This window comes from Zavarzinia compransoris (genome assembly GCF_003173055.1).
GTDB classification, from domain to species: domain Bacteria; phylum Pseudomonadota; class Alphaproteobacteria; order Zavarziniales; family Zavarziniaceae; genus Zavarzinia; species Zavarzinia compransoris.
The window spans coordinates 442505-553986 of record NZ_QGLF01000003.1 but is presented as its reverse complement, the minus strand read 5'-3'; the positions used below and the strand labels follow the sequence as shown (position 1 = coordinate 553986).

The following is a 111482-nucleotide window of genomic DNA, read 5'->3' as shown; positions in this document are numbered from 1 at the left end:
ACCAGCAGCAGCCCCATGTCGGCCAGGAACTTCAGTTCCGACAGGAAGTACCAGGGCAGGATGCCGAAGAGCATGATGGTGGCGGTGAAGAAGATCGCCTTGCCGGTGGTCGCGACCGAGGCGTAGATCGCCTTGTCGTATTGCTTGTGGCCCTGGTACTCCTCGCAGATGCGCGAGAGCAGGTAGATGCCGTAATCGATGCCGACCCCGATGCCGATCGCGGTGATCGGCAGGCTGTTGACGTCGAGGCCGATGTCCATCGACACCATCACCGCCATCAGGAAGAAGTTCGACAGGTTGACCGGCACCAGCAGCATCAGCCCCGCCACCGCCGAGCGATAGGCATAGGCGCAGGAGGCGAACATGGCGAGGTTGAGCAGGCCGAGGATGATCCAGTGGTAATGCTCGACCGCGTCGTTCACCGATTGCTGCAGGGCGATGGTGCCGGTGGCGAGGCGGACGCGGAACTCGGGATGATCCTCGCCGACGAAGGCGATGGCGGCACGCGCCTGTTCCAGCGCCTGGTCGACGGTCTCCTGGGTGTTGTCCTTGTACCAGAGCGAGACGGTGGCGTTCTGCTGCTCGAAGTCGGTCACATGCAGGAAGGCCTTGGGGCTGGTGCCCAGCATCACCGCGCCGACCGCGGCGCTGGTCGCCTCGTCCGTCGGGTCCAGCGGCGCCCACTTCGGGTTGCCGCCGGCGAAGATGCGGTTGGCTTCCGGCAGGTAGTCGCCGAAGGACAGGGTGGCGACGGGGGGCACCGGCTGCTTCTCGAGGAAATACTCGATCCGCATCATGGTCTCGATGGTGTGGGCCTGGCGGGCCACCCGGTTCGGATTGATCGGATCCTTCGCCTCGAGCACCAGTTCGAGCGTGTTCAGGCCCGGAAAGTGATCGTTGATCTTGGCGACGGCGATGTTGAATTCCGAATCATTGTAGAGAAGGTTCGAGCCCTCGACCGGATTGCCGATCTTGATGTGCAGGGTCTGGTAGATGCTGAAGCCGGCGACCAGCAGGACCGCGATCGAGGTGAAGCGCGCCCGCTTGCCGTAGGTCCAGGTCGACAGCACCCGCAGGCCGTTGCGGATCTTGACGTGGATGCCGCCGTCGCCGGCCCGGCCGGTGATCTTCAGGATGTTCCGCGGCGTCGGCAGGTAGGACAGCATCAAGGGCGCCAGGAAGACGTTGGTCGGCACCAGCATGAAGGCCCAGAAGCCGCAGAAGATGGCCAGGCGCTCGATCACCGGGATGGGCGCCACCGCGATCAGGCAGAGGCCGACCGCATCGGTGACGATGCCGAGCGTGCCCGGCACCATCATCACGCCGAGCGAAATCTCCGCCGCCTTGCGCCGGTCCTTGACGTGGTACAGCACTTCGCAATAGCGCTCGATGAACTGCACGCAATGGCTGAAGGACCGCGCGACGTGCAGCAGGGGCACGACCATGATCAGGGGCTCGATCGGCAGGTTCAGCCAGCCGACGAAGCCGAAGCCCCAGATCGCGACCACGGTCGAGGCCGCCAGCGGCACGACGACACCGATGACGTTCCGCATGTAGAGCGCCAGCGACACGACGAGCGCCACCAGCGTCACGCCGAAGATCCACAGCATCTGGCTCTGGTAGTAATAGACCCAGCCGGTCAGGGCCGGCTGCCCGGCCATATAGACTTCATGGTCGGCGTCGCGCTCGCGCTCGACCAGGGCCTGCAGGAAGGCGAAGGTCTCGCCGTAGTCGAGCAGGCGCTCGATGAAGGTCGCGGTGATGATGGTCGCGGTCTGGTCCTGCGAGATCAGGAAGTAGCGCGGCCCCGGGGCCATTTCCACCCGGCGGCGGAATTCGTCGACATCGGCCTGCGAGGCCGGCGGCTTGTCGCCCATGATCGGATGGGCGTCGATGCCTTCCGGCGTCGCCTCGGCATAACGCGCTTTTTCGGTGGTGATCGAGAGCACCTGGTCATGGTCGACGGCAGGCGCGGTATCCACCTCCCGCGTCATGTTCCAGATCTTGTTCAGGGTCTCGACATTGTAGATGTCGCCGTCCTTCCGCTTGACCATGATGGTCACGGTCAGCGGGCTGCCGAAGTTCGGATGATCCTTGAAGGTCTGGACGTAAGGATGATCCGACGGCAGCAGGTCGGAGAAGATCGTGCGCAGCTCGACATTGCGCAAGCCGAACGCGAAGAAGATGGTCAGGGCGGCCATGACGAGTATCGACCAGGTGCGATGCTTCATCGTGAAATGCGCCAAGCGCGCGGGTTTGTTCTGCACGGAACCTCAAGCCTTCCGTTAGGGGGAAACGAGATGCAAGCCGCCCGGCTCGAGGCCGGCGCTGGGCTTGCCCGAAATCGGCATGGGGGCGTGGGCGGGCTCAGCCCGATCCGCCGGGCTCGCCGCCTGTAATTCTAAGGATTACCGATCGCCGCGGCCCCGGCCGCCCTGGCATGTGCAGAGGTCCCACCATCGTTCCCTATCCCCGAGCCGCGAATGGCGACGGCATTCTTGTTGTTCGATTCCCGCAGATGGTACGCATCCTTACGGAAATCATTTTCGAGTGCAGGATGGTCTGCGCGGTTGGGTATGGGACCAGTCAGAAGGTTGGTTCCTCGCCCCGTTTCGGGACGAAAGCCCTGACAAATCCTGCCTTTCGGATGCAACCCGGCCGCCGGGGCGCGGCCATATGAAAAGCGGCGCGGGAATCCCCGCGCCGCAACAAGTGGCGTCCCGGTCCGCGTCAGGCGAGATCGGGGAACATATGCTCCGCGAACTCGCGCGGGCCGGGTTCGTCGCCGCGTTTTTCCTCGGCGCGGCGCAGGTCGACGCGGCGGATCTTGCCGGAAATCGTCTTCGGCAGGTCTTCGACGAATTCGAGCCGGCGCACGCGCTTGTAGGGGGCCAGGCGCCCGCGCAGATGGGCGAAGATCGCCCGGGCCGTCGCCCCGTCCGGCGCATGGCCGGCAGCAAGGATGACGAAAGCCTTGGGCACCGCCAGGCGCAGGGGATCCGGCGACGGCACCACCGCCGCCTCGGCCACCGCCTCGTGCTCGATCAGGATGCTTTCCAGCTCGAACGGGCTGATCCGGTAATCCGATGCCTTGAAGACATCGTCGGCCCGGCCGACGAAGGTCAGGTATCCTTCCGCATCCCGCTCCGCCACGTCGCCGGTGCGATAGACTTCGCCGTCGGTCGCCGTCATCCGCCCCTCGACCTCATAGCCGAGCATCAGGCCGGCGGGGCGCCCCGCGCCCGACAGCGGCAGGCAGACCTCGCCCTCGGCCGCGACGGCGCCGTCCGGATCGAGCAGGACATGGCCATAGCCCGGCAGCGAGCGGCCCATGGAGCCGAGCTTCAGCTTCTGCCCCGGCGGGTTGCCGATCTGGGCCGTGGTCTCGGTCTGGCCATAGCCGTCGCGGATCGTCAGGCCCCAGACCCGTTCGACATGCTCGATCACCTCGGGGTTCAGGGGTTCGCCGGCCGAGCATAATTCGCGCAGCCCGGTCCGCCACCGCCCCATGTCCTGCTGGATCAGCATGCGCCAGACGGTGGGCGGCGCGCACAGGGTGGTAACGCCCGTGGTCGCCAGGACGTCGAGCAGCTGGGCGGCGTTGAAGCGGGCCTGGGAGACGATGAAGACCGTGGCCCCGGCATTCCAGGGCGCGAAGAAGGAACTCCAGGCATGCTTGGCCCAGCCGGGCGACGAGATGTTCAGATGCAGGTCGCCGGGCTGCAGGCCCAGCCAGTACATGGTGCTGAGCGCGCCGAGCGGATAGGACTGGTGGGAATGCACCACCAGTTTCGGCTTGGCCGTCGTGCCCGAGGTGAAATAGAGCAGCATGGGATCGGTCGCCGCCGTCGCCTCGCCGGGCGCGAATGTATCGGCATAGTCGCCGCCATGGGCCGCCGCCAGGCCGGCCCAGCCCGGCACCGCCGCGCCGGTCACGATCTTGCCGACCGCCTCGATACCCGGCAGGCCGGCGAATTTCTCCACCTGCGCCGGATCGGTGACGATGTGGCGCACGCGGCCGCGGGCCAGGCGGTCGGCCAGGTCTTCCGGCGTCAGCAGGGTGGTGGCCGGGATGATGACCGCGCCCAGCTTGATCGCGGCCAGCATGCATTCCCACAGCGGCACGACATTGCCGAGCAGCAGCAGGATGCGCTCGCCCCGGCGAACCCCCTGGGCGCGCAGGAAATTGGCGACGCGATTGGAGGCCGCGGCCATCTGGCCGAAGCTGACGCTGATCTCCGAGCCTTCGGGGTCATGGATGCGCAGGGCCGCCCGGTCGCGGGAATCGGGCGCCGTCGCCAGGACGCCGTCGAACCAGTCGAGCGCCCAGTTGAACTGCGCCGGGCGCGGCCAGCGGAAGCCGGCGACGGCCGTGTCGTAATCGGTGCGGTGGCGCAGCAGGAAATCCCGCGCCTCGGCGAAACTCGGGGAAGGGTCGATCGCCATGGTCATGCGTCCTTGTCGGCGGCGAAGGCGGCCCGGACGGTGCCCAGGCCCTCGATTTGGGCTTCATAGGTGCGGCCGCGCCCGACCGTCGCCATGGGGCCGAGGGCGCCGGACAGGATCGTGTCGCCGGCCCGCAGCGGCCGCCCCAGGCGCGCCATGGTCGAGGCCAGCCACAGGGTGGCGTTCAACGGATGGCCCAGGCAGGCGGCGCCGATGCCGGCGGAAACCTGGCGCTCCCCCTCGGTCAGCACCATCTTCGCGGCGCGGAGATCGAGATCGCCCAGCCGGCGCGGCGTGGTGCCGAGGACATAGAGGCCGGACGAGGCATTGTCCGCCACCGTGTCGAGGAAGCTGATCTTCCAATCGGCGATGCGGGAATCGACGATCTCGATCGCCGGCAGGGCGAAATCGATGGCGCGCAGCAGGTCAGCCACGGTCAGGCGCTCGTCGTCCAGGTCGCGGCCGAGGACGAAGGCGACCTCCGCCTCGACCTTGGGCTGGATCAGCCGGTCGGCGGCGACGTCCCAGCCGTCGGGCACCGCCATGTCGTCGAACAGCATGCCGTAGTCGGGCTGGTCGACGCCGAGCTGGCGCTGCACGGCGGGCGAGGTCAGGCCGATCTTGCGCCCGACCAGCCGCCGCCCGGCGCCGAGGCGGCGGGCGGTGTTCACCTGCTGGATGTCATAAGCCGCATCGGCATTCGGAATTTCCGCCTTGATCGGCGGGATCGGGGCGCGGGCCTGCGCCGCCGCGTCCAGCCGGGCGGCGAGATCGTGAAGGATGGCGGTCATGGGGTTCAATCCGCGATGAAATCGGCGACCAGCTTGTTGAAGCGCGCCGCATGCTCGATCTGCGCCCAGTGGCCGCATTGCCCGAAGACATGGAGTTCGGAGCGTTCGATCAGCCGATGCAGTTGCAGCGAGACGTCGAGCGGCACCACCTTGTCGTCGCGGCCGTGGATGATCAGGCTGCGGTGCCCGACCTTGGCGATGTCGGCCGGATCGCTGCCGAGGGCGTCGAGCCAGCGCTGGTGCGGCCGGGGGAACAGGGCGGCGAAGGATTCCTGGAAGCCGGGCCGGATGCTGGCCTGATAGCGCAGTTCCGCCAGTTCGTCGGTCACCAGGGTGCGGTCGTGGGCGAAGATGTCGAGCAGGCCCTTCATCGCCTCGAACGAGGGTTCGTAGCCCCAGACCGCGGCCAGGCCGTCGGTCACCGGGAAGGTGAGGCCGGCGCTGCCCATCAGCACCAGCCGGCCGACGCGCCCGGGATGCTGGATGGCCAGGGCCAGGGCGATGGCGCCGCCGAAGGAATTGCCGACGATGTCGACCTGGGGCAGGCCCAGTTCGTCCATCAGGTCGAGGATCTGGCGGATCCAGGCGGCGCGGGAATAGGCGAAGCCGTCCGGCCGGTCGGTGTAACCGAAGCCGACCATGTCGGGCGCCAGCACGCGCACCCGCTTTGCCAGGTCCGGCATCACCAGGCGCCAGTTGGCCCAGCCGGTGACGCCGGGGCCCGAGCCGTGGATCAGCACCACGGGCTTGCCCTGGCCGAGATCGTGGCAATTGGTGTTGAAGCTGCCGGTCCGGATGGACCGGGCGATTTCGGGGCTTTGTGCCGTCATGGTGATGCTCCTGGTTTCCTCTGGTCTTGTTCACGCGCCCTTGATCAGGCCGCCGGGCTTGGCCCCCCACAGGCACAGGCTGGCCGGCTCGAAGGCGAAGCTGCGCGGGCGGTGGCCCGCCTCGTCCGCGATCTCGTCGACGCCGCAGGAATATTCGAAGACCATGCCGTCCGGTCCCCGGAAGTAGATGAAATTGGCGCCCGAGGTCGGGTGGCGGCCGGGGCCGAAGACGATCGGGACATTGTGCCGGCGCAGCAGGTGGTAGTTGCGCAGCACGTCGCCCCGCTCGACCACCTGGTGGTTGATGTGCTGGATGCCCGGCCCCGCCGCCCGGACCAGGGCGATCGTGTGGTGGATCGCATTGATCCGCATCAGCGGGATATCGCCGATCCGGTCGCTGACCCGGGCATTGCAGACCCGGGTCCAGAACGCCTCGTCGCGCAGCGGGTCGGTCGAATTCAGGCCGATGTGGTTGAAGCCGGTGATCGCCGCATCGCGGGTGCCGAAATAGCGCGGCCCCCGGTATTCCGGCTTCACCACCAGTTCGATGCGGTTGCCGCTCGGATCGCGGAAGGCGATGAAATCCATCACCTTGCGCGCGTCGGCGCCCGCCGCCGTGCCAGCCGCGACCCGGTGCCCCAGGGCTTCGAGGGCTGCCGCCGCCGCTTGCAGTTCGGCCCCGTCCGCGACCTCGAAGGCCGCGGTCTGGTCCGCCGGATCGCCCTCGACATAGCAGAGCGTATGGGCCCTGGCATCGGAGCGGAGATAGAGCGCCTTCGCCGTCCGCCCGGTCACCTCGAGGCCGAGGATGCGGGTGGCGAAATCCTCGGCCAGGGCGAGGTCGGGCGTGCCCAGGCGGACATAGGTGATGTCGTCGAGGCGGATCATCGGCCCGCCTCCGCCTGCCATTCCGGCACCTCGGTGCAGAGACTGCCCCAGGTGCACAGCGTATCGGCGCGGAAGGGGAAGCGGCGCGGCCGGCGCGGCCCCGGCCCGATCTCGTCGTCGCCGGCGACCAGCGAGACGATATGCCCCTCGGGCCCCGCCAGATGCAGGAAGACGAGGCCGGAAACCGCCTGCCGCCCCGGCCCGTGCAGCACGCGGACCTGATGCTCGGCGGCGAAATAGCTGGCCTGCATGACGTGATCCAGCCCTTCGACCGCGAAGGCGACATTCAGCAGGCCGGGGCGCCGGGCCGGATGCAGGGCGATCCGGTGATGGCGCCCGTCGATGCGGAGATAGGCGATGTCGCCCACATGATCGCTGACGCCGGCGCCCAGCGCCTGCCAGAAGGCGAGGTCGCCGGCCGGATCGGTCGAGCGCAGGCCGACACTATGCAGGCCGAGAATGCCGGTATCGCGCAGCAGGTGGCAGCGCCGGCCGCCGTAATGGGGCCGCAGCACGAGATCGACCGCATTGCCCGAACGGTCGGCGGTCAGCAGCACCGCATCGGCCAGGCGGCGGCGGCACTCCTCGGCCCCGGCCCGGCGATGGGCGAAGCCGGCAGCGCCGAGCGCCGCTTCGGCGGCCTCGAGCGCGGCCTCGTCGCGCAGTTCGACGCCGAGGGCGGCAATCCCCTCGGGACCGGTGAAGGAGAGATCGTGCTGGCGCTGGCTGGCCCTGAAACAGGCGATGCCGTCGAGGGCGGGGCCGGGCGGGAGGCCCAGGATATCCCGGGCGAAACGGCCGGCAGCGGCGATATCCGCCACCGGCAGGCGCGCATAGGCGGGCGCGGCGAGAAGGGGGGCGGTCACGTCTTCTTGTTCCTTGGTTTTCTGTCCGGCGCCGGTTCGGCCGGCAGTTTGGCCGCGATATAGGTGCGGACCATGTCGCGCAGCAGGTCGAACTGGGCCTCGTCCTTCTTCGGGTCGTTGTCCCAGAATTTGCGCAGCGCCTGGCCGCGCACGATGCCGAGCACGATGGACAGAAGCCCCGGCGCCGTCCGTTCCGGGATGCCGGCCTCGACCAGGGCCCGGTTCCAGGCGACCTCGACCGGCAGGCGGGCGGTGCGGGCGATCTCCAGCACTTCGTCGCGCACCGAAGGATCGGTCGCCGCCGAGACGACGATGTCGACCGAGACCAGGAAATGCCGGCTGAAGAAGAAGTCGCGGGCATCGTCGATCAGCTGGTCCAGGATGTCGCGCCCGGGATCGATCGCCGCCGCCCGCGCCTTGCTGCGCTCCAGCGCTTCGCCGTAGACATGGCGGAGCGTGGCGACCACCAATTGGTCCTTGGTCGGGAAATGGTGCAGCTGCGCCCCGCGCGAGACCCCGGCAACGCGGGAGACCTCGGCGGTGCGGAAGCCGGCGTAACCATGCAGGCCCATGACCTCGGCCGCCGCATCGACGATCCGCCGGCGCATGTCCTCCGACCGTTCCGCCTGGGTGCGGACCGGGTGATCGGACACCGGGTTCACCCGGGGCCGGCCGCGCGGACGGCGGAGGGACGGGGCGGCGGCATTGTCAGACGACGACATGGACGTTTCCTTCGATCACTTCGACCGGATAGGTCTTCAGGGCCACTTCGCAGGGCATGCCCGTGGCCTTTCCAGTCGTAATGTCGAAAGTGCCGAAGTGCCAGCTGCACTCGACGGTGCAGCCGTCCAGGGTTCCCTCCTCCGACAGGGAAACCTCGCCGTGGGTGCATTTATCGGCGGTGGCATAGATGGTGCCGCCGACCTTGTAGAGGGCGATGCGGGTACCGTCGGGCAGGGTTTCGCCCCGGATCTCCCCCTCGGGAAGATCGGCGACGGCACAGAGTTTCACGCGTTGCGACATGCCGGCCCTCCCTTCACAGCATGGTGCTGCCGCCGTTGACGCTGATCACCTGGCCGGTCACGAAGCCCGCCTCTTCCGAGGCGAGATAGGCGACCATGGAGGCGATCTCGGCCATGGCGCCGGCGCGGCCCATGGGGATGACGTCGATGAATTTCCGCGCCACGTCCGGCGCCTTGGCGACGAAGACGGCGAGCTGCTCGTTGTCGACCGCGCAGGGGGCGACCGTGTTCACGGTGATGCCGTCCCGGGCGAATTCGCGCGCCAGCCCGCTGGTCATGCCGTGCACGCCGCCCTTGGCCGCGTTATAGGCGGCGTGGTCCCAGAGGCCGTTCCGCACGGAATCGGCGCCGAGGTTCACGATCCGGCCATAGCCGCGGCGCTTCATGCCCGGCAGCGCGTAATAGCTGCACCAGAGCGCGGTCCACAGATTGCGCTCGACCGTCGTCCGCAGGGTGTCCGGCGTGTGGTCCAGGAACGGCCGGATGATGCCGCCGCCGGCATTGTTCACCAGGATGTCGAGGGTATCGAACCCCTCCTCCGCGGTGGCGATCAGGCGTTGCGCCACCTCTTCCCGCGACAGGTCGCCGGCGACGGCGACGGGGGTCGGGCCGTGGCGGCCGGCGATCTCCGCCGCGGCCGCATCGAGTGCCACTTCGTCGAGGTCGGCCAGGACCAGCCTTGCCCCCTCGGCGGCCAGGCGGTCGGCGATGGCAAGGCCGATGCCGCGGGCCGCCCCCGTCACCACCGCCACCCGTCCGGCCAGTTTTCCGCTCATCGCCGCCCTCACAGGATGAAGCTGACGCGGCCCTGCGGGCGCAACCCGTCGCTGGCCAGGATGCAGCGCTTCTCGCGGATGCGGAGACCGTCCTCGCCCGCCACCAGCTTGTGGATGTTCGAGCCGAAATAGACGTCGGTCTGGCCGTCCTTGGAGCGATAGGTGACGAAGACCGAGCCGACCTCGATGGTGTCGCCCTCGCGTTTCCGGATCAGCACGTTGCTGATCAGGTGGCGCAGCTTGGAGCGCGGGTATTCGGCATGGGCCGTGCGCTTCATCAGCCGCACCACCCGCTCGCCCAGGCGGAAGCGGTCGTCGGCGATATAGAAGAGATTATTCTCGGCCGGCGCATCCTCGGCCACGTCGGTCGAGGGGACGTAGTAATGGGCGTCGTCGGTGAAGAGCTTCAGCCAGTCCGGCAGGCGCCAATTGTCGATCAGGGCGGCTTCCTGGAACAGGAATTCCTCGATGTCGGTGCGGTTCACGCTGGTCATCGTCCCGTCCCCGGCTCAGGCCGCCACGCCGTCGGCGATGCGGCGGTTCCACTGGGTCCAGAAGGCGCGCATCTGGGCCTCGTCGTCGTAAGCCGGCGGCGTCCGGTTCATGCCCTTGGAAATATCGTTCCAGCCGACCTCGCCGGCATTGGCATAGCCGCGCTGGCATTGTTCCAGCGCCTCGATGTCGTCGGGCGTGGCGAAGCCGCCCGGCCCCAGGAATTCGAGGAAGTTGAACAGCCGGTATTCGCGCGCCCAGGAACTTTCCTCGCTGGGGGCCAGCGCCCAGGCATTGATCTGCATGTAATCGGTCGAGACCGGATAGAAGGTCCGGATCGTCACCGCCATGATGTCGTTGATGACGAGGTTCGGGAAAATCACCAGGTTGCGGTTGCGGGTGGCGATGCGGGCCGCCCGCTCCTCGCCGTGGCGCTCCACCAGGCGGGCGTGGATCGCCTCGATCTCCGCCTTGCCCTGCTCGCCCCACATCGGGATCCATTGCGCGACCGGCCGGCCCCAGGGCGCCTTGTATTCGACCACGGCATGGCCGTTGCCGAGGTCCCGCCCCTCGCCGGTGAGCGCGACATTGGCGAGGCCGCCGTTGGTGTTGCGCAGATAGTCGAGATAGGTCGCGTGGTTGGTCGCGGCGTGATAGCCGTCATAGGAATTCTCGGCCAGCAGCTTCCAGTTGGCGCGGATCGAATATTCCTGGGTGCCGCCGACCACGGTCATGCCGGCTTCCGACTGGTCGGCGACGATGTCGATATATTCCGTCGCCTGGCCCAGATAATCGGTCAGGGGCACGGCATTCTCGTCGAAGCAGACGAAGGCGAAGCCGCGATAGCGCTCGAAGCGCGGCACGGATTTCAGGCCGGATGTCGGCCTGTCCTTGAAGTCGGCGGGATAGGCGGCCTCGTCCGGCAGGTGGCGGAGATTGCCGTCCAGGCCGAAGATCCAGCCGTGATAGAAGCACTGGAACGACTTGGCATTGCCGCTGCGCTCGCGGCAGACGCGGGCGCCGCGGTGGGCGCAGGTGTTCAGCAGGGCGCGGAACTCGCCCTTCGGGGTCTTGGCGAAGATGACATGGCGGCCGCCGACCTGGCGGGTGACGAAATCGCCCGGCTTCGCCAGCTCGGACTCGTGCCCGAGATAGAGCCAGCAGCGGCCGAAAATGCGCTCCCGTTCCGCCTCCAGGATGCCCGGATCGACGAAGCTGCGCCGGGCGACGCTGAAACTGTGGTGCTCCCGGTCGACGAGGACCAGGGGGCTGGTGCCGTCCAATGTGCTCATCCGTTGTTCCTCCCTTTGATTATCTGGTTGCCGCCTTGCGCAGGTCGAAGCCGGGATCGCCGGCCTCGTCCGCGGCAAGGCTGCGCCGGCCGGCGACCAGCCGGCGCAGCGCCGCCATATCCTTCGGCGTGTTGACGGTGACAGCACCGGCGACGATGCCGCCGGCCAGCGCGATCGCGGTGAAGCGCCCGGCGGCCGGATCGCCGCGCAGCACGATGTCGCCGGCGGCGGCATTGCCGACGACCTGGATGTTCAACTCGTATTGATCGGTCCAGAACCACGGCGGGTCGCCATAGGCGGTGTCCTGCCCGACCATGGTGCGGGCCGCCGCCGCCGCCTGGTTCTGCGCATTCGCCCAGGTCTCGGTCCGCGCTACCCGGCCAAGCCAGGGGCAGGCGCGGCTGGCGACATCGCCGGCGGCGAAGACCCCGGGCACGGAGGTGCGGCCGCAATCATCGACCAGGATGCCCTGATCGACGGCAAGGCCGAGGCTGCGGGCCAGTTCCAGTTCCGGCTCCACCCCGATGCCGACCACGACGGCATCCGCCGGCACCACCTCGCCATCCGCCAGCGCGACCCCCTCGGGGGAAAGCCCGACCGGCACCCGGCCCAGGCGGAAGGTGACACCCGCCGTCTCGTGCCGGGCCTTCAGGAAAGCGGCGACCGGCGCCGGCAGGGCGCGGGCCAGCAGGCTGGGCGCCGCCTCGATCACGGTCGCCGCCGCCCCCGCCTTGGCCGCCGCCGCGGCAACTTCGAGGCCGATGACACCGCCGCCGACGATGGCGATCCGCGCCCCCGGCGCAAGGTGCCGGCGCAGCGCCAGCGCATCCTCGACCGAGCGCAGCGCCAGGACCGGCAACGCCCCGGTCTCCAGCACCGGCAGGCGGCGCGGCGCGGTCCCGGTGGCGATCAGCAGCGCGTCATAGGGAAACACGCGGCCGTCCTCGGCAGTCACCGTGCGGCCCGCGGCATCGCCGCCGGCGATGCGGGTGCCGGCCACGACCTCGACCCCAAGGGCGGCCCAGCCGGCGCCGTCGCGGATCGAGACGATGGGCGCGCCGTCCTCGATCAGCGTCGCCTTGGACAGCTGGGGGCGCTCGTAGGGCAGGTGGGGTTCCGCCCCGATCAGGGTGATGCGGCCGGAAAAGCCCGCGCCCCGCGCCGCCTCCGCGGCGCGGGCGCCGGCCTGGCCGGCCCCGACGATGACGATGCCCGGCGCCTTGTCCGCAATGCCCTGCATGCTGCTTCCATCCCCATTGCCCCGTCGTCGTTTGCGCGGGGTCGATGTTCATTTTTGTACAAACAGTACAGACTGCTTGTAAATAGGAAAAATCACCGCATAGTGGGCCGAAGCTGAAACAAGAGCGGGAGGAACGCGCCATGCCCCCAAAAACCGATGTCCCGACCATCGATACGCACGCCCATTTCGTCCCCGCGACCTTTCCCGACGCCCGCGGCCGCACCCCGCTGTGGCCGGTCATGGCGCCACGGGCGGACGGGCAGGCCGCGGTCGTGATCGGCGGCAAGCCGTTCCGCGTGCTGGCGCCGAGCAATTGGGACGTCCCCGCGCGCCTGGCCGAAATGGCCGCGCAGGGCATCGGCCACCAGGTGCTGTCGCCGATGCCCGAACTCCTGTCCCACTGGTTCGGGGCGGCGGATGCCGATGATCTCTGCCGTTACATGAACGACGCGCTGGCCGCCATGGTCGACGCCGCGCCCGCGCGCCTCGGCGGGATCGGCATGGTGCCGGTCCAGGACCCGGCCCTGGCCGCGAGGCGGCTGGCCGATGTCAAGGCCCTCGGCCTGCGCGGGGTCGAGTTGGGCAGCCATGTCAACGGCGCCCCCCTCGGCGATCCCCGCTTCGACGAATTCTATGCCGCGGCCGAGGCGCTGGACCTCGCCCTCATGGTCCATCCGCTGCACCCGGCGGGCAGGGACCGCCTGCCCGGCCATCCCGCGCTGGCCGCCGCCGCCGCCTTCCCGCTCGATACCGCCCTGGCCGGGGCCAGCCTGCTGGCGGCCGGCATCCCGCTGCGCTTTCCGCGCCTGCGCATCATGCTCTGCCACGGCGGCGGCGCCCTGCCGTGGATCCTGCCCCGTCTCGACCGGGTCTGGTCGCTGGGCGGGCCGCTCGGCGCGAGCTTTCCGGAACGGCCGAGCGAAATGGCGAAGCGCTTCTTCTACGACAGCGTGGTCTATGATCCGGTCACCCTCGGCTATATCGCCGAACGGCTGGGCGCCGACCGGATCGTGACCGGTTCCGATTTCCCCTTCGTCATCCAGCAGGATGCACCGGGCGCCTTCGCCGAGCAGGTCCTGTCCGCGGACCTGCTGGCGCAGAACGCCCTGGCCTTCCTCGGCCTCGATGCCCTGCCGGCCTGAGCCGGCGCTCAGATCACCAGGACCGGCTTGATCGACTTGCCGGTCGTCGTGTCGTCGAAGGCCTGGTTGATGTCTTCCAGCCTGTAACGCTTGACGAGGCGGTCGAAGGGCAGCCGCCCGTCCAGGTAATAGCCGACCAGTTGCGGAATGAAGATTTCCGGATCGCTGTCGCCCTCGACATAGGCTTTCACGCCGACGCCGCGGGCCAGCATGTCCATGATGTTCACGGGCAGTGCCGCGTCCGGCGGCGGCATGCCGACGAGGCCAAGCTGGCCGTTCGGCAGCAGGGTCTGGAACGCGCTGCCGATCACGGCCGGAATGCCGGTGGTATCGAGCGCATGGGTGACACCGCCGGGGCCCGCCGCCTTCACCGCCGCGACCACGTCCTCGGTGCTGCGGGGGTCGAGCGCCGCCGTCGCCCCGAGCTCGAGGGCAAGCGCCCGGCGTTCCGGGTTGGGCTCGACCACGATCACATGGGCGGCTTCGGCGATCCGGGCGGCCATGACGGCGCTGAGCCCGACGGCGCCGGCACCGAAGATCGCGACCGCATCGCCGCGCCCGACCCTCAGCGAATTGAGGATGGAGCCGGCGCCGGTCTGGATGCCGCAGCCGAGCGGCCCGAGGATGTCCAGGGGGGCGTCCTTCGGCACCGCGACCGCATTCCGCTCGCGCGCAATCAGATGGGTTGCAAAGGACGACTGGCCGAAGAAGCGGGCGTTCACCGCGCCGCCGTCGCGCCGGCTCATCGGCGTCGAGCCGTCGCCCGGGCGCACGCCGCCGAAATTCGCGGCCATGAAGTTGAAGCAATAGGACGGCGCGGCACGGGCGCAATTGGGACAGGCGCCGCAGGAATCGAAGCTCAGGACGACATGGTCGCCCGGGCGCAGCCGGGTGACGCCGGCACCCACCGCCTCGACCACGCCGGCCCCCTCGTGCCCGAGCACGATCGGCAGCGGCACCGGGAAATCGCCCCGGCAGACGACGTCGGTATGGCAGACGCCGACACCGGCGACGCGCACCAGGATCTCGTCCCGGCGCGGCTTCTGCAACGTGATCTCTTCGATCGAAAACACCCCGCCCGGGGACGACAGAACCGCAGCGCGGCCGGCGACGGCCCCCCGATCGGCGCCGGGGCTTTCCCTGAGCGCATCCGCAATAGACATGATCCACCTCCCTCTGCGCGAACGGCTTGCCTTGCTTCAACCGAGCGGCCGATTCATCGCTTGGGGACATTTCCGGCGCCTCCGACGGGGCCGTCGCCTGACGAAAGGTTTGCCCGTGCATGAAATCGGCCGGGAAAACGCCCCGTCCCGAGGGAGATTCCCTGGAACGAGGCTCGATCCACGGAAGCGCCGAAATGTAAAGGATGCTAAGATGTGAAATCTTTCTGAAACGAAAGAACAACAACCGGACAGCCGTGGCATCGCGACCATAAAAACGGCGGCCGGACCCTGGGGGGTTAGGAGGATACGCCCATGCAAGGTCAACCGTGCCTGGCAGACAGCGCAACGACGCAACCATCTTTTTCACCGCCGCGGGACATCGCCCGCGCGCCTGAGCCGCCGGCCGGCGCCACCCGCTCGATCGACGATCATTCCTTCATCGGCGCGGGCCGTTTCGAGCCGCCCCGCTATGCCTTCTCGCTGGTCAGGACCCGGGTCATCCAGTCCTTCGCCGCCGCCGGCCCCTTGCCGAAGGTAACGACTGTCGTTGCCCCCACCGGCTATGGCAAGACCGTGCTCATGACCCAGCTGCACGCCCTGGCATCGGCGGGCGGGGCCCAGTGCAGTTGGATCGGCATCGACGACCGCGAGGCCGACCTGCCGGTGGTCCTGACCCTGGTCGAGCACGCCCTCGGCCTGGCCCGGCTCGACCTCAATACCGCCTCGGTCGAGGATCCGCGCGGCAGCCTGCCCCACCGCGTGGACCGGCTGGTGTCCCATCTCGCCGGCAGGCGCGTCGAGACGGTGATCTTCATCGACAATATCAACAGTTGCACCGACCCGGGGCTGGCCCTGCTGCTGGATGCGCTGGTGTTCCGCACCCCCGGCCATGTCCGGCTGTGCATCACCTCGACCGCGCCCATTCCCTTCGATGCCGGCCGGGCCCGGCTGGAAATGAAGCTGCGCCGGATCACCGTCTCCGAACTCGGTTTCGATTCCGGCACGACCGAGGCCATGCTGCGGGCCTCGGGCCTCGACCACCTGAGCCGCGAGAATATCGCCGCGGTGGTCGCCAAGACCGAGGGCTGGCCCGCGGCCATCCGCCTGATCCAGCTGATCCTGAGCAATGAATCCGATGCCGCGGAGGGGCTGGAGCATTTTTCCGGCGCGGACGCCGATCTGGCCGCGCTGCTGTCCCGGCGCCTGATCGCCAGCTTCGATCCCGATCTCGTCGCCTTCCTGCACGACATCGCCGAACTGCGCGGCTTTTCGGTCGAGCTGGCGCTGGCGGCGACGGGCAATCCCCGGGCCGGCCATTGGGTGCGCTTCCTGGTCGAGCGCAACGTGCTGGTGGTGCCGCTGGACCGGGGACAGACCTGGTTCCGCTTCCACGGCCTGTTCCGCCAGTTCCTGGTCGCCGATGCGGCGGGCAGGCAGGCGCCGGAACGGCGGCGCGAAGTCCTGGGCGCGGCGACCGACTGGCTGCTGGCCAAGGGCGACCGCAGCTATGCCCTGGAACTGGCGCTGAACGTGCCCCTGCCCGACCGCGTATCGGGCATCCTGGAACAATTGGCGCGCCCCATGGTGCGTGACCGGGGCGATCTCGCGACCTATACCCAATGGGTCGAACAGGCGAAGACCCTGGGCATTACCCTCGGCCTCGAGACCCTGCTCTGGTATGCCTGGGCCCTGGTCTTCAACCGCCATTACGAGCGCGCCGGCGCCGCCCTCGACCAATTGGCCGGCCGGATCCGCGAGGCGGAGCCGGACGGCGACGGCAAGAGCCCGCTGTGGTCGCCCTACCGCATGGCCCAGATCATCGTCAATTTCCACCTCGACCGCATTCACGCGGTCCGGGCGGAGGCGCCGGGCTGGCTGGCCGATTATCCCGACGCCGGCACTTTCGACTATGCGGCGGTGGCCGGCGCCTATGGCATCGCCTGCGCCGTGATGCATGATTTCCCGACCGCCCGCCACGCGCTTCGTCTCGCGCAGGATTCGATCATCCGCGTGCGCAGCGACTATGGCTTCTCCTGGGTGGCGGCGGTCAGCGCGGTGGTGGAACTACTGCAAGGCGATCCGGTCGAGGCCGAACGCAACCTGCGGGAAGCAGAGGAACAGGTTCGTTCCAATATCGGCGATTCGGCGGCCATCGTCTCGGTCCTCACCCTCGGACGGGCGCGGGCCGCCGCCGATACCGGCCGCCTTGCCGAGGCGGTCGAGATGGTGAAGCAGGGCATGGACCGCGGCATCGAACAGGGCATTCTCGACACCGCCTGGTTCGGCATCGAAGTCGCCCTGGCCTGCCCGGGCGACGGCGAGGCGCCGTCCGACACCGCCACGCTGCAATCCCTGGCGCGGCGCTATGCCCGCCGCCTGCCCTTCCTGGTCGACCTCGCCCTGATCCGCTGCGCCCTGCGCCACGGCCGTACCGCCGACGCCTTCGACAAGGCCGAGAGCCTGGCGATCTGGTCACGGCCGGCGGCATTCCACCCCGGGACCCTGGCGGACCTGACGGCGATGGAACGGACGGCGGCCATCTTTGCCGGCATCGACCTGCTGATGGCCGCCGGCACCCTGAAGGAAGCCGGCGCCCTGATCGAGCAGGAACTGAAGAATGCGCTCGATACCGGGCGGCGGCGCGATCAGGTCGAACTGCACCTGATGCAGACCGCCCTGATGACCCGCCTCGGCAACCAGGACGGTGCCATCAAGGCCCTGGCCCGCGCCGTCGTCACCGCGGCCAAGCGCGGGCTGCTGCGCCCGTTCCTGGAACAGCGCGACCTGGTCTTGCAGGTGGTCGGGGAAACGCCGTTGAAGAAATTCGGCCTGACGCTTCCGGCCGATCTCGCCTTCTTCAACCGGGTCTGCGATGCCCTGGGCGTCAGCCCGGCGTCGGTGCGGCCGCAGGCCGTCGATGCCGACGGTTACATCGTCGAGGCGCCGACCCCGCGCGAGATCGAGTTGCTGCAACTGCTCGATTCCGGGCTCGACAACAGCCAGATCGCCTCGCGCCTGTCCCTGTCGGTGCCCACGGTCAAATGGCACCTCTATAATATCTATTCGAAACTGGGCGTGAAGAACCGCGCTGGCGCCCTGGCCAAGGCCCGGGCGCTGCGGGTCCTGCACCGGCCCTGAAAGAAAGAAAGAAAGAAAGAAAAGGCCGGCGGTCCCAGGGGGGACCACCGGCCAGTCTCCGCCTTGCCAAGGGGCTTAGTTGGCGATGCGGCGGAGGTTCGAGGGGGTGTAGAATTCGTCGTCGGCGCGCCAGTCGAATTTGATTTCGTAAGGCTCGTTGTTGTTCATGCCGAAGGCGATGTAGCGATCGTTCAACAGATCGTAGAGCGTCTCCACGCAGTAGAAGGGCACCGTCGCCTCGGTGTACTGGATCAGATGCGCCTCGGAGACGCGCCACAGCTCGCCCCGGCCGTCGTAATGCTCGCCGCCGACGATCGACCAGCTGTCCTCGTCGAGATAATAGGTCCGGCGGGCATAGAGATGGCGCAGGCCATCCTTCAGCGTCGCCTCGACCACCCAGACCCGGTGCAATTCGTAACGCAGCAGGTCCGGATTGAGGTGGCCGGGCTTCAGGATGTCCTCGTAAGGAATGCCGCGGGCATCGAGACGGTTGGCATTATAGGGAATATAGATTTCCCGCTTGCCGAGCAGCTTCCAGTCGTAGCGGTCGAGACCGCCGTTGAACATCTCGTAATTGTCGTTGGTGCGGGCGCCGTCGGCGCCGATGCCCGGGTTGTCGTAGCCGATTTCCGGCGCCCGCATCACCCGCCGCGCGCCGGCATTATACATCCAGGCCTGGCGCGGCTGCCGCACCGGGTTGACGCGGTCGATGCCGAGCAGGGTGGTGCCGGCCAGTTGCTGCGGCTGCAGGATTTTCTGCACGATCTTGAGGACGATATCCGCATTGTCGGGCGTTTCCGGCACGCCCGAGCGGAAGGTCAGCAGGTCGTGATAGATCATGGGGGTGAAGCTGCCGTCGCGCTTCACCACCGCCTGGATCACCCGGCGGTCGAACGCCTGGCCGCGATAGCGCACCAGGTGGTTCCAGATCGCTTCCTGCCCTGTCTTCGGAATGGGGAAAGGCACTGTCGAAAGCCCGAGATTGGCAAGGCCGTAGCCGCCGTCCTCCAGTTCCACCTTGGTCGCCTGATCCTTGATCCGCTGATAGACCTCGGGCGGCAGGGCGGCCGTCCGGTGCGTCGGATAGACATTCATGTAGAAACTGCCGCCGTGGCGCTCAAGGAGGGCGATCTGGCCCGGCGTCAGCCTGTCCTTGTAGCGCGGGATATCCGCCGGCCGGATGGTGAAGAGCGGCTTTTCGTTCGGAAAGGGATCGGGCCGCGAGACCCCGGGCACCACCCCCGGCAGCACGCCCGTCAGCCCGCCGTCCCAGGCCGGGATGCTACCGTCGGCGTTGCCCGCCTTTTCGGCGCCGACCGGCGTCAGGTCCTGGCCGAGGCGGGCCGCCTCCTGTTCCGAGATCCTGGCAAGCGCGGGCCCGCCGCCCGCGACGAGGACGGCCAGCGCCGCCCCGATGAGAGAGATCCTGTTCACCTTCACTGTTCCTCCCGGATTCAGAAACGGGCCGTCGCGTTGATCGAAACGAAATCGCGATCTTTGCCGTAGTTGTAGTCGCCGCCCATGAAGCGGACATAGGACGTGCCGAAGCTGTAGCCGCCGCTGTCGAAATCGACGCCGAGGCCGAGCGCCATGCGGCCTTCGAGATAGGTGCTGTCGGAAGCGGTGCCGTTGACGTCATGGGCCCAGGACAGGAAGGGCTTCATGTTCCAGCCGAGCACGGCATCCGGATAGTCGAGCACGCCGCGCGCCCGGTACCCCCAGGAGAAATCGGTGACGTAACCGTCGTCGGCGCATTTCCGGGCCGTCGTCTCGGCGCAGGTTCCGCTGCGGTTGTAAAGCCCGTAGACCGCGGTGCGGCCATAGCGGCGGTCGCCCGGCAGGCCGTCGAGAACCTCGAAGCCGACCTCGCCGATCAGGGTGATGCCCGCAGCGCCCAGCGCCGGTGGCAGCAGCTTGAAGGCCGCGACCTGGGCCCGGTATTGTTCCGCCTCGTCATAGCCGTGGAAAAGCGCGCCCGAGCCGACGGCGACCGCCGGCGACAGCGGCGACTGGGCCGATGTTCCCCCGCTGCGGAAGGCGGCCAGCAGGTGGTTCGCGTTCAATTGCACCGGCATATCCGGCCGGTAGGAGGCTTCGCCGAAGACCGAAACCCCGCCGAGCACGGTGGAGAAGCCGAGGCCGAACAGGTTGATGTCTTCGGGGAATTCGATGACATAGCGGAAATTGCCGCCCAGCGGATCGCCGTTGATGAAGGGCGCGCCGCCGTTGGCTGCCGTCGTGTTGTAGATGCTGATATAGGGCACGCGGCTGTGATAGCGCATGTAATAGGCGGAGAGTTCGACATCGAGGGCCGCCGCGTAGTAACGCAGGGCGAAACCGAACTGGCCGTCGTCGCGGGCCTCGAGATCGTCCGCCCGCTTGGCGACATTGCCGGTGGCAAGCCCGGTCGGGTCGCTCTGCGCCGCGCTCAGGGTGAAGCCGTTGCACCCCTTGGCGACCGAATCGACGGTCGAGAAATAGGTGCCGCAGCCGTCGATCACGGTCGGCGCCCATTTCAGCTGGTAGAAGGCTTCGAACGACAGGTCGCCGGTCAGGCCGATGTTGCCATAGGCCATTTCGACCGGCAGCAGGCCCTCCTTCAGTTCCGCCCCCGGGCGGCGGAAGGCGGAGACGTCGATCGGGTTGATCGAATTGATGCCGCCGCCGATGAACAGCCCCTCGCCCCAGCTCACGACCTGGCGGCCGAGGCGCAGTTCGAGCGGCATGTCGCCGACCTCGACCTTGCCGCGGACATAGGCATCCATCAGGGCGAAGCCCTTGAATTTGGCCAGGTCGTCGAACGTGCGGTCGCTCAGCGGCCGGCCCGGGGCGTAACCGTTGACGATATTGCCGTGCCGGCGGTCGCCGGAATCGAGTTCGTGGTCGTACCAGGCCTTGGCCGAGAGGGTGCCGCCGAAATCGCCGTAGTCGACCTTCAATTCGCTGAAGATCTTGTAGACGTTGGAGACGATCTCGCCCTTCTTGAAGTTGAGCGAGGGATCGTCATAGGCGCTGGTCGACGAAAAGCCGCCCGCCCGGTTGCCGGCGGCGTAGAATTCCCCGCTCGGGTCCTCGGCCCGGATCAGCAGGCCGGCGCTGATCACCGTCGAGAAGGTGATGTCGGCCCCGGCCGCCTGGAATTCCACCGCCCCCGCCGGCATGGCCCCAAGCACCCCGCAGGCGCAAAGCATGGCCGCCGACAGGACATGGGTCCTGAAGTTCTGTTGCATCATTTCCTCCCGGTGCGCCCTTCGGCCACCCCCAGGCCAGCGGTTTCTCCGCCGGCAATTGTACGCTTTATTTTAATACGCTAGCGCACTATCAATATGGACACTAACACACTCCGGATCGCGGAACCAAGAGCCTATCCGAAAGTTCGGGCCATTTTTTGCTTCCCCTCGCAAAGGCAGCGGCGGAAGGCCGGCCGTGGCGGCCACGGATCCCGGCCCCACGCCCTGCCGCTTACCCAGGGATGATACACATATGTACTTATGCCCCGGCCTTTTCGGCAGCGGTGGTGCCGCCGCGATCCCGGCACAGCCACTATTGCCTCAGTTTTTAGATTAAACAAGCCGTACGTACTGTTTTTTATAAAATACCGCCACGCCGGGCCCCGGCCAGGAGGAAACCATGCCCACCCCCTTCCCCCCCAATCGCCAGGTGATCCTGAGCAGCCGCCCCAAGGGCGTGCCCCAGCCGGAGCATTTCACGCTGTCGAGCGCCGCCGTCCGCCCGCCCGCGGCCGGCGAGATCCTGATGCGCAACCATCATCTGTCGGTCGATCCCGCCCAGCGCGGCTGGGCCAATGACGAGGGCAATTACAGCGATCCCGTGCCCCTCGGCTCGGCCATGCGCGCGCTGGCGGTCGGCGAGATCGTCGAGAGCCGGGCCCCCGGCTATGCCGCCGGCGACTTCGTCTACGGCTGGTTCGGCTGGCAGGACTATTGCACCACGACAACGGCCGCGGTGCTGCGCCTGGTGGCCGAGACCGACCTGCCGCTGACCGCCAGCCTCGGCGTCCTCGGCATCAACGGGCTGACCGCCCATCTCGCCTTTCACAGCCTGGGCCGGCCCCGGGCGGGCGAGACCGTCCTGGTTTCGACCGCGGCGGGCAGCGTCGGCAGCTTCGTCGGCCAATTGGCCAATCTTGCCGGCTGCCGCGCCGTCGGGGTCACGGGATCGGCGGAGAAGGTTGCGGCGGCAACCACGCGCTATGGCTACGCGCAGGCGGTGGATTATCGCGCCTCGGCCGATATCGCCGCCGATATCGCCGCGGCCTGCCCCGCCGGGATCGACATTTTCTACGACAATACGGGCGGCGCCATCGGCGATGCGGCGCGGGCGCTGATGAACACGGGCGGTCGCATCATCCAATGCGGCACCGCTTCCATCCCCCATTGGACGCCACCGCCCCAGGGCCCGCGCAGCGAGCGCCAGGTGCTGACCAAGCGCCTGTCCTGGTCGGGCTTCGTGATCTTCGATCATCTGGCCGCCTTCCCGGCGACGGCGGCCAGCCTCGCCGACCTGATCCGGGCCGGCCGGCTGACCTATGACGAGGATATCACGGCGGGGCTGGAAAACGCCCCCGCCGTCCTTGCCGGCCTCTATCGCGGGGAGAACCTGGGCAAGGCGATCGTTTCGCTGGTCTGAGCGGGGCGGGGCGGCCGGGCCGCCCCCTCCTCACCTCAGGCGACCAGGCGTTGCGCCTGCCCGAGATAGCGGGCGAGCGACAGCGGCCCGCCGACATAGGCGGGATAGCCGAGGCGGGCGACCAGGGCGTAATCGATCACGCGCCGCTCGGCTTCATCGGCCGGCGCCACCGCATCCGCCGCCAGCGCGGAGGCGATCAGAAGCCGGGCCGCCAGGGTACGCGCGGGCTCGTCCTGCTGCGCCTCGAACCAGAAATGCCCACCCGTGGGCGCCGGGACGGCGACCGGCACCGGTGCCGCGGCCTGGATCGCCGGCGCCGCCTTGCCGAGGCCGAGGAACGCCAGGGCCGCCGCCGTATCCGCGCCAGCCCCCTCGGCGCGCCAGGCGCCGAGGACCGCCGCGGTCACCGCCGCCAGGCCATCGGGCAGTGCCCCCGCCTTGGCCCGGCGGTCGTGCTCCAGCTTGCCGAGGAACAGGGTCTGGATCATGTTGCGCGGCTCGGGCCGCTGGATCAGGCCGGCGAAGACCGTCATCTCCCATTCGATGGCGCGGTCCATCGGCTTTTCGATCCCGCCCCGGATACAGTCGAGAATGGCGAAGGGCGCGGGGTAGAAGGCGCCGGGATCGGCCAGGGCCTTCGTCCAGGCCGCATCGAGCAGGGCGGCCGCCGCCCTGCCGTCCACGGCCGGCGGCACCTGCCGGTCCCAGGGCTGGGACGCCTCGGGCCCGGACAGGATCCAGCGCTCCGCCGCCGCCACCGCCGCCTCCGGCGCCACGACCTCGTGAGCGAGGCCGGCCGCGAGCGCCGTCGCCGGCGAGAAGCGGCCGCCTTCCAGCAGGATCGGCAAAGCGGCCTCGATGCCGACCACGCGCGGCATGCGCTGCGTCCCGCCCGCCCCCGGCAGCAGGCCGACCAGGGATTCCGGCAGGCCCAGCGCCGTCTTCGGATTGTCGGTCAGGACGCGGTAATGGGCGGCGAGCGCGAATTCGCAGCCGCCGCCGAGCGCCAGCCCGTCGACGACGACGGCGACCGGCTTGCCCGCCGTCTCCAGGGCACGAAGCCCCCGGCTCAAGGGGAAGAAATGATCATAGGCAACCTTGGTGCGCTCGTCCTTCGGGCGCTGCATGATCATGTCGTAGGCGACGCCCAATTCGTTCAGGTCGGCCCCGGCACAGAAGCCGGTCGCCTTGCCCGAGCGCAGCACGACACCCCGCACGTCGCTGCCGCGCAGCCAGTCGGCGACGCGCCCGATCTCGTGAATGGCGGCATTGGAGAAGACGTTCATCGTCCGCCCCGGCATGTCGAAGACGAGATGGATGATGCCCTCGCGGCTGTCCTCGATCCGGAACTCGCGCAAGATCGGCTGGTCGGTCATCGTTTCCTCCTGACGGCTTGGTCTTGTGGCCGCGGGCCCTCCCGCCATATAGTACGCATACGAACTATATGGCGGGAGGAAAAGCAAGATGGAACTTCAGGACCAGCGCGTTCTCGTGATCGGCGGCAGCTCAGGCATCGGGCTTGCCGTCGCCGGCCGGGCCGCCCGGGCCGGCGCCCGGGTCACCATCGCCAGCCGTTCGGCCGAGCGGCTGGCCGCGGCGGCTGCCGCCCTGCCGGCCCCGGTCGAGACGCTGGTTCTCGACGTCGCCGACGACCGGCAGACCCGTGAAGCCCTGGGCGCCACCGGCATTTGGGATCATATCGCGGTTACCGCCGGCGATGTCCGCACCGGCCCGATCCGGAAACAGCCGATCGAGGCGGCGATGGCCGGCATGAACGCCAAATTCTGGTCGGCGTGGCGCATCGCCGCCGCGGCCGTCATTGCCGAAACCGGTTCCCTGACCCTGACCTCCGGTGCCTTTGCCCAGCGGCCGGCCGCCGGCCGCGTCATCGCCGGGGCGATCAATGCCGCGATCGAGGGGCTGGCCCGCGGCCTCGCCCTGGAACTCGCGCCCGTCCGGGTGAACGTGGTCTCGCCCGGCCTGGTGGACACGCCGCTCTGGGCCGGCCTGCCGGCGGAGAAGCGCCATGCCTATTTCGAGACGGTGGCGGCAGTCCTGCCCGCCCGCCGCATCGCCAGCGCGGACGACATCGCCCGGCTCTACCTGACCGCGATGACGACGCCGATCCTGACCGGCACGACATTGCTCGGCGACGGCGGCCACGTCCTGGTCTGACCGGGCCGGGCCCGACTTCCGGCCGGATACGGCATCCGTATTCTGGATTACGGTACCCGTGCGCACGATCGGCGCGCCCGGGAGGGAACAATCATGCAAGAACAAACCATCGACGGCACGATCGCCAGGACCTTCGTCTATACCGGCGTCGCCCTGGTTCTTTCGCTCGTCGTCACGCAAGGCTGGCTGATGGGCTTCATTCCGCCGCCCTCGCCCGCGCTGCCGGCGGAGGAACTGGCCAAGATCTTCATCGACCGCAAGATGAGCATCCGCATCGGCACCCTGATCCAATGCATCTGCTATACGTTCTGGTTCACCTGGGCGATCTCGATCGCCTTCTACATCCGGCGGATGGAGCGGGGCATTCCCGTCCTCACCTATGCCTCGATCGCCAATATCGGCGGGGGTTACGTCTTCTTCCTGCTGATGCCCATCACCTGGGCCGCGCTGGCCTTCCGGCCGGAGAACCTCGATCCCAACGTCCTTCAGGTGATGAACGACCTCGTCTGGTTCATCTTCATCCTGAGCTGGCCGCCCTTCGCCCTGTTCATGGTCTTCATCGCCGTCGCGATCTTCCGGGATCACAATGTGCCGACGATCTTTCCGCGCTGGGTCGCCTTCTTCAACCTGTGGACGGCGGTGCTGATCATCCCGGCGGGCCTGATCGAATTCTTCAAGACCGGCCCCTTCGCCTATGACGGGCTGATCTCCTTCTGGTTCGTCTTCGCCGTCTTCTTCGGCTGGATGCTGGTGATGAGCATCGTCACGCTGCGCGCCATCGCAGTGGACGCCCGCGCGGCGGCCCGGCCGTGACGGCCGGAGCGCGCCGGGTCCATGTTCCCGGCGAGGGGGGCGTCTGGCTCTTCATCGCCGGGGACATGGTCCTGTTTTCCGTGCTGTTCTTCACCTTCCTCAGTTATCGCGCCGGCAGCCCGCAAGCCTTCGCCGCGGGGCGGGCGCATCTGGACCAGGTGCTCGGCCTCGTCAACACCCTGCTGCTGCTGACCAGTTCCTGGTTCGTCGCCACCGGGGTGAAGGCGGCGCGGCAGCGGGCGGCCGGGGTGCCGCAAGCCTGTTTCGCCGCCGCCCTGGGCTGCGGCCTCGGCTTCGGCGCGGTCAAGGTCTTCGAGTACAGGGCGAAATTCGATGCCGGCCTGGCGCTGGCCGACAGCGACTTCTTCATGTTCTATTTCGCCTATACGGGCATCCACATGATCCATGTCGTGATCGGCATGGGCATCCTGCTGCTGCTGATCAATTACGTCCGGTCACGGCCGATCGAGGCGGTCAACCTCCAGCATGTCGAAAGCGGGGCCACCTTCTGGCATCTCGTCGACGTGCTGTGGATCGTGATCTTCGCCCTGCTCTATCTGCTGGTGTAACCATGAGCGCTTTCATCGTCAGCCGCATTTCCGCGATCTGGCTGTTCCTCGTCCTTGCCACCCTGGCATCCTGGGAAATCGGCCATGGCCTGGGCTTTCAGGATCACCGGGCCAGCAGTGCCGCGATCATTGCCGTCGCCATGCTGAAAGTCCGCTTCGTGATCCGCGACTTCATGGAGATCCGGCATGCGCCCCTGGCCTACCGGCTGGTCGCCGACCTCTGGGCCGGGGGGATCGCCATCGGCCTTGCCGCGATGATCCTCTTCGCCTGACCAGAAGAAAAGGCGGCGGGGTTTTTGCCCCGCCGCCTTTTCCACGACGCCCGGCCGCAGTTGCGATACGCCCGGATGCCGCGTGCCGTCTCAGACAAGGGCGTAGACGTCGAACTCGGCCTTCAGGTCCTGCGGCACCGCGCGGCCGATCGAATAGAACTGCAAGCGGTTCAGCCAGAGATAATCCGGATGAGCAGCGGTCAGGCGCGGCGCGGCGCGAACCAGCAATGCCGCCGGCAGGCTGCCGGCCAGGAACCCGGCATAGGCATCCGGCCCGGCATCGATCACGCCCTTATAGGCGATGTCGATGACCGCGCCGTCCTCCGTCTTCAGCAATCCCCGGACATCGATGTCGAGCACGCCGTCGCTGCGCAGGGTGACGAAATCCGTACCGCCCGGCAGGACGGTGCCTTTCAGCCGCGGCCCGGCGAATTCACCGCCGAGAAGCCGGAAGTTCAGGCGGATGCCGCCCGGCCCGGGGCCGACGACATCCGGCGGGGCCAGCGCCACAGTGTAACTGAAGGCGAATTCGCTGGAATAAGGTAACATAGGACATATCCCCGGCGTCAGAGGCTGCGGCTGAGCAATTCCTTCATGATTTCGGAACTGCCGCCATAGATGCGGCGCACCCGCGCATCGCGCCACAATTTGGCGATGGCATATTCGTTCATGTAACCCGCCCCGCCATGGAGCTGGAGGGCGGCATCCATGATTTCCCACTGGGTTTCCGTGTGCCAGAGCTTGGAGGCGGAGGCTTCGGCCGGGGTCAGCCTGCCCTCGACGTGGCGCTTGATCGCCCAGTCGATATGGGCCCAGCCGATCTGGAGCTTGGCTGCGAGATCGGCCAGGGTGAAGCGGGTGTTCTGGAACTGGAACACCTTCTGGCCGAACGCAGTGCGTTCCTTGGTGAAGGCGACCGCCTCGTCGAAGGCGCGCTGCGCGGCGGCCTGGGCCGTGATCGAGATCGACAGGCGTTCCTGCACCAATTCGTTCATCAGGACGACGAAGCCCCGGTTCTCGGCCCCGAGGACATTGGTGACCGGCACCCGGACATCGGCGAAGAACAATTCGCTGGTATCCGACGAGAACTGCCCGATCTTGTCGAGGTTGCGACCGCGCGCGAAACCCGGCCGGTCCGCCTCGACCAGGATCAGGCTGGTGCCCTTGGCGCCTTCGCCCGGGTTGGTCTTGGCGACCGTGATGATCAGGTCGGCGTTCTGGCCATTGGTGATATAGGTCTTGGAGCCGTTGACGATGTAGTCGTCGCCATCGCGGATCGCGGTGGTGCGCACGCCCTGGAGATCGGAACCGGCGCCCGGCTCGGTCATGGCGATGGCGACGATGCTCTCGCCCGAAACCATGCGCGGCAGCCAATAGGCCTTCTGTTCCTCCGAGCCGTGGTTCTGCATGTAACCGATGGTGATGTCGGATTGCAGCGTCACGGTGTCGGTCGAGCCGGCGTAGGTCAATTCCTCGTTCAGCACTGCGTTATAGCGGAAATCGAGGCCGAGGCCGCCGTATTCCTCCGGCACCGAGGGGCAGAGATAGCCGGCCGCGCCCATCTTCAGCCAGAAGCTCTTGTCGACGATGCCCTGCTCTTCCCAGCGGGCGAGGTTGGGCGTGAATTCCCGGTCGAGGAAGCGGCGGAACTGGTCGCGGAACAGGTCCAGCGAGTCGTCGCCGGTGGTGCGGTCTTTGGTTTGCAGCATGGTCAGAACGCCACCTTGTCGGCGCCCTTCAGCGCCAGGATTTCACGGGCTTCGTCGGGGCTCGCGATCTCGAGGCCGAGGCCTTCGACGATCTGGCGCACCTGGGTGACCTGGGCGGCATTGCTTTCCGCCAGCCGCCCCTTGCCGAGCCAGAGCGAATCCTCGAGCCCGACGCGGACGTTGCCGCCCATGGCCGCGCCCATGGCGGCGACCGGCATCTGCGACCTGCCGGCGCCCAGCACGGACCAGCGGTAATTGTCGCCGAACAGGCGGTCGGCCGTGCGCTTCAGGTGCAGCACGTCTTCCTGATGGGCGCCGATGCCGCCGAGCAGGCCGAACACGGTCTGGATGAACAGCGGTGCCTGCACCAGGCCTTGCGTCCAGAAGTAATGCAGGTTGTAGAGGTGACTGGTGTCGTAGCACTCGAATTCATAGCGCGTGCCGGTCTCGTTCAGGGTGCGCAGCGCGTATTCAATGTCCTTGAAGGAATTGCGGAACACGAGATCGCGGGAATTCTCCAGCATCTGCGGCTCCCAACCGTGCTTGAAATCCTTGAAGCGGGCCAGCATCGGGAACAGGCCGAAATTCATCGAGCCCATGTTGAGGCTGGCCACCTCGGGCTTCCACACCGTCGCCGGGCGGATACGTTCCTCGACCGACATGAAGGGCGAGCCGCCGGTGGTGAGATTGACTACGAGGTCGGAACGCTGCTTGATCACCTTCAGGAAGGGCTCGAAGGCTTCCGGCGACTGGTCGGGCCGGCCGTCCACCGGGTTGCGCGCGTGCAGGTGGACGATGGCGGCGCCGGCCTCGGCGGCACCGATGGCCGCCTCGGCGATTTCCTCCGCCGTCACCGGCAGGTGGGGCGACATGGACGGGGTGTGGATCGACCCCGTCACCGCGCAGGTGATGATGACCTTGTTGGCGACGGCCATGATGTTCCTCCCCTTGTCTTCTTGTTATTCGGCGGCCTGGGCGCGCGGGCCCTTGCGGGTGGCGAAGAGGTCGCGGGCGATGATCATCTTCATCACCTCGATGGAACCGCCGGCGATCTTGATGATGCGGGCATCGGCATAGGCCCGGCAGATCGGATATTCCCACATGTAACCCCAGCCGCCATGGAGCTGCAGGCATTCGTCCACCGCCTTGCAGTGCAGGTTGGCGGTGATCATCTTGGCGACCGCGGCATCGACCGGGTCGAGCTTGCCGGCCATGAACAATTCGATGCATTTGTCGGTCAGCACGCGGGCGGTGATCGCCTCGGCCTGGAGTTCCGCCAGCTTGAACTGGGTGTTCTGGAAATCCGCCACCGTCTGGCCGAAGGCCTTGCGGTCGGCGGTATAGTCGGCGGTCCAGCCGATCACCGTCTCGGTCACGGTCGCGGAGCGGACGGCCTGGGCCAGGCGTTCCTGCGACAGTTTCGTCATCATCTGCTGGAAGCCGCGCCCTTCCTGCCCGAGGATCGCGCTGGCCGGCACGCGGACATTGTCGAAGAACAGTTCAGACGTGTCCTGGGCATGCATGCCCAGCTTGTCGAGGTTGCGGCCACGGCGGAAGCCCTCGGTATGGGTATCGACCAGGAACAGGGTGATGCCCTTGGCCCCCGCCGCGCTGTCGGTCTTGGTAGCGAGCACGATGACGTCGCACATCTGGCCGTTGGAGATGAAGACCTTCTGGCCGTTGATCAGGAAGTCGTCACCGTCCCGGGTTGCCCGGGTGCGGATCGCCTTGAGGTCGGAACCGGCGTGGGGCTCGGTCATGCCCAGCGAGCCGATCGCCTCCCCCTTCACCATCTTCGGCAGCCAGTGGCGCTTCTGTTCCTCGGTCCCGAAGGACAGGATATAGGTCGCGACCAGGTCGGTATGGATCAGGAAGCCGGGGCCCGACGCACCGACGCGCCACAATTCCTCGAACACCACGACATCGAAGAGATAGTCGAGGCCGAGGCCGCCGTATTCCTCCGGCACGGTGCAGCAGAGCAAGCCAGCCTCGCCGGCCTTCAGCCACAGGTCGCGGGGGACGATGCCGTCCTTCTCCCACTGGGCGTGGTAGGGCACCACTTCCTTTTCCATGAAGCGGCGAACGGAGTCGCGAAAAATGTTATGCTCTTCCTTGAACAGAGTCCGTTCGATCATTTCGTTTCCGCCCCTTGATCATTAGTTTACCGTACGCATGCGTACTATTACGGCAAAGCCCTGCCCGTGGCAAGACGGCTTACAGCCGGCCGGCGAATTCGCGGTAACCCCGCGCCAGTGATTCGCGATGTTCGGGCGCCGCGACCGCGATCAGGGCCGCCGCGCGTTCCCCGTGGTCCTTGCCGCGCAGGTCAGCGACGCCCTGCTCGGTCACCACGAGATCGATGTCGAAACGGCCGAGCGAGACCGGCCCGGCCGGCGCCCCCGGCAGCACGATCCGGCTGGCCCCGCGCGCGGCCGCCGGCAGCGCCACGATCCGCAGCCCCCCTTCGGAAAGCCTGGCCCCCCGGGCGAAATCCGAGGCCCCGCCGGGGCCGGACATCAAGCCCTTCGGGGTCAGTTCGGCAAAAGCCTGGCCGAAGAGATCGACCTCGATCGCCGAATTGATGGCGATGAAGTTCGGAATGCCGGCGATGACCGCCACCGCATGGGTGTGGGAGACGCCCTGGAACGAGAAGGCCTCGCCGTCGATCGCGTCGTAGAGCGCCGGCGCGCCGATGGCCACACCGCCCTTCACCGCCGCCCCCGGTGCCAAGGCCCCGGCCCGCAGCAGGTCGAGCACCCCATCGCCGATCAGGCCGGAATGAATCCGCAGGTCGCGATGATTGGTAAGATTGCGCATCAATGCGCCGGGCACTTTGCCGAGACCGGTCTGGAGGGTCGCGCCATCGGGGATCAGGCCCGCGATATGGCGCGCGATCTCGTCCGCCTCGGGATCGCTGCCGCCGGTCGCCATGCCGGGCAGGTCGAAGCCCTCGTCTTCGAGGACGGCAGTCAACTCGTGCCAGGGAATGCCCCGATGGCCCCGGGTCGCCTTCATGCGCGGGTTGATATGGGCGATACGGATGGGAATGCGGTCCCAGACATCGGCCAGGAAATCGATGATGGCGCCGAAGCTGCAAAAGCCGTCGGCATCGGGCGGCGCCACGGAAAAGATCGCCGCCGTCGGCGGCTGCCGGCGCAGCCGCGCCAATATATCGCCATAACACAGCGGCAGGAACCGCACCCGGTCCCCCGCCGCGCGGAGTTCCGGGGTCAGGAAGAATGTTTCCACCCGGCAGTCCGGGTTGGCGAGATAGCTCGCCCGGTTGAGCCCTGGGACGAAGATCCCGGTGAAGGACATCGCGCCCAGGGCATCGCCGGCGGCCATGACCGCCCCGTTCAGGGCTGCGGATTCCCCGGAGCAGCCCTGGACATAGGTCAGGCCGCCCGGCGGCAGCACGTCAGCCAGCTTTTCTGGCCTTAAGCGAACCGGTGCCACCGCCGGACCTCCACAGGCATCAGCGCAAATGCTTGTGGAAGTCGGGGGTCCGCTTCTCGTTGAAGGCGGCGACGCCTTCCTTGGACTCGTCGGTGTCGTAATAGAGCTTCACCGCATGCAGGGCGAAATTGGCGATGCCCCGGATCGAGTCCGAATCCGCGTTGAACGAACGCTTGGCCAGGGCCAGCGCGGTCGGCGAGCGCTGGGCCAGCTTGTCGGTCCAGTCCTTCACCGCGGCATCGAGCTCGGCCGCCGGCACCACCTTGTTGACGAGGCCCATCTCAAAGGCTTGCTGCGCGGTATAGCGGTCGTTGATGAACCACATCTCGCGGGCGCGCTTGTCACCGATATGGCGGGCCAGATAGGCCGTGCCCCAGCCGGCATCGACCGAGCCGACCTTGGGCCCGACCTGGCCGAACTGCGCGGTTTCGGACGCAATGGTCAGGTCGCAGAGGGTGGCCAGCACATTGCCGCCGCCGATAGCGAAACCGTTGACGCGGGCGATCACCGGCTTGTGGATGTCGCGGATGATGCCCTGCAATTCGTCGATCGGCAGGCCGACGACGCCCCGGCCGTCATAGGAGCCTTCGTGGGCCGACTGGTCGCCGCCGGTGCAGAAGGCCTTTTCGCCCGCCCCGGTCAGCACCACGCAGGAGACCGCGCGGTCGTTGGCGGCACGCTGGAAGGCGCTGATCAATTCCTCGATCGTCTGGCCGCGGAAGGCATTATAGACCTTGGGGCGGTTGATGATGATCCAGGCGGCGCGGTCGCGCACGTCGTAGATGATGTCTTCGTAGGTCGTGGTCTGGCCCATGGGGCGTTCCTCTCGGCGTTTTTTCTCGATCAGATCATGTTCATGCCGCCCGAGACCGAGACGGTCTGGCCGGTGATGAAATTCGCGTCCTCCGACGCCAGGAAGGCGACGATGCCGGCGTAATCCTCGGGTTCGCCCATGCGCTTCAGCGGAATGCCGCGCACCATGGCATCCTTCCACTTCACGGCGTCGTCGCCGGTGCCGAGCACGGACTGCATCATCGGCGTGTTGGTCGGGCCGGGGCAGACGGTGTTCAGCAGCACGCCCTTGCGGGCCAGTTCGCGGGCGATCGACTTGGTGAAGGAGATCAGCCCGCCCTTGCAGGCGGAATAGACCGCTTCGTCGCTGGTGCCGACGCGGGCCGCATCGGAGGCGATGTTGATCACCCGGCCGCCGCCGCGCGCAACCATCAGCGGGCAGACGGCGTGATGGGTGTTCAAGGGACCGTAGAGATTGATGCGGATGATCTTGTCCCAAAGGGCCTGGTCGGTCTTCAGGAAGGCCAGCGGCTTGTCCCAGCCGGCATTGTTGACCAGCAGCCAGATCGGGCCGAGGTCGGCCTCGACGGCGGCCACCGCCGCCTGGACGGTGGCATAGTCGCTGACGTCGACCTGATAGGTCTTCACCGTGGCGCCCGGGCCGGCCAGTGCGGCCACTTCCTCGCCCGCCGCGGGGTTCAGGTCGAAGATCGCGACCTTGGCCCCCTCTTCGGCCAGGCGCAGGCTGATGCCGCGCCCGATCCCCTGGCCGCCGCCGGTGACGATGGCGACTTTATCCGACAATCCACGCAATGTCTTTCCTCCCACGGGACATGATCTCAGGAGGCGCCGGCCGAAGTGTCATCCTCCTCGTGCTCGACGCGATCCCCACCCAGCAGTTCGAGAAGGTTTTCCTTCATCGCCCGCAATGCCTTCACCATCACCTGCAAGTCGGCTTCATCGATGCCGAGCAGGATGTCGTGTTCCGTCTCGGCGACGCTGTTGCGGATGTCCTTGATCAGCTTGGTGCCGACCTTGGTCAGGAACACCCGCTTCACGCGGCGGTCGGTCAGGTCGGCCCGCCGCTCGACGAGACCGTTGGCCTCCAGCCGGTCGATCAGGCCCCCGAGGGCGACCTTGCCGAGATCCAGTTCCTCGGCCAGGGCGACCTGCGGCATGCCGTCCCGCCGGGACAGGAACGCCAGCACCCACCACTGCGAACGCGTCACGTTCAGCGGCTTCAAAACCCGGTCGGTCACGTTGCGGCGCAACCGCGAAACATCGTGCACTAGGAAACCGAGTCGCAATTTCCAATTCAGATCCGTCGACATGGACCAACCCCTCCAAAAGCGGCAGAATCCATGTACTAGCGCCAATCTGCTCCCTCTGCATCATTCACTCGCGATACCTTTATCGTACACTTGCGTACGATACGCAAGCGAGTTATTAGTCGATCCATAGGGAATGGAAACGGATCGACCATGGCGACGAAAAGCATCAAAGGCCCGAACAGCGTCAAAGGACTGGGCGCCTATCTGCCCCTGCTCCGGCTGGACCGGCAGGCCGCCGCCAAGGCCTTGCGCTGGAGCGGGCTGGGCGGCCCCCGCAACGGCCGGCGCGCCGTCGCCGCCTTCGACGAAGACGCCCTTACTGTCGCCGTGGAAGCGGCGCGGATCGCCGTGCGAAAGTCGGGCCCGATCGCCAAGGTGGTCTTGGCCACGACGTCGAGCCCGTTTACCGAACGCGCCCAGGCCGGCCTGCTGATCGATGCCCTGCACCTGCCGGCCGAGACCCGGTGCCTGGATGTGGCGGGCAGCCGCCGCGCCGGGGTTTCCGCCCTTCTGGATGCGCTACTGGCGGGCGACGGCGGGGACACGCTGATCGCCGCCGGCGAGAACCGCCCGGGCCAGGCCGGTAATGCCCTGCACCTCGCCTGGGGCGACGGGGGGGCCGCCGCCCTGGTCGGGCCCGGCGACGGGGCCCGGCTGATCGGCCATGCCTCCCTCGCCCATGATCTGCTCGATGTCTATGCCTCGCCGGCGCACCCGACGCCCTACCAGTCGGAAGAGCGCTTCATCCGCGATACCGCCGTCGCCGCCGTGCTGGTGCCGGCCATCGGCGCCGCCCTCGAGGCGGCCGCCGTCGAGGCGGCGGAGATCGCCGCCGCCGTGGTCCATGAACCGGTCTCCGGCTGTTACAAGGCGGTTGCCGCCGCCCTCGGCCTGAAGGTCCCCAACCTGGCGGAAGCGGTGACCGAAGCGGCGGGCGACCTCGGCACCGCCCATGTTCTTTTCGCCCTCGGCCTTGCGCTCGAAACGGCGAAGACCGGCGACCGCATCCTGCTTGCCGGTTTCGGCAGCGGCTGCGATGCCCTGGTCCTCGAGGTGACGGGCCCCGTGGCCGGCGCCGGGGCCGCGGCCGCCGCACTCGCCCAGGGCCTCGGCTTTGCCGACTACGTCCGCTTCCTCAGCCTCAGCGGCGCCCTGTCGCTGGATTGGGGTCCGCGCTCGGAACTGGAACAGAAGACCTCCGCCTCGGTGCTGGAGCGCTATGGCCGGGATTTCACCGGCTTCATCGGCGGGCGCGATGCCGGCGGCAATACCCAGTTCCCGAAGACGCGCCTGCCCGTCGCCCCCGATGTCGAGGCCGGCCCCATGACCGACGTGCGGCTGGCGGACGAGACCGGCACCGTGGTCTCGATCACCGCCGACCGGCTGAACTACTGCCCCGATCCGCCGTTCTATTTCGGCCTCATCCAATTCCCGGGCGGTGCCCGCGTGCTGATGGAAGTGACCGATATCGCCGCCGCGCCGCCGGCGGTGGGCGACGCGCTGACCATGCGGTTCCGCGTGAAATCCGCCGACCGGCGGCGCGGCTTCCGCACCTATTTCTGGAAGGCCGCCCCCGTGGCCCGGCCGCAGCTGGAGGCTTGAGCCATGGCAACAGGTATTCGCGACAAGGTCGCCATTCTCGGCATGGGCTGCACCAGTTTCGGCGAGCGCTGGAACATGGGTTCGGAAGAGCTGATGGTCGAAGCCTTCACCGAAGCCCTGGCGGATGCGGGGATCGAGCGGAAGGACATCGGCGCCGCCTGGCTGGGCGCCGCCCTCGACGACGTCAATGTCGGCAATTCCGCCCTGCCGCTGGCCTTTGCACTCCGCCTGCCGCCGATCCCGGTAACAAGGGTCGAGAATATGTGCGCGACCGGGACCGAGGCGCTGCGCGCCGCCACCTATGCGGTTGCTTCCGGCGCCTGCGACATTGCCCTGGCGCTGGGCGTCGAGAAGCTGAAGGACACGGGCTATGGCGGCTTGCCGCTGCGCACCAAGGGCCTCGCCAACGATCTCTGGATGCCCTATGGCTCCGCCCCCGGCTCCTTCGCCCAGCTTGCCGGCGCCTATGCCCGGCGCCACGGCATCGCGGCCGGCGACCTGAAGCGGGCCATGGCCCATGTCTCGTGGAAGAGCCACCAGAACGGCGCCCTGAACCCCAAGGCGCATCTGCGGAAGCCCGTCGCCATGGACACGATCCTGAACGCGCCGCTGATCGCCGATCCGCTGGGCCTGTTCGACTGCTGCGGCGTCTCCGACGGTGCGGCCTGCGCCATCGTGACCACGCCCGACATCGCCAGGGGCCTGGGCAAGACCGACATCGTGACCGTGAAGGCGATCCAGCTTTCCGCCAGCAACGGCTGGGAAAGCCAGCATGGCGCCTGGGACGGCTCCTATGTCCGCAACACGCGGGAAGCCTCGCGCCGGGCCTATGCCGAGGCGGGCCTGAACGATCCCCGCGCGCAGCTGGGCCTGACCGAGGTGCACGACTGCTTCTCGATCACCGAGCTCGTGACCATGGAAGACCTGGGCCTGTCCGACGAGGGCCGGGCCCCCTTCGACATCCTGGACGGCAAGTTCGACCGCGAGGGCGAGTTGCCGTGCCAGATCGACGGCGGCCTGAAGTGCTTCGGCCACCCGGTCGGGGCATCGGGCCTGCGCATGGCCTATGAGGTCTACAGCCAGTTGCTCGGCCGCGCCGGGGCACGCCAGCGCGGCACAGTCGATTTCGGCCTGACCCACAATCTGGGCGGCGCGCCTTTCAACAGCGTCGCCGCCGTTTCGATCCTCGGCCGTCTCGGCTGACAAAAACCAGGGAGGACAGCATGGCAGGGCGTTATTTCGAGGACTTCGAGATCGGCCAGACCTTCACCCATGAGGTGCGGCGCACGGTGACGGATATGGACAATATCCTGTTCTCCAGCCTCACCTACAATCCGGCGGCGATCCATATCGATGCCGAATATGCGAAGGACACGGAATTCGGCAAGCCGCTGATGAACAGCATCTTCACCCTGGGGCTGGTCGTCGGCCTGTCGATCTATGACACCACCCTCGGCACCACGGTCGGCAATCTCGGCTGGGAAGAGGTGCGTTTCGCCAAGCCCGTCTTCGCCGGCGACACGCTGCGCTCGGAATCGAAGGTCGTGGCCATCCGCTCGTCCAAGTCGCGCCCCAACCAGGGCATCGTCACCTTCGAGCATCGCGGCTTCAACCAGCGGGGCGAAGAAGTCGCCTATTGCCGGCGCGTCGCCCTGATGCTGAGGAAGCCGGCATGAGGCTGCGCTCCCTCCTCTTCGTGCCGGGCGACAGCGAGAAGAAATTCGCCAAGGCGGCCAAGGCCGGGGCCGACGCCCTGATCCTCGACCTCGAGGATGCGGTGGCGCCCAGCCGCAAGGCCGACGCCCGCTTCATCGTCCGCGACCTCCTGGCCGGCCATGGCGGCGGCACTGCCGGCCTGATCGTGCGGGTGAATGCCCTCGACACCGGCCTGACGCTAGCCGATCTCTCGGCGGTGGTGCGCCCCGGCCTCGACGCCATCCTGGTGCCGAAGGCGAACGGCGCGGCGGACATCCAGCGCATCGGCCATTACCTGGACGCGCTGGAGGCCCAGGCCGGCATGGCGCCGGGCACGGTGAAGATCCTGGTCGTCTCGACCGAGACGCCGGCCGCCCTGTTCAACCTCGGCAGCTATGCCCCCGCCCATCCCCGCCTGATCGGCCTGACCTGGGGGGCGGAGGACCTGGGGGCCGCCATCGGCGCCACCGCCAACAAGGACGCGGACGGCGACTGGACCTTCCCCTATCGGGTCGCCCGCTCGCTCTGCCTGTTCGCGGCGGCGGCGGCGGATGTCGCCCCCATCGACACGCTCTATGCCGATTTCCGCGACCCCGCGGGCCTGGCCGAAAGCTGCCGGCTGTCGCGCCGTGACGGCTTCACCGGCCGGATCGCGATCCACCCGGATCAGGTCGAGGTGATCAACCGCTGCTTCACCCCGGCGGACGAAGATGTCGCCCACGCCCGGCGCATCGTCGAGGCTTTCGAGGCCGCCCCCGATGCCGGCACCATCGGCATCGACGGCAAGATGTACGACATACCCCACCTGAAACAGGCGCGGCGCGTGCTGGCCGCCGCCGAAGCCTGAGGACAGAGCGATGAACGCCTTTTCCCCGACCGATCTGACCGACAACGAAGACCATCGCGCGATCCGCGAGGGCGTCCGCGCCGTCGTCTCCCGCTTCGACGACGAATACTGGCTGGAACGCGACGAAGACGGCAAATTCCCCTTCGAGTTCCACCGCGCCATGGCCGAGGCCGGCTGGCTGGGCATCACCATGCCGGTCGAATACGGCGGCGCCGGCCTCGGCGTCACCGAGGCGGCGATCATGATGCATGAGGTCGCCAGCCACGGCGGCGGCATGGCCGCGACCTCCGCCGTCCATATCAACCTGTTCGGGCCGCACCCGATCGTGGTCCACGGCACGGACGCGCAGAAGTCGCGCTGGGTGCCGCGCCTGATTTCCGGCGAGGACCAGGTCTGCTTCGGCTTCACCGAGCCGGACGCCGGCCTGAACACGACCCGAATCAAGACTTTCGCCCAGAAGGTCGAAGGCGGTTACATCGTCCACGGCCAGAAGGTCTGGACCTCGACCGCCCAGGTCGCCAACAAGATCATGCTGCTGACGCGCACCACGCGCTACGAGGACGCCAAGCGCCCGACCGACGGCATCACCATCTTCTACACCGATCTCGACCGCGCGAAGATCGAGGTCCGCAAGATCCCGAAGATGGGCCGGAAGGCTGTCGATTCCAATGCGATCTTCATCGACGGCCTGTTCATCCCCGACGAGGACCGCATCGGCGAGGAAGGCAAGGGTTTCTCCTACATCCTGCACAGCCTGAACCCGGAGCGGGTGCTGATCGCGGTCGAGGCCATCGGCATCGGCCAGGATGCCCTGCGCCGCGCCGCGAAATACGCCCAGGAGCGCGTGGTCTTCGACCGCCCGATCGGCCAGAACCAGGGCATCCAGCACCCCCTGGCGGAACGCTGGATGTATCTCGAAAGCGCCTGGCTGATGGCGATGCGCGCCGCCCAGCTCTATGACGCCGGCAAGCCCTGCGGCGCCGAGGCCAATTCGGCCAAATTCCTCGGCGCCCGCGCCGGCTACGACAGCTGCCTCCAGGCGGTGCTGACCCATGGCGGCTTCGGTTACGCCAAGGAATATCACGTCGAACGCCTGCTGCGCGAGGTGACCGTCACCCGTATCGCCCCCATCACCGAACAGCTGATCCTGTCCTTCATCGCCGAGAAGGTCCTGGATCTGCCCAAATCCTATTGAACGAGAGGCCAGGCATCATGACATCGACAATCGCCAGCATGGCGGGCAAGGCCGTTCTCGTGACCGGTGCCGGGCGCGGCGTCGGCCGGGGCATCGCGCTCGAGATGGCGGCGGCGGGGGCCGCCGTCGTCGTCAACGACCTCGGCACCTCGCTGAAGGGCGACGGGGGCGAGGACGTCTCCCCCGCCGAACAGGTGGTGGCGGAAATCCGCGCCGCCGGCGGCAAGGCCGTCGCCAACCATGGCAGCGTCGCGTCCAGCGCCGATGCGAAGGAAATGATCAAGGCGGCCATCGACAGCTTCGGCCGGATCGATGCCGTGGTGAACAATGCCGGCAACCTGCGCGACACGCTGTTCCACAAGATGGAAGAGGCGGATTTCGACGCGGTGATCGCCGTCCACCTGAAGGGCAGCTTCAACACCAGCAGCGCCGCCGCCCCCTATTTCAAGGAACAGGCATCCGGCGCCCTCGTCCACATGACCTCGACCTCGGGCCTGATCGGCAACATGGGCCAGGCCAACTACATGGCGGCCAAGCTCGGCATCGTCGGCCTGTCCAAGGCGATCGCGATCGACATGGCGCGCTTCAACGTGCGCTCCAATGCCGTCGCCCCCTTCGCCTGGACTCGCATGGTCGATTCGATCCCGGCCAACACGCCTGAACAGGCGCGGCGGGTCGAGGGCCTGAAGAAGCTGGTGCCGGAAAAGATCGCGCCCTTCGTCGTGGCGCTGACTTCGGACGCCGGCGCCAAGGTAACCGGGCAGGTCTTCGGCGTGCGCAACAACGAGATCTATCTGTTCTCGCAGTCGCGCCCGATCCGCACCGCCCATACGGCCGAAGGCTGGACCCCGGACAGCGTGGCGGAGCGGGTCTTCCCGCAATTCGCCAATGATTTCTACCCCCTGCACCGGTCCGGCGATGTCTTCACCTGGGACCCGGTCTGACGCCATGGGCTTTTCCGCCGAAACGCTGCTCGGCTGGGTGTTCCCGTTCCAGCGCCAGTCCTATGTCCCGAGGGATGCCATTCTCTATGCCCTCGGCCTCGGGCTTGGCCGGGATCCGCTGGATGCGGCGGATCTCGGCTTCCTGCTGGAGGACCGCCTGAAGGTCCTGCCCACCTTCGGGGTTACGCTGGCGACCCTCGGCATGTGGGTCAAGGAGCCGGCGCTCGGCATCGACTGGGTGCGCCTCGTCCATTCGGCCCAGGCCGCGACCTTCCACGCCCCCCTGCCCGCCGCTGCCGATGTCACCGCCGAGGCCCGCATCGTCTCGGTCCAGGACCGGGGCGAGGGCAAGGGCGCCGTCGTGGTTCTCCAGCGTGTAATCCGTGATGCCAGAACCGGCGCACCCTATTGCACCCTGCGCCAGACCCTGCTGCTGCGCGGCAACGGCGGCTTCGGCGGCCCGCCCGCGACCCGCGACGAAACGCCCCCGGTGCCGGCGCGGGCGCCTGACGTTACCATCGACGTCCAGACCTCGCCGCGCGCGGCCCTGATCTACCGCCTTTCCGGCGACTGGAACCCGCTGCACGCCGATCCGGCGGTGGCGGCCCGCGCCGGCTTCGAGCGGCCGATCCTGCACGGCCTTGCCTCTTACGGCATTGCCGGCCGGGCCGTGCTCTCGGCCTTCTGCCGGGACGATCCCGCCGGGCTTCGCCATCTGGCGATGCGCTTCTCCGGAATCGTCATTCCCGGCGATACCCTGAACTTTCGTCTGTGGCGGCAGGGGCAGGACATCCATTTCAATGCCCGCATCGGCGACCGGCTGGTCCTCGACCAGGGCTTCGCCCAATTGAATCAGGAGGAGACGAAATCATGAGCGTCCCGCACAAAGGGTCCAGGGAACTGTCGGCGTCGCTGCTGAAATCGCTGCGCCTGCCGGTCTTCGCCGGGCCGATGTTCATTGCCTCCACCCCGAAGCTGCTGGTCGAGCAATGCAAGGCCGGCATCATCGGCTCGCTGCCGGCGCTGAATCTTCGCTCGACCGCGCTGCTCGACGAAGCCCTGACCGCCATCCGGGCCGAACTCGCGGCTTACGACGCCGCCCACCCCGGCCGGCCGGCGGCGCCCTATTCGATCAATCTCGTCGCCCATAAGTCGAACGACCGGGTGGCGGCCGACCTCGAGGTGATCGTCGCCCACAGGGTGCCGGTGGTCATCGTTTCCCTGGCGGCGCCGGCCGAGATCGTCAGTGCCATTCATGGTTACGGCGGCCTCGTCTTCAACGATGTGATCAGCAACCGCCATGCGCTGCGCTGCGCCGAATCCGGGGTCGACGGGCTGATCGCCGTCGCCGCCGGCGCCGGCGGCCACACGGGCAATCTCTCGCCCTTCGCCCTGATGCAGGAAATCCGCGCCTGGTGGGACGGCCCCCTGGCGCTGTCGGGCTGCATCGCCAACGGCCGCAGCGTGCTGGCGGCCCAGGTGCTGGGCGCCGATTTCGCCTATATCGGCTCGCCCTTCCTCGCCAGCGAGGAAGCCAATACCCAGCAGGGCTTCAAGGAAATGGTCGTCGCCGGCACGGCGTCCGACATCGTCGTCACCAATTGCTTCACCGGCGTGCCGGCGACCTTCCTCCGCCCCTCGATCGAAGCCAACGGCCTCGACCCGAAGCAGCTGGTGCGCGATCCGGACGCCGGCATCAACATCAAGGACGGCGGCTCCAACGCCAAGGCCTGGCGCGACATCTGGAGTGCCGGCCAGGGCATCGGCGCCGTCGACCGCATCGAAACGGCATCCCAGTTCATCGGTCGTCTCGCCCGTGACTACGAGCAGGCGAAACAGGGCCTGGCGGGAATTCTACTCTCCTCTCCCGCTGCGGCCTAAACTCGAACGCCCACCGGAGATGATCCGGTGGGCGTCTTTTTTTGCGCTCAGAGCGTCGCCAGCGAGCCGAGCGGTGCCGGCAGCGGCACATCCCCCAGCAGGCCGCCCAGCAGGTTGCCCAGCGTCCCCGTGCCCAGATTGCCGAGCAGGCCGCCGACGACCTCCGGATTGGTCAGCCCCTGAAGCAGCGCCGGCACGAGCTGGCTCGCCACGAATTCCGGCTGCAGGCTGCCGAGCAGGGCCGGAATGCCCTGGGCGGGCAACAGGCTGATGACATCGCCGAGCAGCGGCAGATTGGCGATCGACCCCGGCGCCGTCGGCAGATCGCCGACCCTGACCGTGTCCGGCGACAGCAGATTGACGACCGCGCCGAGGACATCGCCAAGGACCGGCACGCCGTCCAGCGGCGTGCCCGTGTCGGTGGTCGGCACCAGGCCGTTCAGCAGATCGGTGAGCAGCGACAGCGGATCACCGCCAGCACCGCCGAGCCCCCCCGCCGGCGCCGCGGCCGGGGCCGGCGGCGGCTGGATCTCGCCGAAACCGTCCCCGCCCGACAGCGCGCCGGCGGCAAGGCCGATGAAGCGGGCGCCGGTCACCGTGGGCGCGGCCAGGAAAAGATTGCGCCGCCCCAGGTGGCGGTGGATTTCCTTCAGCGAGGGCAGGCCCGATTCCGTCTGCCCCTTCAGGTCGTTGAAATAGACCCGGACCCCGGCGAGCCCGAGATCGCCGTCCTTGTCGAACGCGCCGGACGCGAACAGGGCGATGCCGTTCTCCGGCGCGATGCGGTACTCCATCTCGACGTCGGCCGCGAGCTTGGTCTCGTCGGAATAGCTGATGCCGCCGCCGAAGCGGAAATTCTCGCCGCCGTAATAGGAGAAGCCGAGCCGGGCGAAAGCGCCGCCGTCGACGATGTCGCCGCTCTGGAAGCCGGCCATGGCCTCCAGGGTTACAGTGTCGAGGTAATATTCGCCGATGGCCGAAAGGCTGAACTGCGATTCGCCGTCGACGACGAGGCCGGCGGCGGCCGCGCCGAGCAGGAAGCGCTGCGGATCGCGGTAGAAGAGCTGGACCGCGCCGCCGTAGAAATCGATCGAATCGGCGGCCCGGCCGGCGATGCCGTCGACCTGGAGGCCGAGATTCCCGCCGAGCGGCAGCGCGACGCTGGGCGCGCCGCCCCAGAGGCCGCCGCCCTCGTCCCCGCCGCCGAAAGCGTCGAGCTGGAAGCTGGTCTCTGCAACCGCATGGGTATCGGCCTCGGTGGCGCCTTGCGCCGCGACCCAGGGTGCCGCCATCAGAATGGCACCCGAGGCGACCGACGCCCAGATCTGTGGAAGTCGCATGCTGTTCCCGTCCCCTGTTTCCGTCCCCTGGCCGGCTCGTGCGCGGCCGGCGTTTCACCGCCCAATTCTATCGGAACAGGCCGCTCGCCGACGGGGGTTGGCGCCGAAACGGGGCTAACCAAAGTATGGGAACCCAACCGTTTCCGGGCATGAAAAAAGGGCGGCCGCGGCCGCCCTTTCCGGCTCCCGCGCCGTCAGGCGACGGAGCGCTGCAACCCCGCCCAATATTTCGCGCGCAGGTCCTTCTTCGAGATCTTTCCAGTTCCAGTCAGGGGCATGGTCTCGACGATGTCGAAACTCTTCGGCACCTTGTAGCTGGCCAGGCGCTCGCGGCAGAAGGCGGTCAGTTCGCCGGCGTCGATCCCGGCGCCGGCGGCCGGCACCACCACGGCCTTGATCGCCTCGCCCCAGCGTTCGTCCGGCACGCCGATGACGGCGACCGCGCCGACCGACGGATGCACGGAAAGGACATGCTCGATCTCGGCGGAATAGACGTTCTCGCCGCCGGTCACGATCATGTCCTTGGCCCGGTCGACGATATAGTAGAGACCTTCGGCATCACGGATGGCGATGTCGCCGGTGCGGTACCAGCCGTTCTGGAACACCGCCTTCGTCGCCTCCGGGTTGCGCCAGTAGCCGGCGGCGACGGCGGGGGAACGGACCAGCAGTTCGCCCGGCTGGCCGTCCGCCACGTCCTCGCCCTTGTCGTTGACGATGCGCAGGTCGATCAGCGGCAGCGGGCGGCCGCAGGACTTGAGCTTGCCCTCGTTGCCGAGATCGTGCTCGTCCGGACGCAGCAGGGAGACGGCGCCCGCCGTCTCGGTCGCGCCATAGAACTGCATGAAGCGACAGGGCATGGCCGCGATCGCCCGCCGGATCAGGCCGAGGGAAATGGGCGAGCCCGCATACATGGTCAGGCGCAGGGAGGAGAAATCGGTGACCGCCGCATCCGGATGGTCCAGCAGCATCTGGATCATGGTCGGCGTCAGCACCAGCAACGTCGGGTGTTCCTTGCTGATCGCGGCCAGCGATTCCGCCGGATCGAAGCGGCGCAGGATGGTCAGCGACAGGCCGTTGTAGAGGCACTGAAGCGACAGGCCGATGCCGAGCAGGTGGAAATTCGGCAGCGAGAACAGGAAACTGTCGCCGTCGCGCCATTGATAGGCGCCTTCGAGATGTTCGCACAGGCGCATGCGGTTGATCCCGCCGTGGCTCAGCATCACGCCCTTGGGCCGGCCGGTGGTGCCCGAGGTATAGAGCAGGATCGCCGTGTCGTCCTCGGAGACGAAGCGGTCCGGCGGCGTCGCCGGCTGGTCGGTGGCGTAGGAGTCGAGCGGCGCCTCGGCCCCGAACCGGATCAGGGGCGGCAAGGCGAAGGGCGCCCCGGGCAATTGGGCCTGATGCTCGTGCTCGACGATGATCAGGCGCGGCTCGCTGTCGGCCAGCACATCCGCCAGTTCGCTGGCCGCGAGGCGCCAGTTGAGCGGCAGGAACGCCGCCCCGGCCTTGGCCGCCGCGAACATGGCGACGAAGAAATCGTCCGAATTCTTGCCGAGGAAGGCGACGCAGTCGCCGCGCGCGACCCCTTCGGCGATCAGGCGATGGGCGAGCCGGTTGGCGCGCTGTTCGAGCGCGCCCCAGGTGACGTCCCGCCCCTCGAACAGGAAGACCCGGCGATCCGGCGTCTGGCGGCGGTAATAGGTGCTCAGGTCACCAAGCGTACGGATTTCCGGATAGACCCACATCGTCTTTCTCCTGGCCTTTCGTTGCCGTCATCGGCCCGCGAAGGTCGGGCGCTCCTTGTTGCTGAAGGCGGTCAGGGCCGCCCTTGCGTCCGCCGTCGCCGCCGAGCGGGCGATGGACGCCGCTTCCAGCGCCAGCTGCGCCTCGAGCGGCTGGTGATCCACGGTCTGGAACAGGCGCTTGATCTCGCCATAGGCAAAGCTGGGCCCGGCCGCCAAGCGCGCGGCCAGGGCACCGGCCCGGGCGGCCAGGTCCTCGGCCGCCGTCACCTCGTCGGCGAGGCCGGCGGCCAGGGCGGCCTGGGCGTCCAGCGCTTCCCCGAGCAGGAGAAAGCGCTTCGCCCGGGCATGGCCGAGGCGGCGCGACAGCATGATCGAGGCGCCGGCATCGCAGCTATAGCCGATGCCGGTATAGGCCGAGACGAAGCGCGCCTTGTCGGACGCCAGCACGACATCGGCCCCGGCGACGAAAGCGGTCATGCCCCCGGCGCAGACGCCGTGGACGGCGGCGACCATCGGCGCATTCAGGCGTTGCAGACGGGCGATGCCGTCGTGCAGGTCGCCGGCCCAGCCGGTCACCTTCGCCGGCAGGGCGTCCAGATCGGCGGTGAAGGCGTTGATGTCGCCGCCGACGCTGAAACTCCTGCCCTCGGCCGTGACCAGGATCGCCCTGACCGCCGGCCGGGCCGCCAGTTCGATCGAGACGGCACGGATATCGGCGCAGAAGGCGCCGTCGATCGGGTTGCCGCGCTCGCCCTGGGTGAAGGTCAGATGGGCGACGGCCGCGCGCATCTCGAGCCGCATGGACGGCAGGTTCATGGTCTTTTCCTCCCTCAGCCGACGGTGCGCTGCTGCTTGTCGCGCTCCGATGCGGCGCGGATCCGTTCCCGCGCCGCCGACCATTGCATGTCCGTCAGGCTGCCGAGCCCGGCAAAAGTACTGGGCGCCGCCAGATGATGGCCGCCGTCGACCGCGATGGTCTGGCCGGTCAGGTAATCGCAGCCATCCGACATCAGGAAGATCATCAGGTTCTGCAATTCGGGCATGCGGCCGAACCGGCGCAGCGGCACCTGGTCCGACTGGGTCGCCCCGGCGGAGGTTTCGGGGATCGGGTTCAGCTTCTCCCACGCCCCTTCGGTCGGGAACGGCCCGGGCGCCACGGCATTCAGGCGGATGCCGTAGGGCCCCCATTCGACCGCCAGCGACATGGTCATGGCATGGATCGCCGTCTTCGCCATGGCGGCCGGCACGACGAAGGCGGAGCCGGTCCAGACCCAGGTGACCAGATTGCTGATCACCGACCCGGGCAGCCCCGCCGCGATCCAGCGCTTGCCCAGCGCCAGGGTGACGAAGAAGGAGCCGTCCATGACCGTCGAACGCACCGCCTCATAGCCGCGGGGCGACAGCGATTTGGTGGGGGCGACGAAATTGGCCGCGGCATTGTTGACGAGGCCGGTGAGCGGCCCCTCGGCCCAGATCCGGTCGAGCATGGCGTCGATCATCTCCGGATTGCGCAGGTCGCAGACCACCGGCAGGACCCGGCCGGGCGCGCCCTCCGCCGCGATCGCCGCCGCCGTCTCGGCCAGCACGGCCTCGCGCCGGCCGCAGATATGGACGGTGGCGCCATGGCGGGCGAAGCCCCGGGCGATCTGCGCGCCGAGGCCGCTGCCGCCGCCGGTCACCAGGATCCGCTTGCCCGCGAGCGCGTCGTCGCGGAAGGGCTGGCCGATGCCGCCCGATTCACTCTTCGTCATTTTCCCCCCTGGGCCGCCAACAGCCCTTAGATCACATGTTTATTGTTCGCTAGTGTATTATCTGCTAATCGCCTGTCAACCATCCAGTGGCGCGACGGCGGCACGCAAAGGGGGGAAGGACGGACAGGTGGCACGAGCGAAGAAGGTTTACGCGGATGCGGCAGCGGCCCTGGCGGGGCTGTTGCGCGACGACATGGTGATCATGGCCGGGGGCTTCGGCCTCTGCGGCATCCCCGAGACCCTGATCGAGGGCATCAGGCTCTCGGGCGTCAAGGGCCTCACCGTCATCTCCAACAATGCCGGCGTCGACGGCTTCGGCCTCGGCGTCCTCCTCGAGACCAAGGCCATCGCCAAGATGGTCTCCTCCTATGTCGGCGAGAACAAGCTCTTCGCCCAGCAGTATCTCTCCGGCGAACTCCAGCTCGAATTCAACCCCCAGGGCACCCTCGCCGAGCGCATCCGCGCCGGCGGTGCCGGCATCCCCGCCTTCTTCACCAAGACCGGCGTCGGCACCCTGGTCGCCGAGGGCAAGGAACTCCGCCAGTTCAACGGCGAGACCTATGTCATGGAGACCGGCCTCGTCGCCGACCTTTCCATCGTCAAGGCCCATACCGGCGATACCGCCGGCAACCTCGTCTATCGGAAGACCGCCCGAAACTTCAACCCGATGATGGCCACCGCTGGCAAGGTCACCGTCGCCGAGGTCGAGCATCTGGTCGCCCCCGGCACCATCGACCCCGACCACATCCACACCCCCGGCATCTTCGTCCAGCGCATCATCCAGGGCGCCCAATACGAAAAGCGCATCGAGCAGCGCACCACCCGCAAGAAAGCCTGAGGAGCCCGACCATGGCCTGGACCCGCGAACAGATGGCCGCCCGCGCGGCCAAGGAACTGCAGGACGGTTTCTACGTCAACCTCGGCATCGGCATCCCGACCCTCGTCGCCAACTACATCCCCGACGGCGTCCATGTCACCCTGCAGTCCGAGAACGGCATGCTCGGCATGGGGCCCTTCCCCTATGAGGGCGAGGAAGACCCTGACCTGATCAATGCCGGCAAGCAGACCATCACCGAACTGCCCGACAGCAGCTTCTTCTCCTCCTCCGACAGTTTCGGCATGATCCGCGGCGGCCATATCGACCTCTCCGTCCTCGGCGCCATGCAGGTCGCCGCCAACGGCGATCTCGCCAACTGGATGATCCCGGGCAAGATGGTCAAGGGCATGGGCGGCGCCATGGATCTCGTCGCCGGGGTCAAGAAGGTCGTCGTCGTCATGGAACATGTCGCCGGCGGCAAGTCCAAGCTGCTCAAGGCTTGCGACCTGCCCCTCACCGGCACCAGGGTCGTCGATCTCGTCATCACCGATCTCGGCGTCTTCAAGGTCGACAAGCAGGGCGGCACCGGCCTCACCCTCATCGAACTCGCAGACGGCGTCTCCCTCGAGGAAATCACCGGGAAGACCGACGCGGAATTCGAGATAGAACTCTGAACCGGAGGGGCGGGCTATGTCCGCGCCAGCACGAGATAGGCCAGATAGCCGGCGTAGGCGGCGACGAACAGCGTCCCCTCCCGGCGGGAGATCGCCTGGCCGCTGGAGAACACCGGCACGCAGACCAGCGCGACCGCGGCCATGACGGGGATATCGACCAGGCGCAGATGTTCGCCGACCTCGACGCCATCGGCCGGGACCAGGCAGGTGATGCCGAGAATGGCGAAGATATTGTAGATGCTGCTGCCCACCAGGTTGCCGATCGCGATGTCGCGCTCGCGCCGGACGGTCGAGACGATGGTCGTGACCAGTTCCGGGGCGGAGGTGCCGACCGCGACGATCGTCAGGCCGATGAAGGCGTCGGAAACCTGGGCGAGCCGGGCCAGGGCGACGGCGGCATCGACCAGCCAGTCCGCGCCGACGACGACGATCGCGATCCCGAGAGCAAGCGCGCCCACGTCGCCCGCCGTCTCGCGAAGCGGCGCGCCGCCGGCCGCGGGCGCGCCGAATTCCTGCTTGAATTCCACCCGCACCATGCGGCTTTCGCGCCGGGTATAATGGATGACGACCAGGGTGTAGACGACGGCCGCCGCGGTCAGGACCGCGCCTTCCCCGCGCGAGAGCGTGCCGTCCCACGCCATGATCATCAGGGCGAAGGCCGCCGCCACCATCATCGGCAGGTCGAAGCGCAGGGTCTGCAAGCGCAGGGCCAGGGGCTCGATCATGGCGCTGAGGCCGAGAATCAGCAGGATGTTGACGATATTGGTGCCGGCGATATTGCCGACCGCGAGCGAGCCGTTGCCCTGCACCGCCGCCTCGATGCCGACCGCCAGCTCAGGTGCGCTGGTCCCCAGGGCAACCACGGTCAGCCCGATGATCAGGGGCGAAATCCCCAGGCGGCCCGCCAGCCGGCCGCCGCCGCGGACGATCAGTTCGGCACCGCCGACAAGCGCCGCAAGACCGGCAAGACACCATAGAAGCGCAATCAGCATCGGGCGGGGACAACATGTTCTCGAAGGCGACCGCGCCATTCTGGCCCGGCGCCCGCCCGGCCGACAAGCCGGATATCGCCCGCCGGCCGGGCGTCATTCGATGCGGAAATGGAAGGTGTTCCTGACCCCCTCGACCGCGACGGCGCGGCCGCCGACGATGCGCGGCTGGTAGCGGAAGCGCCGGGCCGCCGCCAGCGAGGGATTGACGAAGAGCGGATGGCAATCGTCCAGCGCCGCCGGGGCTTCGACGCGGCCCTGCTCGTTCACGCGGTAAACCACGGTGCAATCGCCCTCGATCCGCTTGTCCAGCGCCCGCGGCGGATAGTCCGGCGCTTCCTTCTCGATCGGCAGATAGGGGCGGCTGGCGGCGTCGCGCTCCGCCGCGCGGGCCTTTTCCGCGGCCTCGGCCTCGGCCCGCTGGCGGGCGCGGGCATCCTCTGCCGCCGCTTCGGCCGCGGCCCGGGCCTCGGCTTCGGCGGCCGCTTTTGCCCGGGCCTCGGCCTGCTGGCGGGCGCGTTCCTCGGCGCGGCGCCGGCGTTCCTGTTCGCGCTTCTCCGCCTCGATACGGCGCCGGGCGAGTGCTGCCTCGTCCACCGGCGGCGGTGCGGGCACCGTAATCGCAGACGTATCAGGCGGGGGTGCGACCGGCGCCGGCTCGGGCAATACCGGTTCGGGGACGGGAACCGCCGGCGCGGACAGGGCCACCTCGGGCGGCGCCGGCGGGGCCGCCACCGGTTCGGACTGGACCGGTTCAGACAGGACCGGCTCGGGCGCCGGCGGGGCCGGCTCGGCGGCGGGCGGCGCCGGCGGGCGGACCTCGACCAGGGCCGCGGTCAGGGTGCGCAGCCGGGGCGCAGCCGGCGCCTGCGGCTGCCACGCCCCGAGCAGCAGGGCAAGGACCAGGGCATGGCCGGCCAGGGCCAGGCCGGCCGCGACCAGGTTGCGCCTTGCCGCCGCGCGCCGCCCGTCCCGATCGGGGGGCAGGGTCATGGCGGCGCCTCGGTGATTAGGCCGATATTCTCGACCCCGGCGCGCTGAAGCGCCGCCATGGCGGCGACCACGGCGGCATAACTCGCATCCTTGTCGGCGCGGATGAACAGCTTGGTATCGGGCCGGGCGGCCATGATGGCGCCGACCCTGGCGGTCATCACGGCGAGGTCCGCCGCCTCGTCGGTGCGGGCGGCGACATCGACCGCCGTCCCCAGGTTCCAATAGCAGGTGCCGTCCGCCTTCACCGACAGGGTGATGACCTGGGCCCTGGTGTCGGCGGGCAGGGCTTCCGCCGCCACCTTGGGCAGGTGCAGCGGCACGCCCTGGACCAGGAGCGGCGCCGTAACCATAAAGATCACCAGAAGGACCAGCATGACGTCGATATAGGGGACGACGTTCATCTCGGCCTTGGGGCCGTGCGGGTTGGGGGGCTTTCGCATCGGTGCCGTCCCGGTTCAGGCGGCCTGCCGGGCGTCGCCGGCCCGGAGCCGGCGGTTCAGCCGCGCCTGCAACTCGTTGCCGAAGGCATAGAAGCGGGTCGAGAGCACCGAGACCCGGGCCGAGAAGCGGTTATAGGCGACGACGGCGGGAATGGCGGCGAACAGGCCGATGGCGGTTGCGATCAGGGCCTCGGCGATGCCCGGCGCCACGGTCGACAAGGTCGCCTGCTGGACCTGGGACAGGCCGATGAAGGAATTCATGATACCCCAGACCGTGCCGAACAGGCCGATATAGGGCGACACGGAACCGACCGTGGCCAGGAACGGCAGGCCCCGGCCCAGGCGCTCCTCCTCCTCGGCGATGGCGACCAGCAGCCGGCGCTCGACCCCTTCGGTCACCGCCTCGGGGCTGGCGACGCCCCGCCCGGCCAGGTGCCGGTATTCGCCGAAGCCGGCCCGGAACAGATGGGCGAGGCCGGCGCCGGACGGATCCGGCAGGGCGGCGAGGTCGTCGCACTCCCGGAACCGGCGCAGGAACGCCCGGTCCGCGCGCTCCTGCCCGGCCAGCAGCAGGCTGCGCTGAAGGATCAGGAACCAGCTGGCGAGCGACGCGAGCACGAGCAGCGCCATGACCAGCTTCACCAGCAGGCTGGCGTCGCCGACGAGGTGCCAGACCGACATTTCGGGCATTGCATCCATGGTTGTTGCCACTCCTGTTGGCGTCAGTCGAGGGCCAGGGTCTCCGCGACCCGGCTCCAGGGGACGAGCTTGAAGTTCTGGCTGCTTTCGGGCATCCGCTTGCGGCCGTCCTGGACCACCAGCAGGCCTTGCCCGAAGACCCCGCCGAGCGGCGCGGCCGTGACCTCGATACCGTCGGTTTCCGAGGCGCCGTCGATGCCCGCCGCGGCATTGATGCCGATGCGGAAGGCCCCGCGCGGGCGATGGGGCGGCAGGGCGTCGAAGACGGCATAGCTGTCGTTGCCCTGGCTCGACACCAGGAGATAGCCGCCGCCGGCACCGGGATAGAGCGCCAGCCCCTCGACATCGGCGACCAGCAGGTCGCCGACCGCGGCGACGGGCGCCAGGGTCGCCGCCCCCTCGGGCCGGGCATCGACCGACCAGACGCCGACATCCTCCTCGCCCAGGAACAGGCGCTGGTGGCGGTCGTCGGCGACGCAGCCCTCGGGCTGGCTCGCCACCTCGAAGCGGCGCAGCAGGGTGCCCGTCACCCGTTCCCCGTCGCCGGCCAGCCGGTATTGCAGGAAGCTGCCGTCCTTGTCGTTGGCGAAGGCATAGAGCGGGCCGTCCGGCGCCTGGAACAGGCAGATGCCGTAGATCGCGGCCAGGCCGGTTTCGATCGCGCCGGCCGGGCGCAGGGTGCCGCTCGCCCGGTCGATGGCGAAGACGTCGATGGTGTTGCGGTCCCGGTTGCTGGCGACGGCGATATCGACCAGCGCCGTCCCCAGGGCGAAACCCGCCCGCACGTCGACATTGTTCAGGCGGCCGACCGGCAGGTCCTGCACCACCCGGCCGTCGAGATCATAGACCACCAGCCCCTGCTTCTTGTTGGTGCCGAGCACCAGGGAGCGCTCGGGCGCCTCCGGGTTCAGCCAGATCGCGGGGTCGTCGGCGGCATCGCCCTGCCGGCTCATGGGCTCGGTCTGGCGCTCGGCCGCGATCACCGGCAGGCGCGGGGGCGCGGCGGGCGCCGCGGGCGACCAGTCCAGCCGGCCCTGGTGGAAACGGCCGGTGGCCTCGTCCCGCAGCAGGATATCGATCCCCTGCGCGCCCACCCGGGCGGCAAGCCCGTCCGGCGCCTTCAGGCCGGCGAGGCCGATCGGCGGCAGGGTGCCGCCGGCCGCGTAGCGGCGCAGGCGACCGGCCTCGGCATCCAGCGCCAGCAGGCCGCCCGGCACCGGGGCCAGCGCCCGCACCCCGCCGGCCAGGGTGCCATGGGGCTGGCGCAGGTCGACCACGCGGCGGTCCGCGGCGGCGTCGCCGTCGGCGCCCTGGACCCAGAGCCCGAGGTCTTCCTCGTTCACATAGAGCAGGCCGCCGGCATCGTCGGTCCGGCAGGCGGTGGCGGCGGGCGGCAGCGACAGGCGGCGGATCAGCCGCGGCGCCGGCAGAAGATCATCGGGACCGCCGACCAGCCATTGTTCCCCCCGCCCCTCGTCGCCGACGAGGAACAGGGACAGATTGCCCCCGCCGTCGCGGTAGAGGCAGAGCCCTTCGACCGCGAACGCCCGCGCCGGCAGCAGCACCGGCGCGCCGAAGCGCCAGGCGCCGGCGTCCGGCGCCAGGGTGACCACCGTGGCCTGCTGGCGTTCGACGTCCTGGGTCGCGACCGCGAAGCCGCCCGCCGCCGGCCGGCTGTCGAGCAGGGCATAGCGCCCGGCCATGGTGCCCCGCACCCCGCCCGCCGGGTCGAGGACGGCGAGACCGTCCCGCCCGGCGGCGAGGCGCAGGTCGTCCGCGGAGGGCAGGAATTCCAGGGTTTCGGCGGCCAATTCGGCCCCGGCGGGCCAGGGGGCCAGGGACAGGGGCGGCGCTTCGTCGGCCGCGCGGGCCGCCGGCCCGTCGCAGCCGGCGAGCAGCAGCCCGGCGCCGAGGGGCAGGCAGATCAGGAAAGATTTCATCGAACCGGAGGCTCCGAACAGGGGCGGCCCCGCCCGCAGGAACAGGCGGGGCGCCCTCGATCACTCAGAAGGACGAGACGGTGAGGCCCAGCTTGAAGGTCGGGCCGTATTCTTCGTATTGGGCGTTGAAGGCGCGGTCGCCGGCATAGGTGTAGAAGGCCTGGTCGGTCAGGTTCTGGGCCTCGAAGGTCAGTTGCACGCCGTCCATCACCGTGTAGCGGGCGCTGAAGTCCAGGAAGGTCTGGGCATCCGCGCGCAGGTCGTGCAGGGGATCGTCGATCGGCCCGACCTCGACCAGATAGCGCGACTTGTGGTTGGCCGACAGGCGCAGGCTGATGTCGTCGTTCTCCCAGCCCAGCGTCAGGTTGCCGACCAGTTTCGACTGGTTGGGCAGGTCGATGTCGCGCCGCCCGTCCTGCCCCGAGATGCTGGCATCGGAGTCGCTGATGGTCACATTGGCCCCGATCAGCAGGCCGTTGAAGGGTTCGGGCAGCATGGAGAATTTCTGCGTATAGGCGAGTTCGAGGCCGTAGACCCGGGCCCGGTCGCCATTGGCGAAAGTCTCCGCCTCGTCGAAGCCGACCCAGGCGCCGGTGCCGGCGACATCGGTGGCATAGGCGAAATTCTCGATATCCTTGTAGAAGGCATAGACCGAGATGGCGCTGGTGCGGTCGATGTAATACTCGATGCCGAAGTCGAGATTGGTCGATTCCAGCGGCTTCAGGTTCGGGTTGCCGAAGGCCGCCTCGTCGCCGTCGATGACGAAGCCGGGCGCCAATTGCTCGAAGCTGGGGCGGACGACGCTGCGGGTGACGGCGGCGCGCAGCTGCGCGTCCCGGCCCAGGCGATAGCGCAGGTTCAGGCTGGGCAGCCAGTGCTCGTAGTCGTTGCTGACGCTGATCGCCTCGAAATCGTCGTCGCGAAGGCCGGTGCCCGTCGCGGTCATTTCCGTGCCCTCGTAGCGCAGGCCGGCGATGACGCGCAGGCCGCCGATATCGACGGTTTCCATGACATAGGCGGCGTTGATGTCCTCCTCGATGGTGAAGTCGTTCACCCGCGATTCTTCCTCGTCGAAGAACTCGTCGCGGTCGAGACGGCCGATCAGGCTGCGCAGGGCGTCGGCGCCGATCCCGGGGCCGAAGCTGCCGAGCGTCGAATCCGGCCGGCGGCCGGTGAAATTGCCGAGCAGGAGGTCGTCGTCGGAGAAGCCGTAATCGCCGAAGTCCTCGAAGATCCAGGCATCCGAGCCGTTCTCCTTTTCGCGCCGGCTGAGCTTGGCGCCGAACTTGAAGGTCCCGGCGAAACCGCCCAGGTCATGCTCGTTGGCGATGTCGAGGCGGATGTTCCATTCGCGGTCGGTCGCCGCGTCGTCGGTATATTCGATTTCCGACAGGCTGAAATTCGCCGGGTCGTAGAAGTCGGGGCCGGCGTTCAGCACCGGCTTGCGGCCGCTGCGGAAGCTGAGGCCGGCGAAATCGTCGTTGCCCTCGAAGACGGCGCCGCCGATGCCGCCGGGGGTCTTCTCGCTCGATTCGCTGTAACCCGCCTGGCCGCTGACGGTCCAGGCGCCGGCCATATGCTCGCCGCCGGCGACATAGGATTGGATCTCCTGCGTCTCCTCGCGGTCCTTCAGCTCGCGGAAGCCCTCGCCCTCGCCGGTCTCGCCCGGCAGCAGGGGATCGGCGAATTCGACACCCAGGGCGTTGCGCGTCTCGCTGTCCTTATAGTGGCTGTAGAGCGTGCGCAGGTAGAGACTGGTGACGGTACTCGGCCGGTAGTCGAGATTGACGCCGAAACCCGCGCGCTCGCGCGTGATCAGATAGTCGCGCTGGCTGGTCTCCTCCAGCCGGGCGCCGTCCTCGAAGTCCCAGGCGTCGCCGGTCTCGACATTGTCGGAACCGAAGTCGCGCTCCTGCCAGGAGGCGGCGATGGCGATACCGAACTCGCCCGCGCCGCCGAGGTCGAAGCGGTCGCTGAAGGCGCCCGAGAATTTCGGCGAATAGCGATCGGTATTGCTGTCGTAGGAGCCTTCGGCCGAGCCGGTGTAGAACAGGCCCTGATGATCGAAGGCGGAAAGGCTTTCGATCTCGATCGTGCCGCCCAGGGAATTGGCGTCCATGTCGGGGGTCGCGGTCTTGACCACGGTCAGCGACTGGATCAGTTCCGACGGCAGCACGTCGAGCCCGACCGCGCGGCTGTCGCCCGAGGGGGAGGGCAGCAGCGTGCCGTTGATGGTGACGGCGTTGAGATCGGGGCCGAGGCCGCGCACGCTGACGAAACGACCCTCGCCCTGGTCGCGCTCGACCGAGACGCCGGGCAGGCGCTGCAGCGCTTCCGCCGCATTCTCGTCCGGCAGCTGGGCGACGCCGTCGGCATGGACGACGCTTTCGATCGCGTCCGAGCGGCGCTGTTCCGACAGCGCTTCGCCGATGCTGGCGGCCTGGCCGATGACGTTGACGTGTTCGGTCGCACCCGGGACGGCGTCCTGGGCCAGGGCCGGCAGGACCGGCGCCAGGGTGCAGAAGGTGATCCCCGCCAGGCGGGATACGGCTTGACGCTTGCGCATGAACGGTCCTCGCGAAAATGCCCTGGCGACCGGCCTTTCGCCCCCGCCAACCCGGGCCGGACGTTACGGACGCCGGATGACGGTTTGGCGAAACCGCCAGTCCGCCCGGGGCCGCTTTCCGCCCGGATGAGCCGTTTGGACCCGGGCCCCGGCAAGGGCCCGGCGACACCCGCGGGCAGGGCCTTGGGCTTTCCGCCGGCACCCCCGGGCGATCGGAAATATTTGCGCCGGCGGCTGAGCCGATCGGACCCCCTACGAAACCGCCCGCTGCAACATAACGGGCACAATCATCTGCTTACCTGTCGCGATCACCACCCGGACGACTGCCCATGCCTTCGCTGCTGCGTCATCACCGCCTGAAGCTCCTGGCCCTTTTCCTGGCCGCCAATGCCGTGCTCCTGCTGCTGCTCGGGGCCGGCGACGTGAAGGCGGTCGGCGAATGGGTCTGGCTCGACATCCTGGCCGAGGGCGGGGCCATGCTGCTGTCGCTGACCTGGATCCTGCTGATGCTGAAGGCGCGGCCGTCCGGGCGGGTGACCAATTTCCTCGTGCTCGGGCTCGGCGGCGTGTTCCTGTCGCTCTGGGCCGACGTGCTCGACGAATTCATCAGGATGCCGGCCCAGATCCATTGGGATCATTGGCTGGAATCGGGGCCCATGCCGGTCGGCCTGCTGCTGCTGACCATCGGCATCTACCATTGGCACCGGGAACAATTGCTGATCTCGGCCCAGATGGAGAAGCGCGAACGCCTGTTCCGCGAACACCGGCTGTTCGATGCGGTGACCCCGCTCGGCGGCGCCGACTATCTGCGCCGCCAGCTGGGCCCCGCGCTGGCCGAGGCCCGGAGCGAGCAGAAGCCCCTGTCGCTGGCGCTTCTCGACCTCAACGGCTTCGGCGCCCTGACCCGGCGCTTCGGCCACGAGGAGGGCGATCTGCTGCTGCAAAGCCTGACCCAGCTTCTCCTGCTCAACCTGCGGCGCCAGGACCTGCTGTGCCGGCTGGCCGGGGACCGTTTCATCGTCATGCTGCCCGACACGGGCGAGGACCAGGCGGCGCGGCTGGCGGGGGAACTGGCCCTGGCCGTCCGCCATTTCGCCTATCGCACCCGCCAGCAGGGCGAGCGCCTGCACCTCGACGCCGCGGTCGCCGTGGTCATGGCGATCCGCGACACGCCCGAGGAATTGCTCGAACGGCTGAACCGCGCGCTCTGGCAGGCGAAGAGCCGCCGGTTCGCCGAAACCGCCTGAGGCGCCCATGGCTGTCCGCCCGTCCTGGTACGAAGTCGACAGCCGCTTCATCCCCGGCCACTACCAGCCGGCGGTGCTGATCGACCTCGCCCTCTCGCGCGAGGTCAATGTCCGCCGCCTGCTGCGCGGCACCGGCATCGTCTACGACGATATCGTCGCGGGCGGGGAGAAGTTCAGCCCGGCGCAGTTCCTGACCCTGATCGGCAATGTGCGGCGCCTGCTCGACGCCGACGACACCAGCTTCCTGTTCGGCCAGCGCCTGCTGCCCGGCCACTACGGCGCCGCCAGCCACGCCCTTGGCCATGCGGCCAACCTGCGTCAGGCGCTGGAACGCCTGGTCGGCCACCGTGCCCTGCTCAGCCCGCTGACCGCGCCCCGCCTTCAAGTGGACGAGAACTGGGCCTGGCTCTATTGGATCGATGCCTGCGGCGCGGGCGAGGCCCAGCGCTTCCTGGTCGAGGCGAGCATGAGCGCGGTCGCCGGCATGTGCCGCTGGCTGTCCGGCCGGCGCCTGCCCTGGCAATTCCTCGTCGGCCATGCCCGGCCGCGCTATATCGAGCAATATTGGGTCCACCTGGGCGAGACGGTGCTGTTCGAGCGCCATCTCGACGCCATGCGCATCCCGCGCAGCTGGCTCGACCTGCCCTGGCCGGGGGCGGCCCAGACCGCCGGGCAGGCGGCGGGCCTCGAAAGCGCCCGCCAGCTGGCCGACCTCGGGGTCGAGGCCAGCCTGCTCGACCGGCTCTATCACTGGCTGCTCGACCATGTCCGGGAACAGCCGAACCTCGACCGCGCGGCCCTCGCCTTCGAGATGAGCCCGGCCACGCTGAAGCGCAAGCTCGCCAAGCACGGCACTCATTTCCAGGAATGGCACGACCTCGTGCGCAAGCATGTCGCGCTCTATCTCTACGACAGCCGGGGTTACACCAACGAAGAGGTCGCGGCCCATCTCCGCTTCCACGACACCACGAATTTCCGCCGTTCCTTCAAGCGCTGGACCGGCTTTGCCCCCAGCAGCCTCAAGGAACTATGGCAGAAGACGTGAGGCGGTCAGCGCGGCGGCGCGAAGCCGGCCTGCAGCGCGGCGGCGGGACCGGTCATGTTGCAGCGCCAGGTGCCGAAAGTCGTCACCCAGCAAGCGCCTTCGGCCTTCTCGACCCGCGCGTGCGAACAATTCCGCGCCGGGTCGCCGCCGACGATCGCCACCGCCTTCGGATCGCGGCAGACGACCCAGGTCCAGGCGCCGCGCAACGAATAGACGGGCTTGGCCGTGTCGGACTCCGGCATAGTCATGAACTCGCCGGCACCGAGATGGGCGCGGGCGGCGCCGATCCGGACCGTGAGTTCCTCCATCAGCCAAAGTTCGTCGGTGACGGTCACGTCCTCGCGCTCGCACCGGACCAGGGTCGCGACCACATCGGCCGTGGGCGCGGCGGCCGCGTCGATCTCGGGACAGGCGGTGACCGGGTCCCGCGCCTTCCAGCGCTCGCCCCCTTCGCCGGCCTCGGCCTGCGCGCCGGCAAGAACGGCCACGACCGGAAGCCAAAACATAAAGCGCAGATCCATTCGACGATTCCATCCTGCCGATGCGTTGGCCGGCACTATCGCATCGATCGGAACCGCCGACAAATCGTCGAAAAGGAAAGGACCGGCCCGGCTCAGGGCTCGTGATCGATCACCGGCCCGGCCGGGCGGGGCTGGCGGCCCGCTTCCCCAAAATGCGGATTCCCGAACCTCTGGTCCCGGCCTTCGAACGGATCGGGGCGCATGCGCACCACCACCAGCCGGGGCCGGCGGCCGAAGATCGCGCCGATCAGCAGGAACACGGGGACGGCCACCGCCAGCGCGACCAGCAGGCTGGCGGCGAAGAAGAATACCAGGAACAGGAATGCCGCCGCCGACAGGGCCGCGAACAGGCCACGGAAACTCATCGCCGATCCTTTCGATAGCAGCGGCGGGGCTTACGCCCGTTTCCTACATATTGGCCCGGGGGCGGCGATTTCAACCGCCCCGCCCGCCCCCTTACGCCGCCCGGTCCAGGATCGTCGTCCGGTACATCAGGCGGAGGTAACGCTCGTAATCGAAGATGGTCGCGGTATGCAGGGTGGCGCGATTGTCGAAGAAGACGAGGTCGCCCTGCCGCCACTGGTGGCGGTAGACGAATTCGGGCTGCGTCACATGGGCGGTCAGGCGGTCCAGCAGGGCGCGGGTCTCGGCCTCCGCCAGGCCGGGGATTTCCGAGACCACCTGGGCCGCGACCCAGAGCGATTCCCGCCCGGTCACCGGATGGCGGTAGACCAGCGGCTGGGGCACCGGGGCGTATTTCTGCTTCGCCGCCGCCGACAGGGGCTTCCGGGTCGGGTCCATGGCCTCCAATTGCTCGTGCAGCCGGGCCCAGGAATGGACCGCGGTCAGGCCGCGCAGATAGTCCTTCTCCGCTTCGGGCAGGGCCTCGAAGGCGGCGGTCGAATCCGCGAACAGCGTGTCGCCCCCCTCGGGCGGGACGGCGACGGCATAGAACAGCGCCGCGATCGAGGGCTTCTCGACATAGGAATAGTCGAAATGCCATTCCTCCCGCGCGTTGACGAACAGGGATTTCATCACCCCGTCGACCTTGAGGTTGCCGATCTGGATGATCTCGGGATAGCCGTCCAGCAGATGGCTGCCGTCGATATGGGTTTCGGTGAAGCCGATGCGGCGGCTGAGGTCGATGATCCGGTCCGGCAGGGCGGGCTGGTCGGGCAGGACGATGACCCGGTGCTCGGCGAAGGCCCGGGCCACTTCGGCCCAGGCCGCGTCCGCGATCGGCCGGGCGATGTCGATCCCCTCGACCCTTGCGCCGAAGGTGCCGCCCACCGGCGTCACCGTGATGTGGTTGTAGACCGTCGCCGCCGTCATCCCGCATACTCCCCTTACCTGTCGATTGCTTGATGATGCCGAACGAATTGCTTGGTGCAACATGCTTTGATTGGCGTCAAACCATGGTTTTCATCTTCGTTCAGTAATGAATATTGTCGCCCCCGGCCCCCTGTGATACCCGGTTATCCGTACCGTTTCCGATTTCACGCCAGGGGGTGAGGCCGACATGCTCGAGATTTCCAGGATCGCGGAACTCCGCCGCCAGCTCGCCGCCGCCTTCCGCCTCGCCGTCCGCTTCAACCTGCACGAAGGCGTCTGTAACCATTTCAGTATCCGCGTGCCGGGGGAGGAGGAACTCTACCTGATCAACCCCATGGGCCTGCACTGGTCCGAGATCACGGCCAGCCGGCTGCTGCTCGTCGACGGTGCCGGCGTCGTCCTCGAGGGCCAGGGCGTGGTCGAGCCGACCGCCTTCTTCATCCACACCGAGGGGCACAAGGCGCGGCCGGACGCGCTCTGCATCCTGCACACCCACATGCCCTATGCGACCGCGCTCACCTGCGTCGAGGGCGGGCGCCTGCGCTTCGTCCATCAGAACGCCTTGCGTTACTTCGGCCGCATCGCCTATGACGACGGCTACAACGGCCTCGCCATGGATGCCTCGGAGGGCGTGCGCATCGCCGAGGGCGCCAGCGGCGGCGAGGATATCGTCTTCCTTGCCCATCACGGCGTCGTCGTCCACGGGCGCTCGGTCGCGGAAGCCTTCACCGATCTCTATTACCTGGAACGCTCGGCCCAGGTGCAGGTCCTGGCCATGAGCACCGGCCTGCCGCTGCGCGAGATCAGCCCCAATGTCGCCGCCCAGACGGCGAAGCAATTCGCCGATGTCGCCGAATTCGAGGCCAACTACCATTTCGCCGCGCTGGAGCGGGTGCTGGCGGCGGAAGACCCCGCCTATCGCGACTGAGCGCGACGTGAGCGGCGGCTTGCGCCTCGACGGGCGGGAGGCGGTGGCGCTGACGCGCCTTGCCCTGCCCATCATCATGGCGCGGATCGGGCTCACCCTGATGCTGGTGGTCGACAATATGATCGTCGGCCATTTCGGCACCGGGGCGCTGGCCGGCTTCTCCCTTGGCCTCGTCCTGGTGCAGACCATGCAGACCATCGGCCTCGGCCTGCTCCTGGGCGGCATGGTCGAGATTTCCGCCGCCTACGGCCGCGGCGCGACCGAGGAATGCGGCCGGATCTGGCGCCGCTCCCTGCTCTATGCCCTGGTCATCGGCGCGGGCGCCGTCGCCGTCGCCGACCGGGCGGAGGGGATCTTCCTGGCGCTCGGCCAGGACCCGGCCCTGGCGGCGGAGGCGGCCTGGGTCGCCGCCGTCATCGGCTGGTCGCTGCCGCCCATGCTGTGCTACATCGCCTCGATCGGCCTTCTCGAGGCGACGGGGCGACCCTATGTCGGGGTGGTGCTGCTGGCGGCCGCCAACCTGATCAATCTCGGGCTCAACCTGCTGCTGGTCCATGGCGCGCTGGGCCTGCCGGCGCTGGGGGCGGAAGGGTCGGCGCTGGCCACCCTGGCCGCCCGGCTGGCGCTGGCCGGCGGCACCCTCTTCTATATCCTGCGCCTGATGCCGGAGCGGCGCAGCCTGGGGCGCGGGCGCTGGTCCGACCACGGCTGGCGCGCCGGCCGGCGCCAGCGCCGCCTCGGCTATGCCGAGGGCATGAGCATGGGCATCGAAAGCGGTTCCTTCGCCCTGCTGACCGTCTTCGCCGGCCAGATCGGCGCGGTCCAGCTGGCCGCCTATACGATCGCGGTCAATATCAACATGATGCTGTTCATGCTGGCGGTCGGGGTCGGCGGGGCCGCGGCGGTGCGGGTGGCCCAGGCGCGCGGCCGCCACGACGGCGGCGCCATGGCCCGCTCCGGCGCCACCGGCCTTGCGGTCTTCAGCCTGCTGATGCTGGGCGTCGCCCTGCTCTTCCTGGCCGTGCCCGGCGCCGTCACCGCGCTCTATACCGGCGATCCGGCCCTTGCGGCCGCGACCGCGCCCATCGTCGCCCTGATCGGCTTCGTCGCCTGGATCGACGGGGCGCAGCGCGTGATCGCCAATATCCTGCGCGGTTACGGCGAGGCCTGGGCGCCGACCACCAGCCATCTGGTGTCCTATGTCGCCGTCATGGTGCCGGCGGCCTGGGCGCTGTCCCTGCCCCTGGGGCTGGGCGCCCTCGGCCTGATCCTAGCCATCGCCCTGGCATCCGTGGTCGCGACCGGCCTGCTGCTGGCGCGTTTCCGCTACCTGGCCGCCCGGCCGTTGCTTATCCCCCGCGAACAGGAGATCACATGGGCAAGTTCCTGAGTGAGGCGCAGATCGAGGGCTTCGCCCGCGACGGCTTCGTGTCCCGCCTGCCGGTGCTCTCGCCCGCCGAGGTCGAGCACCTGACCGCCCTGACCGAAGCCTTCGAGCGCGAGCGCCCGGGCGACACGTCCTGGGCCTTCGACATCAAGGCCAATCTCCTGTTCGACTGGGTCTACGACCTGGGCCGCCATCCCCGCCTGCTCGATGCGGTCGAGGACCTGATCGGCCCCGACATCCTGATGACCAACGCCACTTTCCGCATCAAGAACCCGGGCAGCCACGTCGATTACGGCTGGCACCAGGATTCCGCCCGGATCGAGGTCACGCCCTCCTTCGTCATCGCCTATGTCGCCCTGTCGCCGGCGACGATCGAGAACGGCTGCCTGCAGGTGATCCCCGCCACCCACGACCGCGTCCGCCCCTTCAGCCTGACCGAGGGCCCGGGCCAGCGGAAACGCCTGGTCGCCCGGGTGATCGACGTCGATTCGACCAAGGCGGTGAACCTCGAGCTCGAACCCGGCGATGTCGCCATCTTCCACGGCAATGCCGTCCACGGTTCCCCGGCCAATATCAGCGCCATGCGGCGCGTGGCGATCCTCTATGATTTCACCCCGGCGGCCGGGCGCCAGAACATCGGCACCGGGTCCGGCCAGTTGGTGCGCGGCAGCGATCCCCATGGCCACTGGGGCCACGAGCCGGTGCCGGAAGCGGGCCTGACCGAGGCCAATGTCCTGAACCGCCGCCGCATCCTTTCGACCTATCACGAGAATGTGCTGATGGGCCCCCGCCTGCCGGGCGAGACCGTCACCTTCCCCGACCGGCCCTATTGAGCCGGGCCGCGGCGCAGTTCGCGCGGGGTTACGCCGAAGCGGGCCTTGAAGCGGCGGCTGAACTGCGCCTGGTCGAGGAAGCCCCAGCGCCGGGCGATCTCGGCGATGGTGCCGGCGCGGGCGGGATCGGCCAATTGGTCGCGCGCGGCTTCGAGGCGTAGTTCGCACACCCATTGGCCGAGGCTGAGACCGCCCGCATCCCGGAACAGGGCATTCAGGTAGCGCACCGAAATGCCGCAGGCCCCGGCCACCATGTCGGGGCCGAGCGCGGGATTTGACAGGTTACGGCGGACGAAGCCCTCGATCCGGGCGAGATGGGCCTGGCGCACCGGCGACTGGCGGGAATTCAGGGCGCGGACATCGTTCTCGAGGGCGAGGACGAGCAGGTCGACCAGCGTCCGCCCCACCCCGTCCCGCACCGCGGCGCCCGCTTCCGCCAGCCGCGTCGGGGCGAGGCGCAGCATGTCGTGCAGCAGGCCGGCGGCGCCGCTGCCCGCATCGGCGACCAGGGACGGCATCTGGTCGATGGCGCGGAGCCGGCGCTTCATCACCCGCATCGGCACCTTCAGCACCCAGAGCGCATTGCTCGCCAAAGGCTGGACGAAGAGCGAGGGGCGATGGCTGCGCTCGACCAGCACCTGGTTGCGCCGGCAGGTCAGTTCCAGCCCGTCCTGGGCATAGGCGATCTCGGAATTGGTGGCGAAGGAGACGAGCAATATCTCTTCCTTGTCCGCCGCCAGGTGATGGCGCTCGCGCTGGTAGGTGACGGGGCCCGAGGCCATGAAGGCCATGGACACCTCGCCCAGGTCCCAGGATTTCAGGCAGCCGGAAAATCCGTCCGGGACGGCGCTGGCCGTCTCGACCGGGAACAGGACATCGCTGACCGCCTGTTGCCAGGGCTGTAACCGGCCCTCTGCCGCGAATTCCCGAAACATCGCCTGCCCGCGTGGTGGATCCCTTCACGCTAAGCCCCCGCCGCCCCGGCGCCAAGATCTTTGCGGCAGCGCAGCAGGGGATTTGTCGTTCCCGGCACAAAGATATGCGCCTTCCGGCACTTTCGCCCGGTGGGCGTTGCCGCCGGTCCGGCCGCGCGCACTCTGGAGTTCGAACAATGTAAGGAGTGCGCGCCATGGCCAAACCCTTCCACCTCGGCTGGTTCACCAATTTCGCGACCGACGAATGGAACGGCCCCTTCTCGAACGGGGGCGATCCCTGGAACGGCAAATTCTATGTCGAGATGGCCCAGGCCCTGGAGCGCGCCTGTTTCGACTACATCATGTTCGAGGACAAACTGGCGATTTCCGAAATCTACGGCGGCACCTCGGAAGCGGTCCTGAAGCACGGCCTCGGCATGGTGCCGAAGGGCGATCCGGCGCCGCTGGTCGCCATGATCGCCGGCGCCACCTCGAAGATCGGCGTGGTCGCCACCCTCTCGACCCTGGGCTATCCGCCCTTCCTGCTGGCCCGCCTGTGCTCGACCATCGACAGCCTGGCGGACGGGCGCTTCGGCTGGAACATCGTCACCAGCGCCGAGAATGCGGCGGCGCAGAATTTCGGCCTCGACGCCCTGCCGCCGCGGGAACTCCGCTACGACATGGCCCATGAATATCTCGACCTCGTGCTGCAATTGTTCAATTCCTGGGAACCGGACGCGGTGGTGCGCGACCGCGAGACCGGCACCTATGCCGATTTCACCAAGGTGAAGCCGATCCATTTCGAGGGCCGCTTCTTCAAGTGCCGGGGGCCCTTGAACTGCGTGCGCTCGCCCCAGGGCGTGCCGACCCTGATCCAGGCCGGGGCCTCGCCCAAGGGGCGGGATTTCGCGGCCAAATATGCCGATGCCATCGTCGCCGTGAACCAGGGCATCCCGGCCATGAAGGCGTTCCGCGACGATATCCGCCAGCGCGCCGCCGCCCATGGCCGCGACCCGGACGAGGTGAAAGTCCTGTTCCTGGTCGCCCCGACCCTGGCGGAAACCGTCGAGGACGCCCAGGCGAAATACGACCGCATGGCGACGAACCCGAGCTTCATAGAAATGAACCTGTGCCTGATCTCGTCGATCACCGACATCGACTTCAAGGCCTTCGATCTGGACCGGCCGCTGCCGGAAAAACTGGTCACCAACGGCGAGCAGGGCTCGCTGGACAGTTTCCAGCAATGGGGCTCGGGCAAGACCCTGCGCCAGCTGGTGACCGAGGCGTCGGGCGGTCTCGTCTCGTCCATCCCCCTGGTCGGCACGCCGGACACGGTCGCCGACCGCATGGGCGAAGTGGCCGCTGCGGTGGGCGGCGACGGCTTCCTGATCACCACGCCCCATCTCGGCGTCAACCGCCGCATCATCCACGAGGTGACCGACGGCCTCGTCCCCGCCCTGCAACGCCGGGGCCTGATGCGCACGGACTACAGCGGCAAGACCCTGCGCGAGAACCTGCGGGCGTTCTAATCCAGCGTATCCAGCGCCTTCCGGAAGCGGGCGGCGTGGGATTTCTCGGCCTTGGCGAGGAGGTCGAACCAGGCGGCGACCTCCTCCAGTCCCTCCTCGCGGGCGACGGCGGCCATGCGGGGATAGATCTCGGTGAATTCCTGGATTTCGCCGGCGATGGCGGCAAGGAGGTTGGCGCGGGTATCGCCGATCGCTTCCCCGGTGGTCGGGTCGGCGTCGAGAAAGTCGAGCAGGCCGAAGGCATGGCCGCTTTCGCCCTCGGCGGTCGAACGGAAGACCGAGGCGACGTCGTTATAGCCCTCCACATCCGCCTTCTGCGCGAAATAGAGATAGCGGCGATTGGCCGCCGCCTCCCGCGCGAAGGCTTCGAGCAGATGGGCAAGGGTCCTGGTGCCGGCAAGGGACATGGGGGCCACCGTCAATCCGCGGCCGGCCAGAAGCCGGCCTCCATGATCCGCTCGAACGGCCAGGGGCATTCGGGCGGGAAAATCGCTTCCGGCAGGGCGGTTTCCCGCGCCGCGCCGAGACAGGCCCGGCGATAGGCCGCGGCCAGGGCTTCCGGCATCCTGGCCCTCAGGCTCGGATTGTCGGCGAGATGATCGGCCACTTCCACGCGCTGTTCCTTGATGCTCAGGCGCCAGGAGGTGCATTGCCCCGCCGGCTGGAAGCGCCATTTCAGGAGATGCAGGAGAAGAACGGCAAGCCGGCTGACGAGTTCGCGCTTCTCGGCCTTGCCCATGCTCTCGATTTCCTCGGCGATATGCTCGATATCGGCGGCCGACATGTCGCCCGCCCGCAGCAGGGCCGCCTGTTCAAGGGCCCAGGCGTAAAAATCATGCTCGTAAAGGCTGTTCTTCCCAGCGGAGGACGGCATCTCGATCTCCTCCAGACCTGCCCAGGCGGGGCATTCTGCCCGCCCGGCGTGGCAAGGGTATTACGCCAGGCGGCCGGTCCCGCGCAGGCGGATCACCACGTCGACCCGCGCCACCTCCATGCCTTCGGGCGCCGAGGGCAGGTTGGCGATCGCGACCTCATTGCCCGGGATGTCGGCCAAGCGGCCACTGTCCTCGAAGAAGAAATGGTGGTGGTCGTCGGTATTCGTGTCGAAATAGGCTTTGCCGGTATCGATCACCACCTCGCGCAGCAGGCCGACGGTGGTGAACTGGTGCAGCGTGTTGTAGATCGTCGCCAGCGAGACGTCGACGCCGGCGGTCTTGGCCTCGGCATGCAGGTTTTCCGCGGTCACATGGCGGTGACCGTTCTCGAACAGGATGCGGGTCAGCGCCAGCCGCTGGCGCGTCGGGCGGAGCCCGGCCGCCTTCAGGCGCTGCAGGGCGTCACGGAAGGGGCGCTCGGGGCCTTGGGTCCTGTTCATACGCTGCTCCCTTGGTCAGTCGCCGGTCACCAGCCGGTCGACCAGCTGGCGGACGGTGGGCACGAAACCGTTCGAATAGAACGGGTCGGTGCCGAAACGATAGGCCGAATGGCCGGCAAACATCAGGTTCCGCTCCGGATCGTCGCCATGGGCGATATCCTGCAAGGTCTTCTGGATGCAGAAGCTGCGGGGATCGGCCTTCTTGCCGGTCGTCCCTTCCTCGCCCTGCGACCAGTTGGAGAATTTGCAGGCCGAGAGACAGCCCATGCAGTCGATCTGGTCCTTGTGGATCTCGCGGGCCTTTTCCAGGGTCACGAAGACCATGGTGTGGTCCGGGGTGCGCATGGCTTCCGAGAAGCCGGCGGCGATCCAGCCCTCGGCCCGCTCCTTGTCGTGCGGGGTGACATAGACGAGGCGGCCGCGGGCGCCGATCGCCAGCGCCGCCTGATGGTCGCCCACCGGTTCCGACGAATAGGCGATCTGGCGCTCGCTGCGCTCTTCCATTTCGCGCAGGAAGGGGTTGCGCACGGCCGAGGAATAGAAGCCGGTCGGCGAGAACCGGTGCAGCGACACCTCGCCCTTGGCGATCCGGGTCAGCCGGTCCTTCCAGGATTGCGGGATCGGGCTTTCCTGGGTCAGCAGGGGCCTGGTGCCGAACTGGAAGATCACCGGCCCGACTTCCGGGTTGTCGATGAAATGCTGCCATTCGCGCAGGTACCAGACGCCGCCGGCCATGATCACCGGGGTGTCGTGCAGCCCCGCCTCGTTCATGTCCTTGCGCAGCTGGACGACGCGCGGATAGGGATCTTCCGGCTTCAGGGGATCTTCGGAATTGGACAGGCCGTTGTGGCCGCCCGCCAGCCAAGGATCCTCGTAGACGACGCCGCCGAGGAAGTGGGAAAACTTGTGATAGGCGCGCTTCCACAGCGCGCGGAAGGCGCGGCCGGACGACACGATCGGATAATAATTGACGCCGAAGCTGGCCGCGATCTCCGACAGGCGATAGGGCATGCCGGCACCGCAGGTGACGCCGTGGACAAGGCCGCGCGCCCCTTCGAGGACGCCCTTCAGCACCCGTTCCGCGCCGCCCATTTCCCACAGCACGTTGATGTGCAGCCGGCCCTTGCCGCCCGAGACGTCATGGGCGCGCTGAACCTGGGTGATGCCGCCGCGAATGCCGTATTCGACCAGTTCCTCGTGGCGCTCGCGCCGGGTCTTGCCGCGGTAGACCTGGGGGACGATCTCGCCGTTCGCATCGTAAGAATCGGCATTGACGGCCGAAACCGTGCCGATGCCGCCGGCAGCGGCCCAGGCGCCCGACGACTGGCCGTTGGTGGCCGAGACGCCCTTCCCCCCTTCGAGGAGCGGCAACACCTCGACACCCTGAATACGAACCGCGTTTAGCGCCTTCATCTCTCGCAGAACCCTAATAATAATGCGTCGCACCGTCGACGTGACGATCCGGTGACGCTTTCAGCCTTGTCTACATATAGCTGATCGCAGCGATCAATAAAGGGTTGCGGCAGGGTTCCGCCAGCGGATGGATCAAAGTTTCTGCGCTTTGCCCGAAAAATTTCACCCACCCGTGTGCGCATCGACACTGCACAGGGCGGATTGTGACGCTAGACTGCACCGACTCAAGGAATCGTCAGAGGCGACAGGTCAATGAGCGCGCCGGTCTTCATCAGTCATGCATCCGAGGATCGGGAATTCGCCGAGCGGATCACCAGCTACCTGGAACAGCGCGGGGTGCGCTGTTTCATCGCACCCCGCGACATCCGTCCGGGCGCCGACTATGCCGAACAGATCATCGACGGGCTGGATGCGGCCGGCGTCATCGTGTTCCTGCTGTCGGAAAACTCCAACAAGTCGATCTTCGTGCGGAAGGAGATCGAGCGTTCGGTCTCCAAGGGCAAGAATGTCTTCACCGTCCGCATCCGCGAGGTGACGCCGGCCCGGGCGCTCGAACTCTTCGTCTCGTCGGAACAATGGATCGATGCCTGGCGCCCGCCCATCACCCAATATCTCGACCGCCTGGCCGAGGGGATCTCGGCGACCCTGAACATCCCCCTGAAGGCGCCGCCCGAAGCGGATCAGACCGTCTTCGCCCCGCGCAGCGGCACCACGGCGCCCCCGACCGGGACGACCACGCCGCCGCGCCCGGCGTCGCCGCCCGTCGCGCCCCCGCCCGTCGCGCCCCCGCCGCCGCCGAAGCCCCAGCCGGTGCCGCCGGCCGAGCCGCTGCGCGCCAAGGCCACCGTGCCGCCCCCGCCGCCCGGGCCGGGCAAGAAGGGCGGCGGCGCCGCCCTGGTCGCGGGCAGCCTGCTGACCCTGGCCGGGGCCGCGGGCGCGCTCACCTATTTCGTCGTCCTGCCCCTGCTGGACGACAAGCCGGCGGACCCGGGTACCGGCACCACCGTGGTCGCCGACGGCCCGGCCACCACCAGCCCGCCGGCCTCGCCCCCGCCGCCGCCCGCGTCCCCGCCGCCGCCGGCTTCGCCGCCCGTGTCGCCGCCGCCGCCTCCGCCGGCATCACCGCCGCCCCCGCCGCCGGCGGCCGCCACCCCGGCGGTGACCGTGCCGAACGAAGTCCGCGCGGTTTACGAGCGCTATATCGCCCTGCTCGACCAGGGCGACAGCGGCACGATCTACGACCAGATGCTGGACCCGGACACGCGGAAGTCGGTCGGCCGCGATCAGGTCGCCGGGATCTACCGCGACCGCGCCAACCGCTACGGCACCGGCGCCGGCCAGCGGGTGGTGACGGCGGTCGTGCATCTGGCGGAACTGCCGTTCCAGCCGGAAAGCGCCGGCCCCTATTACTACATCCGCAGCGAGACCCGCCTGGCGCGGGGCACGGTGGCCGACGGCGCCTTCTTCCGCCGCGACGGCAACGGCGCCTTCGTGCTTTCGGATATCGACACTTCGGCCGCCGCCCCCGCCATGAGCGCGGCCGACCGGGACCAGGCGATCAATGTCGCGACCCAGTTCTTCAAGGGGCTGGAGAACGGCGAGATCGGCCGCAGCCTGATGGTGACCCCGGCCCCCGATACGGGCGAATGGTTCGACCGGGTGCAGAGCATGCGGGGCGGCGACCTGAATGCGCGCAGCCTGGTCGCGGTCTATGCCTTCACCGACCTGCTGGGCGAGGTCGGCGACTATGCCTATGTCCAGTTCGACGCCAGCTTCTCGGATGCCGGCGTCACCGAACAGGCCTGGCTGAAGCGCCAGAACGGCAGTTGGAAAGTGATCAGGTTCTGGGCTCAGCCTGATCAATGATCGACGGCGGCATGCGGCCGGTCCGGGCGAAATAGGCCTGGACCAGCCCGATCAGATGCGGCCCGGTGGACAGGCCGTTGACGAAGCCGCCGACCAGCGAGACGAACAGGGCCAGGACCCAGGCGCCGTCCGGCTGGCCCTGGGCGATGGCGCTGAACAGGCTGGCCGCCATGATGAAGGGCATGGCGACGACGAGCACGAACAGGAACAATTTCAGCCGCTGCCCGCGCATCAGGGCGAAAGAGGCGCGGATATCCGCCCGTTCGGCATAGAACAGCACCCCCGGCACCATCAGGAAGCCGAGGAAGACATAGACGCTGGCGATCATCACCCCGAGCAGGGCGAGGCTGGCCACCGCGCTGCCGTCCGGCACCAGCAGGCCGAGAAGATAGCCCCCCATCATCACCAGAACGACCACGGCCACCGCCTGGGCGAACAGCACCAGGCCCCGGCGCACCGCTTCGCCCGGCAACACCGCGGGCGGCGCCCCCAGCTTCCGGGCCAGCAGATCGCCGGCCGCCCGCACCGCCAGCGGCATGGCCGCCGCCATGGCGACGAGATAGCCGAGCGCCGCCCCCAGCAGGGCCGTCTGCAGCGCGGCCAGCGTCTCGGCGTCGGACAGCGGCGTGTCCGCCGGCGGCGGGGTCAGGGTCAGGCCGGCCAGCACCGTGCCGATATAGGCCCCAAGCGAGGGCAGCACGCCGATCAATACGGCAAGGCGCAGCGATTCCCGCTCGAACACCACGCGAAACGCACTCTGGAGCATCAGGGCAAGCATGTTGACGGGCATGGCAGGGCGGGGTCCTTGTCTTCCTGCCGTCCCTGCTACCCCGGATCGGGGGCAATCACAACCCTTTGCAGGCACGCCCCCTGCAGGCAGGGCCACCGGCGCCCCGGCCCCCGATAAAATCCAGAAATGAAAAAGGGCGGCCGATGGCCGGCCGCCCTTTCCGGAACGAATGCCTTTGCCGATTACTCGGCGTCGGCCCTGTCCTTCTTCTCGGGAACGATGTCGGCGCCGGTCTGCTGGTCGACGACCTTCATGGACAGGCGGATCTTGCCGCGCTCGTCGATGCCGAGGACCTTCACCTTCACGGCGTCGCCCTCGTTGACCACGTCGGTCACCTTGGCGACGCGCTTGGGCGCCAGTTCCGAGATGTGGACGAGGCCGTCCTTCGAGCCGATGAAGTTCACGAAGGCGCCGAAATCGACGACCTTCACGACCTTGCCGTCATAGACTTCGCCGATCTTGGCTTCGGCGACGATGCCGTTGATCCACTTGATCGCGGCATCGATCGCATTGCTGTCGGAAGCCGCCACCTTGATGGTGCCGTCGTCCTGGATGTCGACCTTGGCGCCGGTCTTTTCCACGATCTCGCGGATCACCTTGCCGCCGGTGCCGATCACTTCGCGGATCTTTTCCTTCGGGATGGTGATGGTCTCGATGCGCGGGGCATAGGCATTGACTTCGGTGCGGGCACCGGTCAGGGCCTTGGCCATCTCGCCGAGGATGTGCAGGCGCCCGGCCTTGGCCTGGGTCAGGGCGATGCTCATGATCTCTTCGGTGATGCCGGTGATCTTGATATCCATCTGGAGCGAGGTGACGCCCTTGTCGGAGCCGGCCACCTTGAAGTCCATGTCGCCGAGGTGATCCTCGTCGCCCAGGATGTCGGAGAGGACGGCGAAGCGCTCGCCTTCCTTGATCAGGCCCATGGCGATGCCGGCGACCGGGGTTTCCAGCGGCACGGCGGCGTCCATCAGGGCGAGCGACGAACCGCAGACCGTCGCCATCGACGACGAGCCGTTCGACTCGGTGATTTCCGAGACGACGCGGAGCGTGTAGGGGAAGGCGTCCTTCGCCGGCAGCACCGGGTGCACGGCGCGCCAGGCCAGCTTGCCGTGGCCGATCTCGCGCCGGCCGGTGGCGCCCATGCGGCCCACTTCGCCGACCGAATAGGGCGGGAAGTTGTAATGCAGCATGAAGTGTTCGTGATAGGTGCCCTCGAGGGCATCGATCATCTGCTCGTCGTCGCCGGTGCCGAGCGTCGCGACCACCAGGGCCTGGGTCTCGCCGCGGGTGAACAGGGCGGAGCCATGGGCGCGCGGCAGCACGCCGACCTCGGCCACGATCGGGCGGACGGTGACGAGGTCGCGGCCGTCGATGCGGGTGCCCTTGTCGAGGATGTCGTTGCGGACGATCTCGGATTCGAGCGCCTTGAACTGCTCGACCACGCGGGCGGTGTCGAAGCCTTCCGCGTCGAGGGTGGCGACCGCCTTCTTCTTGGCGGCGCCGACGGCGTCATAGCGCGACTGCTTCACGCGGATGCCATAGGCGGCGCGGAGATCGGCCTCGACGGTGTCCTTGAGGCGGGCGACCAGGGCGCTCTCGTCCGGCGCGTCCGGCAAGGCCCAGGGCTCCTTGGCGGCGGCTTCGGCCAGTTCGATGATCGCCTGGATCACCGCCTGCATCTCGCGGTGGCCGAACACGACGGCGCCCAGCATGATCTCTTCCGAGAGCTGCTTCGCTTCGGATTCGACCATCAGCACCGCTTCGCCCGTGCCCGCGACCACGAGGTCGAGGTCGGACTTCGGCAGGTCGTCGAGCTGCGGGTTCAGGACGTATTCGCCGTTGATATAGCCGACGCGGGCGGCACCGATCGGGCCGAGGAACGGCACGCCCGACAGGGTGAGCGCGGCGGAGGCGCCGATCAGGGCCGGAATGTCGGGGTCGTTCTCGAGGTCGTGGCAGAGCACGGTGGCGACGACCTGGGTTTCATTGCGGAACCCGTCGACGAAAAGCGGGCGGATCGGGCGGTCGATCAGGCGGGAGACCAGGGTCTCCTTTTCCGTCGGACGGCCTTCGCGCTTGAAGAAGCCGCCGGGAATCTTGCCGGCCGCATAGGCCTTTTCCTGATAGTTCACCGTGAGGGGGAAGAAATCGACCCCGGGCTTCACGGATTTGGCGGCAACGGCGGTAACCAGCACGGTGGTGTCGCCGTATTGGACGAGCACGGCGCCGTCGGCCTGGCGGGCGATGCGGCCGGTTTCGAGAACCAGCTTGCGGCCGCCCCAGGTCAGTTCCTTGCGGTGGATGGTGAACATTTCTCTCTATCCTTCCTGCGAGCCCTGACACCCTTGTGCCGGGCCCTTGGACCGGCAACCCCTGTCGCCGACCCGATGGGTCCGTGCGGACCCTTTCCGCACGGCAGTTCCGGTTATCCCTCCGGATGGGAAAAGGGCCCGGCCGGGGGCGCGCCTGTTCTCAGACGCAACCCCGGCCGGGCCCCAAACACGCCTTGGGGCGAACAGATTGGACCGTTCGCCCGCAGGATCACTTACGCAGGCCGAGACGGCCGATCAGGCTCGAATAGCGGGCCACGTCGCGGGACTTCAGATAGTCCAGCAGGCGGCGGCGCTGGGACACCAGCATCAGAAGGCCACGGCGGGAGTGGTTGTCCTTCTTGTGGGTCTTGAAGTGTTCGGTGAGGTTGGTGATGCGTTCCGACAGCACCGCGACCTGCACTTCCGGCGAACCGGTGTCACCCTCGTGGGTGGCATATTCCTTGACCAGCGCAGTCTTGCGCTCGGCAGTTATCGACATCGGGGATCTCCTTAATCGAGGTTGAAGACGCGCACCGGGCGGACAAGCGGGCCGTCGACCCGCCCCAAAGCGACCAGCCCCGCCGGCGCCATCAGGCGCACGACCTGCTGGCTGGCGACGGTGTCAGGCACGCTGTTCTGCACGGTGCCCGGCATATCGATTGCCCGGCCATCCTTCAGGGCGCGGGCATCGCCTGCGGTCACGGCTAGCGCCGGGATGTCGTCCAGCGCAGTCACGACCGGCAGCAATATGCCGTCAGGGGGCGATGTATGAAGCAAATCCGGGCTGTTTTCCACTAGATTCTGGATATGGTCGAGGGTAACCGCCATGCCGGTGCCGAAGGGCCCGACCCGCAGCCGGCGCAGCATGCAGACATGGCCGACGGTGCCGAGCGCCCTGGACAGGTCCCGCGCCAGCGCGCGGACATAGGTGCCCTTGCCGCACTCGACCTCGAAGGTCGCCTGATCCGCATCGTCCCGCCCGATCAGGTGAAAGCGGTGGATCTGGACCGGGCGGGCCGCCAGGTCCACCGTCTCGCCGGCACGGGCAAGGTCATAGGCCCGTTCGCCATCGACCTTGATCGCGGAAAAAGCCGGCGGCACCTGGTCGATGGTGCCGTGGAAGGCGGCCAGGGCGGCTTCCACGGCCGCCGTGGCCGGGCGTGCGTCGCTGGTCGCGGTCACCGCCCCTTCCGCATCCAGCGTCGTCGTCTCGAGGCCGAAGCGGATGGTGAATCGATAGGTCTTGCTGGCGTCGACGACATAGGGCAGCGCCTTGGTCGCCTCGCCGAAAGCGAGCGGCAGGATGCCGGTGGCGAGCGGATCCAGGGTGCCGCCATGCCCCCCCTTGGCCGCACCAAGGGCCCAGCGCACCTTGCCCAGGGCCTGGGTGGAAGTCAGGCCCAGAGGCTTGTCCAGCACCACCCAGCCGTTGACGATGCGCTTGCCCCGCTTCACGCCGAAGGTTCCTGGCAGAGGTCGACCCAGTCGGCGCCGGTGATCGCGGCCAGCCGGTCGGGGGCGATGAAGAGGGCGCTATTGGTCGAACCCGCTGCCGGCACCACCACGTCGAAGGCTTTCAGCGAGACATCGCAGAAAATCCTCAGCGGCCGGGCAAGGCCGAACGGACAGACGCCGCCGACCGGATGCCCGGTCAGTTCCGCCACTTCGGCCACGTCCAGCATGCGGGGCTTCACGCCGAAGGCCGCCTTGCATTTCCGGTTGTCGAGCCGGGCATCGCCCCGGGCCACCACCAGCACCACCTCGTCGCCGAGGCGCAGCGACAGGGTCTTGGCGATCTGCCCCGGCTCGACGCCATGGGCGGCGGCAGCCAGCGGCACCGTGGCGGAGGAGACGGCGGTCTCGACGATCGCGATATCGGGCGCGTGTTCGGCGATGAACGCGCGGACGGAGTCAAGCGTCATGGGGGAGTGCTCACTCCTCGTCGTCGGCCCAGCCGGCCTCGTCGAGATCGTGCTTCACCCGCGGGGTTTCCAGCAGCACGCGGATGCGGTCCGCCTCGTCGAAACTCTCGTCGCCGATGAAGGTCAGCTTCGGCGTGAACTTCAGTTCCGAGCCCTTGGACACCTGGCCGCGAATGAAGGTCGCGGCATGGTTCAGCGCCTCGATCACCGCGGCCGTGTCCTTGCCCGACAGGGGCAGGGCGAAGACCGTGGCATTCTTCAGGTCGGGGCTGACCCGCACTTCGGAAATGGTGATGGCGACGCCCTGGAGATGCGGATCATGGATCACATCCCGGCGCAGCAATTCGGCGACCAGGTGGCGGAGCAATTCGCCGACGCGCAACTGCCGCTGGCTGGCCGCGCGCCCGGCCCGATGGTCGTCGTCACGACCCTGCCGGCCACCCGCCGGCGAACGACCACGAGACATGGTCTGTCCTTTCATAAATGGGGAAGCCCCTCCCACCCGGAAGGGGCTTCCAATCTCAGCCTCGACTACCAACCGGGCCATTGAGGCCCCGCGTAGCTTCAGCGAAGCGAGCCAAGGGGCCGGACGGCCCCGCCCGGCGCCTGAGGGCCCACTTAAAGCGTCCTGGCGATTTCCTCGATGTCGAAGCACTCGACCACGTCGCCGACATGGAAGTTCTCGTAATTGTCGAACGCCATGCCGCATTCGTAGGTCGCCTTGACCTCCTTGACTTCGTCCTTGAAGCGGCGAAGCGAGGAGAGCGTGCCTTCGTGGATCACCACGTTGTCGCGGATGATGCGGACCTTGGCGCCGCGCTTGACCACGCCGTCGGTGATCAGGCAGCCCGCGACCTTGCCGGACTTGGTGATCTGGAACGTTTCGCGGATCGAGGCGTAGCCGAGGAAGGTTTCCTTCAGCGTCGGGGCCAGCAGGCCCGAGAGCGCCGCCTTCACGTCATCCACGAGGTCGTAGATGATCGAGTAGTAGCGGATCTCGACACCCTCGTGATCGGCCATCTCCCGCGCCTGCTTGTTGGCGCGGACGTTGAAGGCGATGATCGGGGCGTTGGACGCCTTGGCCAGGGTGACGTCGGATTCCGTGATGCCGCCCACCGCGTCGTGCAGGATGCGGACCGCCACTTCGTCGTTGCCGAGCTTCGACAGCGAGCCGACGATCGCCTCCAGCGAGCCCTGCACGTCGGCCTTGATGACGACGGGCAGTTCCTTGGCCTGGCCTTCCTTGATCTTCGAGAACATCTGTTCCAGCGAGACGCGGGCGGTGCCCACGGCGCGCTGTTCCTTGGTCCGGCGCTGGCGGAAGGCCGTAACCTCACGCGCGCGGGCTTCGCTGTCGACGACCTGGAAGTCGTCGCCCGCCGACGGCGTGCCGGTCAGGCCCAGCACTTCGACCGGAACGGCCGGGCCGGCTTCCTGCTGCTGGTCGCCGCGATCGTTGAGCAGCGCCCGCACCTTGCCCCATTCCGAACCGGCGACGAAGATGTCGCCGACCTTCAGGGTGCCCTTCTGGACGAGGACGGTGGCGACCGGGCCGCGGCCGCGGTCGAGCTTGGCTTCGATCACGACGCCCGCCGCCTCGCGGTTCGGGTTGGCGCGCAGTTCCAGGATTTCGGCCTGGAGCAGGATCGCCTCTTCCAGCTTGTCGAGGCCGATGCGAGCCTTGGCCGAAACCTCGATCGCCTGCACGTCGCCGCCCAGGTCTTCGACCACGATCTCGTGCTGCAACAGGGCCTGGCGCACCTTGTTCGGGTTGGCGTCCGCCTTGTCGATCTTGTTGATGGCGACGACCACGGGCACGCCGGCGGCGCGGGCGTGGCGGATCGCCTCGACCGTCTGGGGCATGATGCCGTCGTCGGCGGCCACCACCAGGACGACGATATCCGTCACCTTGGCGCCGCGGGCGCGCATGGCGGTGAAGGCTTCGTGGCCCGGCGTATCCAGGAAGGTGATCTTCTGGCCGCTGGACAGGGTCACCTGATAGGCGCCGATATGCTGGGTGATGCCGCCGGCTTCGCCCGCCGCCACGTCCGTCGAGCGGAGCGCGTCGAGCAGCGAGGTCTTGCCGTGGTCGACGTGGCCCATGACCGTAACCACGGGCGCCCGGGGTTCCAGCGCCTCGTCGGTATCGACCTCGCCCTCGAGGCCGATTTCGACGTCCGATTCCGCGACGCGCTTGAAGCGGTGGCCGAATTCGGTGACCACCAGTTCCGCCGTATCGGCATCGATCGACTGGTTGATGGTCGCCATCACGCCGAGGCGCATCAACTGCTTGATCACGTCGGCGCCGCGTTCGGCCATGCGGTTGGCCAGTTCCTGCACCGTGATCACCTCGGGCACGATCACGTCGCGGACGACCTTCAGCTTTTCTTCCTGGCCGCGCATCTGGCGCTTCTCGCGCTCGATGCGGCGGCGCATGGAGGCGACGGAGCGCTGGCGCTCCTCGCCCTCGATGGCGGCGGACACATTCACCTTGCCCGAGCGGCGCTTGTCGTCGGTGCGGCCGGGCTTGGCGACCGGGGCCTTGGGCGCGGCCTTGACCGGCGCGCCGGGCTTCTTCGGCCGGGGACGCTCTTCCTCGTCGAGGACGCGGGGCAGGCCGCCGGGACGGGCGGGGCGGCGCTCCTCGGCACCGGCCGCCTCGGTGGTGGCGGCCGGCGCGGCGGCGGAAGCCGCCGGGCGCTGGGTCGCGGATTCCTGTTCGAGGCGGCGGGCCGCCTCGGCCTCGGCCTTGCGGCGGGCATCATCGTCGGCCTTGCGGCGGGCGTCTTCCTCGGCCTTGCGGCGTTCGGCGGCGGCGCGCTCCTCGGCCTGGCGGGCTTCCTCGATCAGGCGGCGCTTCGCTTCGATCTCGGCGATCTGGCGGGCGCGCTCCTCGGCGACGCGGGCGCCTTCAAGGGCGCGGGCACGGTTGGCCTTTTCCTCGTCGCTGAGCGAGCGGAGCACGACGCGGCCCTTGGTCTGGGCCTGCGGGTTCGGGCGCTGGCCCTGGGGGGCATTGCGGTTCTGCTGCTGCTGGCCCTGGCCCTGGCCGCCGCGGGGCGGCTGGCCGGGACGGTTGACCTGGGCCGGCGCGCCCTGGTTGGGCGACATGCGGGGGCCCTGGGCCGGCTGGGCCGGGACGACCGGGGCGGCGGCGGGCGCCGCTTCCGGACGGCGGACCGGGGCCTCGCCCAGAATCTTCGGGCGGACGACCGGGGCCGTCGCCTCGATGATGCGGGGCAGGCCGGCATCGGCGCGGGCCGGGCGCGGATCGGCGGCCGGGCCGGGCGCGGGCTCGGCCGCGGCGGGCGCCGGGGCAGGAGTCTGGGCCGCCGGGCCCTGGGCAGCCGGTGCCGGGGCGGCGGGAGCCTGGACCACGGGTGCCTGGACCACCGGGGCCGGGGCCGCAGAAGCCTGGACCGCGGAGGTCTGGACCGCAGAGGTCTGGGCGGCCGGGGCCTGCGGCGACGCGGGCGGCGTTGCCGGGCGGGCAGGCGCGGGCGCGACGGCGGCGGCCGGGGCGGGATGGCCCGGCTCTACCATGCGCTTGCGCTTATGCTCGACGACCACCGGCTTCGAGCGCCCGTGGGAGAAGCTCTGGCGCACCTGACCGGGCGCATCGCCGGCAGGCTTCTTCATCTGAAGCGTGCGCGAGCCCCCGAGGCTAAGCTTCTTGTCGTCGTTGTCCTTGACGTCACTCATCGATCATTCCGCCTGCGCCCCAGCCCGGGGCATTTCCGGCCTTTTGGCCGCTTCCAATAAACGAAACCCGGCGAGACGCTTCGCCTCGCCCAGGAACTGCTCTGCCAGCCGGCCGGGTTTGAAGGCTGCATGTATTACATTTTCCCGGCCCAATGCCAAACTCAATTCGGCGCTGGACAATATCTCCGAGTGCATGGCCGCCCCGCTGAGCGGGCGCAGTTTGCGCTTGCCGTCCGCCGCCCCGTCGGACGCGCCGAGCAGCAGGTGGAAGGGGGCCTTGCGCGCCCCCGCCTCGATCTTGTCGAAGCCGGCGACGACCTCGCCCGCGCGGCGGGCAAGGCCGATGATGTTCATGCAGCGCTGGACCAGGAGGCCCGCGATCCGTTCCGCCAGGTCGTCGGGCACGGCCAGCGCGCCGCCATGGCCGGCCCGCGCCGCCGCCTTGGCGAAAGCCTTCTTCTTCCGCGCGGCCTCGATCGCGGCGCGGCTCGATACCGTCCAGAAGCCGCGGCCCGGCAGGGCCGCCTTCAGGTCGGGAACCAGCGCGCCGTCGGGACCGACGACATAGCGGATCATCGCTTCGCGCGGGTGGGTCTCACCCGTCGCGATACATCTTCTCGTGGGGCCGGGCCCGTCGTCGATGACGAAATCCGTCACCGGCGGCGCGGGCGGATCACTCGATGGGGGCAGAGGAGGTATCGTCATCACCCTCCTCCTCGTCGGCGAACCAATGGGCTCGCGCCGCCATCACCAGTTCGGTGGCGGCTTCGTCGCCAAGATCGAAGTCCTTCAGAACGCCGTCCTTGCCGTTGGTCAATTCGTCGGTCGACAGATCGGCGAGATCGTCCAGCAGCTTCACCCCGGCCTTGCCGAGGGCGACCAGGATCGCCGGCGTCACATGGGGCAGGGCCGCGATCGCATCCTCGACCCCGAGCTGCTTGCGCTCCTCCTCGTAGCGGGCGTCGCGCTCGGCGATCTTCTCGCGGGCGCGTTCCTGCAGGGCCGAGGCGATTTCCTCGTCGAAGCCCTGGATGCCCGAAAGCTCGTCCTCGGCGACATAGGCCACTTCCTCGATCGAGGCGAAGCCCTCGGCGGCCAGCAATTGGGCGATGGTCTCCTCGACGTCCAGCTCGCGGGCGAACATCTCGGACTTGTTGCGGAATTCCTCCTGGCGGCGGGTCGATTCCTCGGCCTCGGTCAGGATGTCGATGTCCCAGCCGGTGAGCTGCGAGGCAAGGCGGACGTTCTGGCCGCGGCGGCCGATCGCCAGCGACAGCTGGTCGTCCGGCACCACCACCTCGATCCGCTTCGATTCCTCGTCCAGCACGACCTTGGCGACTTCCGCCGGGGCCAGGGCATTGACGATGAAGGTGGCCGGATCGGGCGACCACTGGATGATGTCGATCTTCTCGCCCTGCAATTCGCCGACCACCGCCTGGACGCGGCTGCCGCGCATGCCGACGCAGGCGCCGACCGGATCGATCGAGCTGTCGCGCGAGACGACGGCGATCTTGGCCCGGCTGGACGGATCGCGCGCCACCGACTTGATCTCGATGATGCCGTCATAGACTTCCGGCACTTCCTGGGCGAAGAGCTTGGCCATGAACTGCGGGTGGGTGCGGCTCAGGAAGATCTGCGGGCCCCGGGCCTCGCGGCGCACGTCATAGACATAGGCGCGGCAGCGGTCGCCGTTGTGGAAGGTTTCGCGCGGCAGGCTCTCGTCCCGGCGCATGATCGCCTCGGCCCGGCCGAGATCGACCACCACATTGCCGTATTCGACCCGCTTCACGATGCCGTTCACGATCTCGCCGATGCGGTCCTTGAATTCCTCGTACTGGCGGTCGCGCTCGGCGTCGCGCACCTTCTGCACGATCACCTGTTTCGCGGTCTGGGCGGCGATGCGGCCGAACTCCAGCGGCGGCAGGCTTTCCTCCAGAAAGTCGCCGACCTGGGCCGCCGGGTTGCGCACCAGCGCGTCGTCGAGGCCGATCTGGGTCGCGTCGTTCTCCACCAGCTCGACCACTTCGAGCAGGCGGGACAGGCGCAGTTCGCCGGACTTCGGATCGATCTCGGCGCGAATGTCGTTCTCGCTGCCATAGCGCGAACGGGCGGCCTTCTGGATCGCCTCCTGCATCGCTTCAAGAACGACGAATTTGTCGATCGACTTCTCGCGGGCGACCGCATCCGCGATCTGCAGAAGTTCGAGCCGGTTCGCGCTGACAGCGGCCATCTTCATCACCTCAAGCGGTCTTGTCGCCGGCGGCATCCGTTTCGCCGGCCGTGTCGTCTTCAGTCTCGGTCCCGGGGACGGCGGCGGCGACCTTGGCCGCATCCTCGCCCCCCGGGGGCAGCAGCGCGCCCTTCAGGCTCGCCGCGATCAGGTCGTCGGTCAGGACCAGGCGCGCCTCGCTGATCAGCGGGAACGGCAGGCGGTAGTCCGTCGCATCGACATGGATAAGCACATCCTCGCCCTCGATACCGGTCAGGCGGCCGCGGTAGCGCTTGCGCCCCTCGACCGGCATGGCGGTCTCGACCTTGGCCTCGTAGCCGGCGAAGCGGCGGTAATCGTCCAGCTTCACCAGCGGCCGGTCGATGCCCGGCGACGAAACCTCGAGGACATATTCACCCGAAATCGGATCCTCGACATCCAGAATCGCCGAGACGGCGCGGCTGACCTCGGCGCAATCCTCGACGGTCATGGTGCCGTCGGGCCGTTCGGCCATGATCTGCAGCACCGGCCGCTTGGCCCCGCCAAAGCGCACGCGCACCAGCAGAAAGCCCATCGCCAGCAGCGAAGGTTCGATCAGGGCGACAATGCGGCTGGTCAGTTCCATCTATGTCCTCAAAGGCCCCATGCCCTTAAATGACGAAGCGGGCCGTGTGGCCCGCTTCCGTCTCATCCCGAGGGTCACCATCGGGTTATGCGGCCCCTCATGTACAGGCTGGGGGCGAAGGTTTCAAGTCTTTCGATGCAGGCCCCGCAATTCAGGGCAGGCGGCGAAAGCGCAGGTAGGCCGGCTGGCGCCCGGCCGCGATCGCCTTCGCCTCGTAGCGCGTGGGCGGCCAGTCCGCGGTCCGGGCGCGCCAGTCGGCCGGGCCTTCCGCCAGCCATTCGAAGGCATGGTGCAGGCCGACCTGGGCCAGGGTCCACTCGATGTAACCCATGATATCGCTGGCGACGCGGAATTCGCCGCCGGGCTTCAGGGCCCGGGCCAGCAGGTCCAGGGTTTCCTGCTGGACGAAGCGGCGCTTGTGGTGCCGGCTTTTCGGCCAGGGGTCGGGGAAGAGCAGGAAGGCCCGCGCCAGGCTGGCCTCGGGCAGGGCCGCGAGCAGCAGGCGGGCGTCGTCCGCCAGCACGCGGACATTGTCGAGGTGCCGCTCCTCGACATGGCGCAGCAGGCTGGCCATGCCGTTGACGAAGGGTTCCGCCCCGATCAGGCCGACCTCGGGGTTGGCTTCCGCCTGGGCCGCCAGATGCTCGCCGCCGCCGAAGCCGATCTCGAACCAGACCTCGCCGACCGGGCGGGCGAACAGGGTCTTCGGGTCGAGGACAGTGCCCGCCGGCGGCAGGGGCACCGCCAGCCGGTCGAGGCCGGTTTCGAGAATATCGGCCTGTCGGGCCCGCAGCTTGTGGCCGGTCCGCCGGCCGAAGACCTTCCGGCGAAGCGCCGGCGCATCGACCGGCGCTTCGTCCCCGGTCGTCATGGTCAGGCGCCGACCGCCGTCTTCAGGTCGGCGACGAGGTCCAGCTTCTCCCACGAGAAGCCGCCGTCCGCCTCCGGCTCGCGGCCGAAATGGCCGTAGGACGAGGTCCGGGCATAGATCGGCTTGTTCAGCTGCAGGTGGGTGCGGATGCCGCGGGGCGACAGGTCGATGACCTGCTGGATCGCCTTGGACAGCTTGTCCTCGTCCACCTGGCCGGTGCCGTGCAGGTCGACATAGAGCGCGAGCGGCTTGGAGACGCCGATCGCATAGGCGACCTGGAGCGTGCAACGCTCGGCCAGGCCGGCGGCGACCACGTTCTTCGCTACATAGCGCGCGGCATAGGCGGCCGAACGGTCCACCTTGGTCGGGTCCTTGCCCGAGAAGGCGCCGCCGCCATGCGGGGCCGCGCCGCCGTAAGTGTCGACGATGATCTTGCGGCCGGTCAGGCCGGCGTCGCCGTCCGGGCCGCCGATGACGAATTTGCCGGTCGGGTTGACGTAGAATTCCGCCTCGGGGCACATCCAGCCCTCGGGCAGGACCTGGAGGACATGGGGGCGGACGATCTCGCGCACCTGCTCCTGCGACAGGGCTTCGTCGTGCTGGGTCGAGACCACGACCGAGGTGGCGCGCACCGGCTTGCCGTCCTCATAGGCCAGGGTCACCTGGCTCTTGGCGTCGGGGCCGAGGCCCGATTTCGGATCGGCGTGGCGGATGTCGGCCAGGCTCTTCAGGATGCGATGGGAGAAGACGATCGGCGCCGGCATCAGCACGTCGGTCTCGCGGCAGGCGTAGCCGAACATGATGCCCTGGTCGCCCGCGCCCTCGTCCTTGTTGCCGGCGGCGTCGACGCCCTGGGCGATATCCACCGACTGGCCGTGCACGCGGCAGACGATCTCCGCATTCTGCCAGTGGAAGCCGTCCTGCTCGTAGCCGATCTCGCGGATCGCCCGGCGGGCCTGCTCGACCATCTGCTCGTGGCTGACCGGGACGGCGCTGCGCACTTCACCGGCAAGGACGACGTAATTGGTCGTCGCCAGGGTCTCGACCGCGACACGGGCCTGCGGATCGACCGACAGGAACGTATCGACGACAGTATCGGAAATGCGGTCGCAGACTTTGTCCGGATGGCCTTCCGAAACCGACTCGGACGTGAAGAGATAATTCGAGCGCGCCACAATCAACTCCTCGACGGCGTATAATGGCAAGGATATACGCCACATCAGTCAATGAGTGACTTACTGGCAGGTGCGCCCGCCCCGGTCAAGCGATTGTCTCAGCGATTGTTCCGGGGGAAGGCCGTCAGCCGTTGCCGGCTTCGCTCGCCGTGCCGGCCAGAACCCTGATCATTTCGATCACCTTCCGCCGCACCTTGGAATCCTCGATCTCGTAATAGGCTTTCAGGAGGTCGATCGATTCCTTGCGGCTGAGCTGTTCGTGCTCGAACGCGGGCGACGAACTGTCGCGCAGCCCTTCGGCCCGCGCATCGCCGCCGTAGCCGTCGAAGAAATAGGCGATCGGCACGTCCAGCACTTCGGAGATCGTATAGAGCTTCGAGGCCGAGACCCGGTTGGAGCCGCGCTCGTATTTCTGCACCTGCTGGAACGTCAGCTCGAGGGCATCGCCAAGACGCTCCTGGCTGATGCCGAGCAGGGTCCGGCGCAGCTTGATCCGACTGCCGACGTAAACGTCCACCGGATGGGCGTCTTCAACGAGCTTGGCCATGGCGACTCCTCACAAGGGAAACGCCGCACAACCGGCCGGCGCGCATATTCTTGTATGCGCGCCGGCCGGATGGGGTCAAGACGGGAGGCGGCGCCAGAAAATCCCGAAAAGGAGGAAAACCACCGCGCTCGCCAGCGTCGCTACCGTGCCCAGGCGGGAAAAGACCGTCGGCGGCAGGGCCGCCGGCAGGTCGCCGTCGATGATCCCGGCCTCGCCCAGCGGCAGGGCCTGTTCGACGCGGCCGAAGGGATCGACCAGGGCGGAAATGCCGGTATTGGCGGCCCGGGCCAGCGGCAGGCCCTGTTCGATCGCGCGCAGCCGCGCCTGGGCGAGATGCTGCGGCGGGCCGCTGGAGGTGCCGAACCAGGCATCGTTGGTGACATTGACCAGCCAGGCCGGGCGCCGCGCCGGGTCCGCCGCGGCCTCGGGAAAGATCGCCTCGTAGCAGATGAGCGGGAGCACGGCCGGCAGGCCCGGCAGGTCCAGGCTGACCGGGCCCGGCCCGGCCGAGAAATCGACCGCCCCGACCGCCAGCTTGTCCAGCCCGAACAGGCCGAGCACCCCGCGCAGCGGCAGGTATTCGCCGAAGGGCACCAGATGGTGCTTGTCGTAAGTGCCGGCCAGCGTGCCGTCGCGGGAAAGCGCATGCAGGCTGTTCCAGGCGCGCAGGGACTGTCCCTGCTCCTCGATGCGGACGGCGCCGATCAGGGCGATGCCGCCGTCGCCGGCGACGGCGCCGAGGATGCCGGGCAATTGCGGCGCCGCATCCAGCGTATAGGGCAGCGCCGTCTCGGGCCAGATCACCACCCGGGGCCGGACGCCGTCCGCCGCCGGCTGCATCGACAGGTCCATGTGGCGGTTGAAATGCTCGGCCCTTGCGGCTTCCGAATGTTTCAGCCGCTGGTCGATATTGCCCTGGACGAGGCGAAGCCGCAGCGCCGGCTCGGCCCGGTCCGCCGGCCCCGCCGGCAGGCGCAGCGCGCCATAGGCGAGCAGCCCGCCGGCCACGGCCACCGCCAGCGCCGCCGCCACCGCCCGCCCCGGCGCCCGCGTCAGCAGCAGGAACGGCAGCCCGGCGACGAGCACGCTGACCCCGCCAAGGCCATAGGCGCCGAGCAGGGAAGCGCCCTGCGCCGCCACCGGCACCTCGATCCAGGCGACCGCGAGCGGGTTCCAGGGAAAGCCGGTCAGGACATGGCCCCGGGCATATTCGCCCAGCACCCAGGCCCCGGCCAGCGCCAGCAGCAGCCCGGGCCCGCGCCGCCCGACCGCGACCGCCAGCACCCCGGCCACCGCCGGGAACAGGGCGAAGACGAGGGGCAACCCCAGGCTGGCGAAGGGCAGCAGCCAGGCGAAACGCTCGGGATCGACCAGAAGGGCGATCCCGATCCAATAGACCCCGGCGACGAAATAGCCGTAAGACCACCAGAAGCCGGCCCAGAACGCCCGCCGCGCCGAGCCCGCCCCTTCAAGCAGCAGGAGCAGCACCGGCAGCGCGGCGAACAGCGCCGGCCACAGCCCGAAGGGCGGCAGGGCCATTGTGGCGAAAGCCCCGGCCAGCACGGCGACGAGCGCGCGCCGCCAGCCGGCGAGGCCGGCGATCCACTGCGACAGGCGTGTCATGATGCGCGGCCTCAATCCTCGACACTGTTGGGGGCGACGGTGCGATAGATGCGCAGGCGGCGGATCATGCGCGGATCCGCATCCACCACCTCGAATTCGAAGCCGGGCACGAGGGTCAGCTTCTCGCCGGCCTCGGGCACCCGCCCGACCAGCGAGACGACGAGGCCGCCGATGGTGTCGATCTCTTCCTCGAGATCGCCGGTCAGCAGGTGCTGGCCGAGCGCCGCCTCCACCTCCTCGACCGGGGCGCGGGCATCGGCGTCGAGCACGCCGTCGGGCCCGACGGTGAACATCGGCGCCTCTTCCTCGTCGTGCTCGTCCTCGATGTCGCCGACGATTTCCTCGACCAGATCCTCGATCGTGACGAGGCCGTCGGTGCCGCCGTATTCGTCGATGACGATGGCGAGGTGCGAACGCGCCGCCTGGATCTGCGCCAGCACGTCGCGCAGCGATTGCGACGGCGGAATGAACAGCACCTTGCGCAGGATGGCGTCGAGCAGGAAGTCGTCGCGCCGGTTCCAGAATTGCAGCACGTCGCGGACGTGAACCATGCCGGTTACATCGTCCAGCGACTCGCCATAGACGACGAGGCGGGAATGGCCGGATTCGAGGAAAGTCTCGATCAGCTTGTCCAGGCTGATGGTGGCCGGCACCGCATAGATGTCGGCGCGCGGCACCATGACGTCGTCGACCGTCATCTCGCCGAATTCGAGCAGGTTGCGGATCATCTCGCGCTCGCCCTGGTCGGGCGTGTGGAAACTCGCCTCCGCGTGCTCGTCGATGATGCCTTCCAGGCTTTCGCGCAGGGAGGGCTCGCCCTTGCCCCGGGCGAGGCCGCGCAACCACGACAGCCAGGAGGTCATCTCGCGCGGCGGCCGGGAATTGCCGTTCTCGCTCATCGCGCGCCCTCCTCTTCGGCCGGATCGTGATCGGGGCCATAGGGATCCGGCACGCCGAGACCGGCCAGCACGCTCACCTCCAGGGCTTCCATCGCCTTCGCCTCGGCATCGCTTTCATGATCGTAGCCGAGCAGGTGCAGAACGCCGTGCACGACCAGGTGCTGGACATGGTGGGCCAGGGACTTGTCCTGTTCCACCGCCTCGCGCTGGCAGGTTTCGAGCGCCAGCACGATGTCGCCCAGCGGGCGGGGCGCCTCCGCCGGCAGGCTGGCGGCGATGCCGCCTTCGAGCCCGGGGAAGGACAGCACATTGGTCGGCTTGTCCTTGCCGCGCCAGTCGCGGTTCAGTTGTTGCACCGCCTCGTCCGACGACAGGCAGAGATCGATCTCGACCGGGCCGAGGGCGCCATCGAGCGCCGGGCAGCGCTGGCGGCCGGCATGCAGGGCCGCCTTGGCGGCGCGGGGCACCAGCAGGCGCAGGTCAGGAAGCGCGGTGACCCAGGCCCGGTTTTCCGAGCGCAGGCTGATTTTGGCCTTGAGCCGGGGTTGTCGGGGCGGAACTGACGGCGGCGGCGCTGATCGGCGTCGGCTCCGACGGGCGCTGGGCTGGCGGCTCGCCCGTTGGGGTGATGGCGTCGTCATGGCGGCGATCCGGGGTCGGCTCCTTCCTCTGGGGAACTAGGGGGGGATATTCGATGCGGCTGTGATAGACGCCGAGGGTGAGCACCCGCACGAAGGCCGCCTCGATGGTGGCGAGGTCCTTCATGGTCAGGGTGCAGTCGTCCAACTGGTGGTCGGCGATCTTTTCGGCGATGACCTTGGCGACGCGCTCGCGCACCTCGGCCGGCTTCGGGTCCTTCAGGGCGCGGGTTGCCGCCTCGACCGTGTCGGCCAGCATCAGGATGCCGGATTCCCGGGTCATCGGCCGGGGGCCGGGATAGCGGAACTCGGCCTCGTTCACCGTCTCGCCGGTCGCCGCCGCCCGCTCCAGGGCGCGCTGGTGGAAGACGCGCAGCAGCGTGGTGCCCTGGTGCTGGGTCACGGCGTCCAGCACCGGGCGGCCCAGGCGATGCTTGCGGGCGATGTCGATGCCGTCCTTGATATGGGCGAAGATGATCCGCGCCGACAGTTCGGGCGGCAGGCGGTCGTGGACGTTGGAGCCGCGCTGGTTCTCGGCGAAATAGCTCGGCCGCTCCATCTTGCCGAGATCGTGGTAGAGCGCCATTACCCGTGCCTGCAGGCCGTTGGCGCCGATCGCCTCGGCCGCCGTCTCGGCCAGGTTGGCCATCATGACCGAATGGTAATAGGTCCCGGGCGAGCGCAGCGCCAGTTGCTTCAGCAAGGGATTGTCCGCCGAGGCCAGTTCGAGCAGGCGCATGTCCGTCGTCTCGTCGAACACCCATTCGAGCAGCGGCAGCCCGGCGGTGGTAAAAGCCGCGATCAGCAGCGCGCCGACGCCGCCGGCGACCGCAGCACCCAGGAAATAGGAGGTCTCGTCCGCCGGCACGGTGGTGTCCAGCGCCACCATGATCGGCACCAGCACCAATTGCGCCCCGGCGATGACGAGGCCGACCTTCAGGATATCGGAGCGCCGGCGCCCGCGCCGGGCGGTCATGCCGGCGCCGAGCACGCCGACGAGATAGTGGGCCAGGACCCAGAGATCGCCGCCCACCCGATAGGCGACCAGCAGGGCCAGCCCGATCCCGACCAGGAGACTGGTCCGCGCGTCGATCACCAGGGCGACGATGACGGTCACAAGCGCCACCGGCGGCAGGAAGGCGGCCGCATCCGGCGGCACGCCGAGGCCGACCGCGACCCCGCGCCCGGCATACCAGGCGGCGACGCAGATCACCGCGCATCCCGCCAGCACGGCGAGGGTGATGAAGATCTGCTTCCGCCCGAGATAGGAGGCATGGCGCCCGACCCGGAAGAAACTGCCGCCGAGCAGGGTCAGGCCCAGGATCAGGGCCCCGACCGCCAGGGTCTCGCCGATCACCGAGCGGTTGGCGCCGCCTTCGTTCAGCAGGCGCAGGCGGTCCTGGGCGCCCTTGGTCACGCGGTCGCCCTCGCGGATCACCACTTCGCCGATGGCGATGCGCACCATCACCGGCTCGACCGCCGCCATCGCCTTGTCGCGCAATTGCGCCGTCCGCGCCGGGTCCGGCTCCAGGTTGGCGGCCACCAGGGCGAGCGCGGTTTCGAGCACGAAGCTGCGCGCCGCCCGCGCCGTGCCATAGGGGGCGTCGCCGGCCCGGGCCTGGATCAGGCGGCGGAACTGGCCCGCATCCATGACCCCGGCGACCAGCGCCTTGTCCAGCCGGTCGCGCTCGCCGACGGCGACCTGGATCGGCCCTTCGAGCGGCAGCAGGTCGCGGTCGGCGATGATCATGCGGTCGAGGCCGAGGTTGAGCAGATAGTTGATCGCGGTGGCAAGGTCGGCCGGATTGTCCAGCCGCTCCAGCAGGTCGAAGGTCGCCTGGGGCACCGGGCGGCCGATCGCTTCCTGGAAGGCGGCGCGGCGCTGGGCCGGGGCCAGGGTCATGGTCTTGGCCCGGCCCGACAGGTCGTCGACCGCCGTCGACACCCTTTTGGCCAGGGCGAGGTAAAGCTCGGGGTCGTAGTCGAAGACCGGCAGGCTCGATTCAGCGACCGCGGCCCGGCGCGCCTCGTTCGCCACCCGGTCCTCGACCGCGACCGCGCGTTCGGCGCGCACGGTTTCCGCCGCGATCGAATCGAGCGGCGGAATCGGCCGTACCGATTGCCCGGCGGGCGCGAACACCAGGGTCAGGAGGACGATCAGCCCGGCGAAGAGCGGGGCATCCAGCCAGGGCCGCCAGCGGGTCCAGTGATCCTCGGCCAGGGCCCGGATCGCGGTGGCGGACAGCAGGGCGCGGGCGCGCTGAAGATCGGACAGGTCGCCGTCCGGCGGCGCGGTGGTCGCCATGTCAGCGCCCCCCCTCCTCGCGCAGGCGGTAGGCGCGGACGATGCGCGAGACCAGGGGATGGCGCACCACGTCGCCCTCGCCGAAATGGCAGAAGCCGACGCCGGGCACGCCGGTCAGGGTTTCCACCGCCTCGGTCAGGCCGGAGCGCACCCCCGGCGGCAGGTCGATCTGGCTGGGATCGCCGGTCACCGCCATGCGGCCGTTCTCGCCGAGGCGGGTGAGGAACATCTTCATTTGGCCCGAAGTGGTGTTCTGCGCCTCGTCCAGGATGACGAAGGAATTGGCCAGGGTGCGCCCGCGCATGAAGGCGAGCGGCGCCACTTCGATATCGCCGTTCTCCAGCCGCCGGGTCACCTCGCCCGGGGGCATCATGTCGTGCAGCGCGTCATAGAGCGGGCGGAGATAGGGATCGACCTTCTCCTTCATGTCGCCGGGCAGGAAGCCCAGCCGCTCCCCCGCCTCGACCGCCGGGCGCGACAGGACGAGGCGGTCGACCCGCCGGTCCAGCAGCATGGCGACGGCGACGGCGACCGCGAGATAAGTCTTGCCCGTGCCCGCCGGCCCCAGGCCGAAGACCAGTTCGTTCCGCCCGAGCGCGTCGAGATAGGCCGCCTGGGCCGCGGAGCGGGCCAGGATCGAGCGCCGGCCGGTGCGGATGCCGGGCACCGCCGCCGCGGCCGGGGCTTCCTCGCCTGCCGCCGCCTCGGCCAGGCGGATCGCGCCGTCGACATCGCCGGGGCCGATATCGTGCCCGCCCTCGAGCCGGCGATAGAGATCGCGCAGGGCATGGCGGGTGATCGCCGCCGCGGTGGCGTCGCCCGAAATGGCGATGCGGTTCCCGCGCGAGGAGACGGAGACGCCCAGCGCCCGCTCGATCCGGGCGAGATGCACGTCATGCTCGCCGAACAGGCGCGGCAACAGCCGGTTGTCCGGGAAATCGACCACCAGGGGACGGCGGTCGTCCCCCTGGCCGTTCGGGCTGCGCGGGGCGGTCATGGCCGGGGCTTGGGCGCGGGGTTTCAGGCGGCCGCCTCGGCGGGGTCCGCCAGATGGCCGCCCAGGCTGTTCGGATGGGCGGAGTCGATCACCACGTCGAGAATGCGGCCGCTCAGATGGGCCGGCACTTCGGCATGGACCGCGTGCATATAGGGGCTGCGCCCGACCAATTGGCCGGGACGGCGCCCCGGCCGGTCGAACAGCACCGGCAGGATGCGGCCGACGCAGGCTTCGTTGAAGCGGCGCTGGCCCTCGGCGATCGCCGCCTGGAGGCGGGCGAGCCGTTCCGACTTCACCTCTTCCGGCAGGGAATCCGCCATCATGCTGGCGGGCGTGCCGGGCCGCGGGCTGTATTTGAAGCTATACGCCTGGGCGAAGCCGATCTCGGTGACGAGATCGAGCGTGGCCTGGAAATCCCGCTCGCTCTCGCCCGGGAAGCCGACGATGAAATCCGACGACAGGGCGATGTCGGGCCGGGCGGCGCGCAATTTCGCGATCACCTGGCGGTAGTCGTCCGCGGTGTGGCGGCGGTTCATCTGGTCCAGGATGCGGTCCGACCCCGATTGCACCGGCAGGTGCAGGAAGGGCATCAGCTGCGGCAGGCGGCCGTGGGCCGCGATCAGCGTGTCGTCCATGTCCCGGGGGTGGGAGGTGGTGTAGCGGATCCGCGCCAGCCCCGGAATTTCCGCCAGGGCCGCGGCCAGGCGGGCCAGCGACCAGGGCGCGCCGCCGTCCGGCGCCTCGCCGTGATAGGCATTCACATTCTGCCCGAGCAGGGTGATTTCCTGCGCGCCGAGCCCAGCCAGGTGCCGCGCTTCGGCCAGCACCGCCCCCACCGGGCGGGAGGTTTCGGCCCCCCGCGTATAGGGCACGACGCAGAAGGTGCAGAACTTGTCGCAGCCTTCCTGGATGGTCAGGAAAGCGGCGCTGCCCTCCACCCGGTGCTGCTGGGGCAGGTGGTCGAACTTGGAATCGACCGGGAAATCCGTGTCCAGCGCCTCGCCCTTGCTGCGGTGGGCGCGGGCGATCAGTTCCGGCAGGCGGTGATAGGCCTGGGGCCCGACCACGAGGTCGACCGCCGGGGCCCGGCGCATGATCTCCGCCCCTTCCGCCTGGGCGACGCAGCCGGCGACCGCGATGGTCAGGCCGCCGCCGCCCCGGGCGTTCCGTTCGGCGCGCAGGTCGCGCAGGCGGCCGACGTCGGAATAGACCTTTTCCGCCGCCTTTTCCCGGATGTGGCAGGTGTTCAGGATGACGAGGTCGGCCTCCGCCGCATCCTCGGTGGTGTCATAGCCGAGCGGGGCCAGAAGATCGGCCATACGACCGGAGTCGTAGACGTTCATCTGGCAGCCGTAGGTCTTGATACAGAGCTTTTTGGCCAACGAGAGCCTGCTTCCCTGGGCAGACCGCCTTGCCCGGCGCGCCTGGTTCCAGGCACGCTTGCGGACCCTTGGCGGGCACATAATCCAACAGGCTCTAGGATTAGGTTCCGCGGGCCCCGGAGTCAAGGCGGGGGCCCGGCATGGCAGCCGCGATCAGGAGAAGTGACCCTGGATCTGGCGGGCATGGCCGGCCCGGATCACCGTCTCGCAATGGCGCGCCAGGGCCTTGCGGCTGCCCGCCTCGCCGACGGTCAAAGGGGCGTGGAACTCCACTTCGGCGGTGATCGGCCCGAAGCCCAGGGCATGCAGCAGGTGGGGCGCCAGTTCCATGTCGCCGAACCAGGTGAAGAAAGCCCGGTAGTCCCGCCCCATGGGCATGCCCTGCAATTTCGTATAGGTCACGGTCACCGGCTGCACCACCACCGGGCCCATGGCGCCGTCGCGCCGCGCCACTTCGATCTCGGCAGCGCCGAACAGCGCGCTCTTGAACGGCAGCACCCGGTTGCCGTCGGACGAGGTGCCTTCGGGGAACAGGATCAGGTTGTCGCCGCCGCGCAGCCGGTCGACCAGGACGTCGCGGCTTTCCGCCGTGCGGCTGCGCTTCTCGCGCTGGACGAAGACGGTGCGCTGCAACTTGGCCAGGAAACCGAAGATCGGCCAGCCCTCGATCTCGCTCTTCGCCACGAAGGAACCGGGAATGACGGCGGACAGCACCGGAATATCGGCCCAGGAGGAATGATTGGCGATATAGAGCACCGCGCCCCGCTTGTGCCGCCGGCCGTGGACGGTGATGCGGATGCCGAGGATGCGGCACAGCAGTTTGTGGAAGAAGAAGGGCAGCGCCACCGACAGGTGGCGGTCGAGCAGCAGCGCCAGCAATTGCAGCGGCACCATGAGGACCAGCAGCACGAGGAAGACCGCCAGCCGGCTGACGGCGCGGAACCGGGCCGCCCGGCCCTCGCCCGGGGCGGGCGCCGCCGGCAGGTCGGGCAGTTCGCCGTCGACGAAATGGAAGGGATCGCGCCGCTTGGACCGGCCGCTGCCGAAACGGCGCGTGCCGGTCTTGACCGCCTTTTCCGCCCTTTCGGCTGAGCTCATGACCGCTGTCCGTTCCCGATGGCTGCTTCCCCCCCAGGGAATTACGGGCGGCGCATGCCTTTGGCAAGCACTTCGGCAGCCTTTTCAAGCTCGATGCGGTCCGCCCGGTCCAGCGGCACGCCGTAGAGTTCGAGCCGGTGGTCGATCAGGCGATAGCCCAATTCGCGGGCGACGAATTCCTGCAGCTTCTCGATATCCTCGTTGCGGAATTCGATGACGCGGCCGGTCGAAAGGTCGATCAGGTGATCGTGATGGGCGTCCGGCACTTCCTCGTAGCGCGAACGGCCGTCGCGGAAATCATGGCGTTCCAGGATCCCCGCCTCTTCGAACAGGCGGACGGTGCGATAGACGGTGGCGATCGAGATCTTGGGGTCGATGGCGATCGCGCGGCGATACAATTCCTCGACGTCCGGATGGTCCACGGCGTCCGACAGGACCCGGGCGATCACACGGCGCTGGTCCGTCATGCGCATGCCCTTGGCGAGGCAGAGGTTCTCGATACGGTCGGACATCGTTCGTCTCGGGGCAGCTACGATTGCAAATCAGAACTGCTGCGCAGTATGCCCGGACCGGCCCGCTTCGTCACCCCGCAGCACAAAAAAAATGCCCGCCCCGGTGGCCGGGACGGGCATCAATCGCGAATGAGTATCAGGAGCGGCGCGTACGCTTGCGGCGCGCGGTGCCGAGACCGATTTTCTTGGCGAGATCACGACGCTGTTCGGCGTAATTCGGCGCGACCATCGGATAGTCCGGCGGCAGATCCCAGCGCGCCCGGTATTCTTCGGGCGTCATGTCGTAGGCCGTCTTCAGATGGCGCTTCAGCATCTTCAGCTTCTTGCCGTCTTCGAGGCAGATGATGTATTCGGGCGTGATCGACTTCTTCACCGGCACGGCGGGCTGCGGGCGGGACGCGACCGGTTCCGACTTCGGCTGGCCGATGCCCGCCAGCGTGGCATAGACCTGCTGGATCAGGGTCGGCAGCTCGCCGACCGGCACCGGATTGTTGGAGACGTGAGACGCGACAATATCCGCCGTCAACGACAGAAGTTCGCTATGTGCCGCCTTATCCTCGCTCATTAAAACCGCCCTTTCAAAGCGCTACGCGATCTATTTCAACAGACCCCGGCTATTTCAACAGACCCCGGGCAAATGACGGGGCCGCTTCGTCCATCGGCGCCAAGTTCCGCCCGCAATAGCGGCATGAGACGCCAAGTCCGACACCACCAGAGTCCAGGTCCGGCCGCCATTACAACATCACCGACCCACGGCATGCTGGCAAATCCCGACCTTCCACACCCTGGCACCGCACGGGAATTCGGCGGGACATTGCACCCGCGGCGACCGCAACGACAACAGAGCGAGACGACAAGGCGTTTTCACACCAGCCTTTACCGAGCTATAAAGCGGCATTGACTGGAATGCAATTCGATATTTAATCCGCCAAGAATTTCTTCAATCGAACATTTGCATATCATCGATGCATCTGGCGAATTGACTGGCGGCGGCAGGGATTCGACAGGCCGCCGGATGCTGCGCCGCAAAGTAAACGCTCAGGACAACGGCAAGTCCCGGGCCATGACCAGGGCATCGGCAAAACCCCCGTCCGCCCGGCGGTAATAGCCGCGCCGCCGCCCGGCCTCGGCAAAGCCCGCCCGGCGGTAGAGGGCGAGGGCGGCGTCATTGTCGACCGCGACCTCGAGAAAGGCGCGGGCCGCCCCGGCCCGCGCCGCCCGGTCGAGCCCGGCCCCCAGCAAAGCCCGGCCGAGCCCCCGGCCCCGCGCCGCCGGATCGACCGCGATGGTGATCACCTCGGTCTCGTCCGCCGCCCCGCGCAGCAGGATGAAGCCGCGGTCGGCGCACAGCAGCAGCGCCCCGGGCATGGCCGCCAGCCGGCCGAGGGTTTCCGCATCCCAGGGGTCATCGGGAAAACAGGCGCGATGCAGGTCGGCCAATGCGGCAAGATGCGCCGGATCGGCCGGCCGGACCGGGCCGCCGCCGGCCATCACGCGGCCGGCAGCCGGGCGTCGGGCGCCCGCAGATAGATCGGCTCGGGCGCCGGGTCGGCGTCGGCCGCCGCCGCCCCGGCGACCAGCCGGGCCAGGACCGCGGCATCGGGCGCCGCGACCGCGGCGAGATCGAGATCGGTCCGCCCGCTCGCCCCGGCCACCAGGGCGGCGCCGCTGCCGGCAACGCGAAGCGGCCCCGCCGGCAACAGGCCGGCCGCGCCTATTTCCGGCAAGGCGACGGCCGCCAGCACGGACAGCGGCCGGCCGTCGGGCGCGAACAATTGGCCATAGATTTCGCCGCGCCGGGCGTCGATCGCGACCAGGGTCGGGCATTCGGCGGGGGGCAGGCCGGCGGCCATGACCTCGAGGCTGGAACGGCCGAACACCGGCCGCCCGACCGCAAGGCCGAGGCCCCGGGCCGCGGCCAGCGCGATGCGCACCCCGGTGAAGGAACCGGGGCCCAGGGTCACGGCGATACGGTCGACGCCGGCGGGCGCAAGCCCCGCCTGTTGCAGCACGAGGCCGATCAGGGGCACCAGGCTTTCCGCCTGGCCTTGCGGGCGGGCGTCGTCCGCCCGCGCCGCCACTGTGCCGTCCCGCCACAGCGCGACCGAGGTCGGCCCGGTCGCGCAATCGAAGGCCAGGACCTTCATGACATCGTCGGGGCCACCGCCGTCAGGCGATGGTCGCCGCCTCCGCGAAGGGCAGGCGCGGGCTGCGCGGGAACAGGCCCGCCGGATCGCCGTAGCCGAAATTGACCAGGAAATTCGACTTGATGCGGGTGCCGGCGAAGAATTCCGCGTCCACCTTGGCATTGTCGAAGCCCGACATCGGGCCGGCGTCGAGGCCCAGCGCCCGGGCCGCCAGGATCAGATAGGCGCCCTGCAGGGTGCCGTTGCGGAAGGCCGTCGCCTGTTCCACCTCGGGTGCTGCGAACCAGGCCTTGGCGCCCGGCGCATGGGGGAAGAGGAATTCCAGCTTCTCGCCGAAGTCGAGGTCGTGGGCGACGATCACGGTCACCGGCGCGGCCAGCGTCTTGTCCAGGTTGCCGGCGGAAAGCGCCGGCTTCAGCCGCGCCTTGCCCTCGGCCGTGGTGACGAAGACGAAGCGCGCGGGCGAGGCGTTGGCGCTGGTCGGGCCCCATTTCACGAGGTCGTAGAGCGCTTGCAGGGTCTCGGCCGGAACCGGCTTGTCGGTCCAGGCGTTATGGGTGCGGGCGGACCGGAAAAGCTGGTCCAGGCTCGCGTCGGAAAGCGGACTGGTCATGAAATCCTCAACAACTTCAAGGTTGATCAACTGGCCCGACTGGTCAGACCGCACGCACTTCCGTCACTTCCGGAATATAGTGGCGCAGCATGTTCTCGATGCCCGACTTCAAGGTCGCGGTGGAGGACGGACAGCCGGCGCAGGAGCCCTGCATGTGCAGGTAGACGACGCCGTCGTCGAAGTCGTGGAAGGTGATGTCGCCGCCGTCCTGCGCCACCGCCGGGCGGACGCGGGTTTCCAGCAATTCCTTGATCTGCTCGATGACCTCGGCATGGGGGCCGCTGGCCGCGGCTTCGACCGGGGCGGCGGCGGCTTCGGCCAGGATCGGCTCGCCGCTGGCGAAATGCTCGACGATGGCGCCGAGGATCGCCGGCTTCAGGCTGTCCCAGCTGGCGTCGTCCTTGGTGACGGTGACGAAATCGGCGCCGAAGAAGACGCCCGTCACCCCTTCGACCGCGAACAGGCGCGTCGCCAGCGGCGAGCGCGCGGCGGCCTCCGCATTGGGGAAGTTCACGGTGCCCGCGGTCATCACGTCGCGGCCGGGCAAAAACTTCAGGGTCGCGGGGTTCGGCGTCGCTTCGGTCTGGATGAACATGGTCGTCCTCACTATATCCGGTCAAGGCGGATTAGATGCGGTCAAGATTTAACTCTACATGGCCGAAGCCTCGCCTAAGATCAAGAAAACTGGAGTAGCTGCAAGGCAGCCATGTCGAAGACCGCCGCCGCCCAACTGTCCCCCGCCCCCCTGCCCCCGGACGAGATCTGGGACGAGACCGTCGCGGTCGCCGCGGAAATCCAGGGCCGCCGGGCGCTGGCGCCGCTCGGGCCGCCGCCGGCGCTGGCCCACGACCCGGTCGCCGCCTTCCTGCTGACGCCGGCCGCCGCCCGCCTCGACCCGCCGGGCGTGATCGCCCAGGTCGCCCAGATGCTCGACGACGGCGGCCTGCCGCTGGTCCGCGTCACCTCGGGCCTGCTCGCCATGCACCCGCAGATCTTCGCCCGCACCTTCATCTGGGAGCGCGGCAAGGGCATGGAGAACCTGGCCCGCGGCTTCGAGATCGAACAATCGCCCTTCTACCGCTCGAGCCCGGTGCGCCTGATCCACCAGGGCGCCGGGGGCTTCCGCCTGCGCCTGGACGGGCCGCCGGGGCCGGACGATTTCCCGGTGATGGACGATCTCCGCGCCGTCGGCGCCACCGACTATCTGATCCGGCCGCTCGATTTCGTCGCCGTGCGCCGCTCGTTCATCTCCTTCGCCACCGACCGGCCGGGCGGCTTCCGCGACGGCGAACTGGCCCGGCTCGACGCCCTCGTGCCCCTGATCGCGCTGCGCTTCGAGACGGTGATGCAGCGCCAGCTGACCGATACCCTGCTCTCGCTCTATCTCGGGCGCGATGCGGCCCGGCGGGTGGCGACCGGGGCCGTGCGCCGGGGCGACGGCCAGGCGATCCGCGCCGCGCTCCTGTCCTGCGACATGCGCGGCTTCACCCGCCTGTCGGACCGGGCCCCGGCGGGCGAGGTCATCGCCCTTCTCGACGCCTATCTCGACGCCGTGACCCTGGCGGTCCATCGCGCCGGCGGCGAGGTGCTGAAATTCATGGGCGACGGCTGCCTCGCCATCTTCCCGGCCGACGAGGGCACCGGCCTCGGCACCGCCGGGCGCGATGCCTGCGCGCGGGCGCTCGCCGCCGCCACCGCCGCCATGACCGCGGTCGACGCCATCGAGCCCCTGCCCGCCGCCCTGGGCCCGGCCGGGCTGAAGGTCGGCTTCGCGCTCAATTTCGGCGATGTCGTCTATGGTAACATCGGCTCGACCGAACGGCTGGACTTCACCATCATCGGCCCCGCCGTCAACGAGGTCGCCCGCGTCGAGGCGCTGTGCAAGGTGCTGGAGCGGCCGCTGCTGACCACCAGCGCCTTCGCCTATGAACTGGACGAGCCGGGCCTGCTGCGTTCGCTCGGGCTGCACACGCTGCGCGGCAAGCGCGAGCCGACCGAGATCTTCACCAGCGAAGCCTGAGCGCCGTATCCTTCGGGGTTACGCCAGCTCGTCCACCTCCCGCGCCGACAGATTGCCGGGCACGAGGGTGATGGGCACGCGGAAGCTGCCGGACATCTGTCCGGCCAGGGCCGAGACCAGGGGCCCCGGGCCGTCGGTGCCGGTGCCGGCGCCAAGGACGAGGATGCGGATGGTCGGATCCTCCTCGATCAGCTTCAGCAGTTGTTCACGCCGGATGCCCTCGCGGATGATCAGTTCGGGCGTCAGCCCGGCCAGGCGCTGCACCTCTTCGGCCAGGTCATGAAGCAGGGCTTCCGCCTCGTCCCGCGCCTCCTCGCGCATGATCTGCTGCACGCCCAGCCATTGCGGCATCTCGGACGGCTCGATCACATAGAGCAGGGCGACCATGCCCTTGGTCTTCAGCGCCCGGCGCGCGGCATAGCGCAGCGCCAGCCGGCATTCCGGCGTGCCGTCGACCACGACCAGGAATTTACGCGTCGCATCGGGCCGGGCCGCGATCTCGCTCATGATGTCCTGCAGCGCTGAAAAGGGGCGGGGTGCGCCACGATGGTGCCACCGCCGCCGCTTACTTGTCGAGGACCGTGGCGATTTCGCGCAGCTGGGTCCGCGCCCGCAGCAGGAAGAAGCCCTGGGTGGTCAGGTGATTGGGCATGAACTGGCTTTCCAGCCCGCCGTTCCAGACGATCCAGGGCTGGAGCATGGCGACCTCGCCCAGGCTGGCCACCGCCTCGTCCCAGAGCGGGCCGAGGCCGCGCTCCTCGATCAATTGGGCGAAATCCTTGCGCAACGCCTTCAGGATCAGGTGATAGCCATAGGCCGTGCCCTTCACCCGGTAATAGAGATCGTCGCAGGTGAAGTCGAAGAGATTGCCCGCATTCTCCCGCACCTGGCGGTCGACCGCGGCCGAGACCGAGCCGACGTCGAGGGCGATGCGCCCGATCACGGCCTGGAGATTGTCGGCGCGGCGGTCGAACACCGCCTTGCCGGCGGCGACATTGGCGTTATAGGCGGTCAGCGCCTTCACGCCCTTGCGGTACTGCGCCTCCGAGGTCGCGGTCGGCAGGATCGAGGTCGACAGGTCGAAGACCCATTTGGTGCCCGAATACTGCAGCGTGCTCAGGGCCTCGGCGAGGTCGCGGTCGGTCTCGCCCGAGCCGCGCAGGCGCCCCAGCTGGTCGCGCAGCTCGATCGAGAAGGTGGCGACGGCGTCGACGATGCCCTGCTGGAAATTGGGCATGTTGTCGAGCACGCCCGACGGCAGGAAGAAGGGATCATTGGCGACCCAGCCGTTGACGTCGACCTCGCGCGCCACCAGGGCGGCGGCGACGGCCACCGCCTCGCTGCCGCCGGCGGGAACGGCTGATGTTGCAACCGCGAAGGAAAGGTCGTCGTCGATCTTGTGGCTGACGATCATGCCGATCGGATAGTAAAGCAGCACGATCGCGGCCGCGAGGCCGGCCACCGTCCGCCACAGCCAGGGCCTGCGCCAGAAGCCGCCGCCCCCGCCCTTGACGTCGAGGAAGACCTTGCTGCCGGCCATGATTTTCTCCTCATTGCAGCGCGATTGAGAATTGTCGCCGGGCCGAAGAGTGACCCAGGAAGGGCGATCCCGGCAAGCGATTACTTGTGTAACTCAAATGGTCTAGGCAACGGCACCGGTTCTTTGCTATGATGTGCCGCCGTTGTGTTTGGCGGTTCGGATCGCGAGGTCCGGTCGATTTCGAGCAAGAAGACACCCTGCGCCCCTGACCGGGCGCTTTCATCAAACCACCAACGCCGCGCACCCGTGGGTGCGCTCACGTCCTGAGAATAAAGCTACCAGGGGACGCGACAGGGGGCACGAAGACCATGGCCGCAAAAGGCAAGACCGCGAGCACCGGACCGGCGCATCCGGGCGTCAGCATCGCCGAGACCGTACTCACCAAGCTGGGCCTGACCCAGGACCAGCTCGCCAAGCTCACCGGCGTCTCGCGCCGGACCATCAACCAGCTCGTCAACTTCCGCCGCAACCTGACGGCGGACATGGCGCTGCGCATCGCCAAGGTGACCGGCACCGACGCCCGCCACTGGCTGGAACAGCAGATCGCCTACGACCTGCACCAGACCGAGGCCGCGCTGGCGAAGATCCTGTCGAAGATCCCGCACGCCTCCTCGAAGCCGGCGACGCCGGAACCGAAGCCCGCCCCGAAGGCGAAGGCCGCCGTCCCGGCGCCGGCCCCCGCGCCGGAGCCGAAGAAGGCCGCGCCGAAGAAAGCCGCCAAGAAGGTCGAGGACAAGAAGCCGGCGCCGAAAAAGGCGGCGGTGAAGAAGACCGAGGCGAAGAAGGCGGAAGCCAAGAAGCCCGAGGTCAAGAAGGTCGAGGACAAGCCGGCCCCGAAGAAGAAGGCGGCCCCGAAGAAGGCCGCCGTCGCCCCGGCCCCCGCCGCCGCGCCCGCGCCGGTGAAGACCGCCGCGCCGAAGAAGGCCGCCGCCAAGAAGGCCCCGGCCAAGCCGGCGAAGAAGAAGTAAGGCGCCGGCCGGGCCCGTTCCCGACCGCCCGACGCGAAAACGGCGGCAGGGTCACCTTGCCGCCGTTTTTGTTGGGCGCCGCCCCTCACCCCGGCCCTCTCCCCGGAGGGGCGAGGGAGAGACGGCATCGACTCCCTCGCCCCCTTGGGGGAGAGGGCCGGGGTGAGGGGGCGGCGGTCAGATGAAGCCGACGATGCGCTTGGTCTCGGCCAGGATCGGGGCGGCGATGGCATCGGCCCGGGCAGCACCCTCGTTCAGCACCCGGTCGATATAGCCGGGGTCCGCCAGCAGGCGGCGCATCTCGCCGGTGATCGGCGACAGGCGCTCGACCGCGCGTTCGGTCAGGGCTTTCTTGAAGGCGGAGAATTGCTGGCCGGCGAAGGCGGCGACGACATCGGCCACGGTCTCGTCGCCGAGGGCGGCGTGAATGGCGAAGAGGTTCTTCGCCTCCGGCCGGGACTCCAGCCCTTCGGCGGTTTCGGGCAGGGCGTCCGGGTCGGTCTTGGCGCGGCGGATCTTCTGCTCGATCTCGTCCGGGCTGTCGGTCAGGTTGATACGCGACTGGTCCGAGGCATCGGACTTGGACATTTTCTTGGTGCCGTCGCGCAGCGACATGACGCGGGTCGCCTCGCCCAGGATCAGGGGCTCGGGCGGCGGGAAATGCTCGACGCCATAGTCGTGGTTGAACTTCTGGGCGATGTCGCGGGCCAGTTCCAGGTGCTGCTTCTGGTCCTCGCCCACGGGCACATGGGTCGCCTTATAGGCGAGGATATCGGCCGCCATCAGGTTCGGATAGGCGAAGAGGCCGACCGAGGCATTCTCCCGGTCCTTGCCCGCCTTTTCCTTGAACTGTGTCATGCGGTTCAGCCAGCCCATGCGGGCGACGCAGTTGAAGATCCAGGCGGTCTCGGCATGGGACGAGACCTTGGACTGGTTGAACAGGATCGAGGTCGCGGGATCGATGCCGGCGGCGATCAGGCTGGCCGCCACCTCGCGGATGGCGCGGGCGAGATCCGCCGGGTCCTGCCAGACCGTGATCGCGTGCATGTCGACGACGCAATAGATGCACTCGTGGCCGTCCTGCAGCTTCACCCAGTTGCGGATGGCGCCGAGATAATTGCCGAGATGCAGATTGCCGGTGGGCTGGACGCCGGAAAACACGCGGGGTTTCGACATGATGCGGATGCTCTTTCCTGAACTGCGCGCCTCTTATCGCGCCTCGTCCTGCCCGGGTCAACCTAGCGTGACCGGCGCCGGACCAGGGCCGTCAGCTCGCCGAAGGTGACCGCCCGGCTGGCCAGGGCCACGGCCAGGAAGACCAGCCCGCCCGAGGCGCACAGACCGGCCAGCGCCCCCGCCCGCCACAGGATGTCGCGCTGGAACAAGGGGCGGAGCTGCCATTCGAGCAGCAGCAGCACCCCGACCATGACCGCGGTCGCCAGCAGGAAGCGGAGCGCGCGGGTGACCAGCCGGCGGTCCGGCTTGAAATAGCCGCGCCGCCGGAGGATCACCATCAGCTGCGCCGTATTGGCCCAGGCGGCCACGGTCGAGGCCAGCGCCAGCCCCGCCTGATGCCAGTCCCACATCACCGCCAGGGCGACGGCAAGGTTGACGGCGAGCGCGATCAGGGCCAGGCGCACCGGGGTGCGCGTATCCTCGCGGGCATGAAAGGCCGGGGTGAAGACCTTGGAGATGGTGAAGGCCGGCAGGCCGCAGGCGAGCACGGCCAGGGCCTTGGCCGTCTCGGCGCTGTCGGCCGCGCTGAAGGCGCCGCGCTGAAACAGGACCGAGACGATGGTCTCGGGCAGGGTCGCCAGCGCCGCTGCCGCCGGCAGGGTGAGCAGCAGCGCCCCTTCGAGGGCGCGGTTCTGGGTGTCCAGGGCCCGCGCCGTCTCCCCCCCCGCCAATTGCCGCGACAGCAGGGGCAGCAGCGCGGTCGAAATGGCGATGCCGATCACCGCCAGCGGCAATTGGTTCAACCGGTCGGCATAGAAGAGATAGGACACGGTCCCTTCCGGCAGCAGGGAGGCCAGGATCATGTCGATCAGGACATTGACCTGATAGATACCGGCGCCGATCACCGCCGGCCCCATCAGCTTGAAGAAGCGCCGGATCTCGGGCCCGAAGCGCGGCAGGTGCAGGCGGATGGCCAGGCCGTGCCGCTGCATATGCACCGCCAGCCAGACGAATTGCACCATGCCGGCGACGCTGACCGCCACCGCCTGGGTGGTGGCGACGCCGAGCCCCAGCCCCAGCCCGTCGTGCGGCAGAAGCAGGGCGGCGATCAGGACGAGGTTCATCATCACCGGCGTCGCCGCCGGCGGCCCGAAGCGGTGATGGGCGTTCAGCACCGCGCCTTGCAGCGAGACCAGGCTGATGAAGGTCAGATAGGGAAAGGTCAGCCGGGTCAGTTCGACCGCCAGGGCGAATTTCTCCGGCTCGTCGCGAAAGCCCGGGGCCAGCACCAGCATGGCCTGGGGCATGAAGACCATCAGCGCCGCCGACAGCAGCAGCAGGGCCAGGGTCAGCAGGCTGGCGATCTCGCCGGCGAAGCGGGCGGCCCGGTGCGGTCCGTCCTCCCCCGCCAGGATGCGGGAATAGAGCGGCACGAAGGCGGCGTTGAAGGCGCCTTCGGCGAACAGCGCCCGCATGAAGTTCGGCAGGCGGAAGGCGACCATGAAGGCATCCGCCGCCATGCCGGCGCCGAGCACGGCCGCGAACAGGGCATCGCGGGCGAAGCCCAGGATCCGGCTCAGCATCGTATAGCCGCCGATGGTGGCGACGGACCGCATCAACCCCATGGTGCGACCTCAGCGGGCGGCGCTGCGCCTTGCCGGCCGGGGGCTGGGCGTTTCCGTCGCGGGGGCGGGCGCGGCCGGCGGCGCGGCCGGGGCCTGGGCCGCGGGAAAAGCCAGCACCTCGGTCAGGCGGCGCTCGATCGCCCGCAGCTTGCCGCCGTGGCGGATCTTGTGGCCGAACAGGTCGGAGACATAGAAGACGTCCACCGCCCGCTCGCCATAGGTGGCGATATGGGCCGAGCGGATGGTGAGGTTGAGGGCGAAGAGCGCGCGGGTCAACTCGAACAGCAGGCCCGGCCGGTCGCGGCCGTTGACCTCGATCACCGTCAGCCGGGTCGAGGCATTGTTGTCGACCAGGACCCGGGGCTGGACCTTGAAATTCATCGTCCGCTTCGACGGCGCCGACCGGCTTTCCAACACCTCGCGCGGGCGCACCCGGCCCATCAGCACCTGTTCGATGGTGGTCGACAGTTTCGCCAGCCGTTCCGGCCGGTCGAAGGGCCCGCCCTCCGCATCCTGCAGGGTGAAGACGTCCAGCGCCATGCCGTCGTTGGTGGTGAAGATCTTGGCATCGACGATCGAGGCGCCGCAGACCGAGATCGCCCCGGTCACCCGGGCGAACAGGCCCGGATGGTCGGCGGTATAGAGCGTCACCTCGGTCATGGCGCGGAAGCGGTCGATCCGGGTCGCCAGGGTCAGGGGCGCCTCCTCCCGGTCGGCCTCGCGCATCAGGCGGGCGTGGCGCTCGACGCTGGAGGCATCGGTCGACATGAAGTAACTGTCGACATGGCGGCGGAAGAAGCCGTCGATCTCCGCCTCGGTCCAGTCCTTCAGGCGGGCCGCCACTTCGGCGCGGGCGCGCTGGGCCCGGTCCTTGCGGCCGCTGGCGTGGCCGCCCGACAGCAGGGGTTCGGTCTCGTAGTAGAGGGTGCGCAGCAGCTGGCCCTTCCAGCCGTTCCAGATGCCGGGGCCGACCGCCCTGATATCGGCGACGGTGAGCACGGTCAGAAGGCGCAGGCGCTCCGGGCTCTGCACCAGTTCGGCGAAATCCTGCACCGTCTTCGGGTCCGAGACGTCGCGCTTGAACGCCGTGTTCGACATGGCGAGGTGATAGCGCACCAGCCAGGCCACGGTCTCGGTCTCGGCCGCGGTCAGGCCCAGGCGCGGGCACAGGCGCTGCGCCACCTCGGCGCCGATGACCGAATGGTCGCCGCCGCGCCCCTTGGCGATATCGTGGATCAGCACCGAGCAATAGAGCACCCGGCGCGAGACGACATTATGGACGATCTCGGTCGCCAGTGGCAATTCCTCGCCCAGCTTGCCGCGCTCGATCTCGGCCAGGATGCCGATGGCCCGGATGGTATGCTCGTCGACCGTATAGACATGATACATGTCGTATTGCATCTGGGCGACGACGCGGCCGAAATCCGGCACCAGGCGGCCGAAGACGCCGGCCTCGTTCAGCCGGCGGAGCGCCGTCTCCGGGTCTTTGCGGCTGGTCAGGATGTCGAGGAACAGGGCATTCGCCGCCGGATCGGCGCGCAGGCCCGCGTCGATACGCTTCAGGTTCCGCGTGATCAGGTGCAGGGCCTGGGGATGGATGTCCAGCTCGTGACGCTGGGCGACCTCGAACAGGCGGATCATGTCGATCGGCGCGGTCTCGAACTGCCCTTCCGCGGTCACGTTCAGCCGGTTGCCCTCGAGCTGGAAACCCTCCAGCACCTTGGTCCGCCGCGACAGGCGCAGCAGCTTCAGCTTCGACGGCCGGCGCCGCGCGTCCTCCTCCAGGTTGGCGCAGAAGATGCGGGTGAGCACGCCGACATCCTTGGCGAACAGGAAGTAATGCTTCATGAAGCGCTCGACGCCCTTGGTGCCGGCATGGTCGGTATAGCCGAGGCGCCGGGCCAGTTCGGGCTGGACGTCGAAGGTCAGGCGCTCCTCCGGCCGCTGGGTCAGGAAGTGCAGGTGGCAGCGCACGTTCCAGAGGAAATTCTCCGCCTTGACGAAGCGGCGGTATTCGTCGGCGGACAGGACGCCCTTGGTTACCAGATCGGCGGCATCGTCGACCCGGTGGACGTATTTCGCGATCCACCACAGGGTGTGCAGGTCGCGCAAGCCGCCCTTGCCCTCCTTCAGGTTGGGCTCGACCGTGTAGCGGGAATCGCCCAGGCGGCGGTGGCGCTCGTCCCGCTCCTTCAGCTTGGCCTCGGCGAAGGCGGCGCCGCTGCCGTTCACCACCTCGCGCCCGAAGCGGTCCTTCAATTCGGTGTAGAGGGCCTGGTCGCCCCAGATCCAGCGCATTTCAAGAAGGGCGGTCGAGATCGTGTAATCCTGCCGGGCGAGGCGGATGCAATCGTCGACCGAGCGCGTGGCATGCCCCACCTTCAGCCCCAGGTCCCAGAGCAGGTAGAGCATGAATTCGATCACCTGCTCGTGCCAGGGGGTTTCCTTGTAGGGCAGGAGGAAGAGGAGATCGACATCGGAGCCCGGCGCCAGTTCGCCCCGGCCATAGCCGCCCAGCGCCACGAGGTCGAGACGCTCGCCCGCGGTCGGGTTGACCACCGGATAGACATGGCGGGTGGCGACGTCGTGCAGCACGCGGATGACCTGGTCGACGAGATAGCAGAGGCCGGCCGCGGTCTCGCGCCCCGTCGCCTCGTTGCTTTCCAGCCGGCGGCGGCATTCGGCGCGGCCGTCGCTCAGGGCTTGCTTCAGGCTCTGGACCAGGCGCAGGCGCAGGGCATCGTGGCCGGGTTCGGCGGCGGCATAGGCCTCCAACGCCTCCAGCAGATCCTTGCGGTCGATGATCGCGCGACGATGCTTGACGACGATGTCCATCGGTTCCTCGTGCCAGTCCGGTCCTTATAGGTAAGATACCGGGCCGCCGAAGTCGATGATCACATGCGATGGCCCGAAACCCGGGCCATCTGCCCTTGCCAAGGCCGGCCGCTGCCGCTAATCGACAAATATTCAGTGAGGCGTGCGGACGGATGGAACAGGCCCTCGGCCACAAACTTTTTACTCTGTGGCTCGACCGAAGCGAATGAGTATCCGTTTCGGTCGAGCCACCAGGAAGTGGGAATGCCCATGGTGTTGGACCGGCTGGTGAAAATGTCGAGCTTCGCGGGCGAGCGGACTCTGCAATGGGTGAGCAACGCGGTCGAGACGACCCTCTTCGCCGAGAATTTCGACGTCTCCGAACAGACGCCCTATGAAATCGTGGTCCAGGGCGGGCTGATGACCGTGCGCTATTATCCGCCCCTGGCCGAAGCCGAGATCCCGGTCGGCGAAGAGACCATGCCCGTCGCCACCCAGCGCCACGCCGTGCCCATCCTGCTGGTGCCGCCGCTGGCCGCCGATCCGCTGAATTTCGACCTGCTGCCCAACCGCAGCCTGGTGCGCTTCCTGCTGGCCAAGGGTTTCAAGGTCTATCTGGTCGATTTCGGCAGCCCCAAGACCCGCCACGCCGATTACGGCCTGGCGGATTACGCCGCCCGCATGCTGCCCGACGCCATCGCCGCCGTGCGCGCCCATCACGGCGCGCGGCCGCTGTCCCTGGTCGGCTATTGCATGGGCGGGCTGTTCGCCCTGGTCTATCAGGGCTGGGCCCGGGACGGGGACATCCGCAACATCGTCACCATCGCCTCGCCGATCGACAGCAAGGCGGTGGGCGTCGCCGGCGGCCTGGTCGAGGCGATGCAGGTGCCGACCCGGCTGATCCGCCGCCTCACCCCGTTCAGGATCGACAAGATCGACGCCAAGCGCCTGATGATGCCCGGCTGGATGGCGTCCAATATCTTCAAGCTGACCAACCCGGTCGGTGTCCTCCAGGGTTACCTAGACCTGCTGATGAACCTGTGGGACCGGGAGTATCTCCTCGAGAACCGCACGGTGGCGCGCTGGTTCAACGACATGCACGCCTATCCGGGCGGCATCGTGAAGGATTTCCTCGTCCGCGTCGGCCTGGACAATGCCCTGGCCAAGGGCCGGATCGAATTGGGCGACGGCCAGGCCAGCGATTTCTCGGCGATCACCTGTCCCTATCTCGCCATCGCCGGCAAGAAGGACCAGATCGTCACCCTCGATGCGGCGAGAAAGGTCATGGATGTCGTGCCCGCCGCCGACAAGCAGTTCGCCGAGGCGCCGGGCGGCCATGCCGGCGTCTTCGCCGGTTCGCGTGCCCCGGTCACCACCTGGACCATCACGGCGGACTGGCTGGCGCTGCGCTCCGCCGCGTGACCGCGTGCGGGCCCGGGGCGTCCTGCCGGCGGCGGCCCTCGCCCTCGCCCTCGCCTTCGCCCCGGCCGCCCCCGCGGCGGCGGCCTGGTGCGAGGCGCCGGGCCGGGGCTTGGTCATCACCGCCGTCAGCCTCGCCCATGACGACGAAGCCCTGGACCGCGACGGCGACGGCCGGCCGGTCGACGATGGCCTGAAGCTCGAAATTTCGCCCTGGGTGCAATACGGCCTGGACCCGGGCCTGACCGCCATCGCCCAGGCGACCTGGACCTCGACCCGGCGGGAGGCCGCGGGCGACCAGGGCATCAGTGCCCTCTTCGTCGCCCTGCGCCGCGAACTCTGGTCCGGGGGCGGCCAGACCCTTTCCCTCCAGCCCGGGCTGAGCGTCAGCCCGGGGCCGGCGGCGCGGGGCCGGCGCCTGGGCGGCGGTCTGCCGGCCGGCGAATTGCGCCTGCTCTACGGCACGGGCTTCGCCCTGCCCTGGGCCTGGGCGGAGGATGGTTTCGCCGTCGTCGAGATCGCCCCCCGCCTGCGCGAGGGCGGGCGGGACTCCCGGCTCGAGGTCGGCGGCACCCTCGGCCTCCGGCTGGCCGGGGGCGAGACCCTGTTGTTCCAGGCGGTCAGCCAGCATGCCTTCGGGCCCGACGACAGCGATTTCGCCAAGCAGCAACTCTTCGCCTCCACCCTGCTGCCGCTGGGCCCCGCCCTCTCCCTGCAACTGGGGGCCGGCTATGTCGTGGCCGGCCGCGACACCCCGCGCGAGGCGACGGGCCTTGCCGCGCTCTGGCTGCGGTTCTGACGCCGCGCTCAGCCGGCCAGATAGGCCGCGACATAGCCCGCCGCAATGGCCAGGCACAGCGGGGAATAGAACAGCCGGTTGAGGCGCATGAACGGCGTCCCCGCCGCATAGCCAAAGACGGTGCGGGAAAAGCCGGCCAGCCCGCGCAGCGCGAAGACGGCGCCCGAGCCCCAGAACCCGGTGGCGACGGCAAACGCCGGCAAGGGTTGATCCGGCCCGGGCACGAGGCCGCCGACGACCGCGACCAGGACCGCCGAGACCGCGAGGGCAGCAGCGACGAAAAAGGCCGGCCAGAAGCCCGGCGCCTTCATGCCCTGCGTCCGCCCGACGACGCGTTCGACCATGCTGTGCTCGTCATGGCCCGGCCAGCGCCCGCCCAGCCCCCAATAGAGATGCAGCGCGGACAGCGCGGCAAGGACGATCGTCACCGCCAGGGCCCAGGGATTCATGGGTCTTCGCCTCCTCCGCCGGCCGCGGCGGATGGTTCAGTCCTACGCCCGGGGCTTGCGCCTGTCAATACGGTTGCGTATGGTCAATTCATGAACACGGAAAACGAAGCACCGAAAGGCGCAGGCCGGATCGGCCGCGACGACTGGATCCGCGCGGCCCTGGCCCTCTTGCTGGACGAAGGGATCGCCGGCGTGCGGGTGGAGCCGCTGGCGCTCCGCCTCGGGGTCACCAAGGGCAGTTTCTACTGGCATTTCAAGGACAGGGCGGCCCTGCACGCGGCCATGCTGGCGCAGTGGCGCGCATCGACGACGCGCGACGTCATCGCCCGTTTCGAGCGCGAGGGCGGCGCGCCGCGGGCAAAGCTGCGGCGCGTGCTCGCCCTCGCGACTGGCGGCGGCGCAACCGCGGTCGCCCTCGACACCGCGATGCGGGGCTGGGGCCGGCTGGAGCCATCGGTCGCCGCCGCCATCGCCGCGACCGACGACGAGCGCATCGCCTATATGGCCGGACTGCTGCACGCCATGGGCCTGCCGCCCGGCCCGGCCGACCTGCGGGCCCGCATCCTCTATCTCGCCTGGGTCGGCAGTTCGTTCTCCCAGGCCGCCCGACGAGGCCTGTGGCGCGAACTGGAAGCCCTGATCTCCCGGACCTGAAGAGTCAGCCCGGCGCGGGCAAGTGCCGGTCGCCCAACCGGGACAGGCGGCCATCGAAGGCGAAGGGCTTGGCCAGCACCGCGCCGCCGGGCCCGAGCAGGTCGGAGACCGCCCGGCAAAGATAGGGATGCCCACTCATCATGACGAGATCGGCGGCCGGCGTCAGGGCCTGGACCACCCGAGCAAGGCGCAGGCCGTCCAGCACCCGCATCTCGATATTGAGCAGCACGCATCCCCTATCTCGCCCGGGTCGGCAGTTCGTTCGCCTGAGGCGCGGCCTGGAAGCCCTGACCTGGTAGGCCTGACGCGTCCCCGGGGGAACCGGCCGCGTCAGGCCGGCACGGGCAGGTGACGGTCGCCCAGCCGGGACAGGAGGTCGTCGAAGGCGAAAGGCCTGGCCAGCACCGCGACGCCGGGCCCGAGCAGGTCGGAGACCGCCCGGCAGAGATAGGGATGCCCACTCATCATGACGAGATCGGCGGCCGGCGTCAGGGCCTGGACCACCCGAGCAAGGCGCAGGCCGTCCAGCACCCGCATCTCGATATCGAGCAGCACGCATCCCCTATCTCGCCCGGGTCGGCAGTTCGTTCGCCTGAGGCGCGGCCTGGAAGCCCTGACCTGGTAGGCCTGACGCGTCCCCGGGGGAACCGGCCGCGTCAGGCCGGCACGGGCAGGTGACGGTCGCCCAGCCGGGACAGGAGGTCGTCGAAGGCGAAAGGCCTGGCCAGCACCGCGACGCCGGGCCCGAGCAGTTCGGAGACCGCCCGGCAGAGATAGGGATGCCCACTCATCATGACGAGATCGGCGGCCGGCGTCAGGGCCTGGACCACCCGAGCAAGGCGCAGGCCGTCCAGCACCCGCATCTCGATATCGAGCAGCACGCATCCCCTATCTCGCCCGGGTCGGCAGTTCGTTCGCCTGTGGCGTGGCCTGGAAGCCCTGACCTGGTAGGCCTGACGCGTCCCCGGGGGAAGCGGCCGCGTCAGGCCGGCACGGGCAGGTCACGGTTGCCCAGCCGGGACAGGAGGTCGTCGAAGGCGAAAGGCTTGGCCAGCACCGCGACGCCGGGCCCGAGCAGGTCGGAGGCGGCCCGGCAGAGATAGGGATGCCCGCGCATCATGACGAGGTCGGCCCCCGGTGCCAGGGCCTGAACCACCTGGGCAAGGCACAGGCCGTCCAGCACCGGCATCTCGATATCGAGCAGCGCGCATCCTCTATCTCGCCCGGGTTGGGAATTTGTTCTCGCAGGCGGCGCGAGCTAGAAGCGCTGATCACGCCCCCGAAGGAACC

The 111482-nt window shown here is 68.6% G+C and carries 107 protein-coding genes (1 of these 107 cut by a window edge); 29 read left to right on the top strand and 78 right to left on the bottom strand.

Translation table 11 applies throughout. The features are described from left to right. The 12 genes from DKG75_RS13345 to DKG75_RS13290 form a co-directional block, all read right to left on the bottom strand. Window positions 1-2231 carry the 5' portion of an efflux RND transporter permease subunit gene (locus DKG75_RS13345; RefSeq protein ID WP_208112125.1) on the bottom strand. It extends 172 nt beyond the left edge of the window, so 2231 of the gene's 2403 nt are visible here — the first part of the coding sequence; the start codon lies at window positions 2229-2231; its stop codon lies off the left edge, out of view. 499 nt (window positions 2232-2730) lie between these two features. Then, window positions 2731-4446: an AMP-binding protein gene (locus DKG75_RS13340; protein WP_109921725.1), complete on the bottom strand. Its 1716-nt coding sequence runs from the start codon at window positions 4444-4446 to the stop codon at window positions 2731-2733. Window positions 4447-4448: 2 nt separating this feature from the next. Continuing rightward, entirely contained in the window at window positions 4449-5237 is a 789-nt protein-coding gene (locus tag DKG75_RS13335; RefSeq protein WP_109921612.1) for a 2-keto-4-pentenoate hydratase, read from the bottom strand. 5 nt (window positions 5238-5242) lie between these two features. Continuing rightward, a complete protein-coding gene (locus DKG75_RS13330) occupies window positions 5243-6067 on the bottom strand; it encodes an alpha/beta fold hydrolase (protein ID WP_109921611.1) in 825 nt (274 codons plus the stop codon). Between the two features lie 30 nt (window positions 6068-6097). Next, window positions 6098-6955 (bottom strand): VOC family protein, encoded by an 858-nt coding sequence (locus tag DKG75_RS13325; protein WP_109921610.1) that lies wholly within the window; start codon window positions 6953-6955, stop codon window positions 6098-6100. Next, window positions 6952-7821, bottom strand: coding sequence for a VOC family protein (locus tag DKG75_RS13320; RefSeq protein ID WP_166646539.1), 870 nt, complete (start codon window positions 7819-7821; stop codon window positions 6952-6954). Before DKG75_RS13320 ends, DKG75_RS13325 begins: the two co-directional genes overlap by 4 nt. After that, on the bottom strand, window positions 7818-8543 hold the full coding sequence (locus tag DKG75_RS13315) for a TetR/AcrR family transcriptional regulator (protein ID WP_109921608.1): 726 nt from the start codon (window positions 8541-8543) through the stop codon (window positions 7818-7820). The genes DKG75_RS13320 and DKG75_RS13315 overlap by 4 nt, the downstream gene beginning before the upstream one ends. Beyond that, complete coding sequence (locus tag DKG75_RS13310; RefSeq protein ID WP_109921607.1) at window positions 8530-8844, bottom strand: non-heme iron oxygenase ferredoxin subunit; 315 nt, start codon at window positions 8842-8844, stop codon at window positions 8530-8532. The genes DKG75_RS13315 and DKG75_RS13310 overlap by 14 nt, the downstream gene beginning before the upstream one ends. Before the next feature lie 13 nt (window positions 8845-8857). Then, window positions 8858-9619 (bottom strand): SDR family oxidoreductase, encoded by a 762-nt coding sequence (locus DKG75_RS13305; protein ID WP_109921606.1) that lies wholly within the window; start codon window positions 9617-9619, stop codon window positions 8858-8860. Window positions 9620-9627: 8 nt separating this feature from the next. Further along, window positions 9628-10113: an aromatic-ring-hydroxylating dioxygenase subunit beta gene (locus DKG75_RS13300; RefSeq protein ID WP_109921605.1), complete on the bottom strand. Its 486-nt coding sequence runs from the start codon at window positions 10111-10113 to the stop codon at window positions 9628-9630. Between the two features lie 15 nt (window positions 10114-10128). Next, entirely contained in the window at window positions 10129-11403 is a 1275-nt protein-coding gene (locus DKG75_RS13295) for an aromatic ring-hydroxylating oxygenase subunit alpha (RefSeq protein WP_109921604.1), read from the bottom strand. Between the two features lie 19 nt (window positions 11404-11422). Next, on the bottom strand, window positions 11423-12643 hold the full coding sequence (locus DKG75_RS13290) for an NAD(P)/FAD-dependent oxidoreductase (protein WP_109921603.1): 1221 nt from the start codon (window positions 12641-12643) through the stop codon (window positions 11423-11425). Between the two features lie 140 nt (window positions 12644-12783). On the opposite strand from DKG75_RS13290, the gene DKG75_RS13285 reads away from it, so the two are divergent. Continuing rightward, a complete protein-coding gene (locus DKG75_RS13285) occupies window positions 12784-13785 on the top strand; it encodes an amidohydrolase family protein (protein WP_109921602.1) in 1002 nt (333 codons plus the stop codon). A gap of 8 nt (window positions 13786-13793) precedes the next feature. Here DKG75_RS13285 and DKG75_RS13280 read toward each other — a convergent pair whose 3' ends face one another. Continuing rightward, window positions 13794-14948 carry an NAD(P)-dependent alcohol dehydrogenase gene (locus tag DKG75_RS13280; protein ID WP_109921601.1) on the bottom strand — a complete coding sequence of 385 codons (1155 nt, stop codon included), beginning with the start codon at window positions 14946-14948 and terminating at the stop codon, window positions 13794-13796. A 312-nt stretch (window positions 14949-15260) separates the two neighbouring features. Here DKG75_RS13280 and DKG75_RS23550 point away from each other — a divergent pair, with 312 nt between their 5' ends. Next, window positions 15261-18086, top strand: coding sequence for a winged helix-turn-helix domain-containing protein (locus DKG75_RS23550; protein ID WP_109921600.1), 2826 nt, complete (start codon window positions 15261-15263; stop codon window positions 18084-18086). Window positions 18087-18161: 75 nt separating this feature from the next. Here the strand turns inward: DKG75_RS23550 and DKG75_RS13270 are convergent, their stop codons facing one another. Both DKG75_RS13270 and DKG75_RS13265 read right to left on the bottom strand, forming a co-directional pair. After that, on the bottom strand, window positions 18162-19520 hold the full coding sequence (locus DKG75_RS13270) for a DUF1329 domain-containing protein (protein ID WP_208112124.1): 1359 nt from the start codon (window positions 19518-19520) through the stop codon (window positions 18162-18164). 20 nt (window positions 19521-19540) lie between these two features. Continuing rightward, window positions 19541-21319: a DUF1302 domain-containing protein gene (locus DKG75_RS13265; RefSeq protein WP_109921598.1), complete on the bottom strand. Its 1779-nt coding sequence runs from the start codon at window positions 21317-21319 to the stop codon at window positions 19541-19543. A 397-nt stretch (window positions 21320-21716) separates the two neighbouring features. Between DKG75_RS13265 and DKG75_RS13260 the strand changes: the two genes are divergently transcribed. Continuing rightward, window positions 21717-22736 carry an NADP-dependent oxidoreductase gene (locus tag DKG75_RS13260; protein WP_109921597.1) on the top strand — a complete coding sequence of 340 codons (1020 nt, stop codon included), beginning with the start codon at window positions 21717-21719 and terminating at the stop codon, window positions 22734-22736. Window positions 22737-22771: 35 nt separating this feature from the next. Here DKG75_RS13260 and DKG75_RS13255 read toward each other — a convergent pair whose 3' ends face one another. Continuing rightward, window positions 22772-24112: an enoyl-CoA hydratase-related protein gene (locus DKG75_RS13255; RefSeq protein WP_166646538.1), complete on the bottom strand. Its 1341-nt coding sequence runs from the start codon at window positions 24110-24112 to the stop codon at window positions 22772-22774. Window positions 24113-24200: 88 nt separating this feature from the next. On the opposite strand from DKG75_RS13255, the gene DKG75_RS13250 reads away from it, so the two are divergent. From DKG75_RS13250 to DKG75_RS13235, 4 genes are all read left to right on the top strand, one after another. After that, entirely contained in the window at window positions 24201-24911 is a 711-nt protein-coding gene (locus tag DKG75_RS13250; RefSeq protein ID WP_109921595.1) for an SDR family oxidoreductase, read from the top strand. A gap of 93 nt (window positions 24912-25004) precedes the next feature. Beyond that, the gene (locus DKG75_RS13245) at window positions 25005-25724 is read left to right on the top strand and encodes a hypothetical protein (RefSeq protein ID WP_109921594.1); all 720 of its coding nucleotides are present in this window, start codon (window positions 25005-25007) and stop codon (window positions 25722-25724) included. Beyond that, window positions 25721-26293, top strand: coding sequence for a cytochrome c oxidase subunit 3 (locus DKG75_RS13240; RefSeq protein ID WP_109921593.1), 573 nt, complete (start codon window positions 25721-25723; stop codon window positions 26291-26293). The genes DKG75_RS13245 and DKG75_RS13240 overlap by 4 nt, the downstream gene beginning before the upstream one ends. Before the next feature lie 2 nt (window positions 26294-26295). Further along, window positions 26296-26565: a cytochrome C oxidase subunit IV family protein gene (locus DKG75_RS13235; protein WP_109921592.1), complete on the top strand. Its 270-nt coding sequence runs from the start codon at window positions 26296-26298 to the stop codon at window positions 26563-26565. Window positions 26566-26655: 90 nt separating this feature from the next. On the opposite strand, the gene DKG75_RS13230 is transcribed toward DKG75_RS13235, so the two are convergent. The 8 genes from DKG75_RS13230 to DKG75_RS13195 all read right to left on the bottom strand — a co-directional run bounded on the left by DKG75_RS13230 (window position 26656) and on the right by DKG75_RS13195 (window position 33853). After that, window positions 26656-27114, bottom strand: coding sequence for a DUF3237 domain-containing protein (locus DKG75_RS13230; protein ID WP_109921591.1), 459 nt, complete (start codon window positions 27112-27114; stop codon window positions 26656-26658). A 17-nt stretch (window positions 27115-27131) separates the two neighbouring features. Beyond that, the gene (locus DKG75_RS13225) at window positions 27132-28274 is read right to left on the bottom strand and encodes an acyl-CoA dehydrogenase family protein (RefSeq protein ID WP_109921590.1); all 1143 of its coding nucleotides are present in this window, start codon (window positions 28272-28274) and stop codon (window positions 27132-27134) included. Between the two features lie 2 nt (window positions 28275-28276). Continuing rightward, window positions 28277-29209, bottom strand: a complete 933-nt coding sequence (kce, locus tag DKG75_RS13220) for a 3,5-dioxohexanoate:acetyl-CoA acetone transferase (protein ID WP_109921589.1) — start codon at window positions 29207-29209, stop codon at window positions 28277-28279. A 24-nt stretch (window positions 29210-29233) separates the two neighbouring features. Further along, window positions 29234-30409 carry an acyl-CoA dehydrogenase family protein gene (locus DKG75_RS13215; RefSeq protein ID WP_109921588.1) on the bottom strand — a complete coding sequence of 392 codons (1176 nt, stop codon included), beginning with the start codon at window positions 30407-30409 and terminating at the stop codon, window positions 29234-29236. A 79-nt stretch (window positions 30410-30488) separates the two neighbouring features. After that, complete coding sequence (locus DKG75_RS13210) at window positions 30489-31730, bottom strand: acetyl-CoA hydrolase/transferase C-terminal domain-containing protein (protein WP_133637020.1); 1242 nt, start codon at window positions 31728-31730, stop codon at window positions 30489-30491. Between the two features lie 19 nt (window positions 31731-31749). Beyond that, window positions 31750-32544 carry an enoyl-CoA hydratase-related protein gene (locus DKG75_RS13205; protein ID WP_109921586.1) on the bottom strand — a complete coding sequence of 265 codons (795 nt, stop codon included), beginning with the start codon at window positions 32542-32544 and terminating at the stop codon, window positions 31750-31752. Between the two features lie 29 nt (window positions 32545-32573). Then, on the bottom strand, window positions 32574-33326 hold the full coding sequence (locus tag DKG75_RS13200; RefSeq protein WP_208112123.1) for a glucose 1-dehydrogenase: 753 nt from the start codon (window positions 33324-33326) through the stop codon (window positions 32574-32576). Window positions 33327-33361: 35 nt separating this feature from the next. Beyond that, window positions 33362-33853 (bottom strand): MarR family winged helix-turn-helix transcriptional regulator, encoded by a 492-nt coding sequence (locus tag DKG75_RS13195; protein WP_109921584.1) that lies wholly within the window; start codon window positions 33851-33853, stop codon window positions 33362-33364. A 150-nt stretch (window positions 33854-34003) separates the two neighbouring features. Here DKG75_RS13195 and DKG75_RS13190 point away from each other — a divergent pair, with 150 nt between their 5' ends. Genes DKG75_RS13190 through DKG75_RS13155 form a run of 8 tightly spaced genes read left to right on the top strand, consistent with a single transcriptional unit; the run spans window position 34004 to window position 42017 of the window. Then, window positions 34004-35455, top strand: coding sequence for a 3-oxoacyl-[acyl-carrier-protein] synthase III C-terminal domain-containing protein (locus DKG75_RS13190; protein WP_109921583.1), 1452 nt, complete (start codon window positions 34004-34006; stop codon window positions 35453-35455). A gap of 3 nt (window positions 35456-35458) precedes the next feature. After that, on the top strand, window positions 35459-36658 hold the full coding sequence (locus DKG75_RS13185) for an acetyl-CoA acetyltransferase (protein WP_109921582.1): 1200 nt from the start codon (window positions 35459-35461) through the stop codon (window positions 36656-36658). 20 nt (window positions 36659-36678) lie between these two features. Beyond that, on the top strand, window positions 36679-37131 hold the full coding sequence (locus tag DKG75_RS13180; RefSeq protein WP_109921581.1) for a MaoC family dehydratase: 453 nt from the start codon (window positions 36679-36681) through the stop codon (window positions 37129-37131). After that, window positions 37128-37997: an HpcH/HpaI aldolase/citrate lyase family protein gene (locus DKG75_RS13175; RefSeq protein ID WP_109921580.1), complete on the top strand. Its 870-nt coding sequence runs from the start codon at window positions 37128-37130 to the stop codon at window positions 37995-37997. Before DKG75_RS13180 ends, DKG75_RS13175 begins: the two co-directional genes overlap by 4 nt. 10 nt (window positions 37998-38007) lie before the next feature. Further along, a complete protein-coding gene (locus DKG75_RS13170) occupies window positions 38008-39192 on the top strand; it encodes an acyl-CoA dehydrogenase family protein (protein WP_109921579.1) in 1185 nt (394 codons plus the stop codon). A gap of 17 nt (window positions 39193-39209) precedes the next feature. Beyond that, window positions 39210-40136, top strand: coding sequence for an SDR family NAD(P)-dependent oxidoreductase (locus tag DKG75_RS13165; protein WP_243746569.1), 927 nt, complete (start codon window positions 39210-39212; stop codon window positions 40134-40136). A 4-nt stretch (window positions 40137-40140) separates the two neighbouring features. Next, entirely contained in the window at window positions 40141-41010 is an 870-nt protein-coding gene (locus tag DKG75_RS13160) for a MaoC/PaaZ C-terminal domain-containing protein (RefSeq protein ID WP_166646537.1), read from the top strand. Continuing rightward, window positions 41007-42017 (top strand): NAD(P)H-dependent flavin oxidoreductase, encoded by a 1011-nt coding sequence (locus DKG75_RS13155; RefSeq protein ID WP_109921576.1) that lies wholly within the window; start codon window positions 41007-41009, stop codon window positions 42015-42017. The genes DKG75_RS13160 and DKG75_RS13155 overlap by 4 nt, the downstream gene beginning before the upstream one ends. A 47-nt stretch (window positions 42018-42064) precedes the next feature. On the opposite strand, the gene DKG75_RS13150 is transcribed toward DKG75_RS13155, so the two are convergent. The 4 genes from DKG75_RS13150 to DKG75_RS13135 all read right to left on the bottom strand — a co-directional run bounded on the left by DKG75_RS13150 (window position 42065) and on the right by DKG75_RS13135 (window position 46853). Further along, entirely contained in the window at window positions 42065-43357 is a 1293-nt protein-coding gene (locus DKG75_RS13150; protein ID WP_109921575.1) for a hypothetical protein, read from the bottom strand. A gap of 194 nt (window positions 43358-43551) precedes the next feature. Beyond that, on the bottom strand, window positions 43552-45102 hold the full coding sequence (locus tag DKG75_RS13145) for a long-chain-fatty-acid--CoA ligase (protein ID WP_109921574.1): 1551 nt from the start codon (window positions 45100-45102) through the stop codon (window positions 43552-43554). 27 nt (window positions 45103-45129) lie between these two features. Continuing rightward, window positions 45130-45918, bottom strand: a complete 789-nt coding sequence (locus DKG75_RS13140; protein WP_166646536.1) for an enoyl-CoA hydratase/isomerase family protein — start codon at window positions 45916-45918, stop codon at window positions 45130-45132. Window positions 45919-45932: 14 nt separating this feature from the next. After that, a complete protein-coding gene (locus DKG75_RS13135; RefSeq protein ID WP_109921572.1) occupies window positions 45933-46853 on the bottom strand; it encodes an SDR family oxidoreductase in 921 nt (306 codons plus the stop codon). A gap of 127 nt (window positions 46854-46980) precedes the next feature. On the opposite strand from DKG75_RS13135, the gene DKG75_RS13130 reads away from it, so the two are divergent. Both DKG75_RS13130 and DKG75_RS13125 read left to right on the top strand, forming a co-directional pair. Further along, a complete protein-coding gene (locus DKG75_RS13130; protein ID WP_280523248.1) occupies window positions 46981-47691 on the top strand; it encodes a CoA transferase subunit A in 711 nt (236 codons plus the stop codon). An 11-nt stretch (window positions 47692-47702) separates the two neighbouring features. Next, window positions 47703-48344: a 3-oxoacid CoA-transferase subunit B gene (locus DKG75_RS13125; RefSeq protein ID WP_109921570.1), complete on the top strand. Its 642-nt coding sequence runs from the start codon at window positions 47703-47705 to the stop codon at window positions 48342-48344. Between the two features lie 14 nt (window positions 48345-48358). Here the strand turns inward: DKG75_RS13125 and DKG75_RS13120 are convergent, their stop codons facing one another. The 6 genes from DKG75_RS13120 to DKG75_RS13095 all read right to left on the bottom strand — a co-directional run bounded on the left by DKG75_RS13120 (window position 48359) and on the right by DKG75_RS13095 (window position 55971). Continuing rightward, window positions 48359-49336, bottom strand: coding sequence for a calcium/sodium antiporter (locus tag DKG75_RS13120; RefSeq protein WP_109921569.1), 978 nt, complete (start codon window positions 49334-49336; stop codon window positions 48359-48361). A gap of 93 nt (window positions 49337-49429) precedes the next feature. Then, complete coding sequence (locus DKG75_RS13115; protein ID WP_109921568.1) at window positions 49430-50326, bottom strand: energy transducer TonB; 897 nt, start codon at window positions 50324-50326, stop codon at window positions 49430-49432. After that, window positions 50323-50766: a protein TolR gene (gene tolR, locus DKG75_RS13110; protein ID WP_109921567.1), complete on the bottom strand. Its 444-nt coding sequence runs from the start codon at window positions 50764-50766 to the stop codon at window positions 50323-50325. Before tolR ends, DKG75_RS13115 begins: the two co-directional genes overlap by 4 nt. A 15-nt stretch (window positions 50767-50781) precedes the next feature. Next, window positions 50782-51465, bottom strand: a complete 684-nt coding sequence (gene tolQ, locus DKG75_RS13105) for a protein TolQ (RefSeq protein WP_109921566.1) — start codon at window positions 51463-51465, stop codon at window positions 50782-50784. 23 nt (window positions 51466-51488) lie between these two features. Beyond that, window positions 51489-53405 (bottom strand): phytase, encoded by a 1917-nt coding sequence (locus tag DKG75_RS13100; protein WP_109921565.1) that lies wholly within the window; start codon window positions 53403-53405, stop codon window positions 51489-51491. A 64-nt stretch (window positions 53406-53469) separates the two neighbouring features. Then, window positions 53470-55971: a TonB-dependent receptor gene (locus DKG75_RS13095; RefSeq protein WP_109921564.1), complete on the bottom strand. Its 2502-nt coding sequence runs from the start codon at window positions 55969-55971 to the stop codon at window positions 53470-53472. Window positions 55972-56300: 329 nt separating this feature from the next. Here DKG75_RS13095 and DKG75_RS13090 point away from each other — a divergent pair, with 329 nt between their 5' ends. Then, the gene (locus tag DKG75_RS13090) at window positions 56301-57218 is read left to right on the top strand and encodes a GGDEF domain-containing protein (protein ID WP_109921563.1); all 918 of its coding nucleotides are present in this window, start codon (window positions 56301-56303) and stop codon (window positions 57216-57218) included. Between the two features lie 7 nt (window positions 57219-57225). Beyond that, window positions 57226-58263, top strand: a complete 1038-nt coding sequence (locus tag DKG75_RS13085) for an AraC family transcriptional regulator (RefSeq protein WP_109921562.1) — start codon at window positions 57226-57228, stop codon at window positions 58261-58263. Between the two features lie 5 nt (window positions 58264-58268). Here the strand turns inward: DKG75_RS13085 and DKG75_RS13080 are convergent, their stop codons facing one another. From DKG75_RS13080 to DKG75_RS13070, 3 genes are all read right to left on the bottom strand, one after another. Beyond that, entirely contained in the window at window positions 58269-58784 is a 516-nt protein-coding gene (locus DKG75_RS13080; protein WP_109921561.1) for a hypothetical protein, read from the bottom strand. A gap of 92 nt (window positions 58785-58876) precedes the next feature. Continuing rightward, the gene (locus DKG75_RS13075; RefSeq protein WP_109921560.1) at window positions 58877-59149 is read right to left on the bottom strand and encodes a hypothetical protein; all 273 of its coding nucleotides are present in this window, start codon (window positions 59147-59149) and stop codon (window positions 58877-58879) included. Window positions 59150-59240: 91 nt separating this feature from the next. Continuing rightward, window positions 59241-60116 (bottom strand): TauD/TfdA dioxygenase family protein, encoded by an 876-nt coding sequence (locus DKG75_RS13070; protein ID WP_166646512.1) that lies wholly within the window; start codon window positions 60114-60116, stop codon window positions 59241-59243. Window positions 60117-60303: 187 nt separating this feature from the next. Between DKG75_RS13070 and DKG75_RS13065 the strand changes: the two genes are divergently transcribed. Genes DKG75_RS13065 through DKG75_RS13055 form a run of 3 tightly spaced genes read left to right on the top strand, consistent with a single transcriptional unit; the run spans window position 60304 to window position 63264 of the window. Further along, on the top strand, window positions 60304-61044 hold the full coding sequence (locus DKG75_RS13065; RefSeq protein WP_109921558.1) for an aldolase: 741 nt from the start codon (window positions 60304-60306) through the stop codon (window positions 61042-61044). Between the two features lie 7 nt (window positions 61045-61051). Continuing rightward, on the top strand, window positions 61052-62434 hold the full coding sequence (locus DKG75_RS13060) for an MATE family efflux transporter (protein ID WP_166646513.1): 1383 nt from the start codon (window positions 61052-61054) through the stop codon (window positions 62432-62434). Beyond that, the gene (locus tag DKG75_RS13055; RefSeq protein WP_109921556.1) at window positions 62419-63264 is read left to right on the top strand and encodes a phytanoyl-CoA dioxygenase family protein; all 846 of its coding nucleotides are present in this window, start codon (window positions 62419-62421) and stop codon (window positions 63262-63264) included. The genes DKG75_RS13060 and DKG75_RS13055 overlap by 16 nt, the downstream gene beginning before the upstream one ends. On the opposite strand, the gene DKG75_RS13050 is transcribed toward DKG75_RS13055, so the two are convergent. Then, entirely contained in the window at window positions 63258-64199 is a 942-nt protein-coding gene (locus DKG75_RS13050; RefSeq protein ID WP_109921555.1) for an AraC family transcriptional regulator, read from the bottom strand. The two genes, DKG75_RS13055 and DKG75_RS13050, sit on opposite strands and share 7 nt — an antisense overlap. Window positions 64200-64393: 194 nt before the next feature. On the opposite strand from DKG75_RS13050, the gene DKG75_RS13045 reads away from it, so the two are divergent. Beyond that, window positions 64394-65707 (top strand): NtaA/DmoA family FMN-dependent monooxygenase, encoded by a 1314-nt coding sequence (locus DKG75_RS13045; protein WP_109921554.1) that lies wholly within the window; start codon window positions 64394-64396, stop codon window positions 65705-65707. Here DKG75_RS13045 and DKG75_RS13040 read toward each other — a convergent pair. From DKG75_RS13040 to DKG75_RS13025, 4 genes are read right to left on the bottom strand one after another with little or no spacing between them, the layout of a single operon-like run. After that, window positions 65704-66114, bottom strand: a complete 411-nt coding sequence (locus DKG75_RS13040) for a rubrerythrin family protein (protein ID WP_109921553.1) — start codon at window positions 66112-66114, stop codon at window positions 65704-65706. The two genes, DKG75_RS13045 and DKG75_RS13040, sit on opposite strands and share 4 nt — an antisense overlap. An 11-nt stretch (window positions 66115-66125) precedes the next feature. Beyond that, entirely contained in the window at window positions 66126-66581 is a 456-nt protein-coding gene (locus DKG75_RS13035) for a DUF29 domain-containing protein (RefSeq protein WP_109921552.1), read from the bottom strand. Window positions 66582-66641: 60 nt separating this feature from the next. Further along, a complete protein-coding gene (gene irrA / locus DKG75_RS13030) occupies window positions 66642-67082 on the bottom strand; it encodes an iron response transcriptional regulator IrrA (RefSeq protein WP_109921551.1) in 441 nt (146 codons plus the stop codon). A gap of 15 nt (window positions 67083-67097) precedes the next feature. Next, on the bottom strand, window positions 67098-68495 hold the full coding sequence (locus tag DKG75_RS13025; RefSeq protein WP_109921550.1) for an NAD(P)H-dependent flavin oxidoreductase: 1398 nt from the start codon (window positions 68493-68495) through the stop codon (window positions 67098-67100). 252 nt (window positions 68496-68747) lie between these two features. Here DKG75_RS13025 and DKG75_RS22745 point away from each other — a divergent pair, with 252 nt between their 5' ends. Continuing rightward, window positions 68748-70361: a toll/interleukin-1 receptor domain-containing protein gene (locus tag DKG75_RS22745; protein ID WP_133636996.1), complete on the top strand. Its 1614-nt coding sequence runs from the start codon at window positions 68748-68750 to the stop codon at window positions 70359-70361. Here DKG75_RS22745 and DKG75_RS13010 read toward each other — a convergent pair. The 26 genes from DKG75_RS13010 to DKG75_RS12885 form a co-directional block, all read right to left on the bottom strand. Continuing rightward, window positions 70333-71151 carry a hypothetical protein gene (locus DKG75_RS13010; RefSeq protein ID WP_109921548.1) on the bottom strand — a complete coding sequence of 273 codons (819 nt, stop codon included), beginning with the start codon at window positions 71149-71151 and terminating at the stop codon, window positions 70333-70335. The genes DKG75_RS22745 and DKG75_RS13010 overlap by 29 nt on opposite strands. A 182-nt stretch (window positions 71152-71333) precedes the next feature. Then, window positions 71334-73463 carry a polyribonucleotide nucleotidyltransferase gene (pnp, locus tag DKG75_RS13005; RefSeq protein ID WP_109921547.1) on the bottom strand — a complete coding sequence of 710 codons (2130 nt, stop codon included), beginning with the start codon at window positions 73461-73463 and terminating at the stop codon, window positions 71334-71336. A gap of 229 nt (window positions 73464-73692) precedes the next feature. After that, window positions 73693-73962 (bottom strand): 30S ribosomal protein S15, encoded by a 270-nt coding sequence (gene rpsO / locus DKG75_RS13000; protein WP_109921546.1) that lies wholly within the window; start codon window positions 73960-73962, stop codon window positions 73693-73695. An 11-nt stretch (window positions 73963-73973) separates the two neighbouring features. Beyond that, a complete protein-coding gene (truB, locus tag DKG75_RS12995; RefSeq protein WP_243746558.1) occupies window positions 73974-74918 on the bottom strand; it encodes a tRNA pseudouridine(55) synthase TruB in 945 nt (314 codons plus the stop codon). Next, complete coding sequence (locus DKG75_RS12990; RefSeq protein WP_109921544.1) at window positions 74915-75385, bottom strand: YbaK/EbsC family protein; 471 nt, start codon at window positions 75383-75385, stop codon at window positions 74915-74917. Before DKG75_RS12990 ends, truB begins: the two co-directional genes overlap by 4 nt. A gap of 10 nt (window positions 75386-75395) precedes the next feature. Next, window positions 75396-75851, bottom strand: coding sequence for a 30S ribosome-binding factor RbfA (gene rbfA, locus DKG75_RS12985; protein ID WP_109921543.1), 456 nt, complete (start codon window positions 75849-75851; stop codon window positions 75396-75398). 152 nt (window positions 75852-76003) lie between these two features. After that, the gene (gene infB / locus DKG75_RS12980) at window positions 76004-79087 is read right to left on the bottom strand and encodes a translation initiation factor IF-2 (RefSeq protein ID WP_109921542.1); all 3084 of its coding nucleotides are present in this window, start codon (window positions 79085-79087) and stop codon (window positions 76004-76006) included. A 3-nt stretch (window positions 79088-79090) separates the two neighbouring features. Then, window positions 79091-79792: an RNA-binding protein gene (locus DKG75_RS12975; RefSeq protein ID WP_109921541.1), complete on the bottom strand. Its 702-nt coding sequence runs from the start codon at window positions 79790-79792 to the stop codon at window positions 79091-79093. Then, window positions 79761-81323, bottom strand: coding sequence for a transcription termination factor NusA (gene nusA / locus DKG75_RS12970; RefSeq protein ID WP_109921540.1), 1563 nt, complete (start codon window positions 81321-81323; stop codon window positions 79761-79763). The genes DKG75_RS12975 and nusA overlap by 32 nt, the downstream gene beginning before the upstream one ends. Window positions 81324-81327: 4 nt before the next feature. Continuing rightward, on the bottom strand, window positions 81328-81921 hold the full coding sequence (rimP, locus tag DKG75_RS12965; RefSeq protein ID WP_109921539.1) for a ribosome maturation factor RimP: 594 nt from the start codon (window positions 81919-81921) through the stop codon (window positions 81328-81330). A gap of 151 nt (window positions 81922-82072) precedes the next feature. Continuing rightward, window positions 82073-82792, bottom strand: coding sequence for a tRNA (guanosine(46)-N7)-methyltransferase TrmB (gene trmB / locus DKG75_RS12960; protein ID WP_109921538.1), 720 nt, complete (start codon window positions 82790-82792; stop codon window positions 82073-82075). A 2-nt stretch (window positions 82793-82794) separates the two neighbouring features. Further along, window positions 82795-83967: a methionine adenosyltransferase gene (gene metK, locus DKG75_RS12955; protein ID WP_109921537.1), complete on the bottom strand. Its 1173-nt coding sequence runs from the start codon at window positions 83965-83967 to the stop codon at window positions 82795-82797. A 124-nt stretch (window positions 83968-84091) separates the two neighbouring features. Further along, window positions 84092-84514 (bottom strand): helix-turn-helix domain-containing protein, encoded by a 423-nt coding sequence (locus DKG75_RS12950; RefSeq protein ID WP_109921536.1) that lies wholly within the window; start codon window positions 84512-84514, stop codon window positions 84092-84094. A 75-nt stretch (window positions 84515-84589) separates the two neighbouring features. Further along, window positions 84590-86137 (bottom strand): apolipoprotein N-acyltransferase, encoded by a 1548-nt coding sequence (gene lnt, locus DKG75_RS12945; RefSeq protein ID WP_109921535.1) that lies wholly within the window; start codon window positions 86135-86137, stop codon window positions 84590-84592. Between the two features lie 11 nt (window positions 86138-86148). After that, the gene (locus DKG75_RS12940) at window positions 86149-87036 is read right to left on the bottom strand and encodes a hemolysin family protein (protein WP_243746559.1); all 888 of its coding nucleotides are present in this window, start codon (window positions 87034-87036) and stop codon (window positions 86149-86151) included. After that, the gene (gene ybeY / locus DKG75_RS12935) at window positions 87033-87563 is read right to left on the bottom strand and encodes an rRNA maturation RNase YbeY (protein WP_425086494.1); all 531 of its coding nucleotides are present in this window, start codon (window positions 87561-87563) and stop codon (window positions 87033-87035) included. Before ybeY ends, DKG75_RS12940 begins: the two co-directional genes overlap by 4 nt. Further along, window positions 87517-89979 (bottom strand): HD family phosphohydrolase, encoded by a 2463-nt coding sequence (locus tag DKG75_RS12930; protein WP_109921533.1) that lies wholly within the window; start codon window positions 89977-89979, stop codon window positions 87517-87519. Before DKG75_RS12930 ends, ybeY begins: the two co-directional genes overlap by 47 nt. 1 nt (window position 89980) lies before the next feature. After that, entirely contained in the window at window positions 89981-90976 is a 996-nt protein-coding gene (locus tag DKG75_RS12925; RefSeq protein WP_109921532.1) for a PhoH family protein, read from the bottom strand. A 23-nt stretch (window positions 90977-90999) separates the two neighbouring features. After that, window positions 91000-92358 carry a tRNA (N6-isopentenyl adenosine(37)-C2)-methylthiotransferase MiaB gene (miaB, locus tag DKG75_RS12920; protein WP_243746560.1) on the bottom strand — a complete coding sequence of 453 codons (1359 nt, stop codon included), beginning with the start codon at window positions 92356-92358 and terminating at the stop codon, window positions 91000-91002. Between the two features lie 153 nt (window positions 92359-92511). Continuing rightward, the gene (gene olsA, locus DKG75_RS12915) at window positions 92512-93456 is read right to left on the bottom strand and encodes a lyso-ornithine lipid O-acyltransferase (protein ID WP_208112104.1); all 945 of its coding nucleotides are present in this window, start codon (window positions 93454-93456) and stop codon (window positions 92512-92514) included. 41 nt (window positions 93457-93497) lie between these two features. Further along, window positions 93498-93968 (bottom strand): Fur family transcriptional regulator, encoded by a 471-nt coding sequence (locus DKG75_RS12910; protein ID WP_109921530.1) that lies wholly within the window; start codon window positions 93966-93968, stop codon window positions 93498-93500. Window positions 93969-94104: 136 nt separating this feature from the next. Further along, window positions 94105-94533 (bottom strand): Ros/MucR family transcriptional regulator, encoded by a 429-nt coding sequence (locus DKG75_RS12905; RefSeq protein WP_109921529.1) that lies wholly within the window; start codon window positions 94531-94533, stop codon window positions 94105-94107. A 473-nt stretch (window positions 94534-95006) separates the two neighbouring features. Further along, window positions 95007-95459: a ribosomal protein S18-alanine N-acetyltransferase gene (rimI, locus tag DKG75_RS12900; RefSeq protein ID WP_109921528.1), complete on the bottom strand. Its 453-nt coding sequence runs from the start codon at window positions 95457-95459 to the stop codon at window positions 95007-95009. Continuing rightward, window positions 95459-96115, bottom strand: coding sequence for a tRNA (adenosine(37)-N6)-threonylcarbamoyltransferase complex dimerization subunit type 1 TsaB (tsaB, locus tag DKG75_RS12895; protein WP_109921527.1), 657 nt, complete (start codon window positions 96113-96115; stop codon window positions 95459-95461). The genes rimI and tsaB overlap by 1 nt, the downstream gene beginning before the upstream one ends. 22 nt (window positions 96116-96137) lie before the next feature. Further along, window positions 96138-96728 (bottom strand): malonic semialdehyde reductase, encoded by a 591-nt coding sequence (locus DKG75_RS12890; RefSeq protein WP_109921526.1) that lies wholly within the window; start codon window positions 96726-96728, stop codon window positions 96138-96140. Window positions 96729-96771: 43 nt separating this feature from the next. After that, complete coding sequence (locus DKG75_RS12885; protein ID WP_109921525.1) at window positions 96772-97323, bottom strand: NifU family protein; 552 nt, start codon at window positions 97321-97323, stop codon at window positions 96772-96774. 111 nt (window positions 97324-97434) lie between these two features. On the opposite strand from DKG75_RS12885, the gene DKG75_RS12880 reads away from it, so the two are divergent. Beyond that, window positions 97435-98748, top strand: a complete 1314-nt coding sequence (locus tag DKG75_RS12880; RefSeq protein ID WP_109921524.1) for an adenylate/guanylate cyclase domain-containing protein — start codon at window positions 97435-97437, stop codon at window positions 98746-98748. A gap of 18 nt (window positions 98749-98766) precedes the next feature. On the opposite strand, the gene DKG75_RS12875 is transcribed toward DKG75_RS12880, so the two are convergent. Then, window positions 98767-99255: a universal stress protein gene (locus tag DKG75_RS12875; RefSeq protein WP_109921523.1), complete on the bottom strand. Its 489-nt coding sequence runs from the start codon at window positions 99253-99255 to the stop codon at window positions 98767-98769. A gap of 58 nt (window positions 99256-99313) precedes the next feature. Continuing rightward, a complete protein-coding gene (locus DKG75_RS12870; protein WP_109921522.1) occupies window positions 99314-100288 on the bottom strand; it encodes a DUF2333 family protein in 975 nt (324 codons plus the stop codon). Between the two features lie 308 nt (window positions 100289-100596). Here DKG75_RS12870 and DKG75_RS23015 point away from each other — a divergent pair, with 308 nt between their 5' ends. Beyond that, window positions 100597-101256 carry a HigA family addiction module antitoxin gene (locus DKG75_RS23015; RefSeq protein ID WP_109921521.1) on the top strand — a complete coding sequence of 220 codons (660 nt, stop codon included), beginning with the start codon at window positions 100597-100599 and terminating at the stop codon, window positions 101254-101256. A 177-nt stretch (window positions 101257-101433) separates the two neighbouring features. Here DKG75_RS23015 and trpS read toward each other — a convergent pair whose 3' ends face one another. The 3 genes from trpS to DKG75_RS12850 all read right to left on the bottom strand — a co-directional run bounded on the left by trpS (window position 101434) and on the right by DKG75_RS12850 (window position 106892). Continuing rightward, window positions 101434-102432 carry a tryptophan--tRNA ligase gene (gene trpS, locus DKG75_RS12860; RefSeq protein WP_109921520.1) on the bottom strand — a complete coding sequence of 333 codons (999 nt, stop codon included), beginning with the start codon at window positions 102430-102432 and terminating at the stop codon, window positions 101434-101436. A gap of 62 nt (window positions 102433-102494) precedes the next feature. Next, a complete protein-coding gene (murJ, locus tag DKG75_RS12855; RefSeq protein ID WP_109921519.1) occupies window positions 102495-104057 on the bottom strand; it encodes a murein biosynthesis integral membrane protein MurJ in 1563 nt (520 codons plus the stop codon). 9 nt (window positions 104058-104066) lie between these two features. Continuing rightward, the gene (locus tag DKG75_RS12850) at window positions 104067-106892 is read right to left on the bottom strand and encodes a [protein-PII] uridylyltransferase (RefSeq protein WP_109921518.1); all 2826 of its coding nucleotides are present in this window, start codon (window positions 106890-106892) and stop codon (window positions 104067-104069) included. Window positions 106893-107135: 243 nt separating this feature from the next. Between DKG75_RS12850 and DKG75_RS12845 the strand changes: the two genes are divergently transcribed. Next, window positions 107136-108293, top strand: a complete 1158-nt coding sequence (locus tag DKG75_RS12845) for an alpha/beta fold hydrolase (RefSeq protein WP_166646514.1) — start codon at window positions 107136-107138, stop codon at window positions 108291-108293. Window positions 108294-108297: 4 nt separating this feature from the next. Further along, a complete protein-coding gene (locus tag DKG75_RS12840; RefSeq protein WP_109921516.1) occupies window positions 108298-109089 on the top strand; it encodes a hypothetical protein in 792 nt (263 codons plus the stop codon). 8 nt (window positions 109090-109097) lie between these two features. Here the strand turns inward: DKG75_RS12840 and DKG75_RS12835 are convergent, their stop codons facing one another. Further along, on the bottom strand, window positions 109098-109538 hold the full coding sequence (locus tag DKG75_RS12835) for a DUF3995 domain-containing protein (protein WP_109921515.1): 441 nt from the start codon (window positions 109536-109538) through the stop codon (window positions 109098-109100). Between the two features lie 90 nt (window positions 109539-109628). Here DKG75_RS12835 and DKG75_RS12830 point away from each other — a divergent pair, with 90 nt between their 5' ends. After that, window positions 109629-110192 carry a TetR/AcrR family transcriptional regulator gene (locus tag DKG75_RS12830; RefSeq protein WP_166646515.1) on the top strand — a complete coding sequence of 188 codons (564 nt, stop codon included), beginning with the start codon at window positions 109629-109631 and terminating at the stop codon, window positions 110190-110192. A gap of 4 nt (window positions 110193-110196) precedes the next feature. Here the strand turns inward: DKG75_RS12830 and DKG75_RS12825 are convergent, their stop codons facing one another. From DKG75_RS12825 to DKG75_RS12810, 4 genes are all read right to left on the bottom strand, one after another. Next, entirely contained in the window at window positions 110197-110421 is a 225-nt protein-coding gene (locus DKG75_RS12825; RefSeq protein ID WP_109921513.1) for a hypothetical protein, read from the bottom strand. A gap of 101 nt (window positions 110422-110522) precedes the next feature. Then, complete coding sequence (locus DKG75_RS12820; RefSeq protein ID WP_109921512.1) at window positions 110523-110747, bottom strand: hypothetical protein; 225 nt, start codon at window positions 110745-110747, stop codon at window positions 110523-110525. A gap of 101 nt (window positions 110748-110848) precedes the next feature. Next, entirely contained in the window at window positions 110849-111073 is a 225-nt protein-coding gene (locus tag DKG75_RS12815) for a hypothetical protein (protein ID WP_109921511.1), read from the bottom strand. A 101-nt stretch (window positions 111074-111174) separates the two neighbouring features. Next, entirely contained in the window at window positions 111175-111381 is a 207-nt protein-coding gene (locus DKG75_RS12810; protein WP_109921510.1) for a hypothetical protein, read from the bottom strand. Between the last annotated feature and the right edge of the window lie 101 nt (window positions 111382-111482).

Coding starts and splice junctions, on each gene's coding strand:
- DKG75_RS13340 (WP_109921725.1), bottom strand. CDS start 4,446: ATGGCGATCGACCCTTCCCCGAGTTTCGCCGAGGCGCGGGATTTCCTG.
- DKG75_RS13335 (WP_109921612.1), bottom strand. CDS start 5,237: ATGACCGCCATCCTTCACGATCTCGCCGCCCGGCTGGACGCGGCGGCG.
- DKG75_RS13330 (WP_109921611.1), bottom strand. CDS start 6,067: ATGACGGCACAAAGCCCCGAAATCGCCCGGTCCATCCGGACCGGCAGC.
- DKG75_RS13325 (WP_109921610.1), bottom strand. CDS start 6,955: ATGATCCGCCTCGACGACATCACCTATGTCCGCCTGGGCACGCCCGAC.
- DKG75_RS13315 (WP_109921608.1), bottom strand. CDS start 8,543: ATGTCGTCGTCTGACAATGCCGCCGCCCCGTCCCTCCGCCGTCCGCGC.
- DKG75_RS13310 (WP_109921607.1), bottom strand. CDS start 8,844: ATGTCGCAACGCGTGAAACTCTGTGCCGTCGCCGATCTTCCCGAGGGG.
- DKG75_RS13305 (WP_109921606.1), bottom strand. CDS start 9,619: ATGAGCGGAAAACTGGCCGGACGGGTGGCGGTGGTGACGGGGGCGGCC.
- DKG75_RS13300 (WP_109921605.1), bottom strand. CDS start 10,113: ATGACCAGCGTGAACCGCACCGACATCGAGGAATTCCTGTTCCAGGAA.
- DKG75_RS13295 (WP_109921604.1), bottom strand. CDS start 11,403: ATGAGCACATTGGACGGCACCAGCCCCCTGGTCCTCGTCGACCGGGAG.
- DKG75_RS13290 (WP_109921603.1), bottom strand. CDS start 12,643: ATGCAGGGCATTGCGGACAAGGCGCCGGGCATCGTCATCGTCGGGGCC.
- DKG75_RS13285 (WP_109921602.1), top strand. CDS start 12,784: ATGCCCCCAAAAACCGATGTCCCGACCATCGATACGCACGCCCATTTC.
- DKG75_RS13280 (WP_109921601.1), bottom strand. CDS start 14,948: ATGTCTATTGCGGATGCGCTCAGGGAAAGCCCCGGCGCCGATCGGGGG.
- DKG75_RS23550 (WP_109921600.1), top strand. CDS start 15,261: ATGCAAGGTCAACCGTGCCTGGCAGACAGCGCAACGACGCAACCATCT.
- DKG75_RS13265 (WP_109921598.1), bottom strand. CDS start 21,319: ATGATGCAACAGAACTTCAGGACCCATGTCCTGTCGGCGGCCATGCTT.
- DKG75_RS13260 (WP_109921597.1), top strand. CDS start 21,717: ATGCCCACCCCCTTCCCCCCCAATCGCCAGGTGATCCTGAGCAGCCGC.
- DKG75_RS13255 (WP_166646538.1), bottom strand. CDS start 24,112: ATGACCGACCAGCCGATCTTGCGCGAGTTCCGGATCGAGGACAGCCGC.
- DKG75_RS13250 (WP_109921595.1), top strand. CDS start 24,201: ATGGAACTTCAGGACCAGCGCGTTCTCGTGATCGGCGGCAGCTCAGGC.
- DKG75_RS13245 (WP_109921594.1), top strand. CDS start 25,005: ATGCAAGAACAAACCATCGACGGCACGATCGCCAGGACCTTCGTCTAT.
- DKG75_RS13235 (WP_109921592.1), top strand. CDS start 26,296: ATGAGCGCTTTCATCGTCAGCCGCATTTCCGCGATCTGGCTGTTCCTC.
- DKG75_RS13230 (WP_109921591.1), bottom strand. CDS start 27,114: ATGTTACCTTATTCCAGCGAATTCGCCTTCAGTTACACTGTGGCGCTG.
- DKG75_RS13225 (WP_109921590.1), bottom strand. CDS start 28,274: ATGCTGCAAACCAAAGACCGCACCACCGGCGACGACTCGCTGGACCTG.
- kce (WP_109921589.1), bottom strand. CDS start 29,209: ATGGCCGTCGCCAACAAGGTCATCATCACCTGCGCGGTGACGGGGTCG.
- DKG75_RS13215 (WP_109921588.1), bottom strand. CDS start 30,409: ATGATCGAACGGACTCTGTTCAAGGAAGAGCATAACATTTTTCGCGAC.
- DKG75_RS13205 (WP_109921586.1), bottom strand. CDS start 32,544: ATGGGCCAGACCACGACCTACGAAGACATCATCTACGACGTGCGCGAC.
- DKG75_RS13195 (WP_109921584.1), bottom strand. CDS start 33,853: ATGTCGACGGATCTGAATTGGAAATTGCGACTCGGTTTCCTAGTGCAC.
- DKG75_RS13190 (WP_109921583.1), top strand. CDS start 34,004: ATGGCGACGAAAAGCATCAAAGGCCCGAACAGCGTCAAAGGACTGGGC.
- DKG75_RS13185 (WP_109921582.1), top strand. CDS start 35,459: ATGGCAACAGGTATTCGCGACAAGGTCGCCATTCTCGGCATGGGCTGC.
- DKG75_RS13180 (WP_109921581.1), top strand. CDS start 36,679: ATGGCAGGGCGTTATTTCGAGGACTTCGAGATCGGCCAGACCTTCACC.
- DKG75_RS13175 (WP_109921580.1), top strand. CDS start 37,128: ATGAGGCTGCGCTCCCTCCTCTTCGTGCCGGGCGACAGCGAGAAGAAA.
- DKG75_RS13170 (WP_109921579.1), top strand. CDS start 38,008: ATGAACGCCTTTTCCCCGACCGATCTGACCGACAACGAAGACCATCGC.
- DKG75_RS13165 (WP_243746569.1), top strand. CDS start 39,210: ATGACATCGACAATCGCCAGCATGGCGGGCAAGGCCGTTCTCGTGACC.
- DKG75_RS13160 (WP_166646537.1), top strand. CDS start 40,141: ATGGGCTTTTCCGCCGAAACGCTGCTCGGCTGGGTGTTCCCGTTCCAG.
- DKG75_RS13155 (WP_109921576.1), top strand. CDS start 41,007: ATGAGCGTCCCGCACAAAGGGTCCAGGGAACTGTCGGCGTCGCTGCTG.
- DKG75_RS13150 (WP_109921575.1), bottom strand. CDS start 43,357: ATGCGACTTCCACAGATCTGGGCGTCGGTCGCCTCGGGTGCCATTCTG.
- DKG75_RS13145 (WP_109921574.1), bottom strand. CDS start 45,102: ATGTGGGTCTATCCGGAAATCCGTACGCTTGGTGACCTGAGCACCTAT.
- DKG75_RS13140 (WP_166646536.1), bottom strand. CDS start 45,918: ATGAACCTGCCGTCCATGCGGCTCGAGATGCGCGCGGCCGTCGCCCAT.
- DKG75_RS13135 (WP_109921572.1), bottom strand. CDS start 46,853: ATGACGAAGAGTGAATCGGGCGGCATCGGCCAGCCCTTCCGCGACGAC.
- DKG75_RS13125 (WP_109921570.1), top strand. CDS start 47,703: ATGGCCTGGACCCGCGAACAGATGGCCGCCCGCGCGGCCAAGGAACTG.
- DKG75_RS13120 (WP_109921569.1), bottom strand. CDS start 49,336: ATGCTGATTGCGCTTCTATGGTGTCTTGCCGGTCTTGCGGCGCTTGTC.
- DKG75_RS13115 (WP_109921568.1), bottom strand. CDS start 50,326: ATGACCCTGCCCCCCGATCGGGACGGGCGGCGCGCGGCGGCAAGGCGC.
- tolR (WP_109921567.1), bottom strand. CDS start 50,766: ATGCGAAAGCCCCCCAACCCGCACGGCCCCAAGGCCGAGATGAACGTC.
- tolQ (WP_109921566.1), bottom strand. CDS start 51,465: ATGGATGCAATGCCCGAAATGTCGGTCTGGCACCTCGTCGGCGACGCC.
- DKG75_RS13100 (WP_109921565.1), bottom strand. CDS start 53,405: ATGAAATCTTTCCTGATCTGCCTGCCCCTCGGCGCCGGGCTGCTGCTC.
- DKG75_RS13095 (WP_109921564.1), bottom strand. CDS start 55,971: ATGCGCAAGCGTCAAGCCGTATCCCGCCTGGCGGGGATCACCTTCTGC.
- DKG75_RS13090 (WP_109921563.1), top strand. CDS start 56,301: ATGCCTTCGCTGCTGCGTCATCACCGCCTGAAGCTCCTGGCCCTTTTC.
- DKG75_RS13085 (WP_109921562.1), top strand. CDS start 57,226: ATGGCTGTCCGCCCGTCCTGGTACGAAGTCGACAGCCGCTTCATCCCC.
- DKG75_RS13080 (WP_109921561.1), bottom strand. CDS start 58,784: ATGGATCTGCGCTTTATGTTTTGGCTTCCGGTCGTGGCCGTTCTTGCC.
- DKG75_RS13075 (WP_109921560.1), bottom strand. CDS start 59,149: ATGAGTTTCCGTGGCCTGTTCGCGGCCCTGTCGGCGGCGGCATTCCTG.
- DKG75_RS13070 (WP_166646512.1), bottom strand. CDS start 60,116: ATGACGGCGGCGACGGTCTACAACCACATCACGGTGACGCCGGTGGGC.
- DKG75_RS13065 (WP_109921558.1), top strand. CDS start 60,304: ATGCTCGAGATTTCCAGGATCGCGGAACTCCGCCGCCAGCTCGCCGCC.
- DKG75_RS13055 (WP_109921556.1), top strand. CDS start 62,419: ATGGGCAAGTTCCTGAGTGAGGCGCAGATCGAGGGCTTCGCCCGCGAC.
- DKG75_RS13050 (WP_109921555.1), bottom strand. CDS start 64,199: ATGTTTCGGGAATTCGCGGCAGAGGGCCGGTTACAGCCCTGGCAACAG.
- DKG75_RS13045 (WP_109921554.1), top strand. CDS start 64,394: ATGGCCAAACCCTTCCACCTCGGCTGGTTCACCAATTTCGCGACCGAC.
- DKG75_RS13040 (WP_109921553.1), bottom strand. CDS start 66,114: ATGTCCCTTGCCGGCACCAGGACCCTTGCCCATCTGCTCGAAGCCTTC.
- DKG75_RS13035 (WP_109921552.1), bottom strand. CDS start 66,581: ATGCCGTCCTCCGCTGGGAAGAACAGCCTTTACGAGCATGATTTTTAC.
- irrA (WP_109921551.1), bottom strand. CDS start 67,082: ATGAACAGGACCCAAGGCCCCGAGCGCCCCTTCCGTGACGCCCTGCAG.
- DKG75_RS13025 (WP_109921550.1), bottom strand. CDS start 68,495: ATGAAGGCGCTAAACGCGGTTCGTATTCAGGGTGTCGAGGTGTTGCCG.
- DKG75_RS22745 (WP_133636996.1), top strand. CDS start 68,748: ATGAGCGCGCCGGTCTTCATCAGTCATGCATCCGAGGATCGGGAATTC.
- DKG75_RS13010 (WP_109921548.1), bottom strand. CDS start 71,151: ATGCCCGTCAACATGCTTGCCCTGATGCTCCAGAGTGCGTTTCGCGTG.
- pnp (WP_109921547.1), bottom strand. CDS start 73,463: ATGTTCACCATCCACCGCAAGGAACTGACCTGGGGCGGCCGCAAGCTG.
- rpsO (WP_109921546.1), bottom strand. CDS start 73,962: ATGTCGATAACTGCCGAGCGCAAGACTGCGCTGGTCAAGGAATATGCC.
- DKG75_RS12990 (WP_109921544.1), bottom strand. CDS start 75,385: ATGACGCTTGACTCCGTCCGCGCGTTCATCGCCGAACACGCGCCCGAT.
- rbfA (WP_109921543.1), bottom strand. CDS start 75,851: ATGTCTCGTGGTCGTTCGCCGGCGGGTGGCCGGCAGGGTCGTGACGAC.
- infB (WP_109921542.1), bottom strand. CDS start 79,087: ATGAGTGACGTCAAGGACAACGACGACAAGAAGCTTAGCCTCGGGGGC.
- DKG75_RS12975 (WP_109921541.1), bottom strand. CDS start 79,792: ATGACGATACCTCCTCTGCCCCCATCGAGTGATCCGCCCGCGCCGCCG.
- nusA (WP_109921540.1), bottom strand. CDS start 81,323: ATGAAGATGGCCGCTGTCAGCGCGAACCGGCTCGAACTTCTGCAGATC.
- rimP (WP_109921539.1), bottom strand. CDS start 81,921: ATGGAACTGACCAGCCGCATTGTCGCCCTGATCGAACCTTCGCTGCTG.
- trmB (WP_109921538.1), bottom strand. CDS start 82,792: ATGACGACCGGGGACGAAGCGCCGGTCGATGCGCCGGCGCTTCGCCGG.
- DKG75_RS12950 (WP_109921536.1), bottom strand. CDS start 84,514: ATGGCCAAGCTCGTTGAAGACGCCCATCCGGTGGACGTTTACGTCGGC.
- lnt (WP_109921535.1), bottom strand. CDS start 86,137: ATGACACGCCTGTCGCAGTGGATCGCCGGCCTCGCCGGCTGGCGGCGC.
- DKG75_RS12940 (WP_243746559.1), bottom strand. CDS start 87,036: ATGAGCGAGAACGGCAATTCCCGGCCGCCGCGCGAGATGACCTCCTGG.
- DKG75_RS12930 (WP_109921533.1), bottom strand. CDS start 89,979: ATGGCGACCACCGCGCCGCCGGACGGCGACCTGTCCGATCTTCAGCGC.
- DKG75_RS12925 (WP_109921532.1), bottom strand. CDS start 90,976: ATGACCGCCCCGCGCAGCCCGAACGGCCAGGGGGACGACCGCCGTCCC.
- olsA (WP_208112104.1), bottom strand. CDS start 93,456: ATGAGCTCAGCCGAAAGGGCGGAAAAGGCGGTCAAGACCGGCACGCGC.
- DKG75_RS12910 (WP_109921530.1), bottom strand. CDS start 93,968: ATGTCCGACCGTATCGAGAACCTCTGCCTCGCCAAGGGCATGCGCATG.
- DKG75_RS12905 (WP_109921529.1), bottom strand. CDS start 94,533: ATGAGCGAGGATAAGGCGGCACATAGCGAACTTCTGTCGTTGACGGCG.
- rimI (WP_109921528.1), bottom strand. CDS start 95,459: ATGGCCGGCGGCGGCCCGGTCCGGCCGGCCGATCCGGCGCATCTTGCC.
- tsaB (WP_109921527.1), bottom strand. CDS start 96,115: ATGAAGGTCCTGGCCTTCGATTGCGCGACCGGGCCGACCTCGGTCGCG.
- DKG75_RS12890 (WP_109921526.1), bottom strand. CDS start 96,728: ATGACCAGTCCGCTTTCCGACGCGAGCCTGGACCAGCTTTTCCGGTCC.
- DKG75_RS12885 (WP_109921525.1), bottom strand. CDS start 97,323: ATGTTCATCCAGACCGAAGCGACGCCGAACCCCGCGACCCTGAAGTTT.
- DKG75_RS12880 (WP_109921524.1), top strand. CDS start 97,435: ATGTCGAAGACCGCCGCCGCCCAACTGTCCCCCGCCCCCCTGCCCCCG.
- DKG75_RS12875 (WP_109921523.1), bottom strand. CDS start 99,255: ATGAGCGAGATCGCGGCCCGGCCCGATGCGACGCGTAAATTCCTGGTC.
- DKG75_RS12870 (WP_109921522.1), bottom strand. CDS start 100,288: ATGGCCGGCAGCAAGGTCTTCCTCGACGTCAAGGGCGGGGGCGGCGGC.
- DKG75_RS23015 (WP_109921521.1), top strand. CDS start 100,597: ATGGCCGCAAAAGGCAAGACCGCGAGCACCGGACCGGCGCATCCGGGC.
- trpS (WP_109921520.1), bottom strand. CDS start 102,432: ATGTCGAAACCCCGCGTGTTTTCCGGCGTCCAGCCCACCGGCAATCTG.
- murJ (WP_109921519.1), bottom strand. CDS start 104,057: ATGGGGTTGATGCGGTCCGTCGCCACCATCGGCGGCTATACGATGCTG.
- DKG75_RS12850 (WP_109921518.1), bottom strand. CDS start 106,892: ATGGACATCGTCGTCAAGCATCGTCGCGCGATCATCGACCGCAAGGAT.
- DKG75_RS12845 (WP_166646514.1), top strand. CDS start 107,136: ATGCCCATGGTGTTGGACCGGCTGGTGAAAATGTCGAGCTTCGCGGGC.
- DKG75_RS12835 (WP_109921515.1), bottom strand. CDS start 109,538: ATGAATCCCTGGGCCCTGGCGGTGACGATCGTCCTTGCCGCGCTGTCC.
- DKG75_RS12830 (WP_166646515.1), top strand. CDS start 109,629: ATGAACACGGAAAACGAAGCACCGAAAGGCGCAGGCCGGATCGGCCGC.
- DKG75_RS12810 (WP_109921510.1), bottom strand. CDS start 111,381: ATGCCGGTGCTGGACGGCCTGTGCCTTGCCCAGGTGGTTCAGGCCCTG.